We start from the raw sequence: 115343 nt of genomic DNA, 5'->3' as shown, positions 1-115343 counted from the left end.
ATTCTTCATTAGATAAGCACTATGGCAACCCTTACATTTGTTGGGACAGTTGGAAATATTGATTGCCAACGTCACCTCATCCGGTATTTCTTGAAAAACGATATCATAATCAGTGTAGCGGAGCATAATATCTTCGTGCAGCCTCCTTTTGCCGTGGTTGTGAGAAATTACTTACGCGTTTCATATAACCTATTATACGAGTCAGATAATCAACATTATTACTATGGCACTTCGGACACTCTTTCAGGTATCTTTTATCTATATGCTGGCAATCGTTACAAATTGTATTCGGAATATTGAAAGTAAAGTAATTACATCCTTCACTTGCAGCCACACGAAGTAATTGCCTATATTGTTCCTTGCTCAAATGTTCCTCCAAATTCATGTGCAGTGCCGAGCCACCCGTCAAATGTTCTATATAACGACGACCATGCAGACGGAACTTATCTACGATATTCAGCGAAGTATCTTCCACAATGTAAAAATAGCTGTTATAACAATCACGGAATGTCTCGAAACCAGCTTCTTTATCCCATTTGGCATGTTTCACACCCACATTTTCAGCAGGAATCATTTCACAGTTGAATAACAAATCTTTTGTACGATATTTCTTATTATATTTTTCAATAATACTCAATATTTCCTGTACAAAAGCTTCATACTTGGGATTGTCATTAATATCTATACCCATAAATTGCGCAGCTTCCACCAAACCATTCACACCGATTGTCAAATATTGACGTCCCATATTGATATAACCGGCATCAAACAATGGAAGCATACCCTTGTTTTGTAGTTGTTTCAGGTTCTCATTGTAAGCTATCTGTACTTTATGAACAAGATCCACAACTTCTTCGAGAAAGAAATGGTAAATCAAACCGGATTTTACGGCATGTTGTATACAACGGTTCAAGTTTATCGTCAACACACTTTTTGAACCGGTAGATACACCACCTGCCCCCAAAGTATAACTAAATCCATTATCTTGAATTTCGTTACGCAAACGGCAGCAGCTGCTCAGAGAATCGGCATTATCACTCATATAGGTAAAGAACGAATGTCCTTCAGCATACATTTCTGCCGTGAAATCACCATACTCCTTATCCAATACATCTCCATCTTTTGTTAGTAGCGCCATGGTTTCTACCGGGAAGGTAAGTACTGTTTTAGTACGTTCCTTATTGAACCATTTCATAAATCGTTTCTGCAACCAACTTAATGAGCTCCAGTCAGGTTTACTACCATCTGGAAATACAAAATGTTCAAAAAGGCTATTGAAATAATATTTGTCATAATAAGCTACGTTCCAGAATACAGCCTGAAAATTCCGGGCACCCGTGGGCTGATTAATGGAATAGACCACTTGTTCGAAACAATCCGTAATTACTTTGTCTATTGTTCGTTGCTTGGTAGAGAGATCTACAACTTTATCAGCATGTTTATAATAATCTTTACCGAATTCTTTACCAACAAAATAATTCATATACATCAGAAACTCCGGTGTGGCACAAGCTCCGCTTAACATGCTGGATACGATAAACACCATATTGATAAAACCTCCACAGAAAGATTTCAAATTTGTAGGTGCCGTTGAATTACCACCGATCGACATAGTGCCACTTATCAACCATGGATACATGGTGATACTTGCACAATAATTCGCCAGACTGGTTTCATCATTTTTATATATAAAGTGGTTATTCAGTAATTCAATATAACGGTCAGAGATTTCTTTGCCATACATATCCTTCAGGCGATCAGTCAGCAGGCGACGATTTAAACGAATAAAATTAGCTTTAGGCAACTCACCGATTAAAGTAGCCACATTCTTATTTTCGACATTGGCGTTGGCATCATACTTACTTCCTGTGGCAGGATTGGAAGCATCGCAATAGTCCAACAAAAAACGAAGTTTATCACGTACTTCCCGATCTTCCAAATGTTTCTGGCGGTATAACATAAACGATTTGGCAACAGCATAATAATGTTCTGCCATCAATGCTACTTCTACTTGATTCTGAATTTCTTCTACACTGGCTCCGTCATTGATACTCACACGACTAAGTATATTGGTAATGACATCCTGTGTAGCAAAACTACCTACTGATAAAAATGCCTTACTGATGGCATTTTTGATTTTGTCGAGTGAGAATGCTTCTTTCTTTCCATCTCTCTTGACGATAAAAGTCTCTGAATTAATCATATCTATAATTTAAGATTTAAAAATTATTTACGATAAATTCAAACAACAATGCGCAGAATACAAGTAATAAAATGAATCTTCAGCGGACTCGTTCTATAGCTTTTCACCCGAAAGCATTGAATGAATGATCAGTAAAATATGGCAGGTCTTCTGACTGACTTCTGTTGCAACGCCTTCCCGGTTATTTTTATGACCAGTGGCTATAGATAGGTTACAACATTCCTCCACATAAGGGAGACAAAGCTTACAGCTACGGGGATAGTTCCTGACTTTCACAGGATTCCCTTTTAATTCCTCGTCATGCTAAGATGATTTGGAAACCATTTTCATAGGACAAAGATAACAAGAAAATTTGCAATGCAATGAAAAGAAGAAGAAAAAATATTAATACCTTTTTTCTGTAAGATAAAATATTTTAGAGAACTTATTTTTGCTCAGATATAGTTTTTTAATAACTTTGCAACACTTTTTGGTTTCGTTCCTTTCTGAATAACACGAAAAGAACGGTGAAAAGGGAATCAGGTGTAAGTCCTGAACAGACCCGCTGCTGTAAGTCCTTTTAATTCTTTGAATATACTTTGCCACTGTCTGCTAATCAAGATGGGAAGGCGTTTCAAAGATGGACAAGTCAGAAGACCTGCCAAAAATAACATAGTTTTAACGCTTTCGGGGAATAAAGCAGTAAAACAATGAGTCTGGTAATTCTTTATCATTCATAAAGAAATCATTTCTCTTTGTCTATACTCTTTTCTTTTCGGAAGCAAGTCAATGAATATTATGTATAAACTAACGACTTGAAATGAAATTCTTCACATACATTTTGTTTTGCATAACCTGCATGTGCCAAGTGGCAACAATGGCTCAAAATAAAGTAGTTTTATCAGGAACAGTTACCGACAGGCACGGCATTCCTCTTCCACAAGTAACAATTGCTGTTGAAAACACTACTATTGGAACATATACGGATGATAATGGCCGATATTCGCTACCCGTTACACCAGGCAAATATACTCTTGTTGTATCTTTTATCGGTTACCAGACATCGAAACGTACCCTCAATCTCCAACAAGATAAAAAAGTGAATTTTATATTAGAAGAGAATTCTGTTGTGCTCAACTCTGTTGAGGTATATGGAAAGAGCCGGACACAGAAAGTAAAAGAAGGAGCTTTTGCTGTCAATGCCCTCGATATAAAACCAATCATTAATTCTCTGAATAACCTTAATGATTTAGTGAACCGGACAACAGGTGTCAAGGTAAGAGAAGAAGGTGGAGTCGGTTCCGATTTCGACATGTCCATTAACGGGATGTCCGGTAATTCTGTACGTTATTTTTTGGATGGAATTCCACTTGATACGAAAGGAAGCGGTGTTTCATTGTCAAACCTGCCGGTAAATATTATAGACCGAATTGAAATATACAAAGGTGTAGTACCGGCTAACCTAGGTACAGATGCACTAGGAGGAGCTATCAATATCATCACCAAACAGGAAAAGAAAAACTATTTGGACTTATCCTATGGCATTGGTTCATTTCATACACATAAGGCAGACTTGAACGCACAATTTATAGAGTCCAAGACTGGGTTGATTATCAAACCGACCTTCGGAGTGAATTATTCCAAGAACGACTATACGATGAAAGATGTTGAAGTATGGGATGAAGACAGCCGTAAATATGTATTAGTGGATCGCAAACGCTTTCATGACGATTATTTCTCATTGTTGGGACAAATAGAAGTTGGCTTTACCAATAAATCATGGGCGGATGCTTTCTTCATATCCGGTTCATATTCCAAAGTTAATAAAGAATTACAAACGGGGTCTGTTCAGAGCAAAGTTTATGGTATGGCGGAACGGAATACGAATGCTTGGAATATGTCTGCACGTTATCGAAAAGATGATTTCATAATAAAAAACTTACAATTGAATGCACTTTTTTCACAGACTTGGGATCATTCGTTAACGGTAGATACCGCATATCGACAATATGACTGGAATGGTGATTATATTCAAAGTTCACGAAGTGAAATTATGGGACGGGGGCGACTGATGCGCCATTACAAACGTCCACTAACCATTGTACGTACCAATTTGGACTATCATTTAAATGACCATCACAGTCTTAATCTTAATTATTTGTTAAATCGTACGGGAAACAACAGATATGATGAAATTGATGCCGATTTCGAATCTACTAATGACGTATTATCCAAACATGTATTAGGCTTATCATACAGTCAATCTTTCTTTAATGAAAAAATGGAGAATATATTCTTCATAAAGGACTACGTCAATCACTTGAACATTAGACAAAATGATTTACCTAGCATCACAGGCTCTGATATTGTAAAAGGTTCACAAACCAAAAATTATTGGGGATATGGAATAGGTTCACGTTTTTCCATATTAGATCCTTTTTCTATTAAATTTTCTTATGAACATAGCGTCCGTTTACCTATTGCCCGTGAATTACTGGGTAATGGAACTACTATATATGCCAACGTAACCTTAAAACCCGAGAGTAGTGATAATATCAATTTAGGTATTTTTGGAACTTGGCATCCAGTCGATGGACATACCATTTATTATGAAGCCAATGGTTTTATTCGTTCCGTAGACGATTATATCCAAGCTGTCGTATCACCTAAGGAAGATGGAACCATGCAATATGATAATGTTCCGGCTGTACACATCAAAGGAATAGAAGGAGAAATACAGTATAACTGGCAGAATAGGTTACAACTTTCCGGAAACATCAGTTATCAGGATGCACGAGATCAGAAAAAATATAAAACAGATGGAAAACCCTCTGCTACTTATAATAACCGTATACCCAATCGCCCTTGGTTCTTTAGTAATACAGAAATAAATTATACTTTTCACAATCTGCTACTTCCCCAAAGTAAATTCCGTATGGGATGTAGTTATCAATGGGTACATTGGTTCTACCTTTCGTGGGAAACCTATGGTGCCATAGAAAGTAAAGCACGTATCCCGGCACAGCACATTTGTAATGCCGCTTTAACCTACTCATGGAAACAAGATAAATATAATATTTCTGTGGAATGTACTAACTTCCTAAACAAGACGCTATACGATAATTATAAATTGCAAAAGCCCGGTCGGACACTCTTTGCTAAATTCAGACTTTTTATTCATTAATTTATCACATAATAATAATTAAAAATGAAAGATTTGAGATTTTTAGTCGGCATGTTAGTCATGATGATGACCATTACATTCAGTGCTTGTTCGGATGATGAAAATCCGGCACCTATTCCTGATCCTGATCCGTCGGAAAACAGTTATCATTTTGATATTTGGATTGCCGTGGACAAACACGGCGGCATGGGACGTGATGTAAAGACTTTAGTCAGAAGTGTATCTTCTTTGGAAGCAGATCAACCAATCATAGACTTTGTGGGCGAAGGTACGGAAGTAAACTCCAAACTGACACTGGAAAACATAATTAAAGGTGCATATTATTATCAAGTGCCTGTAAGCGGTGACCGTTTCGGTAAATACACTTTATCAGATAATCAAATTAATATTATTCAAGAACAGAAATTCAAGAATAATGGTAACACATATTCTCCTCGTAAATACACCCACGCTTGGATGCCGGATAATAAATTGATCATTATGGCTGCCAATGGAGATGGTACAGAGATTATTTATACCCTGCTCGATGCTTCCAGCATGGAAATCCTTAAAGAAGGTACATTGGATATTCAAGTGCCAACAGGCTCAGCGTCGTTTACGACCAGCGGAATTTTGACCTATCGCGAGAAAGATAACAAGCTGATCTACTTCTATTACGGAAAAGCTAAAAAAGGCGCTTTAAACTCTACTGCATCAAAAGTGTTTACTGCTGTAATCAATGCTTCCACAATGGCTGTGGAAAGTAATATGCAAACTACCAAAATAGACGAAATGGTAGGTAGTGCTTATGGGGAATTGTTACAGAAATGTGTAGCTTTTGACGAAAGTGGCAACCTCTATCTCGCCAGTCTGTCAAATGATGCAGATAAAGTGGAAAGATCTCACCTGTTAAAAATAAAAGCTGGAGAGAAAGATTTTGATCCCGACTACGATGGTTTCAAGACTGATGGCAAATTGCTTTCCATTGAATATTTAGGTAATAATAAAGTACTTGCTTATGCCCGTGAAGATGAACTTGGTACCAGTATAGACAGCTATAGCCATTATTATGCTATCATAGACCTGACAAATAAATCATATACACGTCTCAGTTATAACGGAACTGATCTGCCATACAGTAGCGGACGTTTCTCCCAACGTACTGCCATAGCTGGTGGTAAAGCCTATATTGGTGTCAATCCGAAAGACAGTAATCCCTGTATTTATATCTACGATATTGCAACCGGTACTGTAACTAAAGGCAGGGAAATTGCAGAAGGTTACTATTTTGAACAGATCCGTGTCTTGGAAGATGAACAATAATTTCCTTTTGATGTTCTTACAACTTTCTCTTTTTACAGTTTGTATGGTGAAAGAGGAAGTTTTATAACAGCCGCCTTCTCGCTAGACTTCATATTGGCGAGAAGGCGGTTCTGCTATCGATACACTTCGATATTACTGTATATGGAGCATAATAGTAGAAATACTGTATCCATGACAGGGTTAGTATTAAGTATCCATTATCTGCGGAAGAAAAAACGTTATAAAGGAAAATAGCCGTTTCTCAAACTTACTTCCATTCTGTGGAAAGTTTTGTTTTCATGTGAAGAATATGCCAAATAGAACGTATATTTGCATACCAATATAATGATATATGAAGCAACCTAAAATAATTGTTGCCGGACTTGGCCCGGGCAATAAAGAAGATATTACACCTGCCGTGCTTACGGCTTTGCAAGAAGCGGACGTAGTGGTAGGATATAAATATTATTTCCGGTTTGTAACTCCTTATCTCCGCCCTGAAACCGAATGTGTGGATACCGGTATGAAGCGGGAACGTGTCCGTGCAGAGCAAGCCTTTGAACTGGCAGAGCAAGGAAAAACGGTATGTGTCATCAGTTCCGGTGATGCGGGAATTTACGGTATGACGCCGCTTATTTATGAAATGAAACGGGAACGCAGCAGTGCTGTGGATATAGTTTCTTTGCCGGGTATCAGTGCTTTTCAGAAGGCAGCCGCTCTATTAGGGGCGCCGGTCGGTCACGACTTCTGTGTTATTTCACTTTCCGACTTGATGACTCCCTGGGAATGTATAGAGAGAAGAATTATCGCTGCTGCGACAGCCGATTTTGTAACTGCCGTATATAATCCCAAAAGCGAAGGCCGTTACTGGCAACTATATCGCCTGAAAGAATTATTCCTACAAGAAGGTCGTTCTCCTCAAACTCCGGTAGGCTATGTACGCCAAGCGGGACGACCAGAACAGGAAGTACACATCACGACTCTGGAAGCTTTCAACCCCGAAGATATTGATATGTTTACAGTGGTACTTATAGGTAACTCACAGTCATACGAATGGAATGGGATGCTAATTACACCACGAGGATATTATAAAGATAGGGGGCAAAACGCTAAAGATGATCTTCAGAAACCTAAACATCATCTTCAGGGAGCAAAACATCATCTTCAGGCCAATAAAGGCCAGGACATCATGATACGTAGTTTCCGTACCATCGAAAAAGAATTAAAGAATAAAAATATTCCTCTTGACCATAAATGGGCGCTTTTGCATGCTATACATACCACAGCCGATTTCGAAATGGAGAACTTACTTCACACGGATACCGGTGCCGTAGCTTCCCTTTATCAGGGTATTGCCGAAGGTCGTATCCGTACAATTATCACTGATGTGACAATGGCTGCCAGTGGTATCCGTAAGGGGGCTTTAGAGCGACTCGGTGTAGAGGTAAAATGCTATCTCGGTGATCCTCGTACGGTATCATTGGCTGCAGAGAAAGGTATTACACGTACTCAGGCTGGTATTCGCCTTGCGGTAGAAGAACACCCTGATGCTCTTTTTGTATTTGGTAATGCACCTACAGCATTAATGGAACTCTGTGATTTGATACGTAAAGAGAAAACGTATCCTGTCGGAATAATAGCTGCACCTGTAGGCTTTGTACATGTGCAGGAGTCCAAACACATGGTAAAACCATTTAAAGAAATACCGAAAATCATAGTGGAAGGGCGTAAAGGGGGAAGTAATCTTGCCGCAACATTGGTAAATGCCATACTTTGCTATAATGATGCGGAACAGTTACAGCCGGGAAGGGATGTCTGAAGTCCTGTTATAAAATAAGAGTATAATGGAGCAGAAGTTTATAATTATAGGGATGGATGATAATCCGGAACCTTTTTTCCCGCCGGAAGTAATAACATGCATACGGCAAGGAAAAATCTTCTCGGGTGGCATGCGACACAAGGAGAAGGTCAAAAAGTTGCTGCCGGAAAATAACGAATGGATTTCTATTACCGTACCTTTGGAATATGTGTTTCGTCAATATGAAAAAGTTTTTACCGAAACCGGTGAAACGATTATTGTATTTGCTTCCGGCGATCCGTTGTTCTTCGGTTTCGCAAATACGGTAAAGCGAGAATTCACAAATGCAAAAATACGTCTTTACCCCACATTCAACTCTTTACAGATATTAGCTCATCGACTGGTTTTATCTTATGATGATATGCGAACCGTGTCATTGACGGGTAGACCATGGCAAGAATTTGACCGTGCACTGATGGAACGTGTGCCTAAAATAGGTATTCTCACCGATCGTAAACATACTCCTGCCACTATTGCCGCACGTATGTTGGAATATGGTTATGACTATTATATAATGTACGTAGGTGAACACCTCGGCAATGGTGAGAAAGAGTGTATCCGCCGTATAACTCCCGAAGATGCCGCCCAATGTACTTTTGAACATCCCAACTGTATAATATTATGTAGCCAGTCTATGCCAGCCGATGCAGTTACCTTACATCAACCAACACAATTCCTCGGTTTGGTTCATCCCCGTCCGTTCGGTATCCCAGATGAAAAATTCGAGCATCTTGATGGTCGTACCCGTATGATTACCAAAGCTCCGATCCGCTTGCTTACGTTGCAGGCACTGGAACTGAACCGACGTCGTGTTTTGTGGGATATCGGTTTCTGTACCGGTTCTGTTTCCATAGAAGCAAGGTTACAGTTTCCACATCTCACTGTCATTGCATTTGAAATACGTCCCGAAGGCGAGAAACTGATGGATACCAATACCCGTCGTTTCGGGGTACCGGGTATTAAGGCGATTATCGGGGATTTCTTGGAGAAAAAAATAGATCAGCTCCCCCACCCCGATGCGGTCTTTATTGGCGGACATGGCGGACATCTGCAAGAAATGTTGATGCGGATTAAAAGTATATTGCAACCCGGAGGATGTGTTGTTTTCAACTCCGTGTCGGTGGAAAGTAAAAAAGCCTTTATCGAAGGTATCCAAATAGCAGGACTGATACTTCAACCTTCTCTGCAGATTACTTTGAATGATTATAATCCTATCGAAATTATGAAAGCTACGCTTTCATAAAAAATATATATATCAATATATGAAAACAGCTATAATTCTCGTTTCTGAAGCCGGTTTGAATACAGCACAATTGCTGCTTAACGAACTGTCAGAATTAAAATCCGAGACAAAAATGAAAATAGAGATATTCACTCCCCGACATGAAGGTGGATGTACTCATATTGAATCCGCAACCTCTTTTACGTCAGAGAATTTCAATCGTTTTGACGCCTTTATCTTTATCGGTGCTATGGGTATTTGTGTACGTGCTATTGCTCCATGTGTGAAAAACAAATATACCGATCCTGCCGTGATATGCGTAGACAGTATAGGGAAACATGCCATTTCTGTTCTTTCAGGACATATCGGAGGAGCCAATGAGTTGACAATTCATGTTGCAAGCATACTGGGAGCCGAACCAGTGGTAACTACACAAAGTGACCTTACCGGGCTGTGGGCTCTTGATACTTTGGCGGAACGCTTCAACTGGTTTCCTGTCATCACTGCCGAATCTTCCGTACTTTTAATGGCTGAACTTGCCACCACTACCGAGGAAAAAGTAAGAGCCTGTATGAACGAACACATCAGCCTTTTTGTTGCCGGAAAACCTACGGCGCTACTGCTCACCATACGTGACAAGGGAACAGAGTGGATGGAAGCAAATCTCCCCCCCCATGTTCAAGTTTTCTACAATGCCAAAGATATTAAACCTTCACATTTCAAACTAATACTATGTGTATCTCCTCAAGCTCCCAATCTGAAGGAGATACCGATGATTTGCTATGTCCCCCGTGTTATTCATCTGGGCATCGGACTTGCACGGGAGGCAGGCCCCACCCGTAAAGTACAGAAAGCTATATTTAAAGATCTGGAACGCGAAGGTATCTTCCTTCCTGCCATTGCTTCCATTTCTACCATCGATGCCAAAAGTGAAGAACCGGTAGTGAAAGCGTTTAAAAAGAAATATCCGGTCTATTTCTATACTGCGGAAGATTTGGCAAAAATAGAAGTTCCTCATCCGAGCAAGACAGTGATGAAACACATGGGAACTCCGAGTGTCAGTGAGGCTGCAGCTCTTCTATCTTCGGGAAACGATCAGTTGCTGATGCCCAAAAAGAAAGGAGAAAATTATACCGTAGCGGCCGCTATTAATGTAAGTGTACTTCGCCGAGGGCATATTGAAATTGTCGGTGCCGGTCCGGGTGACCCTGACCTTATATCCGTACGTGGCCGTCAGATGCTTGAAAAAGCTGATCTTATCCTATATGCAGGTAGTCTGGTTCCCCGCGAACTGACATTATGTGCCAAACCGAGTGCTACTGTGCGTAGTTCCGCATCTATGAATTTGGAGGAACAGTTCGCTTTGATGAAAGAATTTTATGATAAGGGTAAGTTTATTGTACGATTACACACCGGGGATCCTTGTATTTATGGAGCCATACAAGAGCAGATGAATTACTTCGACCAATATGACATGAGTTATCATATCACCCCAGGAATATCTTCTTTCCAAGCAGCTGCTGCCGCATTGAAATCACAGTTCACTATTCCTGAGAAAGTACAAAGTATTATCCTGACTCGTGGCGAAGGCCGTACACCTATGCCTGAACGGGAAAAGCTTCACCTCATGGCACGTTCGCAAAGTACCATGTGCATTTTTCTCAGTGCAAGTATCGCAGATCAAGTACAAAGGGAACTTTTACAGGAGTATCCAGAAACAACCCCTATTGCTGTCTGTTACCATCTCACGTGGAAAGACGAACGTATTTTCCGTGGCGAGCTCAAAGACCTTGCCCAAATTATAGATAAAAATAAGTTGACGTTGACAACTATGATCGTGGTGGGTGAAGCGATTGGTAACCGGGAAGGCTTATCGCGGTTGTATGCAGATGAATTCAAGCATTTGTTCAGGAAATGAAGATACAGAATTTCAGGTACATTGGTGTCTAACTAAATAAAAAATTATGATACTGATATTAGGTGGAACTACCGAGGGGCGTGTAGCGGTTCAGACCCTTGAGGAAGCAGGAAAACCCTTTTACTATTCTACAAGGGGGGATGAACAGAAAGTACCTCTGCACAATGGTATCCGCCTGCAAGGGGCTATGGATGCCATTGATCTGAAAATGTTCTGCCAAGAAAAAGATATCCGGCTCTTAATTGACGCCGCCCATCCTTTCGCCGAACAACTTCACCGGACTGTGGAGGAAGTTGCCCCAATACTCCATATTCCCGTTATCCGGTATAATCGTATCTTCCCCGAACGGAATGAAAAAAACATCACATGGTGTGATAACTACGAAGATGCTATTCTAAATATAAAGAAAGCGGGTATTTTCACTTTGTTGGCACTTACCGGAGTACAAAGCATAAGTAAACTTAAGAGACTTTGGCAAGAAAATATATGTTGTTATTTCCGCATTCTCGACCGAGAAAGTTCACGCGAACTGGCCAGGCAACAAGGATATCCTAAAACACACCTGTATTATTATCACGCCGGAGAAGATGAGCGGCTTTTGATGCGACAGTTGCATCCGGAGGCTATTCTCATCAAAGAAAGTGGAGTATCCGGTGGTTTCATGGAAAAAGTAGAAGCTGCCCGTGAACTGGGTATTCAAATCTTTGCTTTACGTCGCCCCGCAATACCTGAAACATTCTTGTCTGTCAATGGTGAACATGGTCTCAGACGAATGATAGAAAAACTTCTTCCTGATTTTTATCCTCTGCACAGCGGACTGACAACCGGAACCTGTGCAACAGCTGCTGCCGTGGCAGCTACTTGGGATCTGTTTAATATATCTCAAAAACCACGTCCTAAGGAGTTTCCGGTGGTACTTCCTTGTGGAGAAACCATTATGGTACCCGTAGAGAAACAGGAACGACTGCCTCATACCAGCTTTATGAATGACAACTGGATGATGGAGACGGAAGCATACGTCATTAAAAATGCCGGGGATGATCCCGACATAACAGACGGTATGCAGATCAGGGCTAATGTAGCAGTCTCTTTTAAGAAGGACGTTCCTTCTCCCAAGAATACGGTAAACAAAAATGATTATAGTGTCATCGTATGCGGTGGCGAAGGGGTTGGCACTGTCACTATGGCTGGTCTAGGACTTGAGGTGGGTACATCTGCTATCAACGCCACGCCACGAAAGATGATTGAAGACAATGTGAAACGGTGTCTCAAACAATTGCACGTACTCAATGAGCCCAATCCTTTTGTTGTCACGATCTCTGTCCCTGGTGGAGAGGAAATTGCCAAACGAACTTTCAATCCCCGCTTGGGTGTAGAAGGAGGAATTTCAATCATCGGTACGTCGGGGATAGTTAAACCGTTCTCCTCTGAAGCATTCATTAACTCCATCCGCAAATCCATGGAGGTAGCACGTGCCACGAACAGTCCACGTTTTGTTATCAGTTCAGGAGCCAAAAGTGAACGTTTCATTAAAGCATATTATCCTGACCTGCCCAAACAGGCTTTTGTACACTATGGTAACTTCATCGGTGAAACTTTAAAGATTGCCGCCGAACTTGAATTATCATATGTCACTCTTGGAGTAATGATAGGTAAAGCTGTAAAATTAGCTGAAGGAAACCTGGATACTCACAGCAAAAAAGTAGTAATGAATAAGAATTTTATTCGGAAAATAGTCCGGCAAGCCGAATGTAAGGAAGAAACAATAGTCTCTATTGAACAAATGAACCTGGCCCGTGAATTGTGGGATATCATCCCTGCCGACAAGCTGAAAAGTTTCTGTAAACTATTGATTGAAAGTTGTCATCAATGTTGTGACCCGCTTCTGCCCAATGGAGAACTGACTATATTATTAATCACTGAAGACGGAAAGATATACACATGAGAAGAATTATTATTACCCTTTGTTTTGTATTAACAACTTTGGCAGGAATGGCACAGTCTCCTTTTTCTTTCCATGCCAAGGCAGGAATAGGTACTTCCAATTTTTGGGGTAAACATTCAAACAGTGAAACCAAGATGGCATATAAAGTAGGAGTCGGTGTCGAATATACGCTAAACAGAACCTGGGTAGTACAATCTGCGTTAGAATTTGTATCCATAGGAGGCAAGGATGAAATAGGTTATGTGGGAAATGCCAATATGAACGAATTATATCTTCAATTACCAGTTATGATGGCCGCCCGCCTTCACTTAGGTAAGGATTATCATATTTCACTAGGTTTCGGACCTTATATAGCTTGTGGTATAGGTGGAAAAACTTCCGGAGAAGTATTCAGAGAATATAGTGATAATGGCAACTATCATTTTAAGCTGGATACTTTTGGCAGCATGCAAAATCAGAATATGGGAAACATACGATTTGATACAGGTATTGTTATTGGTCTGATGTTTGAATATCATAAGTTTATGTTTGGCGCAGATGTACAGTTGGGACTGGTAAAAATCAACAAACAAATAAATCAGATGATAAATTCTACAGAAAATGGAGCTTTTCTACCTAAAAACTTTGCTTCGTTCTTTACATTGGGATACAAGTTCTTCTAGATATTACCGAACATATTCCCTTTCCTAATAATGAAAAAGAGAAGTTCCGTTAAAAGTCCAGAATTTCTCTTTTTCTTAATGGCAAGTGACTCCTACTTTTTGAGATGTTCATTAGCCAAAGTAGTTACCTTCTCTTTTGCTTGTTCCTCCAATTTCTGAAGAGCGTTATACACTTCGTTTTTCAACTTTTCAGCCTCAGAACTATGTGCTAAACGATAAGTTATTGCTCCAATGATTGAACCCAAGCCTAGTCCAATCCAAAAATGAGAATTTCGACATTCCATAATTAAGTTAGGTTTTAATAAGTTAATATTCAAGGAACCTGATAGATTCGCTCTATCAAGATTTAAATTGAAAACAGCGGACTTAACCATTAGTTCAATGAATAAGAAAGAAATTAACGACAATTTTATATTTACCAAATTATCTATCATTTCCATTCCTATCGCTTGTCTGAAAAATTCCATTCCGTTTCTTTTTGTTTCATTTCTGCCAAGATTCCACATGTCAAAGGTATGGCAAGGAAAAAAGTCAGTATATCGGAGGCTGCCTGACAAATTTCAACTCCTTTCAAGCCCCAACAATAAGGCAAGATAAATATTAATGGAATAAAAAACAGACCTTGACGGGCAGAAGAAAGGATTGTAGCACGTATAGGTTTACGAATGGTTTGCAACATCATGTTACTTACCACAATCCATGCACCCAAAGGATAGGTAATGAACTGCCAACGTAAAGCAGCCGCACCTGTTGCTATTACAGCAGGGTCACCTTTACGGAATACAGCAACAATTTCTTCAGCATACCCCATACCTGCCACAGCACATATCAATAAAAAGAAGAATCCCACTTTCACACAAAACCAGAAACCCTGACGAACTCGGGCATACAATGCCGCTCCATAGTTAAAACCACACACCGGCTGAAAACCTTGTCCAAAACCTATTAAGAAGGAATTAATGAACATGGAAATACGCGTTACGTATCATAAGATTTTTCTTTTCTTACCCTAAGAATACGGGAAATATGCCTATCCATACCTTATTCCCTTATCAAAACAGCTTTCAATAACTCCTCAATACTTTTCACTTTCACAGATCCTGTTTCCGGTAAATGTATAATAAAAGAACTGTCTCCTTTCAAATCCCCAGTTTCAATATATGCTTCCGATTCTATATGGCGGTTTGCCAGTATTCCGTTACGTTGCAATGCTTTTCGTACCATGGCATATTTTTGTCCATGCCCTACTAAACGTATCTGCGAAGTGTATTCATTATCTACTCTGAACAATCCTGTTTCCAAATCAAAGACAATACCTTTACGAGCAAAAAAACTACTCAGGCTACCACTTAATGAAAGATCTTCAGGAGTACCGATGGTGACTCCGTTCACCTTGTCCATCAGCCATATTTTATCGGCTATCTGTAAAGCGAGTTCCAAATCATGGGTGGAAAGGAAAATGGTTTTATTTGTCTGTCGGCTAAGATGGTGCAGTAGTTGCATAACCTCCACTTTACTAGGAAAATCAAGGAAAGCGGTGGGCTCATCCAGATAAATGACAGGCGTTTCCTGAGCAAGCGCCTTGGCTATCATTACTTTCTGACGTTCACCATCACTCAGAGTGTGAACCATACGGTACATCAAGTGCGAAATACCTACCAAAGCGACAGAACGTTCTACTATCTCCTTATCCTCACTGGAAAGAGTACCCCAGAAACCGGTATAAGGACTACGCCCCAGTCCAATCAATTCGTTAACAGTCATATTACGGATATCACATTTCTCCGTCAACACAACACTAATGACACGTGAAAGTTGTTTATCCGTATAATCACCAATTTCCTTTCCCTGAATATGTATTTCACCATCCAGTTTAGGTTGAAAAGCGGACAAGGTACGAAGTAAAGTAGATTTCCCCACTCCATTGGCACCCAACAAACAGGTCAGTTCTCCACTATTGATATCAGCAAAGATACCACTAGCCACTACTTTTACATCCCCTTTTCCCGAATAACCGATAGAAAGATTTTCAATATGTATTGTCTTTTTATTCAAAATCAACTTCTGAATTACAAATTACTCATTCAATTCATTTTTGCGTTTTCTGAACAGAACAGATGCCACTACGGGAGCACCAACCAAAGCTGTCACAGAATTAACGGGTAAAGCCCCCTCCAAACCAGGCATACGGGCTATAAGATTGCAAACTAAAGCCAAGGCAGCACCTACTAGCAAAGTAGCAGGCATCAATATCCGATGGTCGGACGTATGAAAGATGGCACGACACAGATGGGGTACTGCAAGACCGATAAACATAATTGGTCCGCAATAGGCAGTTACGATAGCTACCAATATACCCGAACAAGATATCACGAGCAAACGTGCCCGCTTAATGTTTAATCCCAGATTACGGGCATAGCCATCACCCAATAACAACAAATTCATGGTTTTTATCAGCAAGAAGGACAAAGGTAACAATACCGCCATGATACATATAAACAAAATCATTTGGTCGCCCGACACCCGTGCAAAGCTACCCAATCCCCAGATGACATATGCACGGATATCTTCTTCCACACTGAAATATTTTAGAACCCCAATAACCGCACTTGCCACATATCCTATCATTACTCCGATAATGAGCAACGTCACATTTCCTTTTACCTTCTGAGATACATAAACGATAAGCGCCATCACAGCCAACGCACCGATAATGGCTGCTATGGAAAGGGCAACATCTCCCATATATCCCAAACGGCTCAAAGCAACCCCACCCATCGCACCAGAAAGTAACACTACACATGCCACTCCCAAGCTGGCTCCGGAACTGATACCGAGTACCGACGGTCCTGCTAATGGATTACGAAATACCGTCTGCATTTGCAAGCCGCTGACTGAAAGTCCCGCCCCCGCTACCAATGCCGTCAATGCTTGTGGTACACGAGACTTCCAAATAATATTACTCCAGATAACTTCCTGATTACTCATCACATCGGGATTATAAGTCGTACCTTTTCCCCACAGTAATTCCCAAACTTTACTTAATGGAATATGTACGGAACCCAACAACAAATTCAGTAAAAAGAACAGAAAGATGGACACCAGCAATATCAACATCAGCAAAAAAGCAGGTCTTTTCATTATTTCAGGCGCTCGTAATAAGTAGGTTTATAATCAGGTAATAAATCAGGATGGAAAGCATGAATTAAATCTTCCAGTACCACTTCTGGTTGCATAGGCATACTTTCATAAAAGGGTTTCTCACGCATGTTACAATAAACAATTCCTTTCTCACGGAATGCACGGAAATCGGCATAGCGAGGATCGAGAGACTTTAGAACATCATATGTGAAAGTACCATCATAGCTATTGACAATACGCCAGAACTGGGCACCCTCCGCCTGACTGTATACCGTTTCAAAATCCAAAGTGACACCACCCGAACGAGGATCGTCTTTTAGAAAATAATCGGCACCCGCATCACGGAACAGTTCCGCAAGAAAACTCTTTCCACCCACTGCATACCAATTGCCACCACGTATTTCACCACTGAACACCACTGGACGTTTCTTCACATTGGCAGCCAGTTGTCTCAATTCGTTATATCGTTTTTCAATAATAGCAAATTTAGCATTAGCTTCCGCTTCCTGCCCGATGAACATACCCACAAATTTTATCCACTCAGCCTGTCCCAACGGAGTCATTTCTTTGTATCCCAAATGTGGAACTAAAGGAATACCTATCTCCCTCATCGCATCATATCCTCCTCTTTTGAAAGGAGAAATAAAAATGACATCAGGATTTACACTCATGATCACCTCATTATCAAAATTTCCCTCAATACCTATTTTAGCTGTCTTTCCCGATTTCAAGCGTTCGTTCATCTCCTTATTAAAAAGATGACGGGTACTGGTAATTCCCACCACATGTTCACAAGCATCCAAACGGATAAAGTTAGACAATTGTAAAGAAGTCATACAAATGACATGTTGTACCGGAGTTTCAATAACCGTATAATCTTCGGGAACACCGGCAGATTTTATTCCCCTCGGCACCAAAGCGTAATGAAACGTATTACTATTTTCTTTCTGCGGATCATGAATATCCACCAATTTGATGTTTTTCGGGAGATATTTCACAGTAAAACCCTTAGCGTATACAGGGGCGATGGCAGAAATAGAATCGGAAATCGAATATGAAGTAGCAGTAACCGAGTCTGAAGATGTTTGTTTTGATTTTGAGCTACAGGATGTCATACATAACATGCAAATAAAAGCTACGGCAATCATGGATATTCGGGTCATGGGTATCTGAGTTTCATAAAAATTTGAGCACAATATTCGTCAATTTTGGGGAGATACGCAAGTTCTCCCTCAATTAATTACTGGATATTGTGCCCAATTACCTATTTGTGATTAAAAACTCATCAAGTCATTTAATGCTTCGCTCATACTAGGATGGGTAAATATAAAGTCACGCAGGAAAGTGTATTTCTGTCCCGTCTTCATTGCCATTGCTATCAGGTTGATGACCTCACTTGAATCGGGACCAAATAGTGTACAACCCAATATCTTATCCGTATTGGCATCTATCACGACCTTAAATAGCCCATTAGTATCACCTAAAGTCCTTGCACGTGGAATAGCAGCAACAGGTAGTTTATTTATCTTTATATTCAGTCCCTTTCTATTCGCCTCTGTTTCACTCATTCCGATTCGTGAAAGTGGAGGGTCAATAAATACCGAGTAACTTATCGGATCACGATCGGATAAGTTACGTTCTCCTGCTCCAAACAAGTCTTCACGCAAGATACGATAATCATCCAAAGAAATATAAGTAAACTGTAAGCCCCCTTTCACATCACCTATAGCACGGATATTGGGATTACTAGTTTGCAAATGTTCGTTGACAATGATGGCACCCCGTTCATCCAATTCAACTCCGGCTACTTCCAAATTCAATCCGGCTGTGTTGGGACGCCGTCCCGTTGCCATCAAAATCGCGTCAGCTTCCAACCGATATTCATCACCTGTCACCGCATTCCGATAAACTACGGTAGAGCCTTCCACGGATTGTACGCGGGCGTTCAGACAGAATTCTATTCCTTTCTGCTCCAGTACACCCTGAACGCTGGTGGCAATGTCACGGTCTTCTCTTGAAATTAATTCAGAAGCCCCTTCCAATACCGTTACCTGTGAACCGAAAGATGCATACATAGATGCAAACTCCAGACCAATATAACCACCACCTACAATGACAAGACGAGCAGGTAATTCGGTCAGTTCCATAATAGAAGTACTCGTATAAACGTTCTTGTTATCTATTATTCCTTCAATGGGCGGAATAATAGTTTCGGCACCCGTATTGATAAAGATTTGTGGAGCCTGCAACTGTATGGTTTCATCGGCCATACATACCTCTACCACGTCAGGTCCTGCAAAAGAGCCGATGCCGGTATATACCGTTATATGTGGATGATCCGCCAGATTATGATAATTTTTCTGACGCAGAAAAGAAGTTACTTCTTCTTTCTGTGCGATAGCCCGGTTGTAATATGTCTGCTTTTCCTCCCAAGAAGCATGCTTATCTGCTAACTTTGCAGAGTGTACCAAAGCCTTTGTAGGGATACAACCAATATTGATACAGGTACCTCCATACATTTTATCCGAACGTTCTATCATGGCAACTGAACGATCCCGCTTTGCCAGTTCGGTAGCCAGTGTCTTACCTCCTTTACCAAATCCAATAATAATAGCATCATACTTTTTCATAACCTTATTTCTTTAATTGATTTAATACACTTTTTGCACTATCTGACAGTATAACAACCGCACCTGCAAGAATAGCTGTATCTTTAATGACCAGACGTCCTGCTCCTGTCAGCAATGGAAAACCATGTTCCCCACTTCCCAAATCGGGTACCCATACTTCGGGAGTGGTGACAAGGAAAGATAACGTTCCAACAGTCATTATAATGGTTAATATTGCTCCTGTCAATCCGATTTTCGGAAAAAAAAGACCCAGGAACGTAAGAATACCGATTGTTATAATGAGGATACCCAAACCATAAGAAAAGACATAGGTATTATTCTCGACATGCCATTGGTGTTTTGTTTCATTGAACTCACCTTCCTTCAACTTATACTCTTTATATTCAGGTACACTCTTTGAATAGAAGAAACTCATAAAAGGACTATTGGCAACGAAAGGTACAATACCTTCGGCTTCATAATTCCAAAATTTCAGGCTGCCTATCCATACAAAGATGACCAAGATTGACACACGAATTAAATTAATACCTAATTTTTGGGTAGAAGCAGCAAACGTCAGGACAGCCACAAACAGGTTTTGCAATTTAGTTTTCATATTCAGTTGTTTTTAAATTAAATATTTCTGCAAATATCCCTGTTTTCGCCCATCCGCGAAATGGCAATTATTCCGTAACGGTTGGCAATTCTTCCCGTTGTACTCTTCTTCTGTATTCCGAGACACTTTCTCCCGTCATTTTCTTGAAAAAACGGCTGAATGCAGCAATATCTTCAAAACCTAGAATGATACTGATTTCCTTGATACTTTTTTTCGTATAAAGCAAAAGTCGCTTTGCCTCTGCTTCTATCCGTTCATGAATAACCCGTAAAGGTGAAGGCCGGTTACAAGTAGAGAACAAATTGGATAATGTCTTGGGCGAACGGCAAAGAATATCGGCATAGTCCTGTACCTGTTTTTTCTCTTTAAAATTCTGATCTACTAACACATAATACTGACGAATAATATCGAATGCTTTCCCTTTTTCTTTTCCTACCTGAAACTTTTGCCGGGCAATACGCGTACAAGTTATGATAAAACGTTTCAGAACTATACGTAACATTTCCTCTTGCAGATTATCATGTATAGCAGATTCTTGGCAGAAGATACGCACAATATCATACAAATTAGACGTTTCTTCTCTAGACAGCTTCAGTCTCATCACATTGGAAGAACCATAGAAGAGGAAACCGTTACACGACACTTCATTGTCATGTCCGAAGATACAATAAAAGTTACTATTGAATAAAAAAGTCAGATATTCACCCTCTATCTGTTTCACTTCCAAATGATGCAACGGGGTCAATGTCACGATTTCATCTTTCATCAGATACATAGGAATATGGTCAACTTCTACCATTAATGAACCACTCTGTACCCAAATAAACTTATATAAGGTTTTATCATGTTGCAAAGGTTTACGTTCATGGAATCGATGAGTCAGGACGATATTGCCATTCAAGCGGGTATTGAGTTGATAATCCATTAATATAGATGGTTTGGTACGTGAAAACAAAGATAAACAATATCTTGCTTAATACCGATTATTTCCCGACTTTTGCATCTAAATCTCCAAACTTTTAAGTTTTTCATTTTAAATCATAAGATTAATTTAAATCTATAAAATCAATGCATCCTGTCATATTCGTATCCCTTGGCCCGGGTGAACCGGAATTAATCACCCTGAAAGGATTGAAAGCCTTGCAAAACGCCGATTGTATTTTCTGCCCCGAGACTCGGATCCGGGATGGACGGACACTCTCACGAGCTGCCGATATCATGCGCCGACTGGATATTCCCATCGACTGCATCCATCGCTTTCCTCTTCCCATGAGTAAACAACGTGAAAAAGCATTAGCTGCCTATGACTGGGTTTATGAGGAAACGATCTTATTATGTAAAGAAGGGAAAAAAGTAGCAATCGTGGCCGAGGGAGACGCCGGTTTCTACTCATCAGTACACTATATTTTCGAGAAACTGCAAACTATCGGCATTCCTGTGGAACAGGTGGCCGGTATCCCCGCCTTTATTGCTTCCGGTGCACGAGGCGGACTGCACATTGCCAGCCAGGAAGAGCGTGTAACTATAATTCCAGGTATCACTACAACGGAAGAGATAGAAAAACTTATTCATGAAAAGAGCGTAATCGTCATTATGAAGTTATCACAATGTACTGATGAAGTCCATCGGTGTATTCGCATTCATCCCGAATACGGCTATCATTATTTTGAAAATGTGGGAACACCGGAAGAAAAGTATTCCAATGATATCAAACTGATTGGAAATCTTCACTTTCCTTATTTTTCATTACTTATCATCCAACAGAACGGATAATAAAATGGAATGCATACCTACTATGTATTAACATGTTGTATGTACCAATAGAATATCTCGTTTGGGTAGTGACGGTACCAGCTGTTGGTAGTTCCTGTATCATGTGTTGATACGGTAGGTATCACACACGGGTATATCTCCGATTTAATACAATTTCGCACATTGTTAAGAGTGTATTTCCCCAAAAAGACTTACCTTTGTCCCATCGTAAACTAAAAAAGATATGAACATGAAGAAACTCGCTTTTTATATGATGCTGTTGGTTATGAGTATCGGTTATGCCCATGCGCAAGGACAGGCAGACATCAAGTTTGAAAAAACCACGCACGACTTTGGGACTTTCCCTGAAGAAAAGCCGATAGTAAGTTACACGTTCAAGTTTACTAATGTCGGTGATGCGCCGTTGGTCATTCATCAGGCTGTAGCGTCCTGTGGATGTACTGTACCCGAATATACGCAAGAACCGGTATTGCCCGGAAAGACAGGGACTATAAAGATCACATACAACGGTACAGGTAAGTATCCCGGTCACTTCAAGAAGTCCATTACCCTGCGTACCAATGCCAAGACGGAAATGATGAGAATTTTTGTGGAAGGTAATATGACTCCCAAAGGTGGTAAATAAGCGTTTTTATTATACAGAAAAAAGGAGAATTTTTTAATTCTCCTTTTTTTTTGCTTTCTTTGAAGTCTATTAAAGAAATCATTATATAATAGACACATAACAAATAATAAACTTATAGGAAACTATGAAACAAGAAGAAGAGAAATTTACCGGCTTGCCAGAAAATGCATTCCGTGAATTGAAGCCGGGTGAAGTCTATAATCCTTTGATGGACTCCAACAAAAAGTATCCCGAAGTAAACTTATGGTCTGTATCATGGGGTATTGCGATGGCTATCCTTTTTTCGGCTGCCGCCGCTTATCTGGGATTGAAAGTAGGACAAGTATTCGAAGCTGCCATCCCCATCGCAATTATCGCTGTCGGTGTATCTGGTGCAGCCAAACGTAAAGGTGCTTTAGGCGAAAATGTTATTATCCAGTCTATCGGGGCAAGCTCTGGTGTAATTGTTGCAGGAGCTATTTTCACACTGCCCGCCTTGTATATTCTTCAGGAAAGTTATCCCAAAGAAATCACTGTCACTTTTACACAAGTATTTATCAGCTCTCTGCTGGGAGGTATACTGGGTATTCTCTTCCTTATTCCTTTCCGCAAATATTTTGTCAGCGACATGCACGGTAAATATCCTTTCCCTGAAGCTACGGCTACCACACAGGTACTTGTATCGGGAGAGAAAGGTGGAAGTCAGGCTAAACCGTTGCTGATGGCAGGTATCATAGGTGGTTTGTATGACTTTATTGTGGCTACCTTCGGTTGGTGGAACGAGAACTTTACCACCCGTGTTTGCGAATTTGGCGAAATGCTGGCAGAGAAAGCCAAATTAGTATTCAAAGTGAATACAGGTGCCGCTGTACTTGGTTTGGGCTATATCGTCGGACTAAAATACGCTTCTATCATCTGTGCCGGTTCTTTGGCCGTATGGTGGATAATCATCCCCAGTATGTCTATGATTTGGGGAGACAGTGTGTTGAACCAATGGAATCCGGAAATAGCCACCACCGTCGGTGCGATGGCTCCCGAAGATATATTTAAATACTATGCCAAGAGTATCGGTATCGGCGGTATCGCAATGGCGGGTATCATCGGTATCATCAAATCATGGAGTATCATCAAGAGTGCTGTAGGACTGGCTGCCAAAGAAATGGGTGGAAAGTCGAATAATGTTGAAGCAAGCGTAAAACGTACACAACGCGATATTTCTATGAAGATTATCGCTATTGGTTCTATCATTACCTTGTTGCTGGTGATGATGTTCTTCTATTTTGACGTGATGCAAGGTAATATCCTGCATACCGTAGTAGCTATCTTGCTGGTTGCCGGTATTGCTTTCCTGTTTACAACAGTAGCAGCCAATGCTATCGCCATCGTAGGTACAAATCCGGTTTCGGGAATGACACTGATGACCTTAATTTTGGCATCGGTAGTAATGGTAGCTGTCGGGCTGAAAGGGCCCGAGGGTATGGTTGCAGCATTGGTTATGGGGGGTGTGGTTTGTACGGCACTGTCTATGGCGGGTGGATTCATTACTGACTTGAAAATTGGTTACTGGCTGGGAAGTACGCCTGCCAAACAAGAAACATGGAAATTTCTCGGAACCATTGTTTCTGCAGCTACGGTAGGTGGAGTTATGATTATCCTGAATAAAACATATGGTTTTACTAGTGGACAACTGGCTGCTCCGCAAGCCAATGCGATGGCTGCCGTCATTGAACCATTGATGAATGGTGTAGGTGCGCCTTGGCTACTATATGGTATTGGCGCCGTGCTCGCTATCATACTGACCGTCTTTAAAATTCCGGCATTGGCATTTGCATTGGGTATGTTCATCCCATTAGAATTGAATGTACCATTGGTTGTTGGTGGTGCTGTAAACTGGTACGTTACTTCTCGTAGCAAAGATACCGCTGTCAACACCGCTCGTGGTGAAAAGGGAACATTACTCGCTTCCGGATTTATTGCCGGTGGAGCCCTGATGGGAGTAGTAAGTGCCGCCATGCGTTTCGGTGGTATCAATCTTACTGACCCGATGGAAATGGTGTTGAACAATTACAATGTCCCAATATGGCTAATTCGCTATGCCCAACAAATTAATGTATGGATGGGAAGTTCAGCTTCCGAACTACTTGCTCTCGGTGCATATGCCATATTGATATTCTTCTTTATTAAAGTTACAATGAAAACAAAATAAATAAGGACATCATGAAGAAGATTTTAATTATATCTTTTTTATTTATATCAACTATGTTATCTGCTCAAAAAACCGTTGAGTTACTACTATGGCCCAACGGAGCACCTAATACAAATGGCCTGACCGACCCAGAGGAAAATATGGAAGGCGGACGCGTAGCCAACGTTGTCAATCCTTCCATTACCGTATATCATCCAGAAAAACCGAACGGTATGGCTATTATCATGTGCCCCGGTGGCGGATATGCCCGTCTTGCCATGAACCACGAAGGTCATGATATGTCTTCTTGGTTCACTGCGCAAGGTATCACATACATCGTTTTGAAATACCGTATGCCGAATGGACATTACGAAGTTCCTCTATCTGATGCAGAACAAGCAATTCGCGTGGTGCGTGCAAAAGCCAAAGAATGGAAAATCAATCCTCATTGTGTGGGTATCATGGGAGCGTCTGCCGGAGGACATCTGGCAGCTTCACTTGCTACATTGTATAGTAGTGATGAAACTCGGCCGGATTTTCAGATTTTGTTCTATCCTGTCATTTCCATGTTGAAAGGGGTTACGCACGCCGGTTCCCGCCAGAACCTGATTGGTTTAAATCCTTCTGCCGAACTTGAGCAAAAGTACAGTCTCGAACGCCAAGTATCCGCCCGTTCTCCACAAGCATTCATCATGCTTTCTGCTGATGACGGTTCCGTACCACCTATAAATGGTATAGGCTATTTCCTAGCTTTGCGCGAACAAAAAGTACCTGCTAGTCTGCATGTCTATCCTATCGGGGGGCATGGTTGGGGATTTCGTGATAATTTTATGTATAAACGCCAATGGACTGGAGAACTGGAAAAGTGGTTGCGTGATGGATTGAATTTGTCGCTGAAAATGCCCAAGCGCCTATGATACCTCGCGCAGGCCTACGTATGCAACTGTCCGGTGCACTTACAACTTTGACGTATTACGGGCGCGGACCTAAAGAAAACTATCGTGACCGCCGCACTTCCCAATTCATTGACGAGTATACCACAGATATAAAGGATATGTATGAACCTTATGTAGGTCCACAGGAAAACAATCATCGCACGGATATTTATTGGTGTACTCTAACCCATAAATACAAAGATGGTTTGCTCTTCATCGATTTCCGTATGATGGGCATGGGTGGAGATAATAGCTGGGGAGCTATCGTACACGAGCCTTGCTTAATTCGTCCGGATAGAGAGAATGCCATTGAATATGGTTTACGATTGTTCCATTTGATAAGAAAACCGATTTCAGGAAGTTAATTCTTAAATATTAAACTGAAAATAATGGCTAAAGACCTGTTTAGCATATTCTGCTTTTTAGCAATCACATTGTCCGTCCCTGCGCAAGAGGCGGATAATGTGACGCTAAAATATGCATTGAAGTTCATCAATACTCCCTACGTGGCACATACGCTTGAGATAAACGACCAGGAACAACTTGTCATCAATCTGAAAGAGGTGGATTGTACTACCTTCGTAGAATATGTACTTGCCATGGCGCTTTCTTCGTCCAGCGATTGTTGCCAGCCGAATAATGTCACTTTTGCTCGTAACTTACAGAATATCCGTTATCGTGACGGTAAGATTAATGGGTATCCTTCTCGCCTTCACTATGTTGCAGATTGGGTAAATAATGGAGTAAAATACGGTTTTCTTGAAGATATAGCCGCTACCAACAGTCTCGATACAGTCACATTATCCCTTTCGTTTATGTCTTCTCATCCTGTTGCTTATAAGCAACTTGTCCATTCACCGGAAAATGTGGCTAAGATGAAAAAGATTGAACAGTCGCTTTCCGGACAAATTTTCCACTATCTCCCTAAAAATAAACTTCTTGACAATGGCTTTTCTTGGATAAAAAACGGTGATGTAATAGCTATCACTACTGATATTCCGGGACTTGACGTCGCTCATTTGGGATTTGCCTATTATGAAAAAGGAATATTAAAACTACTCCACGCTTCTTCCAGTAAAAAGAAAGTAGTTATTTCCAATGATCCATTAACGCAAATCTTGAAAAATAACAAGAAGTTTACCGGCATCAGAATCTTAAGATTGAAAAATAAATAATTGATAATAATACTACAATCCTAAAGGTAATCCGGTTATATACCAAAGGATAAACAGAGCAGTCCAGGCTAAAAGAATAGCCAAAGAATATCTCCATGTATACTTCAATAAAGAGCCGTAAGTAGACTGTTTGTCATATTGCTGCATATAAGTCAGTACCAATGGCATATAGAACATAAAAGGCGTAATGGCATTAGTTGCACTATCTCCTATGCGATAGGCACATTGCGTTACATCCGGAGAAATCCCCATACCGGCCAGTACCGGAACAAATATAAATGACATAAATGCCCATTTTGAAGTAGCAGATACCATTATCAGATTAATAAGAGCCGTAAACAAGATAAATAATATCAGTATCCACAAACTTCCTAAACGGAGGGAAGAAAGTAAATCCGCTCCTAAAATGGCAATACATTTATCTAAATGAGAATACTCAAAACAAGCGAACATTTGTGCAGCAAAAAAAGCGATGACAAAATAAACGCCCAATAGCTTCATCGGTTGGGTCAATCCCTCTATCACATCACCATCAGTACGATAACGTCCAGAAGCAAATCCATATACCATTCCCATTAGTCCGATGCCGAAAGAAAGTAAAAACAAGATTCCTACAATAAACGGGGAATGAATAAGCCCTCCATTCACTCCCCGTAAAATACCCCATGATGAAAAAGTAGCCCATAATATAAGCATTACATAAAGTAAACCTACAACAAAGGCACCCAGTATCGCCCTCCTCTCTTTACGCGAAAGCTGCTTGTAACCTAAGAAATTGACATTCTCCATATAATCCCCTAAAGCAGGCAACAGATTTTTACGAGTTATGTAATAAATAAGGAATATTAGTAAGAAAGTAGATACAAAAAGAAAATAATAATTACTCAAAGGACCTATTTTACCCAACGATACATTTGTCTGGTCGGCAGCCTCTTGAGTGGTAGTAGCAATTAGAGGGTCGAGTGTACTCAATAGAATATTGGCGCTATAACCGCAAGATACAGACACATATGCCGTAATGATACCTCCAATAGGATGCAATCCCACCGACAGGAACAAAGTTGCAGCAATAGGAATCAAAATAATATATCCTGCATCTCCTACTACATTGGACAATAATCCTAAGATAATTACACAGGTTACAATACGCCACGGATTTTGTCGTTGTTTCCGTACACTTTTACGGATACACGCATCAATAAAACCCGAATGTTGTGCCACCCCTATGCCGAACATTGCCACGATGACCAAGCCCAAAGGAGCAAACCCTGTGAAATTTGTCACAACATGCCGTAGTAACCAACGAATACCTTCAGGGCTTAATAAACTTTGTACGCGTATTTCTTCACCTGTCTGCGGCAGAGACACACTCAAACCATAGATATCGAATATCCATGATATGAAAATGACTACAAGCGTCAATAGCAGGAACATCGTCGCGGGATGTGGCATGTGCCATTTACTTTTCATCGGCTTCCGTTTAGTGAAACTATTCTTCGTCTGCTTCTAGGTTATCAATATCAAGAATACGCAATTCGAGAGCACGCACAACCAATCGAGTGGCATTCACCCCTATCCTGTCACCAGGAGAGAAGAGTCTGTTCACCAGGTCATTTTGACGCTTCTCCAAAGACTTCACTCCGAAAGGCATGCCTTTCAGACCGGCAATCATATCTTTTGTATACCCCAATGCCAAATGACGTAGGAAACGTTCGTCGTATTCGTCAATATCGTAACTGATAATGGCTTCCTGACGTTTTGAGTCATTGAGAACAGCTCTTCTGAAACGTTCTACAATTTTTTCCAATATCGGGTAATTAAAAACGAGTTTTTTACCATCCATTACAGCCTGTACATCTGTTTTAGTAAGCAATTCGCCCGTTTTTAAGATGATACCATCTGCACCGGCATCCAGCACATCTACCCACAATTTTTCATTCAGGATTTCTCCTGTGAAAATCAGTACATGTACATCCGGATAACGTTTAAAAATATTCCGGCATATATCTACACCGATAGTAGTAGATCCACCTAACCCTAAATCCAATAAAACAAGATCGGGAATACCTGCCTCCATCAATGTCCAGAATTCCTGCTCTGTCATAGCCGTGCCAATAACCTCTGCATCAGGAATTTCATGACGAAAAATTTCTTCCGTACCTTTCAATTCCAATTTCACATCTTCTACAATGATGACTTTGAACTTCTTTTCTTCCATTTATTTAACCTAATATCAATTACAAACTAACAACCACTAATTAAACATATCTAACGATTGGCAATCTCTTTCTTCGGTATAGTAAAGTAAACGGTAAATCCCCCCTCTTTTGCCGGTTCAGCATTGATACGACACCCGCGCCGTCCCGTAAACTCATCATGGTCACGAATAATCTGTTTACATATCAGATATTCCGTACCGCGCAATTCTCCTCTTTCACCGGCTGTCATACGAGTCAGATTTGGATAAAACAATTGATTTAGTTCCTCACGCGTCTTCTGTCTGCGTGTATCCGTAAAAAGAAAACGCACAAATTCACCATCTACTGCACAACGCAGATAAATATCTCCATCTAAAACAACAGACAATGTTTCTTCAATCAGGTTCTCTAATAAAAAACGCAACTGATTGACATCCCCTATCACAAGTCCCTCCACACTCTCCGTATGAAAATTAATATGTACCGGAAAATCCTTACTCATTTTACGGAAATATTTTTCGGTAGCAGTAACTAATTCGGAAACGACAATTACAGTACGGCGGAAAGTAACTTCTTCCAATTGTCGGGAAGCGCAACGGCTTAATAGAGTAAAAATACCTTTATAATATTCTATCAATTCGCCAATAGCCGATACTGTTTCCTGTTCTTCACTTTCACCAAGTTGGCCGGAACGGAGCTTACCTATCAGTTGCTTTATCTTATTCGGATAATAAATTGTTTCATGTTTAATGGTAGACAAGCAATTATCAAGTACCATATTTTGTACATGTAGCAAACTATCTTCCCAAGAAGCACGACGGGCTTCATCCTGGGCTACCTCTATATTCCGGCATTTCATTGCCAACTTGACCACAGCATTAAATACAACAATCGCCACATAACGTGTAATCAATTCCAATAGCAAATGATCCGTTTCCTGCCGAGTACCTTCTCTACGCTCCACACACAGCACACCAATGCATCTGCTCGTTCCCCCCACCTCTACTGTAAGAGGTAACGTCTGTACACTATTTTCAACCAGAAAATTTTCTTGTTCAAAACAACTTTGCATCAATTTCATCCATTCCGGTATCTCTTCCGATGGCTCCTCCGGAGGGTTAGAAACGTAATCCAAACGATGTGTCGCATCATTATATACTGCAATGCTCAAACGGTCTATACTCAACAATTCATTGACAGCATCAAATGCTGCATCCACTATCCGTTGCGGGATATTCCTTAGAGTATCTTCCTCTTGCAACAGTATTTCTTCTTTTTTCGGAACAGAGGTAACAGACACTGTAAATACTTGCTTGTTAATCTCCAATACCTGTTCCAGGTTCCAACGATTTACCAGACGCTTGCGGAAATACAAAATATAATATCCCAAAATCAAGGCGAAGAAAAGAACCGCAAACAGTAAAATACTTACCATTTTATTATTAGTGGAACGTTCCAGTTCGCGACAATACTCTTCCAAAGACTGATCTTCCCCCAATAATTTATACAAAGTAGTATATGCAGCATTATTATAACTATAGTTTTCCCACTGTTTTAAAGCAAGAAAAGCAACGGCCGCTTCGTTACGGATATCCAGTATCACATGGTAATCTGTATTAAACAACTCATTCCACCAGTCCAATTCGGCAGAAGTACCCGTTCCCGTCATAGTCATAAAACGTTTCGGAAGACAGGTATATTTCTTGTAATGTTCGTTCAGGCAAATCATGGCGGAATCTACATATTGCAATGCTATCTCGTACTCACCGTCCACATTACAACAATAAGCTTCATTGGCATAGTCTGAAGCATAATCCAACAAAATTTCATAGTCCTGCTGCAAAGCCAACGACAATGAATCGGGGACAAATTCTTCCGATGTGCTGTCGGCTGTTTGACTACAAGAAGTTACTCCCACCATCGACAAGAAAATTACTAGTATCATCAGAGTCTTACGAACTCCCTTGGGCAAACGAAAGTAAAAACGACTTCCTTTTCCCAAAGAACTTTCCACATTAAACAGGCACACCTTGAAAAGTTCATTCGTTTTACGATACTTTTCAATAATACCTTTACAGTTCATCAACCCGAAACCACTCCCCTTGCTTTTCATCAATTCCTCGCGGTCAGTAGCATCATTCATTCCGATGGCTTTTGAATCATATACTTTCTCACCGACTATATGTTTCACATCTTCCACCGACAAGCCACATCCATTATCTTCAACAGATATTTCTACATAGTCTTCTTTTTGAAGGGCATATATTTTCACAGTTCCTCTCTGCTGTGTATATTTACGTGCATTTTCAGCCAATGTATTGATCATGAAAAGTGTCAGTGCTTTGTCAGCCTTTACACAAGTATCGGTCGGTTCCACTTCCAAGCTGAGTTGTTTCATCTCGAAAGCCCGATTACCCTTCCGGAGCAACTCAAACAATTCTTTCAACTCAAAGGTTTCGATGTTGAGACTCAAGCTTCCTTGTTTCATCTTTATCCACAAAGCCAGAATATCATTATACTCATTAATAGTTGTCACCAATTCATCTATATATTGATATTTCTCTTTTTTAATGGTTTCTTCATTGATATAACCCATTCCGGTCAGTTTATGAACCTCGTTTATAATACGGTCGATGTACGGATGAATACCGTTAACTATGGCAAGACAGGCTTTCTTTACAAGATTTTGACGTTTATTTTCGGCAATATGTTTCTCATGGATGTACCGTTGCTTCTCCAACCTGCGCTGTTCTTCACCCAATGAAATGGACGTCATGCCATTATCAAGTGCCCATTGTATATAAGGAGTTATTACCCGTACCATTGCCCGTTCGTCTTTACTTAAACTTTGCGGAAGAACTAATTGGCCATTCTCGATACAAATATCCTTTGTACCAAACAAATATTCCATTTCCGGACGTACTGAAACCAGAATAGCATCCACTATCTCCTCTTCAGTCTGTGCATCTGCCGGAATGGAAGCTGTTATTTTCTGGCAGATATCAAGCATAGACTGTAAACGATGCAGATGTACTTTGTTTCTGATTTTAGAACGCTTATTGAAAATCCAGAAAAAGAGAAATACAAGAATAAATCCGGCTATTACAAAAAAAAGCATCAGATTTAGTTGCCCGGCTTCCTTCTCCAAAGCCAGAAATCTACTCTCCAACTCTTTATCTTGCCGGGTATCTTCCAAGATATCCAAATAAATATTACGGTTGTAATCAGAGTATTCTTTCATTTCCAACCCTGCATAGGTCACACTCAATTGTTCTCTGATTCGGGAAATCCATTCGGGAACAGTCTTCAATTTAAGCTGCATCCAAGCTTTCTCTGCACAAATTGTATCCCTACGACCATACGTTTTCAGCCAGTCCAGACTATCCTGACAATCATAAAAACGGCGATGATGATTGTTTACACATTCTAAAGCAAGAGTCAACGTATCGAGAGCTTCCTTGTAATTACCATGTGCGTTCAGGTACTTGCCGATGGAGACATAAGCACCAGCAATCTGGTATAAATCATTATACTGTCTGAATTTCTTCAAAGCCAGTTGTCCCAAACGCATGGGCAACAACGAATCTACCTGTTCTCCAAATTGTTTCAGCGCATGCGAACGCCTATTCTGGAAAAATTCATAATTCTCAGGCGAAGCCATCAGGTTAGCTAATCCCTGCACACTATTCCCTTCGAAATACAAATATCCTCGGCGAGATGCAATCTTCCACGTCGTATACAGTTGATCAAATTCATTCAGCCGTTGTTCATCCGGAGTGTCTCCATCACACAATGCGGCAGAACCTTTTATATAATGATAATACAATAACTGATTGGTGTCTGTGGCCAATTCTTCATGTTCGGGTACCTCATTTATTGATGCTAAAGCTTCAGAACGCTGTTGCAAATAATAATAGTATACAGCAGATACAATATAGAATTCCGAACGGGCATAAGTCAGCCGCATCTTCTCATGCCTGTCCACAAAAAGATTATTATCTTCGGCAATACGTTTCATACGACGCAAGGCACTGTTACGATAATCATAAAACTCCTTATTCAGTGCTGTACGTTGATAAACCTTCATCAAACCGATATCCGCAATAAGCAATTCCAGCTCATTCTTGGTCAAGTCATATACTTCCTTATGATATTTTTCCGCTTTTTCGAAATCCATGCGCATAAAAGCGCAAAATCCCAAATTATTACACGCTTCTGCTTTCCCCTGTTCGTAAATTCCTACCTCCTGATAGGCTTTTATTGCCGCATGGCAGGAAGAATCCAAATCTTTGTAACGATAAATATATGCTACTTGATTTAATGAATCCACCCGATGAACTTCTTTCGTAGGTGCAGTACCCATGCACGAAACAGTTACTGTCCCCATCAGGCACAGTAATCCTACTGACAACAATATAAATGAAAGCCGTTTCACAAAGCAAAGCTACAAATAAATCTGGGAAAGAAAAATATTTTTTCTACAATAAGTCTTGTGTTATGTAACGAGAAATTCATACCTTTGCATGCAAATTAACAAATAGGTAACATCTATTACAAAATGAGCGAAAAAGCACCCTTTATGGTATTCTCCGGAACAAATTCGAGATACCTTGCAGAGAAAATCTGTGCCAGCCTTGACTGTCCTCTAGGAAAGATGAATATCACCCACTTTGCCGATGGTGAATTTGCCGTTTCTTATGAAGAATCTATCCGTGGCGCAAATGTATTTCTGGTTCAGTCCACATTCCCTAATTCCGACAACTTAATGGAACTTTTGCTGATGGTTGACGCAGCAAAAAGAGCTTCGGCTAAAAGCATTATCGCTGTTATTCCGTATTTTGGTTGGGCACGTCAAGACAGAAAAGACAAACCTCGTGTTTCCATCGGTGCCAAGTTGGTAGCCGATCTGCTTTCAGTAGCAGGTATTGATCGTTTGATTACTATGGATCTACATGCCGACCAAATCCAAGGCTTCTTCGATATTCCGGTGGATCATCTTTATGCGTCAGCAGTCTTCCTCCCCTATATCGAATCTTTGAAATTAGAAGATCTGGTCATTGCAACACCTGATGTAGGCGGTTCAAAGCGTGCCAGTACATTCTCAAAATACCTTGGTGTACCATTGGTTTTGTGTAACAAAACACGTGAAAAAGCCAATGTAGTTGCTACTATGCAGATTATCGGTGACGTAAAAGGCAAGAACGTCGTTTTAGTTGACGATATCGTAGATACAGCCGGCACTATTACCAAAGCGGCCAATATCATGTTGGAAGCCGGAGCAGCCTCAGTCCGCGCCATTGCCAGCCACTGTGTGATGTCCGACCCCGCATCATTCCGCGTACAAGAATCCGGTTTGACGGAAATGGTGTTTACCGACAGTATTCCTTACTCCAAGAAATGCGCCAAAGTTAAACAATTGAGTATTGCCGACATGTTCGCTGAAACCATTAAGAGAGTGGTGAACAACGAATCTATCAGTTCACAATACATTATCTGATTAATGGAATAATGAAAAAGAGATTGTGTCTAGTTCAAAACGGGAGACACAACCTCTTTTTTATATGGTTATAACCATTAATAGTAATTCTCAATTATCCATCAATTAATTTCCAGCCTTCCCATCTTATAGTTCCCTTTCCGTATTACTTTTCCGTTTTTATCCGTTTCCACAAAAGGACCATCCTTTTTTCCTTGTTTGAAGAAACCTTCATAGCGATTACCGTTCTTATCTTCCTGAATGCCGCTACCCTCTTCCATTCCATTTACAAATCCACCTTTATATTTAGTACCGTCAGTCTGCTTCAAAACACCTTGCCCGTTGAATTTATTGTCCTTCCACTCGCCTTCGTACGAATCGCCTACATTCCATTTATACTTACCATATCCATTGCGCTGGTTGTCTTTCCATTCACCATCATATACGGCACCGTTGGCCCAGGTAAATATGCCACGTCCATCCTGCATACCATCCTTGAAGTTACCTACATATTTATCACCATTGACCAAATAGTAGATACCTTCGCCTGTACGCGTGCCTTGCACGTAAGAACCCTCGTAACGGTCACCCGTATGGAAGAAATAAATACCTTTACCATGTTGGATATCTTCTTTCCAATCACCTACATATTTATCTCCATTGGCATATTCAAAAACCCCTTTCCCGTCACGGACATCATTTTTCCAATGGCCGTCATATTTACAACCATCGTTCCATACCAACGTTCCGTCACCGTCTTTCTTGTCATTTTTCCAGGAACCCACATATTTGGAACCGTTCTTCCAAGTATATACACCTTGCCCTTCACGCTTGTCGTTCGCCCAGTCTCCCTCATAAATATCACCGTTATAATAGTACATCGTACCCTTTCCATGCTGGAAGTCCTGATACCACATGCCGTCATATCGGTTATTATTCATAAAATAATAAATACCTCGGCCGTGCTGTTGGTCTTGAAACCATTGCCCATCATATCTCTCGCCATCGGGAAAAGTATAAACGCCATATCCTTCACGCTTACCTTTTACATATTCTCCCTCGTACACATCCCCATTCTTGAAGACCGTTCTGCCTTTCCCATTGGGCTTACGACCTTTTATTTCGCCAGTGTACACCGAACCGTCCTTAAACGTATAAGTTCCTATTTTTATCTCCGACGAGAAAGTACTTTTTATTTTATCAAAGAAGCCTTTTTTCTCTTGGGCTGTGACACCACCCTGTGACAGGAATACCAGAATAAGTGCAGTATATAGATATTTCATTTTGGGTTACAAGTTTCTAAAATTAGGATTTGGACAAAGATACAATTTATCTGCTAAAATATTGGGAGACTTTCCGCTTTTTATGATATTTTTTTGCCGGATATGACTTCTTTTAAATTCTCTTTGCACATATGCTTTCCGGCAAGATCACGTATTTCTTCCGGCGTAACCTCCCGTATAGCATCCAATATATCGGTAAAATAGGTATCCTGAAGTTTTGAGACTTGTACGAATATCCACGAATCTGCCAAAGAAAAAGCCGACTCATAACTACGGCAGGTATCGCCAAGCATATAATTTTTCACCATGGTAAGTTCTTCATTGGAGACAAGTTCATTCTGTAGTCGGTCTATCTCGTGATAAACTTCACCGATAAGAGGTTCTACAAATTCATTGGTGGTTTCTGTATTCACCACCAACAACCCTTTTCCCGGATAAGGTATTATTCCTGCCGATATCCCATAAGTATATCCTTTCTCCTCACGAATATTCGACATCAGCCTGCTTCCGAAATAACCTCCGAATAAAGTTACCAGCACACGTGCTTTCAAATAATCAGGATGATTGCGCTCCATGGAAAGCATACCCATACGGACGGCGCTTTGCATGGCGTCAGAACGCTCCACAAATATACGTTTTTCATCAGAGGATAGCGGCATATAGTCTTTTTTATCCGGTTTACGCCCTCCCCTACCGAATGATTCGCTTCCAAAGAAATGTTCTACCCAACGGATACAGTCGTCATTCACTTTGCCGGAAAGATAAATACTACAATTCGCCGAATGATAATGGCGGTCATAAAATTCCCGCAAAACCGCAGAGTTTATACGATGATAATCTACCTCTTCCACCAAGCGTCCCGTAGGATGCTTTTCACCATACACAGCTTTCACCAATGCCCGATGAGCTAGAAAATCTACCTTAGAGGAGTTGACTAAGAATTGCTGGATATTATTATTGACAATCACATCCAATTCCTTTTCAGGAAAAACGGGTTCCTTTACAATGGTTTCCAATACATCCAGCGTTTGGGGCAGATATTTATTTAATGAATAAAGTGTGATATACGCATGCTCCGAGGCACTGGACAATTCTAGCCATGCTCCATAATAATCCAATCGTTCGGCTATCTCCGAAGCACTAAAACGCAATGTGCCCTCACGTAACATGCGGTTGGTAAAAAATGCCTGCAACGGTTGCGACTGCTGCCAACGTCCTCCTTCCATCAGCAAGTCAATACGTACAACTTCATTTTCACCGCTATTGAGTACATTTAGCGATATGCCATTAGGCATAACGATCCGCAGAGGTACTTGCACGGCTAGTTGGTCTACATTCCTCACCTTAGGTTGAATCGTTCTGTCTGGAAGCATCATCCATTAATTCCTCCGATTATCGGCATTGCGATTTCAAAAACAATTCCGCATATTCCAAATCTTGTGGAGTATCTATACCAATAGTTTCCACTTCGGTAATGCCTACTTTGATGGTATATCCATTCTCCAGCCAACGTAGTTGCTCCAATGATTCTGCCAATTCAAGGACTGACTGAGGTAGTGAAGTTATTTCTTTCAGTACTTCCACACGGTAGGCATACAATCCTATATGCTTGTAATATGTATGATTCTTCAACCAGTTTTTTTTCTGCGCATTACGTTGATAAGGAATAATAGAACGGCTGAAGTAAAGGGCATTCATATTTCTATTCAGCACTACTTTAGGAGAATTTACATTCTCTAAAGCCTCGAAACCATTATCGACCGTGAAGGGTTTTACAAGTGTTGCGATTTGTGTAGTAGGATCATCAAAACAGGCTTTCACCGTCTCCAGTTGGGAAACCTGTATAAAGGGTTCATCCCCCTGAATGTTCACCACGATATCGAAATTTCCACCTATCTTTGTACATGCTTCATAACAACGATCCGTACCACTTTTATGATGTACGGAAGTCATGACAACTTTACCGCCAAAGGCTTTTACAGCAACTTCAATGCGTTCGTCATCAGTAGCCACATAGGCATCGTCCAGAATGCCCACTACCTGCTCATACACCCGTTGTATCACGGTTTTACCACCTAACATGGCTAATGGCTTGGCCGGAAAGCGCGTTGATGCGTAACGGGCAGGGATAATTCCTAAAAATTTCATTATAACAGTTGTTTCAATCCTCGTATTATATAATCTCGCTTCAAATCCTCCGGTTTATAAATTGTTTCATCACAAGACAAAAGATCAATATCCAACCGGACAATTTCTTGTAACTTCTCTTCAGGCTTTCTTCCGGCCTCACGCTCAATACTTTTCAAATGTGAAGAAACCTCTCCAACCTGTTTACTCGAAACGAAGCGCGCTATCTGATTGGAAAACAAAACCGACCTCCTGAAAAACAAAGGCTTCGTCTCTTCTTCTTTAGAAAAACGAATTCCCGGAAAAAGTTCGGATAACCTTTTACGTGCCAATGCCAGATTGTCTTTTCTCTGCTCATTACTTCCAATGCTGATAGTATAGACCATTTGAATGGATTAATTGACAATGCCGTTAATCAAATAAATCATCCAAACCCATGTCCGGAGTCAGCTCACTTTCTTCTTCTCCATTATCTTTGCACGGATCAAACCCCTCAGGCAACTTGAAAGTCTCTGTTTCATCATACCCCAAAGATTTGTCACCATATACTTTCACCATATATTTTGTCCAAATAGGAAGTGCCATGGAAGCACCCTGACCATGAAGCATTGTATCAAAATGGATATCGCGGTCTTCACCACCCACCCAACAACCGGATACCAGTGACGGGGTAAAACCCATAAACCAACCATCGGCGTTGAAGTTCGTCGTACCGGTCTTACCTCCCATATCGGCCTGTACACCCAAACGCCGGACACGTACACCTGTACCTTCATTAATCACAGCACGCAACATCACCAGCATCTTGTAAGCGCTGGATGCACTGATTACTTCCTGCATTTCCGGTGAAAAAGTAGCCAATACGTTTCCATCATTATCTTCAATCCGTGTCACAAATAACGGAGCTACCCGGATACCTTTATTGGGGAATGCCGTATAGGCACTCACCATTTCACCTACAGAGATTTCGCAAGGTCCGAGACTCAATGAAACGGAAGGTACAATTTCACGGTTTCGTACTCCAAATGTTTGTATCAGGCGTTTCAGATTATAAGGGTTCAGTTTGCTCATCAGATACGCAGTTATCCAGTTGTCCGAATTCGCCAGTCCCCACTTCACAGTAACCATTTCACCATAACGTTTCTTATTGGCATTACGCGGTGTCCATGGTTTACCGTTTTCATCAAACAAAGTATATTCCACATGACGTACCTCATCACACGGGGAGAAACCATTCTCCATCGCCAAAGTATAAAGAAAAGGCTTGACAGTAGAACCTACCTGGCGACGTCCCACCATAGCCATATCATACTGGAAATAATGATAATTTGGTCCGCCTACATACGCTTTTACATGTCCATTGCGCGGATCCATAGACATGAAGCCAGCACGTAAGAAAAATTTATAATAGCGTATGGAATCCATCGGAGTCATAATGGTATCCTTATCTCCTTGCCAACTGAATACGGACATTTCTTGAGGAGTATCGAACGCTCTCTTGATTTCTGCTTCCGATGCACCCGCATTCTTCATAATGCGGTAACGGTCGGACTGACGCATCGCACGCCCCAGAATTTCATCCACCTGTTGTTGTGTCAACCTGAATGTATAGGGTGCTTTTTTCGCACCCTTCTTTTCCTTGAAGAAATAACCTTGCAATTCTTTCAAATGTTCAGTCACTGCCTCTTCCGCATACTTTTGCATACGCGAGTCGATGGTAGTGTAAACTTTCAATCCATCCGTATACAAATTGTATTTGGTACCGTCTTTCTTGGTATTCTTTTCACACCATCCATATAACGGATTGTTTTCCCAATCGAGCGAATCTTCGTAATACTTCTGCATCTGCCAACCGCGATAATTACCCTTTTCCGGTTTTTTAGCGTTGAGTACTCCACGCAGATATTCGCGGAAATAAGTAGCGATTCCTTCTTTATGGTCTACACGATTATATTTCAGTTTCAATGGCAGAGCCTGTAAAGAATCACGTTCTTGCATCGTGATATAATCGGCTTTGCGCATCTGGTCGAGCACTACATTCCGACGTTTGCGGACACGCTCGTTATAGCGCACCGGATTATAAAGAGAAGGATTCTTGCACATTCCTACCAAAGTAGCAGCTTCTTCTATTTTTAAATCCCTCGGTTCGCAACTAAAATAGGTGAATGCAGCTGTTTTTATGCCTACCGCATTGTTCAGGAAATCAAACTTATTAAGATACATAGTCAGGATTTCCTCTTTGGTGTAGTAACGCTCCAATTTAACAGCAATTACCCATTCGATAGGTTTCTGAAACAAACGTTCCATAATATTGTCAGCACTGGGCGAATAAAGTTGTTTTGATAACTGTTGAGTGATAGTACTACCTCCACCGGCATTTTTCTGCATCAATAATCCACGCTTTACAATTGCACGAAACAAAGCAATGGCATCAATACCTGAATGTTCGGTAAAACGAACATCTTCCGTTGCTATCAAAGCATTGATAATGTTGGGGGATAAATCCTGATATCCCACAAATACACGATTTTCCTCAGTATAAGAATAAGTACCCAATACTTTTCCATCTTCGGAAAACACTTCAGTTGCAAATTTATAATTAGGATTTTCCAGGTCTTCTACGGGAGGCATATAACCTATCCAGCCTTTCGCTATAGAAAAAAATATGATGATGCACACCAGTACAATAAATGCGATGAAAATCCAGAGTGCTGTAATGACTTTCTTTATCATGTTTGGTTCCAAATTCATTCAATAATGTGACAAAGGTACGGAAATATATTGGATAGGCCTATGACTTTCTACATCTTTTTCAATAGTTAAAAGATATTTGTTCATATTTTAATTCTATATTTTAGCCTTGAAAAGCATTGAAAATCCTCAAAAAAGATACTGAAAACAGCTACTTTTTATGTTAAAAGCGTTCCAAATTGTACATTCAACTCAAATACAACATGTTATATATCACAGATAATCAACAAAAAACTTTTTTCATCTTATTAAATATAATATAAATAATAATATCAAAAAAATAAATAAAGACAACACTAATGGTACTTTTTTGCTAATTACGCTTTATCAATTATATAATTTATACAATCGGGAAATTTATCTGCCAAACATATTTTTTGCTAAAAAACTTCCTCACAGATTTCCATTCCCCGTAGTTTTTCCATACCTTTACACTCTCGAAAAGTAAAACGAATATCAACAATATGGAAAACAGAAGTTTAGTTACCATTGCCGAATATAGTAAGGAAAAAATCCTCTACATGCTCGAAATGGCTAAAGAATTTGAAGCAAAGCCGAATCGTCACTTGCTCGATGAAAAAGTTGTCGCTACTCTATTTTTCGAGCCATCCACTCGTACCCGCTTAAGTTTTGAAACCGCCGCCAACCGTCTGGGAGCACGTGTCATCGGCTTTAGCGATCCAAAGGCAACCAGTTCATCCAAAGGAGAAACTTTAAAAGACACTATCAAGATGGTGAGTAACTATGCAGATATCATCGTAATGCGCCATTTTCTGGAAGGTGCAGCTCGCTATGCCAGTGAAGTTACTACCATTCCCATTGTCAATGCCGGAGACGGGGCTAACCAACATCCCTCACAGACAATGCTTGACCTCTACTCCATCTACAAAACACAGGGGACGCTGGAAAATCTAAATATCTTCCTGGTAGGTGATTTAAAATATGGCCGTACCGTGCACTCCCTATTAATGGCTATGCGTCATTTCAATCCAACTTTCCATTTCATAGCCCCCGATGAATTGAAAATGCCGGAAGAGTATAAAATTTACTGTCGTGAACATGATATCAAGTTCGTAGAGCATACGGAATTTACAGAAGAAATCATTGCGGATGCCGATATTCTTTACATGACCCGCGTACAACGCGAACGTTTTACTGACCTTATGGAATACGAACGGGTGAAGAACGTTTATATTCTGCGTAACAAAATGCTGGAGCACACCCGTCTCAATCTGCGTATTCTCCATCCCCTGCCTCGTGTCAACGAGATTGCTCTTGATGTAGACGACAACCCTAAAGCCTATTACTTTCAACAGGCACAAAACGGACTTTATGCCCGTGAGGCAATCCTTTGCGATGTATTGGGCATCACGTTGGATGATGTGAAAAAAGATGCCTGTCGCTGAATAATACGCAGCGTATTTTTCAATCGTAAATCGTTAAATTGCTAAATAGTAAATATCAAGATGTCAAGCAAAAAAAAACAAGAATTACAGGTTGCCGCTTTAGAAAATGGCACTGTTATCGACCACATACCTTCTGAGAAACTTTTTACAGTAGTTTCACTGCTCGGATTAGAACACATGAGTAATAATATCACCATCGGCTTTAACCTCAAAAGCAAAAAGCTGGGTACAAAAGGTATCATAAAGATTGCCGACAAGTTCTTTTGTGACGAAGAAATCAATCGTATCGCTGTGGTTGCCCCTAATGTAAAACTGAACATTATCCGTGACTATGAAGTAGTAGAAAAACGGGAAGTGCGCCTACCTGATGAGTTGAAAGGTATTGTGAAATGCGCCAATCCGAAATGTATTACGAATAATGAGCCTATGGCAACGTTATTCCATGTAATAGACAAGGAAAATTGTGTTATCAGATGCCATTATTGTGAGAAAGAACAGATAAGAGAAAACATTAAATTAATGGATAATTGAAAAAAGGATATCTCAACAAATAATTATCAATTGTCAATCATTATTCAAGATATGAAAGAAGATTGGAAACCCGGTACAATGATATATCCGTTACCAGTTGTATTGGTAAGTTGCGGAAGTACACCGGAAGAACATAATATACTGACAATTGCATGGACGGGAACGATATGCACAAATCCACCCATGTGTTATATTTCCGTACGTCCCGAACGTTATTCTTACGATATTATTAAAAGAAACATGGAATTTGTTATCAATCTGACTACGAAAGAGATAGCACGTGCTACAGACTGGTGCGGTGTCCGTTCGGGCAAAGATTATAACAAATTCGAAGAAATGAATCTCACACCCGGTAAATGTACTGTGGTTAACGCTCCTCTCATAGAGGAATCACCGCTTTGTATTGAGTGTAGGGTAAAAGAAATCGTAGCCCTCGGTTCGCATGATATGTTCATTGCCGATGTAGTAAATGTACGTGTAGATACTGCCTATTTAAATTCTGAGACCGGAAAATTAGAGCTGGCGGAAGCAAATCCATTAGTATATGTACATGGTGGATATTATGATCTGGGAGATAAAATCGGAAAGTTTGGTTGGTCGGTCGAAAAGAAGAAGTAATGAAGATGAAGCGGGGAATGTTTATAATCAGTCTGTGTTTGTCTATCTTTTCTACCTCCATGCGGGGACAACAAATTACTATGTCCGGAACTCTCGAAGCCGAGATAGCCCACAAACAAGACCACCCCGTGAACTTTGGTATTAAAGGTGGATTTACTTCCTCTCTTTTTCTTGTTTCCGACCTAATTTTGAATGGCACTATCGTCAATGAAGTACAAAACAACTACAAAATCGGCTATTTCGGTTCGTTCTTCATGCGAATTAATTTTGGCCGCCATTTTCTACAGCCGGAAATTTCATACACTATTAACCGCTGTAATATTACATTCGAAAAACCCCAACCAGAAGATATGTCCGAAAACAACACGTCTGAAATGGCTTCTATAACTTCCTCCATTCATAGTTTCGAGGTTCCGGTTATTTATGGATACAATATTATCAAAGAGGGACCTTACAGCCTTGCAGTATTTGGCGGTCCAAAAATTCGTTATATTTGGGATAAGAAAAGTAAAGTGACATTTGAAAATTTCGATCAACAAAATATTAAAGAAGATTTATATCCTTTCAACCTGAGTTTTACTACCGGCGTGGCTGTAACCATCTCACGCATTTTTTTCGATTTCCGTTATGATATCGGTTTGCATAATATATCCAAACGTATCAGTTACCAAGCGGCAATTCAGGAAGGAGATAATAATGAAATAATTGTTCCCACCGATCAAATCCGTTTCCATCGACGTGACAATGTACTCAGTTTTTCGTTCGGCGTGTTCTTTTGATAGGAAAATTCTTCCTCTTCTTACAATTTATTCATTTATTTCCCCTAAATTTGTACGCTTAATAAGAGAATACAGATTTATCAAACTTATCTAATAAGCAATAATGAAAAGAGACGATTTAATTTTCGACATCATCAAGAAAGAACATCAACGTCAGCTCAAAGGCATTGAACTGATTGCATCAGAGAACTTCGTAAGTGACCAGGTTATGCAGGCAATGGGTTCCTGCCTCACCAACAAGTATGCCGAGGGTTATCCAGGCAAACGTTATTATGGCGGTTGTGAAGTGGTAGATCAAAGCGAACAAATTGCTATTGACCGTTTGAAGAAAATTTTTGAAGCAGAATGGGCTAATGTACAGCCTCACTCAGGAGCACAGGCGAATGCAGCCGTATTTCTCGCCGTTCTAAATCCAGGTGACAAGTTCATGGGATTGAACCTTGCACACGGCGGTCACCTCTCTCATGGTTCATTGGTGAATACTTCAGGTATCATCTATACCCCTTGCGAATATAATCTAAATAAAGAGACCGGACGTGTAGACTATGATCAGATGGAAGAAGTAGCATTGCGTGAAAAGCCTAAAATGATTATCGGTGGCGGTTCAGCCTATTCTCGCGAATGGGATTATAAACGTATGCGTGAAATTGCGGATAAAGTAGGCGCTATCCTAATGGTTGACATGGCACACCCTGCCGGACTAATTGCTGCCGGTGAATTGGATAACCCTGTAAAATATGCTCATATCGTAACCTCTACTACCCACAAGACCCTGCGCGGTCCTCGCGGTGGCGTTATCATGATGGGTAAGGACTTTCCTAATCCATGGGGCAAGAAAACTCCGAAAGGCGAAATTAAAATGATGTCCCAGTTACTCGATTCGGCTGTATTCCCCGGTATTCAAGGTGGCCCGTTAGAACATGTTATTGCTGCTAAAGCTGTTGCGTTTGGTGAAATTCTGCAACCGGAATGGAAAGAATATGCCAAACAAGTTAAAAAGAATGCTACTGTATTGGCACAGGCTTTGATAGACCGTGGTTTTACAATCGTTTCCGGCGGTACGGACAATCATTCCATGTTGGTTGACCTGCGTAGTAAATATCCTGATCTGACCGGTAAGGTTGCCGAAAAAGCACTGGTTTCTGCCGATATCACTGTAAATAAAAATATGGTTCCATTTGACAGCCGTTCTGCTTTCCAAACTTCGGGTATCCGTTTGGGTACTCCTGCTATTACGACTCGCGGGGCTAAGGAGGATTTGATGTTGGAAATTGCTGAAATGATTGAAACTGTTCTGTCTAACGTAGACAACGAACAAGTAATTGCTGGCATTCGTGCACGAGTAAACAAAACAATGGAAAAATATCCGTTATTTGCATATTAAATATTGTATTCCCATTAAGAAAAGCGTTCCGGTATATTTTACCGGAACGCTTTTCTTATATAATATTCTTTTTGTAATGGTATGTTTAACTCAATCCTTCTATATTACCATCAATAATATCAATACGTTCCGCTTGAGGTGACTTGGGCAAACCCGGCATACGAAGAATTTCTCCGGCAATGGCTACAATCATTTCAGCACCATTATTAATAACAATATCCTTGATATGAAACTCGAAGTTATTGACGGCACCATAGATTTTCGGATCGGCAGAGAAAGAATACTGGGTTTTAGCGATACAGATAGGATAATGGGCAATCCCCATTTCTTCAATGAGTTTCATCATCTTACGTGAGGCACTGCTATACGTCACTACACTGGCACCATAAAGATTGCACGCCACTTTTTCTATCTTACGTTGCACCGGATCATTTTCTTCATAAGTATAATGTAATGGAACAGAAGGATTTTTCTCAATGGTTTCCACTACCAGATTAGCCAAGTCTATGGCACCCTCTCCACCTTCGGCAAAAGCATTGTTAATGGCAAAACCAACCTTTAAATCTTCCTCACAATGACGGCGGATGGCTTCCAGTTCTTCATCCGTATCACTGGCAAAACGATTGAAAGCAACTATTATTGTCTGACCGAAAGAACGTAGGTTCCTTATGTGTTTGTCTAGATTACCGAAGCCCTCTTTCAATCCTTCCATATTGGGGTCTTTGATACGGTCGAGACTGACCCCTCCGTGCATCTTCAAACCTTGAGCAGTAGCTACAATGACTGTCAACTTGGGTTGCAAATCACTTTTACGGCACTTAATATTGTAGAATTTCTCAGCTCCCAAATCTGCGCCGAAACCAGCTTCCGTCACTACATAATCTCCGAACGTCATCGCCATTTTAGTAGCTAAAATAGAATTGCAACCATGTGCAATATTAGCGAATGGGCCACCATGAACAAAAGCAGCTGTTCCTTCGGTAGTCTGTACTAAATTAGGATGGATAGCATCTTTCAACAGTACCGTGATTGCTCCTGCCACCCCTAAATCTTTAACAGTAAATGGTTTACCATCATATCTAAAACCAAGAATAATGTTTTCAATACGTCTGCGAAGGTCTTCTGTATCTTTTGCCAGACACAAAATAGCCATAATCTCCGAGGCGGGAGTAATATCAAATCCCGATTCCTGAGTTACCCCGTTGGTACGTGGTCCAAGTCCTGTAACGATGCTACGCAAAGAACGGTCGTTTACGTCAAGCACCCGACACCAGATTATTTCCTTTAAACCGAAACCATCTGCTTGATGCTGGTAGATATAATTATCCAATAAGGCGGAAATCATATTATGGGCGGATGTAATAGCATGGAAATCTCCCGTAAAATGTAAATTTATTTTCTCCATCGGAAGTACCTGCGCATAACCGCCTCCGGCAGCTCCACCTTTCATTCCGAAACAAGGTCCCAAAGAGGGTTCACGCAATGCGACAATTGCTTTTTTCCCTATCTTATTCAACCCTAAAACCAAACCGATGGAAACGGTGGTCTTTCCGATACCTGCTTTTGTTGCCGTAATGGCGGTTACCAAGATAAGGTTACTTTGCTTTACCTTTTCCTCATCAATCAGATGCTCGGGTATTTTAGCGATATATCGTCCGTAATTCTCTACTTCGTCACGTGGAATACCTACTCCTTCAGCAACCTGTTTTATCTTTCTCAGCTCTATGCTGCGTGCTATCTCAATGTCCGATTTCATACAAGGTTTTTTCTTTAAATAACAACTTTGATTTTTGAAAGTTGCAAAAGTACAAAAAATCCCCTACTACTTCACCAGTTTTTCCAGTTTCTTCAACAAACTACCTTTTCCATAACCGGACCACATTTCAACCACCTCTCCCTCTGAAGACAAAAAGACATAACGAGGTATGGCGTCTGAGCTATATTTAGCATACAAACCATGATTACCCTTCAAGTCATTCAAATTCCACCAACTGATGTCATGGTGCCGTGAGGCTATTTCCCAATTGGTTTTATCATCAATGCTTACGCTTACTATTACCAGACAACCTTCGTATTTTTTACTGATTTCTTTCATTTCCGGTAACGCCATAAGACAAGGACCGCAACCACGACTCCAAAAATCTATCAACACTGGTTTTCCTTTAAAATCTGACAAACGATGCACATTCCCTTGTAAGTCAAACAAGTCACCGTCTGCCGCCTTTTCCTGTACAGTTACCGTCTTGGCAGGAAACAGGTATGCCTGGATATCCAACCCTTCCGGTGTCTGACGCTGTACCTCAGTCAGTCCGGCATACAATTCCTCCACTTCTTTGCGGTAAGGATAATCTTTTGTGTATTTCACTCCTATTGCCAGACTTTTCAGTTTATCCATCCAGATTTCTTCTATCGGTAATTGCTTCATACGGACTATTATATTGGAATCGATACGGATTTCTAAATCATTCTTTATTTTCTCCAAACTGTCACGCAAAGCAACAACCTTGGCCAACACTTCTTTATTTTCCGGTTTACGGGGATATTTGCGTCTGAACCGCATCTGTTCCATATAATTTTCTTGCATGAGATTCCATAAATCACGCGAATCATCTACAAAAAACTGCCATATCTTCTGTTGCGGCACTTCACTTTTCACTTGCCAAGTATAGATATTAATATCTTCGCCTATCAAACGGATATGTGAACCTGCCTTCGCCCATAAATGTAACCCCATGGTATACAGATTTCCGTCACGAATCTGTAACATCAAACGGTCGGTATCCGTACCCGAAAAAGGTACTTCAAAACGAAAACTGTCTCCTCGCAGAGTGTCCACAGCAATACTACTACCTACACTTCCTTCCATCCGGAATAAATTTAAACATACACCCTCCTTCACGTTTTTTACTTTCCCTTCAATAATAAAAGTGTCTTGCGCTTGTATCCCGCCACTTGATAACAAGAAAAGTATACAGCTAACCAATACTCTAAAATTCAGATTTTTCATATTTTCTTTTTAACAGTTATGTTCGTGTATATTAAATACAATATTAATAAAGATTATTTTCAATTACGAAATATCCGTAAATCATTTATTCTTATTTAACTACACAGAAGCAAAATAATTATCATAAGAAAAATACGGAACAATACCTTTCTACAGATATACAAGCATTCCCGATTACTTAAACCGTGACGTATCTACTCCCTCTCTTTGTTTCTCTTTATATCCACCAAATTTGTAAGTAATCGAAACTCCGAACTCACGGAAACATGAATAGTGATTAGTGACATTTTGTGTCTTGAAACGAATGTGCGGAGAAATTTGTGCGGATTCAAAGATATCGTTACAATAAAGATTTAAAATACCTTTTCCTTTGGCAAAACCGTAACGTAAGGTGGCATTCAGTCCCCCTGAAGTAGGTAAATCATATATCCCTTGAATAGCATCACTATGGACCATACCGATTATCTTCAGTTTCAAATCGGGCTTGGTAGCAAGAGTAATGGTATGAGTCATTTGGGCAATTCCATAACATTTCTTCCGATTAAAAGGAATATCCCAGAAATCATCATCCTTTTCGTGATGCCATACACCGATAAAAGTGATCCGTGAATTTAACCATTTATTTATATTAAATGGTATAGAAGCCTGTAAACCTGACTGTTGCTGAAAGTCAAAATTCAGGTATTTATAGATTTCCACAAGACATTGCGGTGATTGATATAATGTCTGAGTAGAATAGTCCTTAGTATGGTTGAACCATGTGCTAAAGATATATTTCCCCTTTAAAATATAAGTCATTTTAAGTTCATAACTCTGCGCCGGTTTCAAAAATGGATTACCGTGTATTTCTGAGTAACCACCACCGATATAGGATATGGCATCTTGCACAGCCCAGTAACCAGGATATTCTTTATCACTACTCAATCCTAATTGAAAAATATGCCCCGGTACAGGTATATAAGTCAAATTTATAGTAGGATATATATCCCACTGATTCCAAACCGCCGTCTTGTAATGTTCTACAGCTAAAGAAACATCCATTGACACCTTATTATTAAAACTTTTTTTGAAACCTGCATAAAGATTGAAAGTCTGTTCCCGTTTACGGGATTTCATACTACTACTCTGTTCATTGCTTTCTACATCATAATAATACTGATAACTATTATCAAGGCTGGTAGTATAAACAATGCCATAATTCACCCCCCAATCCTGTTTCAAATTATGTTCTTGTGTCAAAAATACCTTCCAACGATTGATACGCTGACAATCTTTAGTAAAGAAATTGAGTTTTTCTTCCCACATTTGACTATAGAGCAATTGGCTTGATGGAGAATTGTAATAAGTCAATTCTACCCCAGTTTTCAGCCCGAAGGGTGTATGATAATCGATACGTCCATTATGTAACCAGTCGGTACTGTTACTGTGGGTTACGGACTGTTGTGTACCCATAATATTTGTCTTGTTGTGATAGGTATTATAATTTCCGTTATATACAAAACTCAACTGATGTTTTTTTGCAATATTGTAATCCGCCTCTACGCGAAAACTATGTGTATGCGAACGTCCACGGCTCACCTCATCATTATTTATGAGATGAATCGTGCCGTCCGACAATGTGTGCACAGCATCCTTGTTCGTCGTGCTGTAATTACGACCGTGTTTGTGTGAGTAAAGAAAATCTGCGGAGAATTTATTTTTATTGTAAAGGAGACTGGCACGTTCTTCAAAACGCTCGTAATACTTTTGAGTAGCCTTATTATATACTTCGCCTTGCCAGGAAGAAGACTCATCCGTGGTCTGCTTCAACCGAATATTGATAAGCGCACCACGTACCTGATAACAAGCAGGCGCATTGTACATTACTTCCGCCTTTTCAATGCGGCTTGCCGGAATATTTTTCAATAAAGTATACAGTTGTTCTGTAGTAAGTGTAGTTACCTTACCATCAATAATAACGGTAGTCCCCTGCCCTCCTAACTGGAGTATACCATTTATTTCGGTTACACCGGGAAGTTCTTTCACGGCATCATAAGCGTTATCTACAGGCATATCATGAAGAATTCTCGGCAAGTCATATACTAACTTACCCTGTTCGGCTTTCACTACAGGACGTTCACCGGTAATCATAATTTCCGGAAGACTCTGATAAAGACTATCCAACCGTGAATCAGTTGTTATAAGGCTGTCGGCACTGAGAATACGTTCTTTATCAATATTAGGGTCATCGATCTTCTCTTGTGCAAATAAAACTGCACTTAATACACTAAATACCAAAGAAAGATAATAAATTCGTTTCATGTTCAATATGTTTTGAGAGTTTATTTACATTTCGATGGTACAAAGTACGGTAGAAATTGTGAAAGTCTGTGTTATCATGAACTTACCGAGTGTTATCTACTGTTATTGGAACTGTTATTTAGTCTTATCAGATGGTACAGTACATCGGATAACTCCTTATCTTTGCCCACATAAGTATTCAAAGAAAACAATGAAACTACCATTCAAATATATTGCCATACTTGTCATTATTTCATTGACAGGTATTTTTCTTTACCAGACATACTGGCTTACTGGCTTGTATCAGACAATGCGTAGCGATATGGAACAAAATATCGTGGAAGCCATGCGCATCAGTGATTATAATGAAATGATGTTCCGTGTAAATTCATTGAAAAAAGATAATAAAGACCATGGAGAAGTAAGTGTAGAAGCCGGTTATCACGATAATGGTCATTCTTTTGTCCGTAGTAGTGCCAGTATCACACGTCCAGGTGAACCAGACACGACAAGAATATTATATATCGACCGCCGTGAAAATACCCCAAAAGTGCAATGGATGGAACTGGACTCGGCACAACAGGAGATGAAACAAACTCTTAAAGATACCATTACGCCCAGTTCTGCTCTAAGAGCAAATGGCAGTTTAGACATGATATTACGAGATAAAAACACAATGCTGGAATTGGCAACCTATTTCCAGCGAGGATTGCACGCCGGACTTGATATTATCATGGAACCAGATATTATGATCTTTGATAGTTTGTTGACCATACAGTTGAAAGAGAAAGGTATTTCTCTTCCTCACCGGTTACTGCAAATCCATAAAGGAAGTACTCCCGATTCAACTTTTACATATATAGATACGTTAGCAATAACAGGAACTACAGGCTATATTCCCAGTCCGAAGGCAGTACTATACGATTATTCATTCGATCTAAACACTAACCAAAGTTATCGTCTTTGGATAGAACCGATTACCATGTTGGTATTACACCAAATGTTAGGAATTCTCACTACTTCATTCATTGTATTGATTATCCTTATTTTTGCTTTCTGGTATCTCATCCGTACTATTCTACGACAAAAGACACTGGAAGAGATGAAAAGTGATTTTACCAATAATATTACCCACGAATTGAAAACCCCTATTGCCGTTGCTTACGCTGCTAACGATGCTTTGCTCAATTTTAATCAAGCTAAAGAAAAAGCCAAACGAGATAAATACCTGAGAATTTGCCAGGAACAGTTACAACGACTCAGCGGACTTGTAGAACAAATATTATCTATGAGCATGGAACACAGAAAGACGTTCCGGCTTCATCCAGAAAATCTGAAAGTGCGAGAAGTTCTTGATAAACTCGTCGAACAACATAAGTTAAAAGCCGATAAACCTATAACAATTACTCTCAATGTAGAGCCGGAAGATTTGACTGTTACTGCCGATCGTACTCATTTTAGTAACATCCTTAGTAACTTGATAGACAACGCCATCAAATATTCGCATGAAAGGGCAAGAATAGATATTCACTGCCGGACGATACTTACTGATTCAGGCAAAAAAAACGAAATATCCGTCCATGACTATGGAATCGGAATTTCCATTGAGAAACAAAAACATGTATTCGACAAATTCTATCGAGTACCCACGGGTAATCTCCACGACGTAAAAGGGTATGGTCTAGGACTGTTTTATGTAAAGACCATGACTGAGAAACACGGTGGAAGTGTATCAATCAAAAGTGAATTGGGAAAAGGAAGTGTATTTACAATCATAATATAATTACCTATGTCAGACAAAATAAAAATACTTTTAGTAGAAGATGAAGAGACGCTTGCCATGATTATCAAAGATACATTAGAAGGACAGAATTTCATTATCCAGACTGCCAGTAACGGTGAAGAAGGTCTTCGTTTGTTTTTCGATTTACGTCCCGACGTATTGGTAGCAGATGTTATGATGCCCCGTATGGATGGCTTTGAAATGGTACGTCGCATCCGACAGACAGACAAACATACTCCCGTACTATTTCTCACGGCACGTTCCGCCATCAATGATGTGGTCGAAGGATTTGAACTCGGTGCTAACGATTACTTGAAAAAGCCCTTTGGTATGCAAGAACTCATTGTCCGTATCAAGGCATTGGTTGGTAAAGTCTTTTCATTTACCGAAACAATCCCAGAAGAAAAGACTGGCTTCGAAATAGGGAACTATCATTTCAATTCTGTCACCCAAAAGCTCAACTACATCGGTACAGCTGTCTCTCCACATATTAATACGGAAATGGAACTCTCCTACCGTGAATCGGAAATATTGAAACGGCTTTGTGAAAATCAGAATCATGTTGTCAATACTCAGAATGTTTTGCTGGATCTCTGGGGAGATGACAGTTTTTTCAATTCACGTAGCTTACATGTTTTCATCACCAAGCTACGCCATAAATTGTCACAAGACAATAGCATACGTATCGTAAATGTACGGGGTATAGGATATAAGTTGATTGTAAATAGTTAACGGTTTTATAATGATTTGCTTAATACTCCAAAATAATACAAAGAAATTTCAGGAAATTGGATGAAACAACTATCTTTGTTGAAATAGAATGAGCAAAAGATATGAAACGATTTCTTTTTAGTATAATCATATTGCTTGCAGGTTTTTCGTCAGTATTTGCACAAAATGAAATATCCGTAGATAGTTTGCATACTAATATATTCCCCAAAGGAGGTACTCAGGAAGAGACAGTTCTGCCTGAAGTAAAGAACTACGATGGATTTCTATTGGACATGAGCCTGATGAAGATGACACCTCCACAGTTACCTAAATTCACACTAGAAATACCTGATGCCAGTAAAGATTATAGTAGTATTTTTCGGTTAAATCCAAATACCGCTTATTCACAAGGATTTTCTAATAAATTTTCTTTAAGTAATTCCATAGTATACAGTATGAATCCTTTTGGGCTGACAGACTTTTGGTCTACTCCTGATAATCTGCAAATGGGTAGTTTCAAATTGAAAAACGGAATGCAGATTAACACTTATGGAGAATATAATAAAGACGGCTGGAGAGTCCCCAACCCTTCTGTATTGCCGTGGAAAAAGAATAACTTCAAAGGAGCATTCGAACTAAAATCCGCTAACGGTGCGTTCGGTTTCAGTATAGAGGTACGGCAAGGGAACAAAACACTATTCTAAACATTGTCACTTCAGGTATAATAAAGAAAAAGATAAGAATTTCAAGTTACATGATTATGAGAAAGAGAATATTGTTAATCGGAGCTAATGGTTTTACGGGACGACGGATATTAAATGATTTGTCACATAATCTTTCCTATCAGGTTACGGGTAGTTCCATGCATGATGACTGTTGCCCTGGTTCAGGAAACTATCATTATATACAAGCTGATATCTGTAATGTCCAGACTCTGAAAGAATTGTTCAAGGAAGTATACCCTGATACAGTAATCAATACTTCCGCTCTCTCTGTACCTGATTATTGCGAAACACACCATGAAGAAGCGGATGCAATCAACATTACCGCTGTAGCCAATCTTGCTAAATATTGCCATAAATATGGAAGTCGGCTCATCCATCTATCCACAGATTTTGTATTCAGCGGAAATGCCAACCGTCTTTATACAGAAGAAGACCTCCCTGCCCCTGTAAATTATTATGGTTATACTAAATGGGAAGGTGAAAAGCACATAGTTGCTCTTTGCCAAAATTATGCTATCGTACGCGTAGTCGTTGTGTATGGTGCCGCACTGCCGGGACAACACGGAAATATCTTACAACTGGTAGTTAATCGATTAAGAAGCAATATAGAAATCCACGTTGTTTCTGACCAATGGCGTACTCCAACTTTTGTAGGTGACATATCTTGGGGAGTAGAAAAATTGATATCTCATCCTCAAAGTGGTGTCTATCACCTTTGTGGAGGTGATTGCCTGACTATTTCTGAAATAGCATATCGTGTAGCCGATATACTGAATTTGGATCGTTCACTTATCATTCCCGTCACTACAAAGGATATGAAAGAAACAACACCTCGTCCCCGCTTTAGCGGACTGAGCATTGAAAAGGCGCGTAAAGAGTTGGGATATAAACCGCATACGTTGGAAGAAGGGATTAAGATAATGTTTGAATGAAAAACTTAGCTACGTTATACAAGCATGCCACATGGTAATTCTTAATTCTTCATATCTCCTTCCCTTTCCTTTCCCTCTCGGTAAACACGTACCATTTCAAGAATACTATCCCCGTACTTCTCTACCCCTTTCTTTCCAAAATAGGGAATACGGACGAGTGCCTTTTTGTCTGATGGTAAAAGATTACTTATGCCGAGAAGAGCTTTCTGCTGAATAACGATATAAACAGGCACCCCCAATCGGGTAGCTTCCGTATTTCTCCACACAATTAGTCGCCTGTATAGTTCCGGGTGCAAAAGATCCGAAGGTATCTCAATTGCAGTAGCCCGTTGCCTACTTTCACGAACTTTATTCTTTTGCCCTTTCTCTCCTTTCTTCTGGCTGTCCTTATCTGATAAAATTATTTCTTTACCTTTTGTTTTCTCTTTAACAGATGTATCATCAATCGAAAGTACCGCTTTCTGCTTCAAATACTCATTGACATGGAAACCATTCCGGATAACAAACTCCAACAAGTTTTCCTTCAGCAGATAAACATCCGTCAGTTCCTTATCCGCTTCTTTCAATTTCTTTTTCAAGTCTTTATTGTCTGTAACAAGTCCCCCCTTACTTATAATCATATTCAGCGGCTTCAATTGCTCCTTAAAGTATTGCGCTCCCAGATGAATACGCTCTTGTAGTGTTTTGTCCGAAGCATAATCATTCACAGCATCTATCAGCCGATTATATTGCAAACTGAATTTCTGGGCTACCTTAATCACTTTTACATGAAAACGTTCCACCTCCTCTTTATAGATTACCAACTGCTTCGGATAAAGCTTGTACAAATGCTCATCCACCAGTCTGACATATCGTTTTAAGGCCAATTCTAACGGCAAGAAATCGAACAAGCCGGATAATAATTCATGGAAATAAGCCTGTTGCAACGAATGGAACCGCTTCTCATCCGGTGTACTCCTGCGTGCAGTCTCAGTAAAAACATCGACTGCATGATCGCTGATAACGGTCTTTGTAGAGAGCGGGGCACTCAGTACCAGTCCTTCCAGAGTTTTGCAACGGCTCAATGCTACATAAGTTTGTCCATGTGCAAAAGATAAGCTGGCATCAATGATGGCACGTTCGAACGTTAAACCCTGACTCTTGTGTATTGTGATTGCCCATGCCAGTTTTAAAGGGAATTGCTGGAACGTGCCTTCGATATCTTCCGTAATCTCTTTAGTTTCCTCATCAAGCACATATTTGGCGTTCGTCCATTCTTCCTCTTGGAGCGAGAAAGTTTCACCACTATCCTTACTGCGTACCGCGATATTATCTGAAGACACTTCGGTCACTATCCCAATCATACCATTATAATAGCGATGCTCACCCGAAGAATCATTTTTTACAAACATCACCTGAGCACCTTTTTTCAATTCAAGTACCTCATCTGTAGGATAAGAATATTCAGGAAACTTTCCGTCAACTGTAGCACGAAAAGTATAAGTATGACCTGGTAACTGTTCCAACTCATAGTCGTTGATGCGCTGTGCCTGATAATTATGGGTAACAAGTCGGATATAACCTTCCTCTTTCCGAGGAACAAAACCCGCTATATAACGCCGATTCAATGTATCCAGTACTTGTACATCGCAGCGGTTTTCACGAATACGGTTCAGTAATTCGAGAAAAGTCCCATCACTTTGCCGATAAACAGTTTTCAATTCGATGGTACAATATTCCGTTTGCCTTAATACCTGGCTAGAGAAGAAATAGGGAGTATCATAATAAGACTTCAACATCTGCCATTCCTCATCCTTCACTACAGGAGCCAACTGCTGGAGATCACCAATCATCAACAGTTGTACACCACCAAACGGTTTATGGTGGTCACGGAAACGACGAAGTATACCATCTACCGCATCCAGCAAATCAGCACGTACCATACTGATTTCATCAATCACAAGTAAGTCTATGCTGCGTATAATGTTAAGCTTTTCTTTACTAAAACGATAACGATAGGATACTTTGCTATTTGCACTGAACGAACTTTCGGGCACAAAAGGAGCAAATGGTAACTGAAAAAAAGAATGAATAGTTACACCACCCGCATTAATCGCCGCAATCCCTGTAGGTGCAAGGACTACCATCCGTTTAGGACTTTCACTTTTCAGTTTCCGTAGAAAGGTTGTTTTTCCGGTACCGGCCTTACCGGTCAAAAATAGATGAGTACCTGTGTTTTCTACAAATTGCCATGCAAGCGCTATTTCAGGGTTTTGATCCATTACTATCCAGATTATTTACAATTTGTAAAGGTAACACTTTTATCCAGATAAAAAAGAATATGCCGTAAGCAAAAAATTAGAAGATTATTATTGAAACACAAATAAACACAGATTTCCTCAGATTATAAAATGCACTATTTTAAAAATAAAATTCTTTACGAAAATCTGCATTTATTCGCATTTCAATGAACTCCCTGTTGATATTATTTCAAGCTTCCCCCAATAATATCTAGCAACTCATTCGTGATAGCTTGCTGACGACTCTTATTATACTGCTTCGTCAAGTCCTGAATCAACTCATTCGCATTGTCCGTTGCCGTCTGCATGGCAAGTGTACGAGCAGCATGTTCAGAAGCGTTAGAGTCCAACAAAACCGTATAAAGTTTTTGACTTAACACCTTGGGAAGAAGACCAGCTATCAACTCAGGAACAGAAGGCTCTACAATATAGTCATTGTTGAAACTACGCATCTCCGAAACAGCTTCATTAGCTTCTTCTGTTACTTTTTTTAAGTCAATAGGCAGATATTCATCTCTTGTCAGTACTTGTGAACCCATAGATTTGAAATGATGATAAATCAGTTCCACCTTATCTACGCGTTTCTCTAAAAAATCATTCATCAGCGAACCGGCAAGTTCATAAGCCTGCACGTACGAAGGTTTATCCGCCATAATTTGATAACTACCTTGCGGCGTATATCCCATCTTTTTCACAGCATCTTCCACCTTCCTACCCACAGGATAAATCATGATATTCTCCTGCCCTAACGATTTATAATCATTCACCGTTTTTTCCAACATCTTCGCCACGTTGGAATTAAAAGCGCCACAGAGCGAAGTATTGGACGAAAACACGACTATCGCCACCTTAGTCACAGAACGAACATCAGTATAGGGTGACTCGAATGTAGCATCCGTACGCAGAAAATTCATCAGGATTTCGTTCAGCTTCCGTTGATAAGGTAGCATATTTTCAATCCGCCCCTGTGCTTTATGCAATTTGGCAGATGCCACCATCTTCATCGCCGACGTAATCTGACGTGTACTCTTGACGGAGTTAATTCTATTTTTTACCTCTTTCAGTGAAGCCATTTCTATTTATGATTTAATTATTTACGATTTACGATTGGAAATACTCTTTTTTATAAGACTTATTCACTCTTTACAACCAAAAGCAACCTCAATCATAAACCGGTCAATTGCAAATTATGAAAATTGTTTCGCCACCGTTTCCGCTGTTTCCTCAATTTTCTTGCAAACTTCATCATCAATCACCCCCATCTTCAATACATTGAGCACATCTTCACAATGATTAATCTCAAGATATTCCAAGAAGCTACGTTCAAATTCACTAACTTTATCTAAAGGAACATTCTTCAACAAACCATGCGTACCACAATAAAGAATAGCAATCTGTTTTTCTACAGGAATTGGACTATATTGAGCTTGCACCAATAAACGGGTATTTTTCTGTCCTTTATCGATAGTCAACGCTGTCACAGGGTCCATATCACCGCTAAATTTGGTAAATGCTTCCAGCTCACGATACTGTGCCTGGTCTATTTTCAATGTACCCGCCACCTTCTTCATTGCCTTAATCTGAGCATTACCACCTACACGACTTACAGAGATACCTACATCAATAGCCGGACGATTACCCTGATTAAAGAGGTTTGTATCAAGGAATATCTGTCCGTCGGTAATAGAAATTACATTTGTGGGAATATACGCAGATACATCACCTGCCTGTGTCTCGATGATAGGCAATGCAGTCAACGAACCACCACCTTTTACTTTACCCTTCAGGCTTTCCGGCAAATCATTCATTTCACGAGCCACTTCTTCCTGATTAATAATCTTTGCTGCACGTTCAAGCAAACGAGAATGTAAGTAGAAGATATCACCCGGATAAGCTTCACGTCCCGAAGGACGACGTAAAATCAAAGATACTTCACGATAAGCTACTGCTTGTTTGGACAAATCATCATAAACCACCAGCGCATGGCGACCGGTATCACGAAAATATTCACCAATGGCAGCACCCGCAAACGGAGCATAATACTGCAAAGCGGCCGGATCACCAGCTGTAGCAGCTACAACAATTGTATAGTCCATAGCACCATATTCGCGCAACGTATTCACGATAGACGCCACCGTAGAACCTTTCTGCCCAATTGCAACATAAATACAATACACAGGATCTCCCACTTCAAAATTGGCACGCTGATTAATAATAGTATCAATAGCGATAGCAGTCTTCCCCGTCTGTCGGTCACCGATAATCAACTCACGTTGCCCACGCCCGATAGGAATCATGGCATCCACAGCTTTCAATCCCGTCTGCAACGGTTGATTTACCGGCTGGCGAAAAATAACTCCCGGCGCTTTCCGTTCCAACGGCATTTCACAAAGCTCACCACCTATCAGTCCCTTTCCGTCCAACGGTGCTCCCAGCGGATCGATAACACGTCCCAACATACCCTCACCTACCATGATAGAAGCAATACGTTTGGTACGTTTTACCACATACCCCTCTTTAATTTTATCCGTAGGTCCCAATAACACGGCACCTACATTGTCTTCCTCAAGATTCATTACAATGGCTTTAATACCGTTGTCGAATTCCAACAACTCGTTTGCTTCGGCATTGCGCAATCCATAGATACGAGCCACACCATCACTGACTTGCAGCACCGTACCGATTTCATCTAGTTGCACACGGGTATCAATCCCTTCCAACTGCTTACGGAGTATATCGGAAACTTCGCTTACTTTTATATTTCCAGACAACATTTTATTTACAATTTAATTATTTACGATTTACAATTGACATTACTCTTTTTTATCAGACCGATTCACTTTTTACAACCAAAACTTTAATTATAAATTGCAAATCTTCCAATCGTAAATCACACAATTCTTCTATTCTTATCAATGAACTGTTGTTTCACTTTTTTAAGCTGAGTAGCGATACTTGCATCCAGACGATAATCATTGATATCGAATACAAAACCACCTTCAATGGACGGATCTACTTCGGTTTGCAACTCCATTTCAGCATGCAGCAAATTAGAAGCACTATTTCTGATACGTTCCCAAACATCCCGGCTCACAGGCACAGCAGTTATCAACTTTGCTACACCAATATGCTTGTCATTGCGGTAAAGTTTCAGGAAGCTCAAAGCAATATACTGAAGAAAAGACTCGCGCTTGTTTTTCAACACCAAAGTAATGAAACGAATAAACTCACGTCCGGCAGGGGCATCCCCCACAGCAGCGGTACAAATGAGCGTAAACTTCTCTCGTATCGTTAAAATGGGATTATCCAATGCTTCACGCAGGTCAGGATGTTTTTCGAAGCTTCTCGTCAACATACGCATTTCAGCGTACATTATATCTTCTGTCCCCATACTCTTGACATACTCCATAAGTGCTTTTGCATATCGCATCGAAACAATTCCTATATCCACTTTTGTAATGTTTAATGATGAATGTTTAATTATTCTCCTTTGCTGTCAGCATTTCATCCAGCATCCGGTCAATCATTTCCATCTGCTCATGCTTCTCATCCAGATTTTTACGAATTACCTTCTCTGCAATATCTACTGAAAGCACTGCTACTTGACGACGAATGTCGCGGATAGCTTCTTCCTTCTCCTGCTGTATCTGTTTTTTCACATCATCCAGTTCCTTCTGCGCAGCGACTTCCGCCTGTTTACGCGCTTCGACGATAATCTTGTCACGCTCGTGCATCGCCTCCCGCAGAATACGTCCCTGCTCTTTGTTTGCAGCAGCAATCAATGCCTCACTCTGCTCTTTCAATTTGGAGAGTTGGGCATTTGCTTCGCGTGCCACCTCCATGGATTGGTCTATGTAGGTCTTACGACCTTCCACCATCTTAGTGATGACGGGGAAACCGTATTTTGCCAACACAACAAACACCACACCAAATGAGAGGAGCATCCAGAACAACAAACCACTATCGGGTAATAACAATGACATAATTTTATGTTATAAGAAGAATACTAACAAACAAACGACAACTGCCAGCAAAGCAACACCTTCAATCAAGGCAGCGGCAATGATCATGTTCATACGGATATCTCCAGACGCTTCCGGTTGACGGGCAATAGCTTCCATGGCAGAGCCACCGATTTTACCAATACCCACACCAGCACCAATTACAGCTAAACCAGCACCCAGTGCTGCTCCCAACTTACTAACTCCAACACCTGCCGCAGCAGCTTGTAATAATACAGATAGTAACATAACTTTCAGATTTTAAATGATTATTTTTATTAATGTTTATATTCTCAATTATCACTTCATAATTTTATCATCTCTCATTACCTTCGCTCCCGCCTTTTCCTGATGTTCTTCCTGCGCCAATCCGATGAATACAGCTGACAACATTGTGAACACATATGCCTGGATAAATGCGACCAACAGTTCCAATGCATTCATAAAAATATTGAACAACACTGAGGCAACTGTCAATGTACCGTTTAAAGCAGGTCCCATACTAGCGGAAATAAAGATTAAACACGTAAGCACCAACATCGCCATATGTCCCGCCAGCATATTGGCGAAAAGACGAATCATCAAAGCAAACGGCTTAGTAAATATTCCAAAGAACTCAATGAACGGCATCATGGGTATGGGCACTTTCAACCACCAAGGCACATCCGGCCAAAAAATATCTTTCCAATAGGTTTTTGTTCCGAAAATATTTACGGCAAGGAAAGTACAAATAGCCAACACCATCGTGATAGCGATATTTCCCGTTACATTAGCACCACCCGGGAAGAATGGAACCAACCCCATCAAATTATTGATAAAAATAAAGAAAAATGCCGTCAACAAGTAGGGTGCAAACTTACGGTACTTAGGACCTACGCAACTCTTGATGATATCATCATTCACCATCATAATAAACATTTCCATAAATCCTACAAATCCACCGGGAGCTGCACTACCTTGCGGATGCTTACGATACCACTGAGCCACACTCAAGATGATGACAAGCAACAAAACACTATTGATAAGTAATGCCAACGTCACTTTTGTAATAGAAATATCTAAAGGTCTTACTTCATTTCCTACAGCATCATACTCCACCAGTTTTCCTTCATGCTTACTCCCCACAGGAGCCAGTGAAAAGCCTTCATAACTACCTCCATTTTCTTCAAGGCGTGAAGAAAGGAACACATGCCATCCCGAAGAACGACTATATAAAATCACAGGCAATGGAATAGTGATATGTGCTTTTCCCCAAGTCGTGATGTGCCACTCATATGAGTCACCGATATGTCCGAAAACAATTTCCTTCACGTCCACCGTATTTTCTTTTTCTTCGGCAGCCGTCACGTTATCATGCCGGGCAATGCTATCTAAGTCCGCTTTGAACTCTTCTATGGTAACAGGGATACTGTCAGCCCGCATCGGGACAGATAGTGACAATCCCAATGCCAACAGCACTCCGATCAGTATGTTACGCAATTGTTTCATTTTCTTTTTTCTTTTTCAATCTTCGGTTCGCTTCAAAGGTGAAGAAAAACCAGGTATCATAAGTCAAATATATCACATAATTCACGATAAACGTCAACAGAAATTCTTTAGCCTCCTTACGTACAATGATACAATAAATCAACATCACAATAATAGAGAGCAACATCCTCATGACCCGCATCAACAAGTAAATCTGTAACATCCGTTTCGGCATTCTATGGCGGCAATTCTCCACCATGCTAATCATAAATGCACCGAAAACAAAATAGTAAATTGGTATCAACGGATAACCACCAAAATAATGGTACGGAAAAATTGAAAAATATATCCATCCGCCTATCCCTCCTATCAATACCGTCAAAAGTGCTGTATGCAACAAGTAATTCCGTTTTGTAATACTAATAATCACGTCTATCCGATTTTATTTATAAATCAAAATAAAAGAAAAAATCAATCGATACAAACAGAAACCTTGTTACTGCTCATTTCAATAAAACCGCCTTTGATATCCAGTGTATGTTCTTCGTCATCAGGTGTCAGATATACTAATCTGCCTGCGACCAACGACGAGACCACGGGTGCATGCTGTGGCAAGATAGTAAACGAACCTATCGTTCCAGGCAATGTAACACTGTTTACTTCACCATTAAAGATTTCCTTGTCAGGCGATATAACATTCAAATGCAATTCTTTCATTCTCTTATTTTTTTGCTTGTTCCAACAACTTCTTACCCTTCTCGATAGCTTCATCAATCGTTCCGACATTCAAGAAAGCCGGTTCAGGCAAATAGTCTACTTCACCATCAAGAATCATCTTAAATCCTTTGATAGTATCCTCTATGGAAACCATAGTACCAGGAACACCCGTAAACTGCTCAGCAACAGCAAACGGCTGCGACAGAAAACGCTGTACACGGCGTGCACGGTTTACCAACGTACGGTCTGCGTCCGAAAGTTCTTCCATACCAAGAATGGAGATAATATCTTGCAATTCCTTGTTACGTTGCAAAATTTGCTTTACACGCTGTGCTACTTCATAATGTTCCTGTCCCACAATATGCGGATCAAGAATACGAGAGGTAGATTCCAACGGATCTACAGCAGGGTAGATACCAAGTTCAGTAATCTTACGGCTCAACACCGTTGTAGCATCCAAATGCGTAAAGGTAGTAGCAGGTGCAGGGTCAGTTAAATCATCAGCAGGTACGTACACGGCTTGCACGGAAGTAATGGAACCGTTACGAGTAGAAGTAATACGTTCCTGCATGGCACCCATCTCTGTGGCTAGCGTAGGCTGATAACCTACTGCCGATGGCATACGTCCCAACAATGCTGAAACCTCAGAACCTGCCTGGGTGAAACGGAAAATATTATCAATAAAAAACAAGATATCGCGTGGACCATTATTATCCGCTCCCATATCACGGAAAGATTCGGCAACCGTCAAACCAGACAATGCTACCGACTGACGTGCACCAGGAGGTTCATTCATCTGTCCGAAGATCAAGGATACCTGAGATTTCGCCACTTCATTATAATCTACCTTAGACAAATCCCAGTTACCTTCTTCCATGCTCTTTTTGAATTCTTCACCATAACGAATAACACCAGATTCAATCATTTCCCTCAGCAGATCATTACCTTCACGAGTACGCTCTCCTACTCCGGCAAACACTGAAAAGCCATTCAATTTCTTGGCAATATTATTGATAAGCTCCTGAATAAGCACAGTTTTTCCTACACCAGCACCACCAAATAAGCCTATTTTACCTCCTTTGCTATAAGGCTCCAGCAAGTCAATAACCTTAATACCTGTATACAAAACTTCCTGTACAGTGGTTAAATCTTCGAATTTAGGAGGTTCACGATGAATAGGATAAGCACCAGCACGATCCAACTCTTTCATTCCATCTATAGAGTCACCTACTACGTTCATCAAGCGTCCTTTTATCTGTTCTCCTATCGGCATAGTGATAGGCCCCCCTAATGGATAAACCTTCATACCTCTTTGCAAACCATCCGTACTATCCATAGCTACAGTACGCACAGTATTTTCACCAATGTGCTGTTGTACTTCTACAATTAATCTTTTACCATGACTTCTTTTTATTTCCAGTGCGTCGTGAATACTCGGCAGCATCAATTCTGTCTCCGTACCTTCAAAATAGACGTCTACAACAGGCCCGATAACCTGTGAAATATGTCCGACAATCTGTGACATAAGCAATCTTTTTATATTCAGTTTTTCTTAATTATTATCAGGTAAAGTTGTGAGTTGTCGCGTATTATCCTCAAATTAAGTTCAGCCCAGTCGCGTCGTTTCATCAAAACTCAATCTATGTTTATACGAATAACATTTACAGATGACTTTTGTTCATCCAAATGGTTACATAAACAACTTCGCAAATGTATAAACAAAACACGTCCTATTGTTCTCCTCTATAGCTTTTTTTCTATAAATTATACGATTTTGAACGATTAATATTACAATTAGAACAATTTGTTACAGAAAAGGTAACATTGGTTAACAGTTAGTAAGAGGTGGCTATTATCCAACCTCTTAAATAGATAACAAATAAAACAAAATAACAGATATCATTGTCTATATTATCTACTTCTACTCTACTATTTAATATGCTTGTCTGCATACTTTGTCATGTCAGGTATTTATAAAAAAATCACCATATAACAAACCTTATCATTATCTTTGTATTCCATAATCATATCACAAAATCTGAAATTAAAATGAAATACAAATCGTCTTCTCTACTATTGCTGTTCAGTCTCTGTACTGCTTGTGGAAACGGCAAGATACATTCCGGTACACAGACAGATATATTGTCTGATACTATTACTACATTTGTACTACCAGCTATTCCACCTATGTTGAATACTCCTGAACTTCGTGCAGATTATCTAGTACGCCATTACTGGGATCATGTGAATTTCGCAGATACAAACTACATACATCATCCAGAAATAACGGAACAAGCATGGGTAGACTATATTGACATACTGAAGATTGTTCCGGCAAAAAAGGCCGATACTGCTTTGAAAGAAGTATTTGTACAAGCTGAAAAAGAGAAGAAGTTTTATCTGTATATGACAGACTTAGCAAACAAGTACCTGTATGATCCCAATTCACCCATGCGGAATGAAGAATTATATATTTCTGTATTGGATGCAATGTTGGCTTCTCCTATCCTAAATAATACAGAGAAAATCCGTCCACAAGCCCGTCGGGAACTTGCACAGAAAAATCGCGTAGGTACTAAAGCTTTGAATTTCAGATATACTCTTGTATCAGGAAAGGAAGATAGCCTTTACGGAGTAAATGCTCTTTATACTCTATTATTCATTAACAATCCTGGATGCCACGCTTGTACCGAAACCATTGAAACCCTAAAACAAGCATCTGCCATTAACCAAGCCATTGCCCAGAAACAACTACAAATTCTTGCCATCTACCCAGATATAGATTTAGAGGAATGGCATAAGCATCTTTCCAACTTTCCTAAAGAGTGGATAAACGGATATGACAAAAAACAAGTGATAGAGACCCAACATCTTTATGACTTGAAAGCTATCCCGACTCTTTATCTATTGGATAAGAATAAAGTTGTAATACTGAAAGATGCAACGGTAATGGAAATTGATGATTTTTTAACCAGACAACAATTGAAACAGAATCCATTCATGATGGGCGAAAAAAAATAAGCCCTGTCTCGCGACAAGGCTTATTCACAACACAAACACAAAATAAAACACGACAAAACTACTATGCAATCTTACCTGTCTATGCCGGGGAGGCATACGTACCAATTACGGATATTCACATATACATAAACAGCTTCAGGCTGATTTGCACAATATAAACAAATGCGGGGATGCATTTGTTTATTTCTTATTTGTTAAAAAACACAAATTCAAAATTTACTTACTGAATACCTCTCTCACGAAGTTTCAACTGCCAATTCCATGCAGAACGTAAAGTATCTTCAATACCGACTTCTGCCTTCCACCCTAGCTCATTATTAGCCAGCTCGGGATCAGCCCACACCTTTACAATATCTCCGGCACGACGTCCTACAATCTGATAATTCAATTTCACACCTGTTGCTTTTTCAAAAGCATTAATCAATTCTAATACAGAAAGACCACGACCTGTACCAATATTGAATACTTCTACTTTTTCTTTTTGCTTCTTTTCAAGAATACGACGAATAGCCACGACATGTGCCTTTGCCAAATCAACTACATTGATGAAGTCGCGAATACAAGAACCATCAGGAGTATCGTAATCATCACCAAATACACTCAGTTTCTCACGAATACCGATAGCTGTTTGAGTGAGATAGGGTATCAAATTCTGTGGAACTCCGTTAGGCAACTCACCGAGTAATGCAGTAGGGTGTGCGCCAATCGGATTGAAATAACGCAACAAAATAGCATTGATAGGAGCACCAGAAGCAACGGTATCACGTACGATTTCTTCATTAATCTGCTTCGTATTACCGTAAGGAGATTCCGCTTTTTTAATAGGAGCTTTCTCTGTTACTGGAAGCTCATCAGGCTGACCATATACAGTACAGGAAGATGAAAATACGATACCTGTTACTCCATGCTTCGGCATCAACTCAAGCAAATTAATCAAAGAAACCAAGTTATTACGATAATAAAGCAATGGTTTTTGAACCGATTCACCTACAGCCTTGCTAGCAGCAAAATGGATAATTGCTTTAATACCTTTATATTTGGTAAACACAGCGTCAAGACCGGCAAAATCCAAACAATCCAACTTTTCAAATGCAGGACGGATACCCGATACTTTTTCAATGTTATCTACAACATCTGCGCTAGAGTTTGACAAATTATCAACAATAACAACTTCATAACCTGCGTTTTGAAGTTCTACTACAGTGTGTGAGCCAATATAACCGGTTCCACCAGTAACCAAAATCTTTTCTTTCATATAAATAGATAATTTAGCTTTATAGGTTATCTCTACGCCACAAATGTAAGGAAATAAATTCAGAATATACTCAATATAGAAGAAAAAATTAACTAAAAAGCGTAACTATATTACCGTGTGCGATAACTATGATTGTCCACTACAGAATATACAAAATCCTATAGAGATTTTTCTTTCACGGATACCATATAAAGAAAGAAACCTCTATAGGACTCTTATAAACTATAGTGAATTATTTCACCTTAAATTTTCACTACTCCCGAGAATCCCATAAATGCCATTGCCAGCAAACCTGCCGTAATCAAAGCGATAGGAGTTCCCTGCATACCCTTCGGAATACTGACAAGACTCATCTGTTCGCGCAAACCGGCAAACAATGTAAGTGCCAGACCAAACCCAAGAGCTGTAGAAAATGCATAAACCACACCTGTTAGCAAATCATAGTCTTTTTGAATAACAAGAATAGCAACACCAAGAATACAACAATTAGTTGTAATTAACGGCAAGAACACACCCAAAGCTTGGTATAAAGAAGGAGATACTTTCTTCAGGATGATTTCTACCATCTGTACCAATGCAGCAATCACCAGAATAAAAGTAATTGTCTGCAAATAACCTAAACCAAAAGCATCAAGTACATACTTCTGAATAAGGAATGTTACGATAGTAGCAATGGTGAGCACAAAAGCTACCGCAGCCGACATACCTAACGCTGTCTCTACTTTCTTGGATACGCCCAGAAACGGACAAATTCCCAAGAATTGCGACAATACGATGTTGTTTACAAAGATTGCCGAAATAAATATTAATATATATTCCATAATATCAATTACTAATTATGAATTACAAATTATGCTTTCTTGAAACTGTTGACCAGTGCAATGAGATATCCCAATGCGATAAATGCACCCGGTGCAAGGACAAACAACAACATACCATATTCTTCGGGAAGAAATGTTATGTTAAAGATTTTGCCTGTACCTAAAAACTCACGAACAGCTCCCAGCAATGTCAATGCGATAGTAAAGCCCAGTCCCATACCTAAACCATCAAAGAAGGAAGATACCGGATTGTTTTTGGCAGCGAATGCTTCGGCACGTCCCAATACGATACAGTTTACTACAATCAAGGGAATAAACAGCCCTAGAGTGGCATAAAGAGCAGGAACATATGCTTGCATAATCATTTGCAATAATGTTACGAAAGAAGCAATCACCACAATAAACGAAGGGATACGTACCATGTCAGGTATCAAATTCTTGATGGCTGAAATAACCACATTAGAGCAAATCAATACGAACATTGTCGCCAAGCCCATACCCATACCATTGACAGCAGAAGAGGTTGTACCCAACGTAGGACACATACCAAGCAGGAGCACAAACGTAGGATTTTCTTTGACAATCCCGTTCATCAATACTTTAAAATTATTCATATCTTCTACTCCTTTCTTATTTTACGCTGAGAGTATCTGCAACTTCAATTGTTGCAGTATCAGCAGGTTGTTCAACATTCTTCTGGGTAGCCCCGGTAGCACCATCAGCTGTATTCTGACCGGCATATGCGGCATATGCAATATTAACAGCATTCAGGAAAGCCCGAGATGTAATTGTAGAGGCTGTAATAGCATCTACTTTACCACCATCTTTACTTACAACCAATGGAGATTCACCCGGATTCAGCCCCGTAATATCCCCCTTGTTACCTTTCTTAAACCAATCAGCAGCTTTGGAACCAAGCCCCGGAGTTTCTGCATGTCCTAATAAGGAGTAGTCAATGATTTTACCTTCAGCATCAAAACCTACCAATACTTTCAGTTCACCACCGAATCCCATTGAAGTAGCTTCAACAGCAGCACCAATATACTGTCCTTCTTTTGTAGCAGGATATACGGCATATTCAACACCATTCACCTCTTGCATTTTCTTTTCAGCAATCGGGTCGTTATCAAAACCTGGTACCACTGCACTGACTGCATCACTCAATGTCTTTGCATTAGCCTGCGCAATAGGTTCCTTTGTCAGTTCATTAACATAAGCCAGTAATGCTACGGAAATAGCAGTAACCCCCGTAAGTACCAGCAACATATTCTTTAAGGATGATTCTAACTTTTTCATTTCTTCTTCGCTACCTCCCCAAAGCGTTTTGGTTTAAAATACGTGTTAATCAGCGGAGTGAACGCATTCATGATCAGAATAGCGAACGACATACCTTCGGGATATGCACCGAACAAACGGATTATCACCGTCAACAAACCGATGCAAACACCATAAATCAACATACCCTTATGGCTCATCGGTGAAGTGACATAGTCCGTAGCCATAAAAACGGCACCAAGCATCAGACCACCGGAAAGTAACTGCAATACCGGAGAAACATAGAGTTCGGGATTGACCAGATACATAATACCAGAGAAAATGAATACCGTAACCAGAATAGATACAGGGATATGCCAGGTTATGATTTTCTTCCATAACATATAAGCCAAACCCAGCAATAGAGCCAATGCACTGACTTCACCAAGACATCCGCCATTATTACCAATCAAAAGATCCAATGATGTAGGAAGATCACTCAATGAATACCCCGGAGCTCCACTGATAACCCCCTTCATAATGGCAAGAGGAGTAGCGGCCGTAGTAGCATCCGTATATGCAGTCAACTGACCGACGGCAGGCCAAGTCGTCATCTGCACCGGAAATGACAGCAACAGAAATACACGTCCTGCCAATGCTGGATTGAAAGGATTACAACCCAAACCACCGAATGACATCTTACCTACACCGATAGCAAACAAAGCACCAAGGATAATAATCCAAATAGGCAAATTAGAAGGTAAGTTGAATGCCAACAACACACCAGTAATGATGGCAGATCCGTCACAGATGGTTGTAGTTTGTTTTTTCATCAAAAATTTGCCAATAGCCCATTCAAAGAACAAGCAGGCAGCTACAGAAGTAGCTGTAACAATCAGTGCACCCAGTCCAAAAAAGTAAAGCGAAACGAGGAATGCCGGTATCAACGCAACGAGCACGCCGTACATATTCTTCTTCACGCTGTCTCCGCCATGAACGTGGGGCGAAAGGGATACGATTAATCTATTCATATTTCGTTATTTTTTAGCTTGACGTGCACGTATCATCGCCCCGACTTTACCTTTACCCAAACGGATGTAGTCCAACATCGGACGATTGGAAGGACAAGTGAACTGGCATGAACCACATTCAATACACGACATGATATCTTCTTTCTCTACTCTTTCAAAATCTCCATGAGCCGATACAGTGGCAAGCAAGTAAGGTTCCAAGCCCATCGGACAAGCACCTACACACTTAGCACAACGGATACAAGGCTGTATCTCTCCACGCTTGGCTTCCTTGTCATTCATAATCAGAATACCCGAACTGCCTTTAGCAGTAGGCACATCTGTATTAACCAAGGCTTTACCCATCATGGGACCGCCACCGATAATCTTACCCGTATCTTCGGGAAGCCCACCACAAGCATCAATCAGTTGCTGCATTGGCGTACCGATACGTGCCAGAAAATTGGATGGTTTAGCCAAGGACTTACCTGTTACGGTAATGACACGCTCAAACAATGGTTTATTCTTCTGAACGGCCTGATAAACAGCGAATGCCGTACCAACATTCTGAACTACAGCACCAGTAGAAATAGGCAATGCACCAGCAGCTACCTGGCGATTGATAACAGCATCAATCAATTGTTTTTCACCACCTTGTGGATATTGTACTTTCAAAGGAACGACCTCGATACCCGCATAACCGGCAGCTACTTTCGTCATCAATTGGATAGCATCAGGCTTATTATTTTCAATACCAATAAATGCCTTATTAACCTTTACAGACTTCATGAGAATAGATACACCTACCATAATTTCCTCGGCATGTTCTAACATCAGCTGGTGATCAGCAGTCAAATAAGGTTCGCACTCTACGGCATTGATGATAACACATTCTGCCTTGAATGCAGGAGGAGGACACAGTTTGACTTGTGTAGGGAAACAAGCTCCCCCCAAACCTACGATACCGGCATCAGCAATTTTTTTCACAATTTCCTCTGAAGAGAGGTTACACTCTTTTACCAGTGTGTCTGTACGGTCAATGCTTTCCTCCCACTCATCTCCCTCTACATCAATAAAAATAGCAGGTTTGGCATAGCCGCTGGCATCGACAATCGTGTCAATCTTTGCGACTTTTCCGCTGACAGATGAATGGATAGCTGCTGATACGAAGCCACCGGGTTCGGCAATCTTTGTACCCACTTTCACAACATCGCCTTTAGCCACGATAGGCTTTGCAGGAGCACCGATGTGCTGTCCCAACAGGATTACAGCTTTAGCTGGAACCTCTGCTTTAATAATAGGCTGATGTGCTGAAAGTTTATTTTCCTGTGGATGAACTCCACCAATTGAAAATGTTTTCAACATACAATTCTGTATTTTTAATCGTTTATTTACTCATTAATATTATGCCTCTGCCTCCGGTACATTGGTAACAGAAACTTCAGAAGCTTCAATCACCTTAGGAGCGTCAGTTTTCGGTACTTCCACTTTTTTAGAGGTAACTACCGTAGCATCGCCTTCTACTTTTGGTTTACGTGGTGGAAAATTAAGCGCAACAATAGTACCTTGCGGACAAACCTCCTCACACTTACGACAAGATTTGCACTTATTCGGATCGATGTAAGCCAGATTATTTTCCAATGTAATAGCTTCGAAAGGACATACCTTCACACACTTACCGCAACCTATACAAGAAACGGTACAAGCCTTGCGTGCTACGGCCCCCTTATCTTTATTTACGCATTGTACATACACACGACGAGACTTCTTACCCTGAGGACGGATTTCAATAATATTTTTCGGACAAGCCTTAGCACAAGCTCCGCAGGCCGTACACTTCTCCTCGTCTACTTCAGGAAGTCCTGTTTCGGAATTCATATGGATAGCATCGAACTGACAAGCGGCCACACAGTCACCACAGCCCAAGCAACCAAAGCTACAGCCTGTTTCACCACCATAAAGAGAGGCTGCAATAGCACAACTCTTCGCTCCATCGTATTGATTAATACGTGGACGGTTGGCACAAGTCCCGTTACATCTCACTACCGCAACCATCGGTTCGGAAGCTGCAGCATCCAAACCCAGAATTTCAGCTACTTTTGTCATAACGGGCTGTCCACCCACCGGACAAAGTTTACCTTCCAGCGAACCGGCTTTTACACAAGCATCAGCAAATCCGCTACAACCCGGGTAACCACATCCACCGCAGTTTGCTTGGGGCAAAACTTCTGCCACCTGTGCAATTCGCGGATCTTCATACACGGCGAATTTCTTAGAAGCTACATAAAGAATAACCGCCGATACCAGCGCTATAGCCCCCAATGAAATCACTGCAATCAGAATTACATTCATAAATTAGTTGTTTATTAATTATTTATTTTATGTATTAGTTAGTTCATAGGTTTAATTGAAAAAGAGAACTTCTTCTTCAACCGCGATTTATTCAGCCACAATATATAATAATAAGGTATAAGAAGTACTAACGAGCAAAGTGCGGAAAGCAACTCATCATTCCAAATAGCCATAAAGATGAAAAGAGAAAATATAACAATAAAAAAAGGTAATATGAATGCGTATAATACTGCCATTGCTCCCATAGAAAGTTCTCCTATAACCCATACCCGATCACCGGGTTGATAAACATAAACACCGGTATCGGTTATATCAATGAGTTTTTCTTTTGTATCGGCCGAACTGCAATGTCCCTTGACACTGCACGAAGCACATGCTGAAGTTTGAATGATCCTCACTTGAAGATGAGAACCGTTTATGTTTTCCACAATACCTTGATGTCTTATAGTATTCGCCATTTTGCAAAGTGTGCATTACAAATCGCGGCAAATTTACGCATTATTTGCGAACTGCAAGGGATAAGACGTCTTTTTCTGTGTACGTAAACATTCTTTTTCTATGTTTTTATACTTTTTCATCCTGTACAGGCTACAAAAAGACAAAAAACAAACGATCTGCTGAAATAAAAACAGACCGTCTGCCAAATTTATGTAGATGCTCCGTCTGTTCTGAACAGACCATCCACTTTTACCATTTATAATTAATACCAAAACTCAATAACTCTTTTACTTGGAAATAACTATCCCCTTCAGTCGGTTTAGCGCTATCATCAAAACGGGCATGCACATAGAGTTTAGTAGAAAGGTAGCGGTTTAAAACAAAATTTACGGTGTTTTCCCATTCAACACGTGTCCATTCATAACTGGTCTGGAAATCCAGTCGGGAATTCAAAACAATAGAAGGAATGATAGTCCATTTAATAGTAGATTGCACTTGAGAACCAAAATTATGCATTACAGATTTTCCTTCATCCAAACCAAACTTAACCTCATTAACCTCTTTATTACCAACATAGCGCATCATGTGGGTCAACGGAGCCATAAAGACAGACAAATTGAATTTTTTCTTATTCAATTTATAATCCATACCAATACTAGACGACCAGTCGGCCGGAGCAAAAAATGCCGAGACAAGTTCTTCACTGTTAGCCTTGTATCCATGACAGAACTGAGTCTTAAATTCTGTAGAAATCGTATAGTACCACTTTGAAGCAGCCTGAATACCTATTTTACTGTAGATACGCAGTTGATCCGTATTAATCAGATAATCGTGATATTTATCTGAAGGAGTAGAGCCAAAACCTAATTTTGCATCCAAAGAATTTTCCCATTGAATTTTTTCACGGTCATTATAATTGGCATATAAGTGCAAATTTGCAAGCAAAGTAGTATTACTTTCACCACCTTTATACCAGTTATCCGATATATAATTTTGCGTAATTTGTAACGAACCACTTCCACCTGTTACCCACCAGTTGGGCTTATGTATTACAATTCCGGCTTCCTCTTTCACCCCTACTATTTCTTCCTTGGCAAAAAGCTTCGCTACAGAAGGTTTGGAAGATACCTCTTTTTCTATATTATCTTTGAAAACTTTAGCCTTTTTAATTTCATCTTCAGTCATCACTACAAAATCTGGATGATTGATATATGTGTCAAGCATAGTGCGGTCTACAATCTCATTCACTCTTTTCTTCGACACAAAACTCTGGGTATCGAACGGTAAAAGTTCATTTATTAATGCAGGAAGCGTATCTCTCTCCCCCTCGAAACTCCAATTTAGTTTTGAAAAACGTTCCATCGGAGAATGATAATAGGTAACAGGGATAAACATTTTGTAAAAATCAGGATTAGAAGGTATATATCGTTCAGGGGTAGCAGGATCATTCAAATAATCCAAAACCCCAAGATATTTCTCATACAATATTGAGACTGTGTCCATTCTGAACGTATCTTCATACGGTTTTAACTTCAATATCCAATATTGTTTCCAAATCCCCGACAATGTGTCAGTACCTGCTGTTGTTGTCTGCTTCGTTGTCTCGAGCACGGCTTTTGTCGAATTCTGGGCCATAACCGATGATGATAATAATACGGCAATACCCCATATAAAAAGGTGTCTATTCTTCATATATGTTTAATATATATATTCGGATACAAAATTAATTCAAAATGTTTAGATAACAAAAGACAAGAAGTGAAAGTTTAATAGCCCCCATCTAAACACACTAATTTCTTTTTTTATAATTGTTTTCACTAAACTGTTATGTACTTCCTCATTTTTTTCATAATTTTGCGCTTTAATTTTTAGAAAGAACATTTTAAAACAGTATAGCTGTGGGAGAAACAAAGTATATTTTCGTCACCGGTGGTGTTGCCTCCTCATTAGGTAAAGGTATTATTTCATCATCCATCGGTAAGTTATTGCAAGCAAGAGGTTATAAAGTAACCATTCAAAAGTTTGACCCGTATATCAATATCGACCCGGGCACATTGAACCCTTATGAACACGGAGAATGCTATGTAACGGTAGACGGTCACGAAGCCGATCTTGACTTGGGACACTATGAGCGTTTCCTAGGCATTCAGACTACTAAAGCAAATAACATCACTACGGGACGTATCTATAAGAGCGTTATTGATAAAGAGCGCCGGGGAGATTATTTAGGTAAGACAATCCAGGTTATCCCTCATATTACGGATGAAATTAAACGCAATGTGAAATTGCTGGGAAATAAATACAAATTTGATTTTGTTATCACCGAGATTGGTGGTACGGTAGGTGATATCGAATCCCTTCCGTATTTAGAAAGTATTCGCCAATTGAAGTGGGAGCTGGGTAAGGATGCTTTGTGCGTACATCTTACATATGTACCCTATCTCGCCGCTGCCGGTGAATTGAAAACCAAACCGACTCAACACTCCGTTAAGGAATTGCAAAGTGCCGGTATACAACCTGATGTGCTTGTACTTCGTACAGAACATGAATTAAGTACTAATCTGCGTAAGAAAGTTGCCCTGTTCTGCAATGTAGATGAAAATGCTGTTGTGCAGAGTATCGACGCACCGACTATCTATGAAGTACCTATCTTGATGCAGGCACAAGGACTTGATGAAACTATTCTAAGAAAAATGGGACTTCCCGTTGGCGATACTCCAGGACTTGGTCCATGGCGCAGTTTCCTGGAACGTCGTCACAAAGCAGAAAACACTGCACCGGTACATATCGCATTGGTAGGTAAATATGACTTACAGGATGCTTATAAGTCTATCCGTGAAGCTCTATCACAGGCAGGAACCTACAATGACCGTAAAGTATCGGTAGACTTTGTAAATAGTGAGAAACTGACGGATGAAAATGTAGCCGAAGCGTTAAAAGGTATGGCAGGTGTTCTTATCGGACCAGGATTCGGTGAGCGTGGCATTGCCGGTAAGTTTGTAGCTATAAAATACGCACGTACGCACGATATTCCTACATTTGGTATCTGTTTGGGTATGCAGTGCATCGCCATCGAGTTTGCTCGTAATGTATTAGGGTTAACAGATGCCAATTCCCGTGAAATGGACGAAAAGACGCCGCACAACGTTATCGATATCATGGAAGAACAGAAGTCCATCACCAATATGGGTGGAACCATGCGTTTAGGTGCATACGAATGTGTATTACAAGAAGGTAGCAAGGCATATGAAGCATATGGTACCGAACACATCCAGGAGCGTCATCGCCATCGCTATGAGTTCAATAATCAATATAAGGCCGAATATGAAACAGCCGGAATGAAATGTGTAGGTATCAATCCGGAATCAGATTTGGTAGAAATCGTAGAGATACCGAAATTGCAATGGTATGTAGGTACTCAGTTCCATCCAGAATACAGTAGTACGGTATTGCATCCACATCCGTTGTTCGTTGCTTTTGTGAAAGCCGCTATCGAAAACGAAAAGAAAAATAAGTAATTTCGTAACTTGAAATTTGTAATTAATAATTTGTAATTAACATAGAATGGATAAAAACACCATCACAGGTCTTGTTTTAATAGCTATTTTGTTAGTGGGATTCAGCTTCTTGAGTCGTCCGAGTAAGGAACAACTGGAAGCGCAACAACGGTACTATGACTCTATAGCTCTGGTGCAACAGCGTGAAGCCGACCTGAAAGCTAAAGCAGAAGCAGCCCTTGCCAATGAAAAGGAAACCGGAACTCTAGATTCAACTTCCCTTTTCTTTAACGCCCGTCAAGGGGCCGACTCATTGATTACTATCCAGAACAATCTGGTAGAACTGACAATTAGTAGTAAAGGTGGAAGTATTTACTCAGCTACTCTGAAGGAGTATATGGGACAGGATAAGCAAACACCTGTCATGCTGTTTAATGGTGACGATGTTTCCATGAATTTCCTTTTCTATAATAAAAAGGAAACCATACAAACTGACGAATATTATTTCACGGAAGTCAATCGTACAGACAGTACTGTAACTATGCGCCTGGCAGCAGACAGTGCAAGTTATATCGACTTTAAGTATGCTATGCATAGCGATACCTATCTGATAGATTTTACTATCGACGCCGTTGGTATGGAAAATAAACTTGCTAGTACCAAATACGTAGATATCGAGTGGTCACAACGTGCTCGACAGATAGAGAAAGGATATACCTACGAGAATCGTTTGGCTGAACTGACTTACAAAATTGCCGGGGATGGAACAGATTATTTATCTGCCAACAAGAATGACGAAAAAGAAGTTCCCGAACGTTTAGATTGGATTGCCTTCAAAAATCAGTTCTTCTCCTCTGTGTTTTTGGCGGATACGGATTTTGAAAAGGCGAAATTGAATTCAAAGATGGAAGTTCAAGGCAGTGGTTATATCAAAGATTATTCTGCCGAAATGAGTACAGCTTTTGACCCGACCGGTAAAACTCCGACTCAGTTATTCTTCTATTTCGGTCCTAACCACTACAAAACTCTGACTGCACTTGATAAAGGTCGTACTGAAAAGTGGGAACTGAATCGCCTGGTATACTTAGGATGGCCACTTATCCGTTGGATAAACAAGTGGTTTACTATCAATATTTTCGACTGGTTATCCAGTTGGGGATTGAGTATGGGTATCGTTTTGCTCTTGATGACATTAATTGTGAAGATTGTCGTATTCCCAGCAACTTGGAAAACTTATATGTCATCTGCTAAGATGCGTGTGCTAAAACCGAAAATTGACGAAATAGGTAAAAAGTATCCCAAACAAGAAGATGCTATGAAAAAACAACAGGAAGTTATGGGATTATATAGCCAGTATGGTGTCAGCCCAATGGGTGGTTGTTTACCTATGCTGATACAATTCCCTATCCTAATGGCATTGTTTATGTTCGTGCCGAGCGCTATCGAGCTCCGTCAACAGAGTTTCTTGTGGGCAGACGATCTTTCCACGTACGATGCTTTTATCAACTTCCCGTTCCATATTCCATTCTTGGGTAGTCACCTCAGTTTGTTTTGCGTACTGATGACAGTGACGAATATATTGAACACGAAGTACATGATGCAACAGCAAGATACAGGCGCTAATCCGCAAATGGCGGCTATGAAATGGATGTCATACCTGATGCCTATTATGTTCTTGTTCATATTGAACGACTATCCTTCGGGATTGAACTATTATTACTTCATTTCAACGTTAATCAGTGTGGTGACAACTCTTATACTACGTAAAACTACTAATGAAGAAAAACTTCTTGCCCAGCTTGAAGCCGGCAAGAAAGATCCAAAGAAGATGAAGAAAACCGGTTTTGCTGCTCGTCTGGAAGCTATGCAAAAACAACAGGAGCAAATGATGAAAGAAAAACAGAACAGGAAATAATCCCCCGTTCGAGATATTTTTCAGAGAAAGCCGGACAATGTAGATTGCCCGGCTTTGTTTTCCGATAGAAAGAAGGAAAAAATTATCATTTACCTTCAAATAATCAGATATCAAAAGAATAATAAATATGCAAACTAAATACACCTATAAAGAAATCTGGCTTATAGCCTATCCTATTCTTATCAGTCTGCTTATGGAGCAAATGATAGGTATGACCGATACAGCCTTTTTAGGACGTGTCGGTGAAATTGAATTAGGAGCTTCTGCCATCGCCGGCATTTTCTATATTGTAATGTTCATGGTGGCATTTGGATTCAGTATCGGAGCACAGATACTCATTGCCCGTCGTAATGGCGAGCAACAATATAAAGAAATAGGTAACCTGTTTTATCAAGGTGTTTACTTTCAGTTGGGAATGGCAGCAGTCATGTTCCTACTCTGTTACAGCCTTGCCCCTATGATATTGGTGCGTCTTGTATCATCCGAACATATCTATAACGCCGCCATCAGTTACCTTAACTGGCGTGTTTTTGGTTTCTTCTTCTCCTTTACGGCAGTAATGTTCCGTGCATTCTTCCTGGGAACGACACAAACCAAAACGCTTACGCTCAACTCCATTGTAATGGTATTGAGTAATATTATATTCAACTACATCTTGATATTCGGTAAATTCGGAATGCCGGCCCTCGGCATTGCCGGTGCAGCTATCGGTTCATCATTGGCTGAATTGGTATCGCTAATATTCTTTATCCTCTACACCCGTTTCCATATTGATATTCATAAATATGGACTGAACAAGATACCCGGACTTAACCGAAGCATATTGAAACGGATGCTCAATGTGTCTTTTTGGACAATGGTACAGAATTTCTTGTCTCTTTCCACCTGGTTTTTACTCTTCCTGTACGTGGAACATTTAGGCGAACGTTCCCTGGCAATCACCAATATTATCCGTAATGTATCGGGTATCCTATTTATGGTAATGATGGCGTTTGCTTCAACCTGTGGTTCACTGGTAAGTAACCTCATCGGCTCTGGAAACATAGACTGTGTACCTGGCACGATACGCCAGCATATACGCATAGCCTACGCCCTCGTACTGCCTCTGGCTATCTTTTTTACCCTATTTCCCAGGTTGATATTGAGTGTTTATACCGATATACCCGAGTTGCAGGAAGCTGCGATACCGTCGTTATGGGTACTCTGCTCCGCTTATTTATTCCTCGTACCTGCCAATGTCTATTTCCAGTCAGTATCAGGAACGGGAAATACGCGTACAGCGCTTGGATTGGAAATGATAACATTGGCAATATATACCTGTTATATCACCTATATCGTTGCTTATTTGAAACTAGACGTAGCTTTCGCTTGGACATCAGAGCACGTATATTCTATCGGAATTCTGATACTTTCTTATTTCTATATGAAGAAAGGGAAGTGGAGTCAGAAGAAGATTTGAATTTATTCCCTATCTTCGCTACCAAAACAAAATTTCAAACATATATGAAACAATCAAATCTATTACTTATGTCGGCAGCAATCATGTTGGCATCCTGTGGTGGAACCAAAGACACAGGACAAAAAGATCAGGCACTCATCGGACAATCGGACATCAAGATCGAAGGCAAGCGCATGACTCCCGAAGCACTTTGGGCAATGGGACGTATCGGTGGTGTATCCGTATCGCCCGATGAGAAACAAATAGCCTATTCGGTGGCTTATTATAGCGTACCGGAAAATAAAAGTAACAACGAACTGTTCATCATGAATGCCGATGGTAGCAGTAACACGCAAGTTACTCATGACAACTGGCAAGAAAGCCAACCCACCTGGATCAAAGAGGGCAAGAAGCTTGCTTTTCTCTGTAACGAGAGTGGTAGCAGCCAGGTGTGGGAAATGAACCCTGACGGCAGTGGCCGCAAACAACTCACTCAATATGATGGGGATATCGAAGGCTTTTCCTTCTCTCCCGACGGTAAGAAATTACTTTTCATCGCCCAAGTAAAGACTGTAAAAAGCACCGTCGACAAGCATCCAGACTTACCGAAGGCAACAGGTATCATCGTCACCGATCTGATGTACAAGCATTGGGACGAATGGGTGACTACTGCCCCTCACCCGTTTGTGGCGGACTTCGACGGTAACGGCATCAATAACGTAAAAGACATTCTTGAAGGCGAACCTTACGAAAGCCCGATGAAACCTTGGGGAGGTATCGAGCAGTTGGCATGGAGTCCTTCTTCCGACAAAGTGGCCTATACTTGCCGCAAGAAAACCGGATTGGCATACGCAGTCTCTACCAACTCCGATATCTATATCTACGATCTTACCACTCGAAAGACAAAAAACATCACCGAAGAAAATAAAGGTTATGACACTAATCCTCAGTACTCTCCCGACGGTAAATACATTGCTTGGCAGAGTATGGAACGCGATGGTTACGAAGCCGATTTGAACCGTCTGTTCATCATGAATCTCGAAACCGGTGAGAAACGTTTTGTAAGCCATGCATTCGAGTCAAACGTAGATAATTTCCTCTGGAACAAAGACTCTCAAAGTATCTATTTCATCGGAGTATGGCATGGTGAAACACAGATTTATAATATCAATCTGGTCGATAACGATAAATTGGTACAGCTTACCGATGGAATGTACGACTACGCTTCTCTTGCACTCTGTGGTGATAAAGTGATAGCCAAACGTCACTCCATGAGTATGGGCGACGAAATCTACGCCGTAAACAATGCACGTAGCGGCGAAACCATTGCCGAAGCCAAGCAGTTGACGTTTGAGAACAAACAGATTTACGACCAACTGGAAATGGGTAAGGTAGAAGCCCGCTGGATGAAGACCACCGATGGCAAACAAATGTTGACGTGGGTTATCTATCCTCCACAATTCGACCCGAACAAGAAGTATCCTACCCTGCTCTTTTGCGAAGGCGGTCCTCAAAGTCCTGTCAGCCAGTTCTGGAGTTACCGTTGGAACTTCCAGATTATGGCAGCCAACGATTATATCATCGTAGCTCCCAACCGTCGCGGTCTTCCGGGCTTTGGCGTGGAATGGAACGAGGCTATCAGCGGTGATTATGGCGGCCAGTGTATGAGAGACTATTTCACTGCCATCGATGAAATGGCAAAAGAACCGTTTGTTGACAACGACCGTCTCGGTTGTGTAGGTGCCAGCTTCGGCGGTTTCTCTGTCTATTGGCTTGCCGGACATCACGACAAACGTTTCAAGGCATTCATTGCCCATGACGGTATCTTCAACATGGAAATGCAATATCTGGAAACCGAAGAGAAATGGTTTGCCAATTGGGATATGGGCGGTGCATACTGGGAAAAGGACAATGCCACTGCTCAACGTACTTTTGCCAATTCTCCCCATAAGTTCGTTGATAAATGGGATACTCCTATCCTCTGCATCCACGGTGAGAAAGACTTCCGCATCCTTGCCAACCAAGCAATGGCAGCTTTCGATGCCGCCGTCATGCGTGGTGTTCCTGCCGAACTGCTCATCTATCCCGATGAAAACCACTGGGTGCTGAAACCACAGAATGGCATCCTCTGGCAACGCACTTTCTTTGAATGGCTGGATAAATGGCTGAAACCGGCTAAATAAATAAAGCCAAAGTATAAAAACAATCGTCCCCGGCACTTCATTGAAGAACCGGGGACGATTCGCTTTATTTATAAACCATTCGACTTATCAACGTAGAATACTCCGGAATGTCAGAAAGATTATCTTGAAATATTCCTTGATGGAACGGTTATCAATATACCTCATATTATACCGTATCTTATCAGGCATTATCTGCTCCTGATATGCTTTATCCGCATCTTCCGCCTGACCTAATATCTTGTTTTCATCCACATATTCTATCGAAGCGTAATCGGTGATACCCGGACGAACCGATAAAACTCTCCTCTGCTCATCCGTATACAAGTCTACATACTTACGAACTTCAGGACGAGGTCCTACCAAACTCATATCCCCTTTCAATACATTGAACAACTGAGGTAATTCATCCAGCTTATATTTTCTGATAAAATAACCGATACGTGTTATTCTGGGATCACGCCCACCCACAGTTATCAAACCCTGCCTGTCAGCCCCCACACGCATCGAACGGAATTTATAGACATAAAAGTCCTTTCCATAACGCCCCACACGCTGCTGACGATAGACACCACCCCCTTTACTTTCCAGACGGATAGAAATATACAGAATAAGAAAAACAGGAGAAAGCAGCAGAATTCCCAAAAGGGAAAATAGAACATCAAAGCAGCGAATCATTACTTAATACTTACAACCGACTGATAAGCCGCCATTACAGTCTTAATGATAAAATTCAACTTCTCATCGTCCAACTGGGGATAGATGGGCAAAGATATTTCACTCTTGAAATTCTCGTATGCCTGAGGATACTCATTGATATCATATCCCAAAGATTTAAAGAACGAGAGCATAGGCATCGGAATAAAATGCACATTCACGGCAACCTCGCTTTTAGCAATTTCATCAATCATCCGGTCGCGTTGTTTTTCCGTAAAGTCCTTGATGCGCAATGCATAAATATGGTAAGAGCTCTCTTTCTCCCCCTCTATCGAAGGAGGAACGATTGCCCAGTCACATTCCTTGAAAGCTTCCGTATAAGTATCGAATACTCTCTTACGTTCCTTCAGCAGCTTCGGATATTCCCGTATCTGGGCAAGTCCGATGGCAGCATTCACATCCGCCATATTTACCTTCATCCCCAATCCTACAATATCGTAACGCCAACCACCAGCCTTTGATTTAGAGAAAGCATCTTTTGTCTGGCAATTCAAACTCATCATCCGCAACTCCTTATAAAGTTCCGAATTATCAAAAGGCGCAGGCAGGTTCAAACAAATAGCTCCACCCTCGGCAGTCGTCACATTCTTCACCGCATGAAGTGAGAAGATAGCGACATCCGTCTCACAACCTGTACGTTGGTTCTTACTATAATAAGCCCCCAACGAATGTGCGGCATCATTCATCACAAGAATACGTCCCAGTTTCTCCTGTACAGCACTTTCTGCTTTGAACATCTTCCGTATTTCAGGTTCATTTACCAGTTTCATAATTTTGTCATAATCGCAAGGAAAACCTGCTATATCCACCGGAATAATTGCCTTTGTTTGGGGAGTAATCGCCTTACGGATAGCATCTACAGATATATTGAAGTCCTTACCCGAGTCCACCATAACAGGCTTTGCACCCGCATGGAGCACAGCCAATGCCGTAGCACTATATGTGTAAGCCGGAACAATTACTTCATCATCCGCTTTCACTCCCAGCCAACGAAGCATCATAATGGCTCCCGAAGTCCAGGAATTCACACAAAGCACTTCTTTCGCACCTGAGAAAGATTTTATTTCTTCCTCTAAAGCTTTTACTTTAGGACCGGAAGTAATCCAGCCCGAACGCAATGAATCAACCACCTCATTGATGACAGTATCATCAATGTAAGGAGGAGAAAATGGTATTTTCATGATTAAAAAAATATGTATTGATTAGGGCTATCCCGGGGAGGGATAGTCTATAAAAGAGAAATCAGGAAATAAATATATAATACTTCATCATAAAACACTAGGAAGCCTACTAAACGTATCTATCAAATTATATCCATCCCAAGTCAATGCAAAATTCGTAGTTTCACCTATGGGTACTATACGATCAAGACCTAAAAAGCGATTACGTCGAACAAAATCAACAAGTTCTTCCTTTTTAAAACCATAGTATCCAAGAGTTTGATATTTGACGGTAACAATTGATGCTATTTCGTCAATTGTCCCAATCGTTTTCTCTGAAAAATAGCCACAGGCGCAACGGAACTCTTCAATATTCTTTGGTAACTCGCTTAATTCTGTACGGAACACCAGATTATCAGGTATATCTTGCATCTTAACATTCATACATATAGCCTGACGATAGAAAGCTGTGAGCTTATCAACACTCATGACTGCCTGCAACTGATACTTGGATGAAACATAGTCATGAAAAATATTCCAAAAACGTTCTTTGGCTACTTCCAGACAATCTGCAGAAAGCCAAAAAATAGTATGGGGAGCAGAACAAGCATTCTGGTCAAACAGATATGTGTCATTATAAAGTGCTTCTGCAAGTCTCTTCATTTCAACATCTGTAGCCGACATTATAGCTGTTGGATTTATAGCCGCAATAGAATATCTATCAGCAAAACAAACATCAAAAGAACGTGCAGGTAGTGCACTCTGACGAATTGTAGCTATAGTTGTATCCCCTCCCCAAATCACACGCACATTGGCAATAGATGAAAAGTATGTACTTGCATCTGAAGTTCGGTCGTAGCGTACCAAAACAATACGACTAGCAACTTCATCATATAACTCACTTTTCAGTATCTCATACAAATGTTTGATAATTAAATCTACCTGCGGGAATTGTTTTGAGCTCACACGAACAATATTGGTATTACCGGATAAAAGACCTGCTACCAATGAATAACCAAAATTAATAGGAACATTGGATGGTGCAATATGAAAGAGAAGCCCTCTCCCTAAACGCAATTCATCCTTACGAACGTATTCACTCATCAATTTTTGCAGATTTGCCTTTCTGCAGAAAAAAGCAAACGTAATTACATCCGGATACAGACGACTACTACGATCTTTGAGCAATGCTCCTGACAATATATTCAGAAACTCAATAACTTTATCTGAAAATGGTATATCCGGACGATATTCCAAAAACTTCTTCCAATCAATCTGAGCAGGATAAAGCAATGTAAAATTAGAATTTGGCAGCATAGGTATCACTACATCCGCGGATTTCCGCATTTTTAATTCGACCTTCTATTTTGAAATACTTACCTTTAAGTCCACACGGACAATCATCCTCACCTAAAATCATCCCTTCATCTTCGGTTAAAAGTACATGACCCGGATATGATTCTGGAAGTGTACTTACCACTTCAATCAGACCTTTCTCTCCAATTTCAGCCAATGAAAAATCAAAAGGCCTACGAATCAACACATCACTGAATATACTTGTATGCAGATGACCATACTTGCATTCCATATAAATACAACCGGTTTGTTCAACCATGCCGTAATAGTCATGTACATTATCAGGCAAGATTCCACACACCTCATTCAGACTATTCTTGTATTCTTCCGGAGAGACCTTCTCCGTTACAAGCTTCTTCCAACCGCCACCATGAATCAGGATTCCCTTACTCAAATCAGGCTTATATCCACTCTCAAGCAGCTTCTTATAAAAGTGTTGCCAAATCATAAACGTGAAACCGAACATAAAGATCGTTTCTCCTTTGTTAGCTTCGAGAAATTCTTTCATTCCCTCAACATCAAGTTCCATATCTTCGTTGAGTGCATATTGACGTTTGTTGCCGAACATGGAAAAACCAAGTATACCAGCACCACGGGCAGAGAACATATTGCGGTTTTTAACAACAGCCGTAGAATCAAGGATCAACATCGGAACACGCTTTGTTCCAAGGAAATGACTCACAATCTTTGTCAGACATTTCTGTTGTGCGCTACTGGTCTCACGGTCAAGAAAAATACGTGAGACTTGTTGACCTGTAGTCCCACTGGAAGTCATAGTTTTGACTACCTCGCTTTTCTCACACGAACGAAGTTCAAACTCTTTAAATAATCGTACCGGTAAATACGGCAACAGCTCATAGTCAGGCAGATTACTTATATCCAACCCACGAGCATCCATCATTCTACGATAAGCCTCACACTGATTATAATGCTTACGTGTAAGCTCACGCAAGCGTTCGTTCAAAAGTTGATGCTTCTGTCCTCTGTCCAGTGAATACGGAGCTATTTCAAGTATTTCATTTATGTTCATTATCATAACATTTTCTGAAGCTCAGGATAATCTATTTTTCCATTTGTTTTAACAGGTATAGTATCAATCTTTTTTACAGTAAAAGCACGCGGATTAAAACCAGTCTTCTCTACGAGTAAAACCTTAATTTTCTCCTCAAGTCCATTTTCTGTCACAAAAACAGTAATCAAATCATCCACCCCTCCACAAGCGCAATTAGGAGTTATGGCTTTTACCAATTGCTCAATGGCATCAAGATTAGTCCGATTCCCCCAAATTTTCACGAAACGCTTCATGCGGCCGGTAATGTAGAAAAAACCATCTGCATCAAATTTGGCAATGTCACCTGTATGAAGTTCACCACAATTTTCATCACCTTTTCCAAGATCCATACGTTCTTCCGCATAACCCAAGCAAACATTCGCACCTTTATATACAAGTTCCCCTTCCACTTCCGGCTCTTTTATACTTTTGCCATTAGTATCCACTATACAAAGCTGCCCTCCTGGTATGGCAATGCCGATTGAAGCATTCTTCTCAATCGCCTTATCAAACGGCAGATAAGACATTCTTGGAGCTGCCTCTGTCTGCCCATACATCACAATGAATTCTTTATTATTCTGTTTGGCAAAATCTACATATTCTTTCACGTAAGTAACATTCAATTTACCTCCTGCCTGAATCATTGTCTTCAATTCCGGTAATTCCATACGGAAAAAACGCAGTCGCTTCAACATTTCGTAAGTATAAGGTACCCCTGCAATGGAAGTAGCTTTCTGTTCCTTGATGAAAGTCCAAAACTCACGTTGCATCACAGCTTTATCAGTAAGTAAAATGGTAGCTCCCTTAATTAAATGACTGTTAATGACCGACATGCCATAACTATAATACATTGGCAATGAAGTCACCGGACGCTCATCGGATGTAATTTTTAAATAATCGGCAATTGATTCTGCATTACTCTTAAGATTTTGTTCAGACAATCTCACCAATTTAGGAGAACCGGTACTCCCTGATGTCGTAAGACATAGAAGCAGATCCGGATTAATAGCTTTATCGGTCAAGGGCTCATCATAAGCCATCAACTGAAGAGAATACTCCTGATAAGTATATATACTCTTTCCACCGATTTCATTCGCACGAACCGATGGCATCCATATATACTCCGGCTGATAGATTCCAATGAGTCTTTGAACCAACTCTAAATCCTTACTACCATCCAAAAGCACCTGCGGAATATGTCTGTTCATACAAGCCACATAACCGATAAAAGCACCAAGAAGATTCTCACAAAGCGTAAAAACAAACCCACCTTTATAATGAACGGCAAAGTTCTCCACTTCTTCCGCTACCTGTCCATAAGTCAACACCTCGTCACGGTCGGTAATGACAGCTGTATTATCCTTATATTTATCTAAATCGAACATCCAGTATACTTGAAATATATCTATTTAATTAATCATCATTCCATCTACACCTAAAATCTGTCCAGAGATATACGATGATAAATCCGAAGCAAGAAACATATAGGCATTTGCTACCTCTTCAGGAGTACCTAATTGTCCCCAATAAATTCTGGATTTTATCTTATCTAAAGTTTCTTCGGGTGTTTTTTGCAATAATGATGTATTTATAGTACCTGGCGCAACAGCATTCACTCTAATTCCATCTTTAGCAAGTTCTTTTGCCGCTGATTTCGTCAAAGCGATAACTGCCCCTTTACTGGCTGCATACACCATTTGAGCATAGTTGCCACTTATACCCATAATTGAAGCTGCATTCACAATAGATCCTGAATGCTGACGTTTCATAACCTTTGAAACATATTGAATGAAATGCATCATGGCAAATACATTAACTTCAAATGTCTTTTGTATTTGGGAATCCGTGACCATTGGGATAAGTGAATCCAACATAATGCCCGCATTATTTACCAATATATCAATTTTACCTTGTTCTTTCTTTACACGCTGAACAAGAGCTACAATTGCCTTTGTATCACAGATATCAAAATAGCAAGGGATAATTCTATCACTTGCAACATCATCCATACCACCTTCCATCAGATCTACCGCATAAACGACAGCACCATTTCGGGCAAATGTTTCCATAATGGCACGACCAATACCACGACTGCAACCGGTAATAATTGCCACCTTGCCTGCCAACATGTTAGAATTCCACATTGTACTTGGATTTTAATATTTCAATACCCTTTTCATACGATGAAAAGTCTATGATATCGTCAGTCTCCATCATAATATCAAATGTATCCTCCAATGCTGAAATAAGGGTCATATGCCCTACGGAATCCCATAATTCTGTACCTTGATAATTAAGTCCCGAAAGTTCATCTACAGAGAGTTCAAAAGACTCAATGAATGCATTGTTATACTTATCAATAGCTGTCATAACTGTAATTTATTTATAATTTAGATTTATTTATCTGTTGTTACTAGTCCATACTTTTTATATGGTTTCAAAATTTTGCGAAAGAGAACACGTTCTCTCCCATCAGGTAGAATCATACTACCAACCGGTTCAGCTTTCGCAACTTTCTCATGATATCTATACACCGATTTATTAAATTTGTCAACCTCAAAAAAAATCTCTCTGTACCCAAGATTGTAAATAATCCCATCTTTTACATTTTCCATATCTACAGATAAGAATGAATTTTCTGACATATCTTTACGCCAACACCAATACTCACCTCTTACACCTTTATTATGAATAAATTTCGGAGCTCTATCATCAGCTCCCAATGATTTATACCTACTCCATAATTCTTTCAATAAAAAAGGCCTCTTCAATAATGCACCGACTGCTGCCAAACCTAATTTCAATTTGTGATTTCGTAAATTTTCCGCTTGTTTTTCAGCATCCAGTGTTGCACTACTAAATCCAACAATTATACCATCCTCCCTTTCTGCACAAACAACCACTTCATAAGGATCAGAAAGTGTTATCCTATAATATACCGTAAGAAAATTTTTACCTAAAGACAAAAATACTCCTCGTGTATACCGATCTCGTACATGCCAATGGCATTCTGCGATTTGCTTGGCATCACTTGGCTTTGCTATTCTAAATCTAATATCGCTCATTTATTTAAATGATTTAATTCTCAATCATCTTTATCACTTCTACCATTTTTTCTGCCAGATACTCATAATCAAATATTTTAGCAGTTTCCAAAGCCCGTTTACACATAGCATTATATTCCTCGACCGGTAGTTCTAACAGAGAACGAATAGCTACTGCATAATCATTCTCATCTTTCATTTCATGAGCTATACCTATTTTGTTGTTCGTTATCGGACATTGAGGAAGATTGATGTTACAAACTATCGGACGACCACTAGCCATATATTGAAACATTTTGCTTGAACTGATTCCATATTTAGCAAATTCTGAAGAAATATAGTTCAGTATATTTAAATAGCTCTTTGAAAGTATAAATGGGACATACTTGGGATCTGTCCATTTTGCTTTGAACTTTACATTCGAAAGATTATGTTCCGCACAATATTGAATCAGCGCATTACGATCATCACCATCACCATAAATCAAAAAGACAGTATCTTCCAGATCTTTCATTTTTTCAGCAGCACGTACCAACTGTCCTACATTATTCACCAGTCTGATACTCCCCAGATAAATAACCTTTTTCTTGTCAGATTTCAAATCTTCATCATCTATCGTATATTCAATCTTCCAGTTATCAAAATCTTTCAAGTCCACACCATTATTTATATAATAAATCTTTTTCATATCTACAGGACCTCCAGATTCTATATCCCATCCCTTTGCACGTATATAATCAAAACAACCGGTAAGTGAAAATACAGCAGCATCCGACTCTGTATAGTTTTTTTTGGCTCTATACCACAAATATTTCATGATTGGATTCTTTGCACTAATCAGCCCTAAATCCACAAAAATATCCGGCCACATATCCAATACCTCTTTCACATACTTAATACCATGTTTATGAGCAAAGTCAAGAACCGGATTTGAAATAAGCGCATCCGTTGTTGCCACTATCAAATCAGCTTTAGGTATTTTTTTCATCACCCTCACTAAATTATAATGGAACTGAATTTCACTCAATATACGTTTTATACCTGCCGTTCCCCGATAAGGCAAACTCCTAACATGTACAAAGTGCAAATCGTCATACTGACGCTCAATATATAATGAATCATCTTCTATAAGATCCAGATTCATATTATGCATAATACTACAACCAAAAATTGTCACATTATATCCACTTTGCTGGAGATAATGAGCAAATTTAATTGTCCGCAAGCGTGATTCATATTTGGGTGGCATAGCATACTTATTCACCAACCAAATATTTTTAATATGTTTTTTAGACATATATTATTTTATCACACCTTTTTCCAAATATTCTGCAAGGTTAGTACGCATTACAGCGGCAACATGATCAGCGGCAACTTTTTCCATATCATGTTTAACCATGATACTAACAAGTTCTTCAAATGAGGTGGTTTGTGGATTCCATCCTAACTCTTCTTTTGCTTTAGTGGGATCACCCAACAAGTTTACAACATCTGTAGGACGATAAAAATCTTCAGATACCTCAATAAGAGTTTTACCGATAAGATTTGAAGGACCAGCTATACAAATACCTTTTTCTTCCAGATCTTTACCTTCAAATTTTAATTCTATGCCTGCTGCCTTAAACGCATAGTAAGCAAACTCACGAACCGAATGCTGAACACCAGTCGCAATAACAAAATCTTCAGGTGTATTATTCTGAAGGATAAGCCACATACACTCTACATAATCTTTAGCATACCCCCAATCACGAAGTGATGAAAGATTGCCGAGGTAAAGTTTGTCTTGCTTACCTTGTGCAATACGAGCAGTAGCAAGAGTGATCTTACGAGTAACAAAAGTCTCTCCTCTTCTTTCACTTTCGTGATTAAAAAGAATGCCCGAACAGCAAAACATATCGTAAGCTTCCCGATACTCTTTAATTATCCAGTAACCATATAATTTAGCCACAGCATAAGGTGAATAAGGATGAAAAGGGGTCTCTTCATTCTGTGGCACCTCCTCTACCTTACCGTAAAGTTCAGAAGTTGAAGCTTGATAGATTCTACATGTTTTTTCCAAATGATTCGTACGTACGGCTTCCAATATTCGAAGTACACCAACTGCATCAATATCAGCGGTAAACTCCGGAGCATCAAAAGAAACTTGTACGTGACTCTGAGCCGCAAGATTATAAATTTCAGTAGGTTGTACCTTACCTATTAATTTCACAAGAGACATTGAATCACCCATATCTGCATAATGAAGATGAAAATGAGGAATCCCCTCAAGATGAGCAATACGCTCACGATAATCGACAGAAGAACGACGGATAATACCGTGAACTTCATATCCTTTCGTTAAAAGAAACTCTGAAAGATAACTTCCATCCTGTCCAGTAACGCCTGTGATCAATGCGATGTGTTTATTCTCCATATAATTAAAAAAATTAATCTATTTTACTACTCTTATTCATTACCCTTATAGTACAATCTGACAGAAAAACAATATAATTCCATCCCTATAATATTAGATATCTATAGGCTTTGTAAAAAACTTGTGAAATGCATATTGATATTTTACCGGATAGAATCTAAGAAAAGCACGTAGCACATACCCCTTTAAACGTTCCTTAATAACAAAAACCTGTTCCCTGTCATATTTGGCATTAGGTATAAGTTTCTTCAATTTTCTATACTCAGTAATATCCAGTTTCCTCTTATTGACAAGATTTATAAAATTGAAAGGACGTTTCCAAGTACAAAAGAAATCTTTATAATCAAAGCTTCTTTCTGTTGCATTCTTTTCAAATTGCCAAGCAGATTCGTTATCAATAGTCAAACTCTTAAGAACTTCAATATTCCAAAGAGTAAACCCAAGTGTCACACGATAAGGTACTTTATCATATATTCTTCCATAATACTTGTTATGATCAGCACAACGAGATGTGCGAATCGGATCAAAACGCAAACATTCCCCCTTCTCTTGAATAAAAGTATTGATAGCAGAAGACACATACTCAGTATCAACTTTCTTTGAAATCAATAAATCATCAAAAGCAATCATCACATACGAATAACCTTCTTTCTGAATATAATCTAAAACGAACAAAAGACCATGACTCCAACTTCTATCTTCACCTATTAGAATAGATTTAAAGCCATACTTTTCAAACGATTTTCGATGTGAAGCCAAATAAAAGTCATAAGGACAATCAGGCCAATGACGGTTAAACAATTCTCCATATGTATCCCAGATATCAGAATAAGGATCACATGAAAGTACTACGTATGCAACTTGCTTATTCAATTCTTGAGTCATAAATTTCATTTTTTTTATTCAATACTTTCTCATATACACCAAGTAATACACTCTCTTGTGAATCCCAATTATATTTTGTCAATACAGCTCTCTGACCATTCTGCCCCATCTGATAAGCTACCTCTGGATGTTCTTGTATATATGTGATTGCTTTGGCAATCGCATTTACATCATTTGGATTTACACAAATACCACAATTATTCTTCTCTACAACTTCTTTCCAAAGATCAAAATCAGTACAGATGACCGGCATTCCCATTAAAAGATACTCAAATAGTTTGTTATTGGACATATTTCCAATTTTGCCCTTGCATAGAGGCGAATAGTGATAAAGTGCTACACCTATGTCAGAATGGTTATATACTTTCTCGTTCACTTCTTGCTTGGACAATTTACCAAAGAAGTTTACATTTTTCCATCCCTTGAGTGATTTCATCCGATTCATGAGTTCGGCATTAGCCCATCCTGCAAGATTGAACCTGACACTATTAAGATTGTCTATAGCGATGATTAATGTCGGTATATTCCATGCATCTGAGATAGTCCCTGCATAGCATACATTTATATCATCAGTTGTACGTAAAGGACGTTGCTTTACTTCATCATGATTGATTATTGGAAAGTTCAAAACAAGCTCTACATTTTTATTGACCTTCTTAAAACGATCTCGCGTCCAATGATAACACACAATGGCAGCATCAAACTCTTTACATTTAGCCATTTCATACTGCCTATATACAGTACCTACAAACTTATAGAAAAGCCCTTTAAATCCAATACCTCGATTCATCCATAGGGAGGGATGATCCTCAAATGCATCAAAAATTACTTTCTTACCCATACGCTTCAGCTTTGAAGCATAACTAATTGAAGCCGGATCATTAAACTGATAGATATCAGCATCCACCTCCAATGCTTTCTGATAAAGCATCCTTGGAAGAACAGTAAAACGTTCCCAATCAGTCTTACCAGTATATTCAACTCCAACGATTTTAACCCCCTGTTGTATTCTGGATTTTGCATTAGGACAAACCATAGTAACGTCATAGCCAGCTTTGGCTAACGAGGCACACTCTTTATGAAAAACACGGATATCATTATCATCCTTGCTTGTAAAGTAACAAACAGATGTCATAAGCTAATTAGTATTCAAATTAGACATATTATAATATGAATCTATACTACCAAAAGGCAGCTATTCATTCAATAAATTTAGAAAAGAAGTCATTTTTAAAGTTCATTATAACTAAATCCAATAGTCATAAAAAATCTAGCGGTTCTTACAATCATTTACCATCTATTGGAAAAAATGTTTTTAAAGTAGCTCAACACAGAATTTGTAAGTGAATACTGACAATATAGTATACACGATTTTAAATGTTTTTATCTCAAGCTAACAAATCACCTAAATAAGGAAATTGGGGATATTTTTTTATTAGATACTTATGTACTTCATCAATATTTTTAAGGTCATAGACTCTGTTTTCTTGCTCCAAGAATGAAAAAAAAGATCTTTTCAATAATAGGTTCCTAAGCCCATTACAATAACGTAAGCATAGTATATATAAAAAATACGAGAAAAAAACAATTTTATTCTTTGATTTTTTCTTAGATATTTTTAAATATGGTATATGAAAAACTGCAAAAAACGCCAGTGTATATTCTATATTAATTTGAGAAATCAGTTGCTCTTTCTTATTATATCTTATTGCCTTTATAGCAGATTCAGGCCAAACCGTTTCTACCGACCAATATTTGGGAAGAGAATCTTCCCACTGTTCCTTCGCATTTGAAGGAAGAAAGGGAACTTCATTAATATCTGAAAGTTTATTTTTAAACTTTCGGACACATTCTCCACCACCTGAATTTCTGCTAGCTCCAGTAATAATAATAGGGAAATCTAATACAACAAAATTATTCATGTGAAAGCAGAGTGAAACAGCACATGCCATATCCGGAGAAGGTCCTGGATGGAAAGTCTTGGCAATATTATATATCCGATCCAAAACTTTTCTTTTGACAATACCCTGATATACTCTAGGCAAACCTTCCATATTCACAAATCCATTTTTCAATGCTTTAGAAAGTACATCTTTAGTCTCAACAACTTGATAATTTCCCCTAAAAGGCTTGAATGAAAGTACATTTGATATATCAGTTACATTAGAAACATAATCTGGCCATTTATAAATAGTTGGGGCAGATAATAATGCATCAATGTTATTTCTATTCATCCATAAAACACATTCTATTATATGAGAAGTTACCCCATCATCATCTCCTATAAAACAAACATAATCACCTTTAGAATTCAAAATAGCCAAATCAGAGTTTTCCGCCTGCGAAAGTCGACCTGAATTATAAAAATAATTTAGATTTTTATAATTACATTTATTCAAATACTCTACAAATGTAGAATTATCGTCTGAATTATCTTGAACGACCAATTCTATATAATCAGAATGAAAAGAATCAATTAAGGTTATTAAATGTTTTAGATAGAAATACCGATTTTTCGTAGGTATTACGATACTCAATAAAGGATTCATCTTTTAATAATAATGAGGATATAAATAACTATGTGTATCTATCCATTCTTTCATTTCTGTAATCATGTTTGGATAAGAAGGCACAATAAATGAAAAATCATTTCTAGTAGAAATTAGCGTTTTGTCTAAATGAAGTTTATCAGACTTTATTATATTAATATCAGATCGGCCGAAAGTATCTTTAAATAGATTTAACAAGGCATATTTTGAGATACTTTCATTATTCACCAAATTATACAATCCAGACAAATTTTGCAAAATGGCAGCTTCCATGGCCTTTGCCAATGTCAAAGTTGTGACCCCAGTCCATATTGCAGAAGAATATCCTTGAATAGATCCATCTTGTTTCATAAACCAATTAAAGAGACCAATTCCCTCTTTTTTCAGATCTGGACCTATAATTGAGTTTCTAAAAGTAAGATTCTTATTATCAACAATCTCACCTTCAGCTTTTGTAATATCGTATATTGACTGTCCATCTTTCACACTGTTCTCTTTATACGGCCCTGTATTACCAGCAAACACACAATCTGTACTCATATGAATCAGTTTACACGGTAATTTTTTTATGGAATCAGCTATAAAATGGGGTAAATTAGTATTCAGCACCTTGGCCTGCATAGGATTATTTTCTGCAAATTGATTAAGAATACCTATACAATTTATAATTACATCATAGTGTCCTGACCTCAATACACTACCTAACCTTTCGAAATCCGAAGCATCACCTACAATGTTTTCACATAAATGGAATGGTTTTCTAGTAAAAGCTGTTACATTATATCCTCGTTCTTGAAAATAAAGAACGATAGTATGGCCAGCCATTCCACTACCTCCTAAAACCAAGATTTTCATAATATCATATTTCAATCTAAATATTCACGTACATAATCAACTTTTAAAAGGAGTTCTTTCATCTCCTGTACCGATAGTCTATATGTATTATGAGAATGATAATCTTCAATTTTAGTAATTTTCTCATTTCCAACTTCTAACTTGTCATAGTTTAAATCTCGATTATCACACTTCACTCTATAATATGCCCCCATATCCTCAGCTTTTGCCATTTCTTCCCTAGTAACAAGCGTTTCATACACCTTTTCACCGTGCCGAGTACCTATGACCTTTATTTCAGAATCTGAATGAAACAATTCTTTTAAAGCAGTAGCAAGTACATGTAAAGTCGCTGCCGGAGCCTTTTGTACAAATAAGTCCCCATTCTGTCCGTGCTGAAATGCATAAATCACTAAATCAACAGCATCATCTAAAGTCATCATAAAACGGGTCATTTGAGGATCAGTTATAGTTATGGGCTTATTCTCTTTCATTTGTTCTATCCATAATGGAATTACTGATCCCCTACTAGCCATTACATTCCCATATCTAGTACAACAAATTGTTGTTTGAGCATCTAGCCCCAACGTTCGCCCTTTCGCAATGGCGACTTTTTCCATCATTGCCTTACTTATTCCCATTGCATTGATTGGATAAGCAGCTTTATCCGTAGACAAAACAACTATATTCTTAACTCCATGTGCAATCGCCGATTCTATTACATTATTTGTTCCGATAACATTTGTCCACACTGCTTGCATTGGAAAAAATTCACAAGAAGGTACTTGCTTCAAAGCAGCAGCTGAAAAAACATAATCAACTCCAATCATAGCATCATCTACAGAAGCTCTATCTCTCACATTTCCTATATAGAACTTCACTTTAGGATTCTGCAATTGATGTCGCATATCATCTTGCTTTTTCTCATCTCTACTAAATATTCTAATTTCTTTAATATCTGTATCAAGAAATCGTTTAAGAACCATATTACCAAAAGAACCTGTTCCTCCGGTAATCAACAGAATTTTATCTTTAAATAATGACATGTTTATTTTATAGTTAAGTTAACATTACTTCATTTGTAATAATGACAAATATTTGACAGAAGATGGTTGCACTTCCATATAATACTGTACAAAAGCACTTGTAAGAAGTTCTCCTAAATAGCCAGAAAGTCTTTGAATAGACTTTTCTTTTATATCAATGTGCCACTTATCCCGTACTAGAATAGTTAAATGTTCTTCTAACACCCCAAACATAAAACTACAATATTCATCAAATTTAGAACGTTCCAAAATAACCATATTGGCATAATGTAACTTATTACTATCTAGAGTCTTACTCAAAGAAGGATATAAATAAGGAAATTTATCATAAACTATTTTCTTTATTATCCTAATATGAAATGAGCCTGCAACTGTAGAAAAGAATGTTTCATTATTAATATTACCGTATAAAACAGGATTTAATGCAAAAATCTTTATCTCTGGATTTCTGTTTATTGTTTTTTTTAAAGAACTGCAAAATTCATTTGATTTTTCAAATAATTCTGTTTCATTATTTACTGTTATTCTATCATAAAAAGGATAATATTTGCCAGTACAGGAAAGAGAAGAAAAGATATTAGACAACCAATATTTAATCTTCTTACCCAGTAACGAAATAGTAATACCACCGAAACAATAATATCTTCTATAATGACATAGACCAATATAATCACAATCCAAATTATTCCAAGCCCAATATAAACCAGTTAATTCACAATATAAATGGTTAAGTCCTGAGATATTAACGCCCTGATCATCAGAGCAAATACCCAAGTCTATAGTTGACTTTTTTTTCCCAACTTGAATGGGTAAATAAACATCATTGGAAACATAATAATCCTTTTTATGACAACAAACTATAATTTTTATTGTAGGCATGTTTTAAATCTTTTAATTTTATAATTTGTTTTTATATTTCTATTAAGCGTTTTTAATACTGCATAAACAAGTAGTGTCAATATACAATTTAATGCAAATCCCGTCGTTGCATGAAAAACACCCAAAATCAAAAATTCTAAATAGAACATATATAAATACGCATCTGCAAAGTCACATTTCCTTTTACAAAAAATGAATCTTAGCAAGATAAAGAAAAATAGTGCTATCGCGAGTCCCAAAATAAAACCGAAATCTAAAACCAAACATCCAACAAATGTGTCTAAAGCACCACCATTAGAAGTACTAATACCATATAATGAATCAATACAAATCTGCTCTATGCGTAGATTTAATAATGATGAAAAAAAATATTTACCATTCGCATAAGAATGTATAGGTACAGCAATTCCATAATTATACTCAACCATAGACTGTCCCAAATAGTCAACAATAGAATCAGAAGAATGAGTATCAAATCGAGACAAAGTAATTCCAATTATAAGGATTGAAAAAAGAATCGCACAAATAGAAAAGAAAAAATAAATTCGCTTCTTTACCAATTGTGGTAATTGCTTTTTAAAAAGCAAAAACGAACACAAAACTGATAAAGTTAAGACTAAGAGCCCTCCTCTATACACATATACAAGACATGTCAAAAGATTGGGTAATATACCTATTATAAGTAAAAATATACAATAATAAAAAGAGCTGCCTTTTTGAGTTAATAAATAAAATGCATACAAAACAATGACAAGCCTAAAATAATCCACATAAAAGCGAGCAAATATCAAAAATAGACTACTATTATACACAATATCCCCATTATAAGCATCTGCCTTCATAGTTGCCCAATTCCCATTTGCCAACATAATAGTCAACATCTGAATAAGATCATATATAACAACCAATGAAAGAAATGTATATACTTGAACAATCCAAATCAACCCATTTGTTCTTTTAACTTCAACACCTTTACAAGTTAAAGATCTTTTAGAAATAATCGGATAAAAATACAGAGTACAAATTAAACAAAAATAAACAGAATAGACTACAGACGTTTTAACAGACGATAATCCTAAATAATAAAATATTCCACATATTGAAACAACAAGATAAAGAAACAACAATACAACAGAGCTATCAATTCCCTTTCTTTTTATAAGCAAATAGATGAAGAATAGTGTAAAAAAAACTACGTTGAAAACAATAGCTGTCATATCGTATTAATAAATATTTGTCTCAAATAATTTCTCAATTATTTGGTGCATATCATAATATTTATATTCAGCTAATCTCCCTCCAAAGAAAATTCTAGTTTCTTTATCAGCCAATTCTTTATATTGCAGATATAAAGAATCATTCCTCTTATCATTAATAGGATAAAAAGGTTCACAACCATTTTTCCATTCTGAAGAGTATTCTTTAGAAATCACAGTTACAGGTTGAGTACCAAATTCAAAATGTTTATGTTCTATAATACGAGTATATGGAACTGATATATCAGTATAATTTACCACAGCATTTCCTTGATAATTGGGCAGTTCTAGTAATTCTTCTTCAAATCGTACAGTACGATACTCAAGTTTTCCAAATTTATAATCATAAAATTCATCTATCTTACCTGTAAATACAATTCTATCTGCTATTTCTTCCCAGTAAGTCTTATCTGCAAAAAAATCAACATTCATTTTTAATTCAACACCACGAAGCAAACCTGCAATCAGTTTATTATAGCCACCAATTGGAATACCTTGATATTTGTCACTAAAATAATTATTATCAAAAGTAAACCGTACAGGTAATCGTTTAATTATAAAGGCTGGCAACTCCGAACATTTACGTCCCCATTGTTTTTCGGTATAGCCTTTAATAAGGGTTTCATAAATATCTTTTCCAATCAAAGCTATAGCTTGCTCCTCTAAATTTCTAGGTTTATTGATTCCATACGCTTTCATTTGTTTTACAGCCATGTATCTTTGTTCTTCTATCTTGCGAAGTGCTTCCTCCGGTGTTACTACCCCCCACATTTGATAGAAAGTATTCATATTAAAAGGTAAATTATACAGTTTACCCTTAAAATTCGCTACAGGACTATTAGTATATCTATTAAATTCTACAATGGAATTAACAAAGTCCCATACTTTCTTATTTGAAGTATGAAAAATATGAGCGCCATATTTATGTATATTTATTCCTTCAACATTATCAGTATACAAATTCCCCCCTGGATATAAACGTTTATCTATTACTAAGCACTTTTTTCCATTTTGCTTAGCTTTATACGCAAACATAGCTCCATATAGCCCTGCACCAACTATTAAATAATCATATTCTTTCATATTTTCTTATTTTGTCGTTTCATTATTCCTAAAAGTTGAAGCATAAACTCATTTTTACAAAAATAAAGCATCCATCCATACACAAATATAGAAAGTACAATTTCGCTTAATAAAAGAAGATAATTAGGTAAATTCAATGTACTGAAAATATATAGAAACAATGCCAATATAAAAGTTGACAACAGAACCATCCCATTATTTTTATTTAATAAAGTTAGTGGAATAAACACTCGCCCCAATACGAACATTGTAATTAATACAAAAAATTCAGCAACAAATGTGGCTATAGCCGCACCATATTGTGCATATTTAGGAATAAGTAAATAATTCAGAGTAAAATTCAGAATTGCTCCCATCAGCGTAGATAAAATAACAATATTTTCCTTACCTTGTGGATATAAAATCTGCATACCTAACAGCCCAGACAATCCAATACAAATAATTATTGGAGAAACTATTTGTAAAGTCAAAATAGAAGCTTCAAAATCATTACCACAAAATAAATGAATTAACGGAGAAGCTGTGAAGATTAATCCTATGGATATAGGCAGACTGAGTGTTACAACAAAATGTGATGCTCTATTTGCTATCTGCGCAAATTCATCATATTTTCCCATACTAATTAAATTTGTAAATCTTGGCAATAATACAGCACCCAAAGAACTTATAATGCCTAAAAGAGCTTTAGTCAAACGTGTAGCTGCCGTATAATAACCAACAGCAACTTGACTACTCAAAAGTCCTAACATTATAGAATCCATATTTACATAGATACATACAATAATATTTAGGAGAAATATTTTTAAAGCCGGCCTTAAATGGCGCCAAATATTAAGTTCCTTACAAGTAATTGCTTGTATTGTTACAAATTGTCTTAAACGAAAGAAGTTAAGTACATTACTTCCCACTTCAGCCATTACAGTTATTCCAGCATAAATAAACAAATCATCTTTAGAATGAACCAAAGTAAAAAGAGCGATCAATGACAATAGTTTCACCACCAATGACCGTATTGTAATATACTTAAAATCCTCCATTGCTTGATAAAACCAAGCAACTCCTATTGCTGATAGGAAAATATTCACACTCAGTAACAAGAATAAAGAAGCATCAGATTTTACATTTTCTACAGTTAAAGCAATGATATAAACTGCTATATATCCCAGAATACTTAAAAAAGTATGTAAGAGTAAAATTTCTATTGCTAATTTACTTCGCTGTTCTATATTATCACGCACTTTTGCAATCTCTCTTACCGCATATAAAGGGATACCTAAAGCTGAAAATAACACTATACAATTAATAATAGATTGGAGAAATTGAATTTTTCCAATTCCATCTGCCATTATTATACGAGAGACATAAGGAAATGTTACAATAGGGAAAAGTAATCCCACTACCGTATTTACTAAATTTAAAGTAAAATTGTATTTTATAGAATTAACCTTAGACATCTATTAAAAAAGATTTTATTGAATTCTACATAAATACTTAATTACTTAATTTACAGAAATGATTCATAACTAAATCATATATAGTTTCTATTCTGTTTTTTACATCATCAAAAAAATATTTTTCTAATAATACCTTAAACCTATACTATAATAAGCCTATATGCATTTCATATGGTATTAAAATGAATATTTTGAAGAAATATAGTGATATGTATTTTTAGAAACTTACTATTAATATCGATAATTATTCCTGCTTTTAAATACAATATTAATTATATGAATTCATTAATTAATCTAACCACTTCTGCTACATCTTCAAAAGAAATTGAAGGTCCGATGGGTAGACTCAATTCTTCCTCAGCTATCTTCTCAGTAATTGGCAACGAAAGTTGTGGCTTGTTCCAAATTTCATTAGAGTAACATTCCTGTTTATGAGGAGCAATAGGATAATGAATCACAGTACCTACTCCATTTCGTTCTAAATAGTCATGTAATGCATCACGCCTATTATCACCAACAAGTATCGGAAAAAGATGAAAAGCATTCTGCTCCATTGGAAGAGTATCGGGAAGAGTTACATATTTATTATTAAGGTGTTCAATGTAATATGTAGCCACATCTTTACGATGTTGATTATCCTTCTCTAAATAGTTAAGTTTCACATTGAGAACAGCCGCTTGTATTTCATCTAAACGAGAATTACGACCAGTATATTTAAATACATATTTTTTCTGTGACCCATAATTAGCTAATGTACGAACTGTTACCGCAAGTTTCGGATCATTGGTAGTTATTGCACCACCGTCACCTAACGCACCAAGATTTTTACCCGGATAGAATGAATGCCCAGCTGCATCACCAATAGAACCTGTACGTTGACCTGTTGGAGTGTAGACACAACCATGAGCCTGTGCATTATCCTCGACCAACTTCAGATTATACTTTTTACAGATCTTTAGTATTTTGGGAGTTATGGCAAGACGCCCATAGAGATGCACGACGACAATAGCTTTTGTTTTCGAAGTAATATGAGCTTCAATTAGATCGTCATCAATCTCAAGAGTATTGAGTTTAGGTTCTACAAGTACAGGAATGAGATTATTCTCTGTAATGGCGAGAATAGTTGCAATATAAGTATTGGCAGGTACGATAATTTCATCACCAGGCTGCATTACTCCCATTTCTATATACGCACGAAAAATCCAGATAAGGGCATCTAAACCATTTGCACAGCCAATTGTATATTTACAACCGATATATTTAGAGTAACGCTCTTCGAATCGCTCGTTTTCCTTACCTTGAAGATACCAACCATTATTGACAACTCGTGAAACTGCTTCATTAATTTCCACTCCATGAAGAGCTGTTACATCTTTCAATGAAAGAAATGGAATTTTCATATTTCTTATTTTAGTATTCTAAATTTATATGTCACTTGCCTTTTTCACAAAATGGGCAGGATTACCAACCCATATCTCACCAGCCGGTATGTTTTTAGTGACCATAGAACCAGCACCTATCATTGCTCCCTCCCCAATGGTAAGACCCGGCAGAAGAGTTGAACCGGCACCAATTGTAGCGCCTTTACAGATACGAGTCTTCTGAAGTATCCAATTAGTATTGTGCGAACGTGGATACATATCATTGGTAAAAGTGACATTAGCTCCAATAAAAACATTGTCTTCAAGTTCAATCCCATCCCATAACTGAACCCCACACTTAATAGTACAGTTATTACCAACAATCGCTTCGTTCTCTATAAGACAATGAGAACAGATATTGCAATTTTCACCAATGGTTGCCTTAGGAAAAATAATACAAAACTGCCAAATACGTGTACTCTCAGGAATATTAGGACATTGACAATCAGCTAAAGGATGTATCATGATATGGCAAAGTTCGATAAACTGATAAATTATTCTTTATTACGAAATTTGATAAACTCATCATAGTCACGGATATAATCTTCTGCCCTATAAACCTCACTGGCAAGCACCATACAAACTGAACCCGAAGAAAAATCATCAAGATCACGCCAAAGTCCTGGTTTTATATAAAGGCCCTGGTAGGGACGATTAAGAGTGAACGAACGTTTACATTTACCGTCACTCAAAGTTACAGTAAAAGATCCTGACACCGCTATCATCAATTGTTCCAATTGACGATGAGCATGAGAACCTCGAGACTCCCCCCCAGGTACATCATAAAGGTAATATACACGCTTCACATCAAATGGAAGAGTTTCTCCATTTTCTACAACAGTAAGATTACCTTTACGGTTACTATGATGTTTATCGAGCTCTACCATAGAGCAATCAAAAACATTATATTTTCCTATTATTTGTGCTACAGCTGTTCTTTTTCCCGTTTCTGTAGGCATAAAATCATCATTATACCCTGATTTTATATATGTAAGAAAATCATTATAATCACGTATATAATCTTTCTCATCATACGGAATACTGCCAAACTCCAACGCTATTGCATTCGTAGAGAAATTTTTAATTTCTCTCCAAGCCCCCTTCGGAATATATAATCCATAATATGAACGATTAAGAGTAAAAGTATACGCTTCTACTCCATCATCCACAGTTATATCAAAAGAACCAGACATAGCTATAATGAGTTCCTCATTATTTTTCTCTGCATGTCCACCACGATTCACACCTCCCGGGACATCATAGAGCCAATATGTGCGTTTTATAGTAAATGGAATCTGATTATTATTCTCGACAAATGAGAGATTTCCTCTCTCATCCAAAAACTTTGGTAACTCAATAATTCTAGGCTTATCCATATTACATATACTTTCAAATTAAAGCTTATAGAACTGAAATATCTAATGTCTCAAAGCTCTCTTAATCAACATTTATATAGATATCCACTTCAAAATCAGAGTACCATATATTGATCCGTTTTTTTACCAGCAAGAACATCAGCAATACGACGACAAGCTTGTCCATCACCATAAGGATTAACAGCACGTGACATTTTGGCATAAGCTTCAGAATCATCAAGAAGGACACTGACCTCATTCATAATTTTTTTATAATCAGTACCTACAAGATGAACAGTACCACTAGAGAGTGCCTCCGGACGTTCGGTAGTATCACGCATCACAAGCACCGGTTTGCCAAGCCCGGGAGCTTCTTCTTGAATACCCCCAGAATCAGTCAATACGATTGATGCTTTTTCCATTAAATAAACAAACTCCAAATATTGGAGAGGTTCAATAAAGAACAGATTTCCAAGATTTTTCAAATTCTCCCCAAAAACCTCATGAATCGGTTTACGCACATTAGGATTAAGATGCATTGGATAAACGAAATCAACCTCTGGATATTTATTTTTAAGATCACGGATAGCAATACACATATGAATAAAACCATCACCAAAGTTCTCCCTTCTGTGCCCTGTTATCAATACCAACTTTTTACCATTTACAAGACGATTCACATCATAACCAGCCTTAGAAAGAACTTGTTTTTGTTCTATTGCCAGTTTTTCATTGTTCTTTAATTTATCCACTACCATGTGAAGTGCATCAATGACTGTATTTCCAGTCACAAAAACTTTTCCATGTACCTTTTCCTCCAACAAATTATTTTCAGACAAGGGTGTCGGGGAAAAATTATAAGTGGCAATACGACCTGTTATTTGACGATTCATTTCCTCCGGCCATGGACTATATATATTGTGTGTACGTAACCCTGCCTCTACATGAGCTACCGGTATTTGAGCATAAAATGCTGCCATTGCAGCAACTGTGGAAGTAGTAGTATCACCATGAACCAAAACAATATCAGGGCGTATATTTCTAAATACATCTCGCATACCGACCAATACACGAGCGGTTACATCTGTTAAATCTTGACCTTGTTTCATAATATTAAGGTCATAATCAGGAACAACCTCAAAAATCGTCAATACCTGATCAAGCATTTCACGATGCTGACCTGTTACACACACAATCGTATCAAACTCATCAGTACGCTTCTGAAATTCCTTCACCAAAGGACACATCTTTATCGCCTCAGGTCGAGTACCAAAGACTAACATTACTTTCTTTTTCATTCGTAATTTATTCATTGATAGGACTATCCTTATAGTCTCTAGGAGATATGAGCTCACTTTATATATGAGTCATTGTTAATAAGTAAGGAAATTATTTCAAACCTTTTTGTCTATTTAATTATCCAAATATTTCAAGTTAACTTTAACACACTGTTAAAGTTAACTTCCTATCTATAAGAAGTTAACATCGTAATCACAAGAAATTAACTTCCTGCAGACAGAAAAATCAATGTCTGTTTTTCACTTTAACATTGTTAAAATAGAGAAGACGTTTTTCATGATAATCCTATCGAAAGCTGTCGATAGCTCTATCAATACGCATAAATACCTATCGAAGCTCATCGATAGGCTGAATTCAAAATAACGTGATTTTATGTTTATTCAAAGGTTATCTCAGCAGTATTTTTATTCTTCCACTATATACTTATCCAGGTTCCTCGTTTCTTTACTGAAGTTCACTCCCACTTTTATAAGACGTTTTCCCTCCAGCGTATAAGGAATCAGATAACCCTTCTCATCGATTTGTTTCAAGGCTTCTTCGGCTGTACCGTTCAGTTTAAATTCAAAGGCATAAATGGCATTCTGAGTTTTCACGATTGCATCGGCACGACCACGCGCACTGCGGACTTCTGTTTCTACAAATTGTCCCATTAAAGTGAAAACTATATAAAAAACAGCTTGATAATGACGTTCGGTATTGTCACTCAAATCGTATGGCATACCGGCAAAGAAGACTTTCAAGCGCTCCATGAAGGCGTCTACATCACCGGAACGAAGTTCACGCATAAATTTAGCTATGAGGAAACCGGTTTCGTCATCAGTCACTTTGGTATAATATGGCACCAAGAAATTAAGGAAGCCGTAGCGTACTTCATCATTGGGAAATTTCAATGTATAAAGATCCACTTCACGGTCATAGTACTTGATAGTCAGATAGCCGCTTTGATAAATCATGGGAAGAGGGTTATTTACCTCTATACGATATTCCGAAAATGCAGAAGCAGTTACTTCTACTCCATCTACTAATAAACGAAGATCATAATCACTCTGCTTAAGTAAATCAACCAGATAGGTAGGCGTACCTGTTTGAAACCAAAAATTGCCGAACTTCAGTTTTTGAAAAACATTTAAAAGACTGAATGGGTTAAAAAGTCCGACTGTTGTATCTTCACAAAAATGATAACCGTCATACTGTTTCTCCAGGCGATAAACGGTTTCTTCAAATGTCAGTCCTTCACTTTCACCTAAATGTTGTATCTCCGGAACAAAAGTACGAACCATCTCTTCTTTTGTAATACCGCACAAGGCTTTATATGCCCTGTCCATACTGATATCATTCAATTGGTTCAAATCGCTGAATATGCTGACTTGGGCAAATTTAGTTACTCCGGTCAGAAAAACGAAACGTAAATAACGGTCTGCGCTCTTCAATACGCCATAAAAAGCTTTCAGAATACGACGGTATTCATTCAACAAATCTTCATCCAGCAATGCCTGAAGTAAAGGTTTATCATATTCGTCAATCAATACTACAATTTGTTTGCCCGTCTGGATATATGCTTGTTCTATTATATAGGCAAAGCGCTCCTCAGGACTGCGATCCTGCTTTTCGGTACCGAATTTCAACTCCCATTTCTCCAAATATTGATTGAGCATGGCTATCAAATCAGCGGCAGTCTCATAGTTGCGGGCATTCAAATCAAGATGCAATACAGGATATCTTTCCCATTTAGTTTCCAGTTCTTCTATCGCAAGCCCTTGGAACAAGTCTTTACGCCCTTGAAAGTATGCTTCAAAGGTTGAAAGAAGCAGACTCTTGCCGAAACGGCGGGGACGACTTAAAAAATAAGGTTTACCAATATTTGCTATTTGATAAACCATAGCAGTCTTGTCTACATAAAGATAATGCTCCTTACGTATTTCCTCAAAAGTCTGTATACCAACTGGTAATTTACGCATCTGTTCCATTTTATCTCCTTTTTTAGAAGCTATATGCAAATATACGCTTTTTCTTCAAAGGGAAATCCTATTTATCTTTTTTTCTATTCTTCCACTTCCTCCCACGGATACTGATTTTCCTCAAAATTTTTCAGTTCTTCAATAATCTCCATTTGCTCCTGTGTCAGATATGTCTTATCCCAAGTGTTAATGATGGTATGGGCAGTCTGTGCCAAGCTCTCATCGTAGACCTCACTGTAGCAGTAGGATAAAAGACGGGCTTTGAGCGGGGAGGAAGAAAGTTTAGGGAGGACTTCATAACTACGATCCAGAAGGCGCTGGATGTATTGCTGCTTATGACCGTTGTCGTAAATGGTGGCGGAAAAGGCGATTAAGAGACCGAGACAAAGTTCGGCTTCGGACTCGGGAATGTCACCGGAAGTGTTGTAGAGTTGCAGAGCTTGCTCGTAAACATCACGATTCAAACGAGCAAAGTCATCAGCATAAATTGGAGTACCATCTATGCCCAAGGTCAACAGACGATGGGCAGAAGAGTACAAAGTTGCTATTTCTGAGTTCATATAACTGATATGATTTATTGATTTCACCACAGAGGATACAGGGGTATCTTTAAGATCTCATGTTGCCTTTCCTACAATTCTACAATAGGTTCTACAAGGGAAGGATGGATGTAGGTAGTGGCTATTGCCATTACTCCTTCAATATTCACTACCACGCGACGGTCGTGACGGATACGTACAAATTCACCGATAACGCCCTCAAAAACTCCGGCTGTAATACGAACTTTCTGACCTTTTACAAGATGTAGCTCGGCGGACTCGACATAGAGAATAGCTTCATCGTAAGTGCCGGCAACAAGTATGAAGCTACGCATCTGCTCATCGGGAATAATGACCGGGCGGCTGTATTCACGATCCATAATGAAACGTATGGGCATAGAGCCTTCTAGGGTATCCTTCAGAGCATCTATACGTTTACGGGTGGAATGGATAAAGACAAGGTTGTGAATGGCCGGAAGCAACCTACGCATGCGTTTACCGTTTTTTACGATATATCCATATCTCATCGGAATGAAGTTTTCTATTTTTTCCTTGTCCAGAATAGCCTTCAAGAACAGTTCACGACTATAAGAGACACGAACGGCATACCAATGATTGTGTTGCAAAAAATCTTTATTTGATTGGAGGCTCATAAACAGGTAATTGATAATCAAGCGATTATTATCAATACTATTTTTATATTATCGTTTTGGAAAGAGTGTTCTTTAGGGACACCGGAGTAATGATATACCTCCCGGTCAGGTTATGTAATGCAATTATTCTCAATAGTTTAGTCTGCATTCATCTTATTTTAAGACCACTTACCATCACGGAAAAAGAAGTCAAAAAATAGCTATGTTTAATATTACACTCCTAAAGAGCTATAAACAAAGCGATTAAAGTGATAAAACGTTTTTTAATCGTTCGTTTAATGTACGCAAAGGTAAGAGCAAGAAATGAAATTACAAAATATTTCTATAGATAAATTCTTTCTCCTTGTCTAGTTCTCCTTTATTTTACTAATTATCAAGATGTTGTAATATTTATTGGATATAAGATTTAATCTCTCCTTTTATAGGAAATAGTGTGATATATAAATAGTCTTCGGAAAATGTTTTTTAAACGAACGTTTAAAAAACACCTTCAGTCGCATACAAAATGCGGATACGAATAGAAATTCGGGTGTAATATTTTCCTATAAAATGATATTTATACCTACATAAAAAAAAGGATATTACCGATTACGGTTAATATCCTCTTTTCAATTATAACACACAATTATATATGCAAGCCAGTTCCTTATATATTCATATTACCCATATATTCATTTAAATATGAACGACACTGAGTATCGGGAATACAGCGCCCTGTATAGCGAAACAGATGCCAAACACGGCAGCGCTGACAATCCAAAGAATAAGTAAAGTCCATTTCAGACCAGAATTCATGGGTTGCCATTTGAACAATTGGCTAAAGATTGCCCATACAAGGCTGATCAATGGGATGCCAACTAACAGGATACCAGTGATGTACATCATAATGGCAGACATCGGAGAAGCGGGAAGTATAATATCCGCCATCGGGAAGAGTGAAAGAAGTGCCGCTCCCCCTCCGATTGCCACCGCAATAGCAGCAAGGAGTAAAGCCACAAATACAATTCCAAAAACAAATAGTACCGGACTGCAAATAATAGCAAATATTACCAAACATACTTTCAGGAACAGACCGACAACCATCACTAACGTATCACCTGCTTTCTGTAACAAAGTACGAGGTTTGTCAGATTTCATGAAATCGTTTACACCATGGCTCACTTTTTCAAAACCATCGGTCACCGTTTTGCCAATATTCTCTACCGTGACAGCCTCACCACGCATACTCAATTTCTCGGCAGCCGTACGTGCTTCGGGAATTACCAGCCAACATATGATATATACCGGTATCAGTGTACCGTAACCACAAATAAGAACGATTAGCAGTAAAAAGCGAAGTAAAGTTACGTCCCAACCCAGATAGGAGGCCAAACCACTGACTACACCGCCCAGCATCTTGTCATCCGGATTACGAAAAAGGCGACGGCGAACAGAAGCGGTTGCCTGATTGGCAGAACCGGCATTCCATGAACCGGAACCGTAGCCACTACTTGTATTCGTACCGTCATGAGAAGAGGTATCTGCATCTCCAGTCTCTATATCTTCGGGTTTTCCCATGCGGGTAATCACCTCCTCTACATCTGTAATCGTAATAACTTGCAAGCCTGCCGTCAATTTCTCGGCAAACAGTTCGGAGATACGGCGTTCGATATCATCAACAATCTCATCAGCGCCAACGTCCTTACTGAAATGTATCTTCAGATTGCTTAGGTAATTATCCAAAAGGCGATAAGCGTCTTCATCAATATGGAAAACCGTTCCGCCTAAATTTACAGTTAAAGTCTTTTTCATTGCTATATTTTTTATTATGAATTACTAATTATGAGTTGCTAAGATGATTCACGGTATCACTCAGCTCTCGCCAGGATATTTCTAACTCTCCAAGAAAAACCTCTCCTTTCTCTGTGAGCTTATAGTATTTGCGTGGAGGTCCCTGTGTAGACTCGATCCATTCGTAACTCAACAAGTCATCATTCTTCAAACGGGTGAGTAACGGGTAAAGTGTTCCCTCTACCACAATCAAACGGGCTTCCTTCAACTTTTGGATAATATCCGAAGCATACGCCGGTTCCTTGTGAAGCAATAGCATGATGCAATATTCAAGCATGCCTTTGCGCATTTGTGACTTTACATTATTAACGTCCATTCTAAATTATAAATTACCGATTATTAATTACACGACCATTGTCTTTCCTCTCTTATAAATCTCATATTGTCTTATCAACTTCTTTGTATGGCACAAATATATGTATTACTTTGGTACTATGTATTACAAAGTACCTTATATTTTCATTATTTAACTATTAGAGTTACAAATAACAGCATTATAGTGTATCTTTGTTCCCAAATACTATAAATACAACAATATGTTTACCATTAGAAAAGCAACGACTGCCGATTGTGAGTTAATTCATAAACTTGCCTGGCAGATATTTCCTGAGACATATAAGGAAATACTAACTAAAGAACAAACCGAATATATGATGGAATGGATGTACTCTTTAGAAAACATCCGTAAACAAATGGAAGAAGAAGGACATGTCTATCTAATTGCTTACGAGGAATGCGAAGCGGCAGGGTATGTATCCGTACAACCACAAGGCGAAGATTTGTTCCATTTACAGAAGATATACGTACTCCCCTATTTTCAGGGTGCACATTGCGGTAGTTTTCTGTTCCGCGAAGCCGTTAAGTACATCAAGGAGATACACCCGGAACCGTGTTTGCTGGAACTAAACGTGAACCGTAACAACAAAGCACTACACTTTTATGAACATATGGGAATGAGAAAATTGAGAGAAGGAGATTTTCCGATAGGAAACGGATATTATATGAATGATTATATAATGGGGAAGGAAATTTGAAATAAAAGATGAAAGGCTGCGCGAATATCCAATATTTAATTCGCACAGCCTTTTTATTTTTACCGGCAAAGAAAATTTATGCCACTCTCTCCAAACGCTTCATTACAGAGAAAATGAACAGGGCGGACAACAGGCAAAGAGCTACCAAGACTCCCCATACCACATAGAGTGGGAGGTTACCCCACAAATTGGAAGCCACGGAAGTCAGATAGTTACCAATGGCAGTTGCCACAAACCAACCACCCATCATCATACCTTTATATTTGGGAGGTGCCACCTTGGACACAAAAGAAATACCCATAGGCGAAAGAAGAAGCTCACCGAAAGTAAGTACAAGATAAGTAGATACCAACCAGTTAGGTGACACAAACGAAGCAGTACCGGCTTCAACAGCTACTTTTTGCTGATCGGGTGAAAGCAATCCTATAGAAGCAATAATCATCAAAATGTAACCACATGCTGCCACCAACATACCTAAGCCAATCTTACGCGGAGCACTCGGTTCCTTACCTCTTGAAGCCAACCAACCGAAAATACCCATAGAAACAGGTGTCAGAGCTACTACATAGAATGGGTTGAACTGCTGGAAGATAGGAGCATCAACTACTGTGGACTCCGGAAGCATCGTATATCTATATATCAGGAATGCCACAGCTACTAAAATAACCATACCCGAAATCATCTTCGCACGTCCGGATTTACTTTGGAACAAGGAGAACAGAGCGTAAACAATAAAGATGATTGCTACCAAATTCCATACCGTAAACATCATACTTTCCACTCCCGTAGAACTTTTGGCAGTAAACTCATCAGCAAAGAAAGTAAGTGTCAGTCCGTTTTGATGGAAAGCCATCCAGAAGAAAATAACCACAGCAAATACCAGACAAAGAGCCACAATACGGTCTTTAGTCTCAGCAGGAGAAAGTTCTTCGGTAACCGCACCTTTACCTGTACCTGCAGTTATTTGTTTCGTACTACCTTCCACATGTTTGAAAGTGCTACGGAAAGTATAATAAATAATCATGGAAACAATAAGCGAAACGCATGCCACGCCGAAAGCAAAGTGATAAGAGTCGTTGACACTTATCCCCAGACTTTTCTGCGCATAGTTCATGATACCTACCGCACATGATGGGGCAAACAGGGCACCAATATTGATGGCCATATAGAAAATACTGAAAGCGGAATCGCGTCTTGAAGCATATTCCGGCGAATCATATAGATTACCTACCATCACTTGCAGATTTCCCTTGAAAAGTCCCGTACCCGTACTAATGACCAGCAATGCACCTATCATGCACACCATGCCCACTGTACCCGTACCTGCCGGAACAGCAAGCAACACATAACCCGCAAACATGGCAATGATGCCGATAGTAACCATCTTGCCATAACCGAATTTGTCGGCAAGAATACCACCAATGAACGGCAAGAAATAAACCATAGCAAGAAATCCACCATAAATCTGTCCAGCTACATCCGGCGACAGACCGAAATTAGCTTTGAGAAACAGCACAAACACTGCCAACATTGTGTAATAACCGAAACGCTCTCCTGTGTTGGCAAGCGCCAAGGCATAAAGCCCTTTAGGTTGTCCTTCAAACATAATTTTTTTTGATATTAGATATTAGTAAATAGATTAATTTCTTAATATTTGTGCAAATATAGACTTTTTGATTGATTGCACCAATAGACAATGAAGTATATATTTACTCAATTCTATTTACTTTGAAGGCGTGATGTACTGTCGATCTCTTTTTAAATTCATTTTAAATTGGTATTCGCATTCGTCTCCTTCTCCGGTATGGCATATAAGTAGTAGGTACTATTCGGCGTAAAAGGAGTGCCGTCGGGAAATGAAGTGAACCAATGTCCCTCCGGATTATACTTTTTATAACTACCGTCCTGTTGCCAACATTCATATTCCTTGGTAGCTTCTTCCTCTGTCAGCGGTTCACGCACTACGGACTGCTGTGTGCGGAGAATATCGGTTATACCGAAACCTTCTCCCCAAAGTTCACGGCGACGTTCCATCAAGATATCGGCAACCATCTGCTCCTGTGTTTTCCCTGTCAAATTATAATCAGCAAGTCCACGGGCATTGCGCAAAGTATTAAGGGGTTTCACGGCTTCTTCCAGTACCCCCTTACGGGCCAATCCTTCCGCAGCAATGAGATACATTTCAGCAGAACGCATCACGACAATATCTCCCGTCTGATCGGAACGGATACGGAATTTGCGATATCCCAGATAACCCTCGCGCATCCACTGAAAGAGTTCCCGACGGATATCATTCGCTTCGAACTGATCCATGAAGTGCGGGTCGGCCATAAAACTGTTGTAAGCATCGGGAGTCACCACATCAATATAATAGAAATTATAACTGGCGTCGGACTGGCTGACGGACTGCGGTTGTCCCCATATCCACTCGGAATTGGAAATATCGTTAAAACCCATATAGGTTTTGGCATCTGTCATCAAGGTATATCCATTGGCTGCGGCAAGAGCAGATTTGGCAGCATCTTCCCACTGGCCGGTGAGCAGATAGGCACGGGCAAGCAAACCGTTGACGACAGCTGTGTTCGGCTTGAATTTTGAATT

95 protein-coding genes, 5 pseudogenes and 2 riboswitches (2 of these 102 only partly in view) are annotated in these 115343 nt (G+C 39.2%); of the genes and pseudogenes, 30 read left to right on the top strand and 70 right to left on the bottom strand.

What is annotated here, in order from left to right; genetic code table 11:
• Both nrdG and nrdD read right to left on the bottom strand, forming a co-directional pair.
• Nucleotides 1-126 carry the 5' portion of an anaerobic ribonucleoside-triphosphate reductase activating protein gene (nrdG, locus tag C1A09_RS05485; RefSeq protein ID WP_101542719.1) on the bottom strand. 339 nt of this gene lie to the left of the window's left edge, so only the first 126 of its 465 coding nucleotides appear in the window; the start codon lies at nt 124-126; its stop codon lies off the left edge, out of view.
• Nucleotides 110-2203, bottom strand: coding sequence for an anaerobic ribonucleoside-triphosphate reductase (nrdD, locus tag C1A09_RS05480; protein WP_101542718.1), 2094 nt, complete (start codon nt 2201-2203; stop codon nt 110-112). Before nrdD ends, nrdG begins: the two co-directional genes overlap by 17 nt.
• Nucleotides 2204-2326: 123 nt before the next feature.
• A riboswitch (cobalamin riboswitch) is annotated at nt 2327-2543 on the bottom strand.
• Between the two features lie 113 nt (nt 2544-2656).
• Nucleotides 2657-2862: riboswitch (cobalamin riboswitch) on the top strand.
• Nucleotides 2863-3002: 140 nt separating this feature from the next.
• Here nrdD and C1A09_RS05475 point away from each other — a divergent pair.
• The 8 genes and pseudogenes from C1A09_RS05475 to C1A09_RS05445 all read left to right on the top strand — a co-directional run bounded on the left by C1A09_RS05475 (nt 3003) and on the right by C1A09_RS05445 (nt 14252).
• Nucleotides 3003-5366: a TonB-dependent receptor gene (locus C1A09_RS05475; RefSeq protein ID WP_101542717.1), complete on the top strand. Its 2364-nt coding sequence runs from the start codon at nt 3003-3005 to the stop codon at nt 5364-5366.
• Between the two features lie 24 nt (nt 5367-5390).
• A complete protein-coding gene (locus C1A09_RS05470) occupies nt 5391-6668 on the top strand; it encodes a DUF4374 domain-containing protein (protein ID WP_101542716.1) in 1278 nt (425 codons plus the stop codon).
• A 331-nt stretch (nt 6669-6999) separates the two neighbouring features.
• Nucleotides 7000-7741, top strand: a pseudogene (gene cobJ / locus C1A09_RS16710) (precorrin-3B C(17)-methyltransferase); the annotation flags it as partial.
• An 80-nt stretch (nt 7742-7821) separates the two neighbouring features.
• Nucleotides 7822-8466 (top strand): annotated as a pseudogene (locus C1A09_RS16705) (precorrin-8X methylmutase); the annotation flags it as partial.
• A gap of 25 nt (nt 8467-8491) precedes the next feature.
• Complete coding sequence (gene cbiE / locus C1A09_RS05460; protein ID WP_101542714.1) at nt 8492-9748, top strand: precorrin-6y C5,15-methyltransferase (decarboxylating) subunit CbiE; 1257 nt, start codon at nt 8492-8494, stop codon at nt 9746-9748.
• Between the two features lie 19 nt (nt 9749-9767).
• Complete coding sequence (gene cobM, locus C1A09_RS05455) at nt 9768-11645, top strand: precorrin-4 C(11)-methyltransferase (protein ID WP_101542713.1); 1878 nt, start codon at nt 9768-9770, stop codon at nt 11643-11645.
• A gap of 46 nt (nt 11646-11691) precedes the next feature.
• A complete protein-coding gene (gene cbiD / locus C1A09_RS05450; protein WP_101542712.1) occupies nt 11692-13590 on the top strand; it encodes a cobalt-precorrin-5B (C(1))-methyltransferase CbiD in 1899 nt (632 codons plus the stop codon).
• Nucleotides 13587-14252 (top strand): outer membrane beta-barrel protein, encoded by a 666-nt coding sequence (locus C1A09_RS05445; RefSeq protein WP_101542711.1) that lies wholly within the window; start codon nt 13587-13589, stop codon nt 14250-14252. The genes cbiD and C1A09_RS05445 overlap by 4 nt, the downstream gene beginning before the upstream one ends.
• A gap of 92 nt (nt 14253-14344) precedes the next feature.
• Here C1A09_RS05445 and C1A09_RS05440 read toward each other — a convergent pair whose 3' ends face one another.
• The 8 genes and pseudogenes from C1A09_RS05440 to C1A09_RS05405 form a co-directional block, all read right to left on the bottom strand.
• Complete coding sequence (locus C1A09_RS05440) at nt 14345-14719, bottom strand: YtxH domain-containing protein (protein WP_145998972.1); 375 nt, start codon at nt 14717-14719, stop codon at nt 14345-14347.
• A pseudogene (locus C1A09_RS05435) lies at nt 14695-15234 on the bottom strand (MATE family efflux transporter); the annotation flags it as partial. The pseudogene C1A09_RS05435 and the gene C1A09_RS05440, both read right to left, overlap by 25 nt.
• A gap of 59 nt (nt 15235-15293) precedes the next feature.
• Nucleotides 15294-16307 (bottom strand): ABC transporter ATP-binding protein, encoded by a 1014-nt coding sequence (locus C1A09_RS05430; RefSeq protein ID WP_101542987.1) that lies wholly within the window; start codon nt 16305-16307, stop codon nt 15294-15296.
• Nucleotides 16308-16328: 21 nt separating this feature from the next.
• Nucleotides 16329-17393: an iron chelate uptake ABC transporter family permease subunit gene (locus tag C1A09_RS05425; RefSeq protein ID WP_101542709.1), complete on the bottom strand. Its 1065-nt coding sequence runs from the start codon at nt 17391-17393 to the stop codon at nt 16329-16331.
• Entirely contained in the window at nt 17393-18556 is a 1164-nt protein-coding gene (locus C1A09_RS05420; RefSeq protein WP_101542708.1) for an ABC transporter substrate-binding protein, read from the bottom strand. Before C1A09_RS05420 ends, C1A09_RS05425 begins: the two co-directional genes overlap by 1 nt.
• 111 nt (nt 18557-18667) lie before the next feature.
• On the bottom strand, nt 18668-20023 hold the full coding sequence (locus C1A09_RS05415) for an FAD-dependent oxidoreductase (protein ID WP_101542707.1): 1356 nt from the start codon (nt 20021-20023) through the stop codon (nt 18668-18670).
• Nucleotides 20024-20027: 4 nt separating this feature from the next.
• Nucleotides 20028-20618 carry a DUF417 family protein gene (locus C1A09_RS05410; protein ID WP_101542706.1) on the bottom strand — a complete coding sequence of 197 codons (591 nt, stop codon included), beginning with the start codon at nt 20616-20618 and terminating at the stop codon, nt 20028-20030.
• Nucleotides 20619-20685: 67 nt separating this feature from the next.
• A complete protein-coding gene (locus C1A09_RS05405; RefSeq protein WP_101542705.1) occupies nt 20686-21543 on the bottom strand; it encodes an AraC family transcriptional regulator in 858 nt (285 codons plus the stop codon).
• A gap of 143 nt (nt 21544-21686) precedes the next feature.
• Between C1A09_RS05405 and C1A09_RS05400 the strand changes: the two genes are divergently transcribed.
• From C1A09_RS05400 to C1A09_RS05375, 6 genes and pseudogenes are all read left to right on the top strand, one after another.
• Nucleotides 21687-22391, top strand: a complete 705-nt coding sequence (locus C1A09_RS05400) for a precorrin-2 C(20)-methyltransferase (protein ID WP_101542704.1) — start codon at nt 21687-21689, stop codon at nt 22389-22391.
• Nucleotides 22392-22620: 229 nt separating this feature from the next.
• A complete protein-coding gene (locus C1A09_RS05395) occupies nt 22621-23016 on the top strand; it encodes a DUF1573 domain-containing protein (RefSeq protein WP_101542986.1) in 396 nt (131 codons plus the stop codon).
• Between the two features lie 124 nt (nt 23017-23140).
• Nucleotides 23141-25060: pseudogene (locus C1A09_RS05390) on the top strand (OPT family oligopeptide transporter); the annotation flags it as partial.
• Nucleotides 25061-25212: 152 nt separating this feature from the next.
• Nucleotides 25213-26097, top strand: coding sequence for an alpha/beta hydrolase (locus C1A09_RS05385; RefSeq protein WP_101542702.1), 885 nt, complete (start codon nt 25213-25215; stop codon nt 26095-26097).
• Nucleotides 26067-26494 (top strand): annotated as a pseudogene (locus tag C1A09_RS05380) (beta-galactosidase small subunit-related protein); the annotation flags it as partial. The gene C1A09_RS05385 and the pseudogene C1A09_RS05380, both read left to right, overlap by 31 nt.
• Before the next feature lies 1 nt (nt 26495).
• Entirely contained in the window at nt 26496-27290 is a 795-nt protein-coding gene (locus C1A09_RS05375) for an N-acetylmuramoyl-L-alanine amidase-like domain-containing protein (protein ID WP_370448241.1), read from the top strand.
• 12 nt (nt 27291-27302) lie between these two features.
• Here the strand turns inward: C1A09_RS05375 and C1A09_RS05370 are convergent, their stop codons facing one another.
• Genes C1A09_RS05370 through C1A09_RS05360 form a run of 3 tightly spaced genes read right to left on the bottom strand, consistent with a single transcriptional unit; the run spans nt 27303 to nt 33875 of the window.
• Nucleotides 27303-28760 (bottom strand): AbgT family transporter, encoded by a 1458-nt coding sequence (locus C1A09_RS05370; RefSeq protein ID WP_101542700.1) that lies wholly within the window; start codon nt 28758-28760, stop codon nt 27303-27305.
• A gap of 19 nt (nt 28761-28779) precedes the next feature.
• Nucleotides 28780-29508, bottom strand: a complete 729-nt coding sequence (locus C1A09_RS05365; RefSeq protein ID WP_101542699.1) for a DUF5932 domain-containing protein — start codon at nt 29506-29508, stop codon at nt 28780-28782.
• Nucleotides 29509-29558: 50 nt separating this feature from the next.
• Complete coding sequence (locus C1A09_RS05360; RefSeq protein WP_233519983.1) at nt 29559-33875, bottom strand: DUF5113 domain-containing protein; 4317 nt, start codon at nt 33873-33875, stop codon at nt 29559-29561.
• Between the two features lie 171 nt (nt 33876-34046).
• On the opposite strand from C1A09_RS05360, the gene C1A09_RS05355 reads away from it, so the two are divergent.
• A complete protein-coding gene (locus C1A09_RS05355; RefSeq protein ID WP_180949180.1) occupies nt 34047-34985 on the top strand; it encodes a ribose-phosphate pyrophosphokinase in 939 nt (312 codons plus the stop codon).
• Nucleotides 34986-35086: 101 nt separating this feature from the next.
• Here C1A09_RS05355 and C1A09_RS05350 read toward each other — a convergent pair whose 3' ends face one another.
• From C1A09_RS05350 to C1A09_RS05330, 5 genes are all read right to left on the bottom strand, one after another.
• A complete protein-coding gene (locus C1A09_RS05350; protein WP_101542697.1) occupies nt 35087-36247 on the bottom strand; it encodes an MORN repeat-containing protein in 1161 nt (386 codons plus the stop codon).
• Nucleotides 36248-36327: 80 nt separating this feature from the next.
• Entirely contained in the window at nt 36328-37623 is a 1296-nt protein-coding gene (locus tag C1A09_RS05345; RefSeq protein WP_101542696.1) for a M16 family metallopeptidase, read from the bottom strand.
• Nucleotides 37624-37639: 16 nt separating this feature from the next.
• Nucleotides 37640-38395, bottom strand: coding sequence for a 3-deoxy-manno-octulosonate cytidylyltransferase (kdsB, locus tag C1A09_RS05340; protein WP_101542695.1), 756 nt, complete (start codon nt 38393-38395; stop codon nt 37640-37642).
• The gene (locus C1A09_RS05335; protein ID WP_101542694.1) at nt 38395-38760 is read right to left on the bottom strand and encodes a 2-amino-4-hydroxy-6-hydroxymethyldihydropteridine diphosphokinase; all 366 of its coding nucleotides are present in this window, start codon (nt 38758-38760) and stop codon (nt 38395-38397) included. Before C1A09_RS05335 ends, kdsB begins: the two co-directional genes overlap by 1 nt.
• Nucleotides 38761-38785: 25 nt before the next feature.
• Entirely contained in the window at nt 38786-41107 is a 2322-nt protein-coding gene (locus tag C1A09_RS05330) for a transglycosylase domain-containing protein (RefSeq protein ID WP_101542984.1), read from the bottom strand.
• A 482-nt stretch (nt 41108-41589) separates the two neighbouring features.
• Between C1A09_RS05330 and pyrB the strand changes: the two genes are divergently transcribed.
• The 5 genes from pyrB to glyA all read left to right on the top strand — a co-directional run bounded on the left by pyrB (nt 41590) and on the right by glyA (nt 45843).
• The gene (gene pyrB / locus C1A09_RS05325) at nt 41590-42531 is read left to right on the top strand and encodes an aspartate carbamoyltransferase (RefSeq protein WP_101542693.1); all 942 of its coding nucleotides are present in this window, start codon (nt 41590-41592) and stop codon (nt 42529-42531) included.
• Between the two features lie 60 nt (nt 42532-42591).
• Entirely contained in the window at nt 42592-43062 is a 471-nt protein-coding gene (gene pyrI, locus C1A09_RS05320; protein WP_101542692.1) for an aspartate carbamoyltransferase regulatory subunit, read from the top strand.
• A gap of 51 nt (nt 43063-43113) precedes the next feature.
• Nucleotides 43114-43680: a flavin reductase family protein gene (locus C1A09_RS05315; protein WP_101542691.1), complete on the top strand. Its 567-nt coding sequence runs from the start codon at nt 43114-43116 to the stop codon at nt 43678-43680.
• Between the two features lie 5 nt (nt 43681-43685).
• On the top strand, nt 43686-44459 hold the full coding sequence (locus tag C1A09_RS05310) for a porin family protein (protein WP_370448242.1): 774 nt from the start codon (nt 43686-43688) through the stop codon (nt 44457-44459).
• Between the two features lie 103 nt (nt 44460-44562).
• Nucleotides 44563-45843, top strand: coding sequence for a serine hydroxymethyltransferase (gene glyA / locus C1A09_RS05305; RefSeq protein WP_101542689.1), 1281 nt, complete (start codon nt 44563-44565; stop codon nt 45841-45843).
• Between the two features lie 85 nt (nt 45844-45928).
• On the opposite strand, the gene C1A09_RS05300 is transcribed toward glyA, so the two are convergent.
• The 3 genes from C1A09_RS05300 to C1A09_RS05290 form a co-directional block, all read right to left on the bottom strand.
• On the bottom strand, nt 45929-47599 hold the full coding sequence (locus C1A09_RS05300; protein ID WP_101542688.1) for a formate--tetrahydrofolate ligase: 1671 nt from the start codon (nt 47597-47599) through the stop codon (nt 45929-45931).
• Between the two features lie 66 nt (nt 47600-47665).
• Nucleotides 47666-48850, bottom strand: coding sequence for a TlpA family protein disulfide reductase (locus C1A09_RS05295; protein WP_101542687.1), 1185 nt, complete (start codon nt 48848-48850; stop codon nt 47666-47668).
• Between the two features lie 174 nt (nt 48851-49024).
• Complete coding sequence (locus C1A09_RS05290) at nt 49025-51151, bottom strand: outer membrane beta-barrel protein (protein ID WP_101542983.1); 2127 nt, start codon at nt 51149-51151, stop codon at nt 49025-49027.
• Between the two features lie 190 nt (nt 51152-51341).
• Between C1A09_RS05290 and C1A09_RS05285 the strand changes: the two genes are divergently transcribed.
• From C1A09_RS05285 to C1A09_RS05270, 4 genes are all read left to right on the top strand, one after another.
• The gene (locus tag C1A09_RS05285) at nt 51342-52913 is read left to right on the top strand and encodes a sensor histidine kinase (protein WP_101542686.1); all 1572 of its coding nucleotides are present in this window, start codon (nt 51342-51344) and stop codon (nt 52911-52913) included.
• 6 nt (nt 52914-52919) lie between these two features.
• The gene (locus C1A09_RS05280) at nt 52920-53645 is read left to right on the top strand and encodes a response regulator transcription factor (RefSeq protein ID WP_101542685.1); all 726 of its coding nucleotides are present in this window, start codon (nt 52920-52922) and stop codon (nt 53643-53645) included.
• Between the two features lie 101 nt (nt 53646-53746).
• Nucleotides 53747-54328, top strand: a complete 582-nt coding sequence (locus tag C1A09_RS05275; protein WP_101542684.1) for an occludin — start codon at nt 53747-53749, stop codon at nt 54326-54328.
• Nucleotides 54329-54384: 56 nt separating this feature from the next.
• Nucleotides 54385-55281 (top strand): SDR family oxidoreductase, encoded by an 897-nt coding sequence (locus tag C1A09_RS05270; RefSeq protein ID WP_180949179.1) that lies wholly within the window; start codon nt 54385-54387, stop codon nt 55279-55281.
• Between the two features lie 41 nt (nt 55282-55322).
• On the opposite strand, the gene C1A09_RS05265 is transcribed toward C1A09_RS05270, so the two are convergent.
• The 10 genes from C1A09_RS05265 to atpD form a co-directional block, all read right to left on the bottom strand.
• Nucleotides 55323-57542, bottom strand: a complete 2220-nt coding sequence (locus C1A09_RS05265; protein ID WP_101542683.1) for an HRDC domain-containing protein — start codon at nt 57540-57542, stop codon at nt 55323-55325.
• Nucleotides 57543-57745: 203 nt separating this feature from the next.
• Nucleotides 57746-58633 carry a F0F1 ATP synthase subunit gamma gene (locus C1A09_RS05260; RefSeq protein ID WP_101542682.1) on the bottom strand — a complete coding sequence of 296 codons (888 nt, stop codon included), beginning with the start codon at nt 58631-58633 and terminating at the stop codon, nt 57746-57748.
• Between the two features lie 114 nt (nt 58634-58747).
• A complete protein-coding gene (gene atpA / locus C1A09_RS05255) occupies nt 58748-60331 on the bottom strand; it encodes a F0F1 ATP synthase subunit alpha (RefSeq protein ID WP_101542981.1) in 1584 nt (527 codons plus the stop codon).
• A 119-nt stretch (nt 60332-60450) separates the two neighbouring features.
• Entirely contained in the window at nt 60451-61011 is a 561-nt protein-coding gene (locus tag C1A09_RS05250) for a F0F1 ATP synthase subunit delta (protein WP_101542681.1), read from the bottom strand.
• Between the two features lie 25 nt (nt 61012-61036).
• Nucleotides 61037-61543 (bottom strand): F0F1 ATP synthase subunit B, encoded by a 507-nt coding sequence (gene atpF, locus C1A09_RS05245; protein WP_101542680.1) that lies wholly within the window; start codon nt 61541-61543, stop codon nt 61037-61039.
• Between the two features lie 9 nt (nt 61544-61552).
• Nucleotides 61553-61810, bottom strand: coding sequence for an ATP synthase F0 subunit C (atpE, locus tag C1A09_RS05240; RefSeq protein ID WP_004290887.1), 258 nt, complete (start codon nt 61808-61810; stop codon nt 61553-61555).
• A 51-nt stretch (nt 61811-61861) separates the two neighbouring features.
• Nucleotides 61862-63049: a F0F1 ATP synthase subunit A gene (gene atpB / locus C1A09_RS05235; protein ID WP_101542679.1), complete on the bottom strand. Its 1188-nt coding sequence runs from the start codon at nt 63047-63049 to the stop codon at nt 61862-61864.
• Complete coding sequence (locus C1A09_RS05230) at nt 63033-63452, bottom strand: hypothetical protein (protein WP_101542980.1); 420 nt, start codon at nt 63450-63452, stop codon at nt 63033-63035. Before C1A09_RS05230 ends, atpB begins: the two co-directional genes overlap by 17 nt.
• 47 nt (nt 63453-63499) lie before the next feature.
• Nucleotides 63500-63745, bottom strand: a complete 246-nt coding sequence (gene atpC / locus C1A09_RS05225) for an ATP synthase F1 subunit epsilon (RefSeq protein ID WP_101542678.1) — start codon at nt 63743-63745, stop codon at nt 63500-63502.
• Nucleotides 63746-63749: 4 nt separating this feature from the next.
• Nucleotides 63750-65270, bottom strand: a complete 1521-nt coding sequence (gene atpD, locus C1A09_RS05220) for a F0F1 ATP synthase subunit beta (protein WP_101542677.1) — start codon at nt 65268-65270, stop codon at nt 63750-63752.
• Nucleotides 65271-65794: 524 nt separating this feature from the next.
• Here atpD and C1A09_RS05215 point away from each other — a divergent pair.
• The gene (locus C1A09_RS05215; protein ID WP_101542676.1) at nt 65795-66766 is read left to right on the top strand and encodes a DUF5106 domain-containing protein; all 972 of its coding nucleotides are present in this window, start codon (nt 65795-65797) and stop codon (nt 66764-66766) included.
• A 220-nt stretch (nt 66767-66986) separates the two neighbouring features.
• Here C1A09_RS05215 and galE read toward each other — a convergent pair whose 3' ends face one another.
• The 9 genes from galE to C1A09_RS05170 form a co-directional block, all read right to left on the bottom strand.
• Nucleotides 66987-68021, bottom strand: a complete 1035-nt coding sequence (galE, locus tag C1A09_RS05210) for a UDP-glucose 4-epimerase GalE (protein ID WP_101542675.1) — start codon at nt 68019-68021, stop codon at nt 66987-66989.
• 242 nt (nt 68022-68263) lie between these two features.
• Nucleotides 68264-68842 carry an electron transport complex subunit RsxA gene (gene rsxA, locus C1A09_RS05205; protein WP_101542674.1) on the bottom strand — a complete coding sequence of 193 codons (579 nt, stop codon included), beginning with the start codon at nt 68840-68842 and terminating at the stop codon, nt 68264-68266.
• Nucleotides 68843-68871: 29 nt separating this feature from the next.
• Nucleotides 68872-69456, bottom strand: coding sequence for an electron transport complex subunit RsxE (gene rsxE, locus C1A09_RS05200; protein WP_101542673.1), 585 nt, complete (start codon nt 69454-69456; stop codon nt 68872-68874).
• Nucleotides 69457-69472: 16 nt separating this feature from the next.
• Nucleotides 69473-70138, bottom strand: a complete 666-nt coding sequence (locus tag C1A09_RS05195) for an RnfABCDGE type electron transport complex subunit G (protein ID WP_101542672.1) — start codon at nt 70136-70138, stop codon at nt 69473-69475.
• The gene (locus C1A09_RS05190) at nt 70135-71127 is read right to left on the bottom strand and encodes an RnfABCDGE type electron transport complex subunit D (RefSeq protein ID WP_101542671.1); all 993 of its coding nucleotides are present in this window, start codon (nt 71125-71127) and stop codon (nt 70135-70137) included. The genes C1A09_RS05195 and C1A09_RS05190 overlap by 4 nt, the downstream gene beginning before the upstream one ends.
• Nucleotides 71128-71133: 6 nt before the next feature.
• Nucleotides 71134-72471: an electron transport complex subunit RsxC gene (gene rsxC / locus C1A09_RS05185; RefSeq protein WP_101542670.1), complete on the bottom strand. Its 1338-nt coding sequence runs from the start codon at nt 72469-72471 to the stop codon at nt 71134-71136.
• 39 nt (nt 72472-72510) lie between these two features.
• On the bottom strand, nt 72511-73458 hold the full coding sequence (locus C1A09_RS05180) for a Fe-S cluster domain-containing protein (protein WP_101542669.1): 948 nt from the start codon (nt 73456-73458) through the stop codon (nt 72511-72513).
• A 38-nt stretch (nt 73459-73496) separates the two neighbouring features.
• Nucleotides 73497-73916, bottom strand: coding sequence for a SoxR reducing system RseC family protein (locus tag C1A09_RS05175; RefSeq protein ID WP_101542668.1), 420 nt, complete (start codon nt 73914-73916; stop codon nt 73497-73499).
• 229 nt (nt 73917-74145) lie between these two features.
• Nucleotides 74146-75588 (bottom strand): DUF3078 domain-containing protein, encoded by a 1443-nt coding sequence (locus tag C1A09_RS05170; RefSeq protein WP_101542667.1) that lies wholly within the window; start codon nt 75586-75588, stop codon nt 74146-74148.
• A gap of 206 nt (nt 75589-75794) precedes the next feature.
• Here C1A09_RS05170 and pyrG point away from each other — a divergent pair, with 206 nt between their 5' ends.
• The 4 genes from pyrG to dpp5 all read left to right on the top strand — a co-directional run bounded on the left by pyrG (nt 75795) and on the right by dpp5 (nt 82929).
• A complete protein-coding gene (gene pyrG, locus C1A09_RS05165) occupies nt 75795-77414 on the top strand; it encodes a CTP synthase (RefSeq protein ID WP_101542666.1) in 1620 nt (539 codons plus the stop codon).
• A gap of 46 nt (nt 77415-77460) precedes the next feature.
• On the top strand, nt 77461-79308 hold the full coding sequence (yidC, locus tag C1A09_RS05160) for a membrane protein insertase YidC (RefSeq protein WP_101542665.1): 1848 nt from the start codon (nt 77461-77463) through the stop codon (nt 79306-79308).
• Between the two features lie 127 nt (nt 79309-79435).
• The gene (locus tag C1A09_RS05155; RefSeq protein ID WP_101542664.1) at nt 79436-80767 is read left to right on the top strand and encodes an MATE family efflux transporter; all 1332 of its coding nucleotides are present in this window, start codon (nt 79436-79438) and stop codon (nt 80765-80767) included.
• Between the two features lie 44 nt (nt 80768-80811).
• Nucleotides 80812-82929: a dipeptidyl-peptidase Dpp5 gene (dpp5, locus tag C1A09_RS05150; protein WP_101542979.1), complete on the top strand. Its 2118-nt coding sequence runs from the start codon at nt 80812-80814 to the stop codon at nt 82927-82929.
• Between the two features lie 87 nt (nt 82930-83016).
• Here dpp5 and C1A09_RS05145 read toward each other — a convergent pair whose 3' ends face one another.
• The 28 genes from C1A09_RS05145 to C1A09_RS05010 form a co-directional block, all read right to left on the bottom strand.
• Nucleotides 83017-83604, bottom strand: a complete 588-nt coding sequence (locus C1A09_RS05145) for a sugar transferase (protein ID WP_101542663.1) — start codon at nt 83602-83604, stop codon at nt 83017-83019.
• Nucleotides 83604-84824 carry a DegT/DnrJ/EryC1/StrS family aminotransferase gene (locus tag C1A09_RS05140; RefSeq protein WP_101542662.1) on the bottom strand — a complete coding sequence of 407 codons (1221 nt, stop codon included), beginning with the start codon at nt 84822-84824 and terminating at the stop codon, nt 83604-83606. Before C1A09_RS05140 ends, C1A09_RS05145 begins: the two co-directional genes overlap by 1 nt.
• Nucleotides 84825-84911: 87 nt before the next feature.
• The gene (locus C1A09_RS05135; protein WP_245874965.1) at nt 84912-86150 is read right to left on the bottom strand and encodes an acyl-CoA reductase; all 1239 of its coding nucleotides are present in this window, start codon (nt 86148-86150) and stop codon (nt 84912-84914) included.
• Nucleotides 86104-87195 carry a LuxE/PaaK family acyltransferase gene (locus C1A09_RS05130; RefSeq protein ID WP_245874963.1) on the bottom strand — a complete coding sequence of 364 codons (1092 nt, stop codon included), beginning with the start codon at nt 87193-87195 and terminating at the stop codon, nt 86104-86106. Before C1A09_RS05130 ends, C1A09_RS05135 begins: the two co-directional genes overlap by 47 nt.
• Nucleotides 87192-88595 (bottom strand): AMP-binding protein, encoded by a 1404-nt coding sequence (locus C1A09_RS05125; protein WP_101542659.1) that lies wholly within the window; start codon nt 88593-88595, stop codon nt 87192-87194. Before C1A09_RS05125 ends, C1A09_RS05130 begins: the two co-directional genes overlap by 4 nt.
• Before the next feature lie 24 nt (nt 88596-88619).
• Entirely contained in the window at nt 88620-89354 is a 735-nt protein-coding gene (locus C1A09_RS05120) for an SDR family NAD(P)-dependent oxidoreductase (RefSeq protein ID WP_101542658.1), read from the bottom strand.
• Nucleotides 89341-89580 (bottom strand): acyl carrier protein, encoded by a 240-nt coding sequence (locus C1A09_RS05115; protein WP_101542657.1) that lies wholly within the window; start codon nt 89578-89580, stop codon nt 89341-89343. The genes C1A09_RS05120 and C1A09_RS05115 overlap by 14 nt, the downstream gene beginning before the upstream one ends.
• A 26-nt stretch (nt 89581-89606) precedes the next feature.
• Nucleotides 89607-90275, bottom strand: coding sequence for a hypothetical protein (locus tag C1A09_RS05110; protein WP_245874962.1), 669 nt, complete (start codon nt 90273-90275; stop codon nt 89607-89609).
• Between the two features lie 13 nt (nt 90276-90288).
• Entirely contained in the window at nt 90289-91551 is a 1263-nt protein-coding gene (locus C1A09_RS05105; protein ID WP_101542656.1) for a glycosyltransferase family 4 protein, read from the bottom strand.
• Nucleotides 91552-91554: 3 nt separating this feature from the next.
• The gene (gene gmd, locus C1A09_RS05100; protein ID WP_101542655.1) at nt 91555-92667 is read right to left on the bottom strand and encodes a GDP-mannose 4,6-dehydratase; all 1113 of its coding nucleotides are present in this window, start codon (nt 92665-92667) and stop codon (nt 91555-91557) included.
• A 93-nt stretch (nt 92668-92760) separates the two neighbouring features.
• The gene (locus tag C1A09_RS05095; protein WP_101542977.1) at nt 92761-93552 is read right to left on the bottom strand and encodes a calponin homology domain-containing protein; all 792 of its coding nucleotides are present in this window, start codon (nt 93550-93552) and stop codon (nt 92761-92763) included.
• Nucleotides 93533-94687, bottom strand: coding sequence for a glycosyltransferase family 4 protein (locus C1A09_RS05090; protein WP_101542654.1), 1155 nt, complete (start codon nt 94685-94687; stop codon nt 93533-93535). The genes C1A09_RS05095 and C1A09_RS05090 overlap by 20 nt, the downstream gene beginning before the upstream one ends.
• A 253-nt stretch (nt 94688-94940) precedes the next feature.
• The gene (locus C1A09_RS05085; protein ID WP_101542653.1) at nt 94941-96101 is read right to left on the bottom strand and encodes a glycosyltransferase family 2 protein; all 1161 of its coding nucleotides are present in this window, start codon (nt 96099-96101) and stop codon (nt 94941-94943) included.
• 3 nt (nt 96102-96104) lie between these two features.
• Nucleotides 96105-96956, bottom strand: a complete 852-nt coding sequence (locus C1A09_RS05080) for an SDR family oxidoreductase (protein ID WP_101542976.1) — start codon at nt 96954-96956, stop codon at nt 96105-96107.
• 11 nt (nt 96957-96967) lie between these two features.
• Nucleotides 96968-97981: a polysaccharide biosynthesis protein gene (locus C1A09_RS05075; protein ID WP_101542652.1), complete on the bottom strand. Its 1014-nt coding sequence runs from the start codon at nt 97979-97981 to the stop codon at nt 96968-96970.
• Between the two features lie 24 nt (nt 97982-98005).
• Nucleotides 98006-98860, bottom strand: coding sequence for a DUF4422 domain-containing protein (locus C1A09_RS05070; protein WP_101542651.1), 855 nt, complete (start codon nt 98858-98860; stop codon nt 98006-98008).
• Nucleotides 98848-100077 carry a hypothetical protein gene (locus C1A09_RS05065; protein ID WP_101542650.1) on the bottom strand — a complete coding sequence of 410 codons (1230 nt, stop codon included), beginning with the start codon at nt 100075-100077 and terminating at the stop codon, nt 98848-98850. Before C1A09_RS05065 ends, C1A09_RS05070 begins: the two co-directional genes overlap by 13 nt.
• A 6-nt stretch (nt 100078-100083) precedes the next feature.
• Nucleotides 100084-101199 (bottom strand): UDP-galactopyranose mutase, encoded by a 1116-nt coding sequence (gene glf, locus C1A09_RS05060; RefSeq protein WP_101542649.1) that lies wholly within the window; start codon nt 101197-101199, stop codon nt 100084-100086.
• Complete coding sequence (locus C1A09_RS05055) at nt 101196-102653, bottom strand: flippase (RefSeq protein ID WP_101542648.1); 1458 nt, start codon at nt 102651-102653, stop codon at nt 101196-101198. The genes glf and C1A09_RS05055 overlap by 4 nt, the downstream gene beginning before the upstream one ends.
• A 272-nt stretch (nt 102654-102925) precedes the next feature.
• On the bottom strand, nt 102926-104053 hold the full coding sequence (locus tag C1A09_RS05050; RefSeq protein ID WP_101542647.1) for a DegT/DnrJ/EryC1/StrS family aminotransferase: 1128 nt from the start codon (nt 104051-104053) through the stop codon (nt 102926-102928).
• Nucleotides 104054-104077: 24 nt separating this feature from the next.
• Complete coding sequence (locus C1A09_RS05045; protein WP_101542646.1) at nt 104078-104539, bottom strand: acyltransferase; 462 nt, start codon at nt 104537-104539, stop codon at nt 104078-104080.
• Between the two features lie 29 nt (nt 104540-104568).
• Nucleotides 104569-105450: a sugar 3,4-ketoisomerase gene (locus C1A09_RS16655; RefSeq protein ID WP_101542645.1), complete on the bottom strand. Its 882-nt coding sequence runs from the start codon at nt 105448-105450 to the stop codon at nt 104569-104571.
• 95 nt (nt 105451-105545) lie between these two features.
• A complete protein-coding gene (gene wecB / locus C1A09_RS05035) occupies nt 105546-106727 on the bottom strand; it encodes a non-hydrolyzing UDP-N-acetylglucosamine 2-epimerase (RefSeq protein WP_101542644.1) in 1182 nt (393 codons plus the stop codon).
• Between the two features lie 405 nt (nt 106728-107132).
• Nucleotides 107133-108695, bottom strand: a complete 1563-nt coding sequence (locus tag C1A09_RS05030; protein WP_101542643.1) for a PD-(D/E)XK nuclease domain-containing ATP-binding protein — start codon at nt 108693-108695, stop codon at nt 107133-107135.
• Between the two features lie 74 nt (nt 108696-108769).
• Nucleotides 108770-109246, bottom strand: coding sequence for a UpxZ family transcription anti-terminator antagonist (locus tag C1A09_RS05025; protein WP_101542642.1), 477 nt, complete (start codon nt 109244-109246; stop codon nt 108770-108772).
• A gap of 71 nt (nt 109247-109317) precedes the next feature.
• Entirely contained in the window at nt 109318-109878 is a 561-nt protein-coding gene (locus C1A09_RS05020) for a UpxY family transcription antiterminator (protein WP_101542641.1), read from the bottom strand.
• A gap of 675 nt (nt 109879-110553) precedes the next feature.
• Nucleotides 110554-111669: a PspC domain-containing protein gene (locus tag C1A09_RS05015; protein WP_101542640.1), complete on the bottom strand. Its 1116-nt coding sequence runs from the start codon at nt 111667-111669 to the stop codon at nt 110554-110556.
• 28 nt (nt 111670-111697) lie between these two features.
• Complete coding sequence (locus C1A09_RS05010; protein ID WP_101542639.1) at nt 111698-112024, bottom strand: PadR family transcriptional regulator; 327 nt, start codon at nt 112022-112024, stop codon at nt 111698-111700.
• Nucleotides 112025-112244: 220 nt separating this feature from the next.
• Here C1A09_RS05010 and C1A09_RS05005 point away from each other — a divergent pair, with 220 nt between their 5' ends.
• Complete coding sequence (locus tag C1A09_RS05005; RefSeq protein ID WP_101542638.1) at nt 112245-112742, top strand: GNAT family N-acetyltransferase; 498 nt, start codon at nt 112245-112247, stop codon at nt 112740-112742.
• A 76-nt stretch (nt 112743-112818) separates the two neighbouring features.
• On the opposite strand, the gene C1A09_RS05000 is transcribed toward C1A09_RS05005, so the two are convergent.
• Together C1A09_RS05000 and C1A09_RS04995 are read right to left on the bottom strand one after the other, a co-directional pair.
• Nucleotides 112819-114348, bottom strand: coding sequence for a peptide MFS transporter (locus tag C1A09_RS05000; protein WP_101542637.1), 1530 nt, complete (start codon nt 114346-114348; stop codon nt 112819-112821).
• Between the two features lie 158 nt (nt 114349-114506).
• Nucleotides 114507-115343 carry the 3' portion of a RagB/SusD family nutrient uptake outer membrane protein gene (locus C1A09_RS04995; RefSeq protein ID WP_101542636.1) on the bottom strand. Its footprint extends 654 nt past the window's final position, so 837 of the gene's 1491 nt are visible here — the last part of the coding sequence; its start codon lies beyond the right edge, outside the window — the gene reads right to left on this strand; its stop codon occupies nt 114507-114509.

It is taken from the genome of Bacteroides cutis, assembly GCF_900241005.1.
Classification (GTDB): Bacteria; Bacteroidota; Bacteroidia; order Bacteroidales; family Bacteroidaceae; genus Bacteroides; species Bacteroides cutis.
This window is presented reverse-complemented; position numbering and strand designations above follow the sequence as displayed.

What these genes read in the sequence shown, in the direction of transcription:
- C1A09_RS05400 (WP_101542704.1), top strand. Translation starts at nt 21,687, where the DNA reads ATGCATCCTGTCATATTCGTATCCCTTGGCCCGGGTGAACCGGAATTA.
- C1A09_RS05045 (WP_101542646.1), bottom strand. Translation starts at nt 104,539, where the DNA reads ATGATACATCCTTTAGCTGATTGTCAATGTCCTAATATTCCTGAGAGT.
- C1A09_RS16655 (WP_101542645.1), bottom strand. Translation starts at nt 105,450, where the DNA reads ATGGATAAGCCTAGAATTATTGAGTTACCAAAGTTTTTGGATGAGAGA.
- C1A09_RS05020 (WP_101542641.1), bottom strand. Translation starts at nt 109,878, where the DNA reads ATGAGCCTCCAATCAAATAAAGATTTTTTGCAACACAATCATTGGTAT.
- pyrI (WP_101542692.1), top strand. Translation starts at nt 42,592, where the DNA reads ATGTCAAGCAAAAAAAAACAAGAATTACAGGTTGCCGCTTTAGAAAAT.
- C1A09_RS05010 (WP_101542639.1), bottom strand. Translation starts at nt 112,024, where the DNA reads ATGGACGTTAATAATGTAAAGTCACAAATGCGCAAAGGCATGCTTGAA.
- C1A09_RS05085 (WP_101542653.1), bottom strand. Translation starts at nt 96,101, where the DNA reads ATGAATCCTTTATTGAGTATCGTAATACCTACGAAAAATCGGTATTTC.
- C1A09_RS05405 (WP_101542705.1), bottom strand. Translation starts at nt 21,543, where the DNA reads ATGGATTATCAACTCAATACCCGCTTGAATGGCAATATCGTCCTGACT.
- C1A09_RS05115 (WP_101542657.1), bottom strand. Translation starts at nt 89,580, where the DNA reads ATGACAGCTATTGATAAGTATAACAATGCATTCATTGAGTCTTTTGAA.
- C1A09_RS05370 (WP_101542700.1), bottom strand. Translation starts at nt 28,760, where the DNA reads ATGAAAAGTAAATGGCACATGCCACATCCCGCGACGATGTTCCTGCTA.
- C1A09_RS05170 (WP_101542667.1), bottom strand. Translation starts at nt 75,588, where the DNA reads ATGAAGAATAGACACCTTTTTATATGGGGTATTGCCGTATTATTATCA.
- C1A09_RS05120 (WP_101542658.1), bottom strand. Translation starts at nt 89,354, where the DNA reads ATGTGGAATTCTAACATGTTGGCAGGCAAGGTGGCAATTATTACCGGT.
- glyA (WP_101542689.1), top strand. Translation starts at nt 44,563, where the DNA reads ATGAAAAGAGACGATTTAATTTTCGACATCATCAAGAAAGAACATCAA.
- C1A09_RS05420 (WP_101542708.1), bottom strand. Translation starts at nt 18,556, where the DNA reads ATGACCCGAATATCCATGATTGCCGTAGCTTTTATTTGCATGTTATGT.
- atpF (WP_101542680.1), bottom strand. Translation starts at nt 61,543, where the DNA reads ATGTCATTGTTATTACCCGATAGTGGTTTGTTGTTCTGGATGCTCCTC.
- galE (WP_101542675.1), bottom strand. Translation starts at nt 68,021, where the DNA reads ATGAAAGAAAAGATTTTGGTTACTGGTGGAACCGGTTATATTGGCTCA.
- C1A09_RS05055 (WP_101542648.1), bottom strand. Translation starts at nt 102,653, where the DNA reads ATGTCTAAGGTTAATTCTATAAAATACAATTTTACTTTAAATTTAGTA.
- nrdD (WP_101542718.1), bottom strand. Translation starts at nt 2,203, where the DNA reads ATGATTAATTCAGAGACTTTTATCGTCAAGAGAGATGGAAAGAAAGAA.
- C1A09_RS05425 (WP_101542709.1), bottom strand. Translation starts at nt 17,393, where the DNA reads ATGAAAAGACCTGCTTTTTTGCTGATGTTGATATTGCTGGTGTCCATC.
- C1A09_RS05095 (WP_101542977.1), bottom strand. Translation starts at nt 93,552, where the DNA reads ATGACTCAAGAATTGAATAAGCAAGTTGCATACGTAGTACTTTCATGT.
- C1A09_RS05050 (WP_101542647.1), bottom strand. Translation starts at nt 104,053, where the DNA reads ATGAAAATTCCATTTCTTTCATTGAAAGATGTAACAGCTCTTCATGGA.
- C1A09_RS05280 (WP_101542685.1), top strand. Translation starts at nt 52,920, where the DNA reads ATGTCAGACAAAATAAAAATACTTTTAGTAGAAGATGAAGAGACGCTT.
- C1A09_RS05335 (WP_101542694.1), bottom strand. Translation starts at nt 38,760, where the DNA reads ATGGTCTATACTATCAGCATTGGAAGTAATGAGCAGAGAAAAGACAAT.
- dpp5 (WP_101542979.1), top strand. Translation starts at nt 80,812, where the DNA reads ATGAAACAATCAAATCTATTACTTATGTCGGCAGCAATCATGTTGGCA.
- C1A09_RS05070 (WP_101542651.1), bottom strand. Translation starts at nt 98,860, where the DNA reads ATGCCTACAATAAAAATTATAGTTTGTTGTCATAAAAAGGATTATTAT.
- yidC (WP_101542665.1), top strand. Translation starts at nt 77,461, where the DNA reads ATGGATAAAAACACCATCACAGGTCTTGTTTTAATAGCTATTTTGTTA.
- C1A09_RS05360 (WP_233519983.1), bottom strand. Translation starts at nt 33,875, where the DNA reads ATGGGGACAGTAACTGTTTCGTGCATGGGTACTGCACCTACGAAAGAA.
- C1A09_RS05180 (WP_101542669.1), bottom strand. Translation starts at nt 73,458, where the DNA reads ATGAATGTAATTCTGATTGCAGTGATTTCATTGGGGGCTATAGCGCTG.
- C1A09_RS05195 (WP_101542672.1), bottom strand. Translation starts at nt 70,138, where the DNA reads ATGAAAAAGTTAGAATCATCCTTAAAGAATATGTTGCTGGTACTTACG.
- C1A09_RS05065 (WP_101542650.1), bottom strand. Translation starts at nt 100,077, where the DNA reads ATGACAGCTATTGTTTTCAACGTAGTTTTTTTTACACTATTCTTCATC.
- C1A09_RS05090 (WP_101542654.1), bottom strand. Translation starts at nt 94,687, where the DNA reads ATGACATCTGTTTGTTACTTTACAAGCAAGGATGATAATGATATCCGT.
- C1A09_RS05005 (WP_101542638.1), top strand. Translation starts at nt 112,245, where the DNA reads ATGTTTACCATTAGAAAAGCAACGACTGCCGATTGTGAGTTAATTCAT.
- cobM (WP_101542713.1), top strand. Translation starts at nt 9,768, where the DNA reads ATGAAAACAGCTATAATTCTCGTTTCTGAAGCCGGTTTGAATACAGCA.
- C1A09_RS05295 (WP_101542687.1), bottom strand. Translation starts at nt 48,850, where the DNA reads ATGAAAAATCTGAATTTTAGAGTATTGGTTAGCTGTATACTTTTCTTG.
- C1A09_RS05175 (WP_101542668.1), bottom strand. Translation starts at nt 73,916, where the DNA reads ATGGCGAATACTATAAGACATCAAGGTATTGTGGAAAACATAAACGGT.
- C1A09_RS05275 (WP_101542684.1), top strand. Translation starts at nt 53,747, where the DNA reads ATGAAACGATTTCTTTTTAGTATAATCATATTGCTTGCAGGTTTTTCG.
- C1A09_RS05415 (WP_101542707.1), bottom strand. Translation starts at nt 20,023, where the DNA reads ATGAAAAAGTATGATGCTATTATTATTGGATTTGGTAAAGGAGGTAAG.
- atpE (WP_004290887.1), bottom strand. Translation starts at nt 61,810, where the DNA reads ATGTTACTATCTGTATTATTACAAGCTGCTGCGGCAGGTGTTGGAGTT.
- C1A09_RS05315 (WP_101542691.1), top strand. Translation starts at nt 43,114, where the DNA reads ATGAAAGAAGATTGGAAACCCGGTACAATGATATATCCGTTACCAGTT.
- atpD (WP_101542677.1), bottom strand. Translation starts at nt 65,270, where the DNA reads ATGTCACAGATTGTCGGACATATTTCACAGGTTATCGGGCCTGTTGTA.
- C1A09_RS05110 (WP_245874962.1), bottom strand. Translation starts at nt 90,275, where the DNA reads ATGAGCGATATTAGATTTAGAATAGCAAAGCCAAGTGATGCCAAGCAA.
- C1A09_RS05355 (WP_180949180.1), top strand. Translation starts at nt 34,047, where the DNA reads ATGAGCGAAAAAGCACCCTTTATGGTATTCTCCGGAACAAATTCGAGA.
- C1A09_RS05030 (WP_101542643.1), bottom strand. Translation starts at nt 108,695, where the DNA reads ATGGAACAGATGCGTAAATTACCAGTTGGTATACAGACTTTTGAGGAA.
- atpB (WP_101542679.1), bottom strand. Translation starts at nt 63,049, where the DNA reads ATGAAACAATTGCGTAACATACTGATCGGAGTGCTGTTGGCATTGGGA.
- rsxE (WP_101542673.1), bottom strand. Translation starts at nt 69,456, where the DNA reads ATGAATAATTTTAAAGTATTGATGAACGGGATTGTCAAAGAAAATCCT.
- C1A09_RS05125 (WP_101542659.1), bottom strand. Translation starts at nt 88,595, where the DNA reads ATGTTCGATTTAGATAAATATAAGGATAATACAGCTGTCATTACCGAC.
- C1A09_RS05000 (WP_101542637.1), bottom strand. Translation starts at nt 114,348, where the DNA reads ATGTTTGAAGGACAACCTAAAGGGCTTTATGCCTTGGCGCTTGCCAAC.
- C1A09_RS05475 (WP_101542717.1), top strand. Translation starts at nt 3,003, where the DNA reads ATGAAATTCTTCACATACATTTTGTTTTGCATAACCTGCATGTGCCAA.
- C1A09_RS05080 (WP_101542976.1), bottom strand. Translation starts at nt 96,956, where the DNA reads ATGAAAATCTTGGTTTTAGGAGGTAGTGGAATGGCTGGCCATACTATC.
- C1A09_RS05140 (WP_101542662.1), bottom strand. Translation starts at nt 84,824, where the DNA reads ATGAAAATACCATTTTCTCCTCCTTACATTGATGATACTGTCATCAAT.
- C1A09_RS05365 (WP_101542699.1), bottom strand. Translation starts at nt 29,508, where the DNA reads ATGGAAGAAAAGAAGTTCAAAGTCATCATTGTAGAAGATGTGAAATTG.
- kdsB (WP_101542695.1), bottom strand. Translation starts at nt 38,395, where the DNA reads ATGAAATTTTTAGGAATTATCCCTGCCCGTTACGCATCAACGCGCTTT.
- pyrB (WP_101542693.1), top strand. Translation starts at nt 41,590, where the DNA reads ATGGAAAACAGAAGTTTAGTTACCATTGCCGAATATAGTAAGGAAAAA.
- cbiE (WP_101542714.1), top strand. Translation starts at nt 8,492, where the DNA reads ATGGAGCAGAAGTTTATAATTATAGGGATGGATGATAATCCGGAACCT.
- C1A09_RS05385 (WP_101542702.1), top strand. Translation starts at nt 25,213, where the DNA reads ATGAAGAAGATTTTAATTATATCTTTTTTATTTATATCAACTATGTTA.
- C1A09_RS05285 (WP_101542686.1), top strand. Translation starts at nt 51,342, where the DNA reads ATGAAACTACCATTCAAATATATTGCCATACTTGTCATTATTTCATTG.
- C1A09_RS05330 (WP_101542984.1), bottom strand. Translation starts at nt 41,107, where the DNA reads ATGATAAAGAAAGTCATTACAGCACTCTGGATTTTCATCGCATTTATT.
- C1A09_RS05410 (WP_101542706.1), bottom strand. Translation starts at nt 20,618, where the DNA reads ATGAAAACTAAATTGCAAAACCTGTTTGTGGCTGTCCTGACGTTTGCT.
- C1A09_RS05440 (WP_145998972.1), bottom strand. Translation starts at nt 14,719, where the DNA reads ATGGAATTTTTCAGACAAGCGATAGGAATGGAAATGATAGATAATTTG.
- C1A09_RS05345 (WP_101542696.1), bottom strand. Translation starts at nt 37,623, where the DNA reads ATGATGCTTCCAGACAGAACGATTCAACCTAAGGTGAGGAATGTAGAC.
- rsxC (WP_101542670.1), bottom strand. Translation starts at nt 72,471, where the DNA reads ATGTTGAAAACATTTTCAATTGGTGGAGTTCATCCACAGGAAAATAAA.
- C1A09_RS05395 (WP_101542986.1), top strand. Translation starts at nt 22,621, where the DNA reads ATGAAGAAACTCGCTTTTTATATGATGCTGTTGGTTATGAGTATCGGT.
- C1A09_RS05075 (WP_101542652.1), bottom strand. Translation starts at nt 97,981, where the DNA reads ATGTCATTATTTAAAGATAAAATTCTGTTGATTACCGGAGGAACAGGT.
- gmd (WP_101542655.1), bottom strand. Translation starts at nt 92,667, where the DNA reads ATGGAGAATAAACACATCGCATTGATCACAGGCGTTACTGGACAGGAT.
- rsxA (WP_101542674.1), bottom strand. Translation starts at nt 68,842, where the DNA reads ATGGAATATATATTAATATTTATTTCGGCAATCTTTGTAAACAACATC.
- C1A09_RS05190 (WP_101542671.1), bottom strand. Translation starts at nt 71,127, where the DNA reads ATGAATAGATTAATCGTATCCCTTTCGCCCCACGTTCATGGCGGAGAC.
- C1A09_RS05145 (WP_101542663.1), bottom strand. Translation starts at nt 83,604, where the DNA reads ATGATTCGCTGCTTTGATGTTCTATTTTCCCTTTTGGGAATTCTGCTG.
- C1A09_RS05215 (WP_101542676.1), top strand. Translation starts at nt 65,795, where the DNA reads ATGAAATACAAATCGTCTTCTCTACTATTGCTGTTCAGTCTCTGTACT.
- C1A09_RS05025 (WP_101542642.1), bottom strand. Translation starts at nt 109,246, where the DNA reads ATGAACTCAGAAATAGCAACTTTGTACTCTTCTGCCCATCGTCTGTTG.
- atpC (WP_101542678.1), bottom strand. Translation starts at nt 63,745, where the DNA reads ATGAAAGAATTGCATTTGAATGTTATATCGCCTGACAAGGAAATCTTT.
- C1A09_RS05105 (WP_101542656.1), bottom strand. Translation starts at nt 91,551, where the DNA reads ATGTCTAAAAAACATATTAAAAATATTTGGTTGGTGAATAAGTATGCT.
- C1A09_RS05155 (WP_101542664.1), top strand. Translation starts at nt 79,436, where the DNA reads ATGCAAACTAAATACACCTATAAAGAAATCTGGCTTATAGCCTATCCT.
- wecB (WP_101542644.1), bottom strand. Translation starts at nt 106,727, where the DNA reads ATGAAAAAGAAAGTAATGTTAGTCTTTGGTACTCGACCTGAGGCGATA.
- C1A09_RS05015 (WP_101542640.1), bottom strand. Translation starts at nt 111,669, where the DNA reads ATGAAAAAGACTTTAACTGTAAATTTAGGCGGAACGGTTTTCCATATT.
- C1A09_RS05130 (WP_245874963.1), bottom strand. Translation starts at nt 87,195, where the DNA reads ATGATAATGAACATAAATGAAATACTTGAAATAGCTCCGTATTCACTG.
- C1A09_RS05470 (WP_101542716.1), top strand. Translation starts at nt 5,391, where the DNA reads ATGAAAGATTTGAGATTTTTAGTCGGCATGTTAGTCATGATGATGACC.
- glf (WP_101542649.1), bottom strand. Translation starts at nt 101,199, where the DNA reads ATGAAAGAATATGATTATTTAATAGTTGGTGCAGGGCTATATGGAGCT.
- C1A09_RS05310 (WP_370448242.1), top strand. Translation starts at nt 43,686, where the DNA reads ATGAAGCGGGGAATGTTTATAATCAGTCTGTGTTTGTCTATCTTTTCT.
- C1A09_RS05135 (WP_245874965.1), bottom strand. Translation starts at nt 86,150, where the DNA reads ATGCGGAAATCCGCGGATGTAGTGATACCTATGCTGCCAAATTCTAAT.
- C1A09_RS05265 (WP_101542683.1), bottom strand. Translation starts at nt 57,542, where the DNA reads ATGGATCAAAACCCTGAAATAGCGCTTGCATGGCAATTTGTAGAAAAC.
- C1A09_RS05300 (WP_101542688.1), bottom strand. Translation starts at nt 47,599, where the DNA reads ATGAAATCGGACATTGAGATAGCACGCAGCATAGAGCTGAGAAAGATA.
- C1A09_RS05260 (WP_101542682.1), bottom strand. Translation starts at nt 58,633, where the DNA reads ATGGCTTCACTGAAAGAGGTAAAAAATAGAATTAACTCCGTCAAGAGT.
- C1A09_RS05350 (WP_101542697.1), bottom strand. Translation starts at nt 36,247, where the DNA reads ATGAAATATCTATATACTGCACTTATTCTGGTATTCCTGTCACAGGGT.
- C1A09_RS05270 (WP_180949179.1), top strand. Translation starts at nt 54,385, where the DNA reads ATGAGAAAGAGAATATTGTTAATCGGAGCTAATGGTTTTACGGGACGA.
- cbiD (WP_101542712.1), top strand. Translation starts at nt 11,692, where the DNA reads ATGATACTGATATTAGGTGGAACTACCGAGGGGCGTGTAGCGGTTCAG.
- C1A09_RS05445 (WP_101542711.1), top strand. Translation starts at nt 13,587, where the DNA reads ATGAGAAGAATTATTATTACCCTTTGTTTTGTATTAACAACTTTGGCA.
- C1A09_RS05290 (WP_101542983.1), bottom strand. Translation starts at nt 51,151, where the DNA reads ATGAAACGAATTTATTATCTTTCTTTGGTATTTAGTGTATTAAGTGCA.